At 73.3% G+C, this 114,651-nt stretch carries 102 protein-coding genes, 4 tRNA genes and 1 riboswitch (1 of these 107 only partly in view); of the genes, 31 read left to right on the top strand and 75 right to left on the bottom strand.

The genetic code is table 11. From position 1 onward, the window contains the following. From K329_RS26755 to K329_RS0113505, 4 genes are all read right to left on the bottom strand, one after another. Positions 1-295, bottom strand: a 295-nt coding sequence (locus K329_RS26755) for a hypothetical protein (protein WP_043643594.1), incomplete at its 3' end; no start/stop codon positions are given. 521 nt (positions 296-816) lie between these two features. Next, a complete protein-coding gene (locus tag K329_RS0113495; protein ID WP_028473463.1) occupies positions 817-3,627 on the bottom strand; it encodes an aconitate hydratase in 2,811 nt (936 codons plus the stop codon). Positions 3,628-3,919: 292 nt separating this feature from the next. Further along, entirely contained in the window at positions 3,920-5,173 is a 1,254-nt protein-coding gene (locus K329_RS0113500) for a class I SAM-dependent RNA methyltransferase (protein ID WP_028473464.1), read from the bottom strand. After that, positions 5,170-7,218, bottom strand: coding sequence for an APC family permease (locus K329_RS0113505; RefSeq protein WP_028473465.1), 2,049 nt, complete (start codon positions 7,216-7,218; stop codon positions 5,170-5,172). The genes K329_RS0113500 and K329_RS0113505 overlap by 4 nt, the downstream gene beginning before the upstream one ends. Positions 7,219-7,386: 168 nt before the next feature. Here K329_RS0113505 and K329_RS0113510 point away from each other — a divergent pair, with 168 nt between their 5' ends. Continuing rightward, positions 7,387-8,049 (top strand): potassium channel family protein, encoded by a 663-nt coding sequence (locus K329_RS0113510; protein ID WP_028473466.1) that lies wholly within the window; start codon positions 7,387-7,389, stop codon positions 8,047-8,049. Next, positions 8,049-8,717 (top strand): potassium channel family protein, encoded by a 669-nt coding sequence (locus K329_RS0113515; RefSeq protein ID WP_028473467.1) that lies wholly within the window; start codon positions 8,049-8,051, stop codon positions 8,715-8,717. The genes K329_RS0113510 and K329_RS0113515 overlap by 1 nt, the downstream gene beginning before the upstream one ends. Positions 8,718-8,825: 108 nt before the next feature. Here the strand turns inward: K329_RS0113515 and aspS are convergent, their stop codons facing one another. Genes aspS through K329_RS0113530 form a run of 3 tightly spaced genes read right to left on the bottom strand, consistent with a single transcriptional unit; the run spans position 8,826 to position 12,793 of the window. After that, the gene (gene aspS / locus K329_RS0113520) at positions 8,826-10,628 is read right to left on the bottom strand and encodes an aspartate--tRNA ligase (RefSeq protein WP_028473468.1); all 1,803 of its coding nucleotides are present in this window, start codon (positions 10,626-10,628) and stop codon (positions 8,826-8,828) included. Next, a complete protein-coding gene (gene hisS, locus K329_RS26760; protein ID WP_052336875.1) occupies positions 10,625-12,043 on the bottom strand; it encodes a histidine--tRNA ligase in 1,419 nt (472 codons plus the stop codon). The genes aspS and hisS overlap by 4 nt, the downstream gene beginning before the upstream one ends. A gap of 18 nt (positions 12,044-12,061) precedes the next feature. After that, the gene (locus K329_RS0113530; protein WP_028473469.1) at positions 12,062-12,793 is read right to left on the bottom strand and encodes an MBL fold metallo-hydrolase; all 732 of its coding nucleotides are present in this window, start codon (positions 12,791-12,793) and stop codon (positions 12,062-12,064) included. A gap of 168 nt (positions 12,794-12,961) precedes the next feature. Here K329_RS0113530 and K329_RS0113535 point away from each other — a divergent pair, with 168 nt between their 5' ends. Beyond that, a complete protein-coding gene (locus K329_RS0113535) occupies positions 12,962-14,191 on the top strand; it encodes a DUF349 domain-containing protein (protein ID WP_028473470.1) in 1,230 nt (409 codons plus the stop codon). Positions 14,192-14,385: 194 nt separating this feature from the next. On the opposite strand, the gene K329_RS0113540 is transcribed toward K329_RS0113535, so the two are convergent. The 22 genes from K329_RS0113540 to thrS all read right to left on the bottom strand — a co-directional run bounded on the left by K329_RS0113540 (position 14,386) and on the right by thrS (position 36,532). Continuing rightward, positions 14,386-16,617: a RelA/SpoT family protein gene (locus tag K329_RS0113540; protein ID WP_028473471.1), complete on the bottom strand. Its 2,232-nt coding sequence runs from the start codon at positions 16,615-16,617 to the stop codon at positions 14,386-14,388. Positions 16,618-16,858: 241 nt separating this feature from the next. After that, a complete protein-coding gene (locus tag K329_RS0113545; RefSeq protein ID WP_052336876.1) occupies positions 16,859-17,443 on the bottom strand; it encodes an adenine phosphoribosyltransferase in 585 nt (194 codons plus the stop codon). A 5-nt stretch (positions 17,444-17,448) separates the two neighbouring features. After that, a complete protein-coding gene (locus tag K329_RS0113550) occupies positions 17,449-19,788 on the bottom strand; it encodes a SecDF P1 head subdomain-containing protein (protein ID WP_028473473.1) in 2,340 nt (779 codons plus the stop codon). 2 nt (positions 19,789-19,790) lie between these two features. Continuing rightward, positions 19,791-20,123 (bottom strand): preprotein translocase subunit YajC, encoded by a 333-nt coding sequence (gene yajC / locus K329_RS0113555; protein ID WP_028473474.1) that lies wholly within the window; start codon positions 20,121-20,123, stop codon positions 19,791-19,793. 80 nt (positions 20,124-20,203) lie between these two features. Then, positions 20,204-21,265, bottom strand: coding sequence for a Holliday junction branch migration DNA helicase RuvB (gene ruvB / locus K329_RS0113560; protein WP_157571742.1), 1,062 nt, complete (start codon positions 21,263-21,265; stop codon positions 20,204-20,206). A 52-nt stretch (positions 21,266-21,317) separates the two neighbouring features. Continuing rightward, the gene (ruvA, locus tag K329_RS0113565) at positions 21,318-21,917 is read right to left on the bottom strand and encodes a Holliday junction branch migration protein RuvA (RefSeq protein ID WP_028473476.1); all 600 of its coding nucleotides are present in this window, start codon (positions 21,915-21,917) and stop codon (positions 21,318-21,320) included. Beyond that, positions 21,914-22,483, bottom strand: a complete 570-nt coding sequence (gene ruvC, locus K329_RS26765) for a crossover junction endodeoxyribonuclease RuvC (protein WP_052336877.1) — start codon at positions 22,481-22,483, stop codon at positions 21,914-21,916. The genes ruvA and ruvC overlap by 4 nt, the downstream gene beginning before the upstream one ends. A 129-nt stretch (positions 22,484-22,612) precedes the next feature. Next, positions 22,613-23,380, bottom strand: coding sequence for a YebC/PmpR family DNA-binding transcriptional regulator (locus K329_RS0113575; protein WP_028473477.1), 768 nt, complete (start codon positions 23,378-23,380; stop codon positions 22,613-22,615). A 16-nt stretch (positions 23,381-23,396) separates the two neighbouring features. Then, positions 23,397-24,035: a pyridoxal 5'-phosphate synthase glutaminase subunit PdxT gene (gene pdxT, locus K329_RS0113580; protein ID WP_028473478.1), complete on the bottom strand. Its 639-nt coding sequence runs from the start codon at positions 24,033-24,035 to the stop codon at positions 23,397-23,399. Between the two features lie 34 nt (positions 24,036-24,069). After that, entirely contained in the window at positions 24,070-24,966 is an 897-nt protein-coding gene (locus tag K329_RS0113585; RefSeq protein ID WP_028473479.1) for a hypothetical protein, read from the bottom strand. Next, positions 24,963-25,577 (bottom strand): SipW-dependent-type signal peptide-containing protein, encoded by a 615-nt coding sequence (locus tag K329_RS0113590; protein ID WP_028473480.1) that lies wholly within the window; start codon positions 25,575-25,577, stop codon positions 24,963-24,965. Before K329_RS0113590 ends, K329_RS0113585 begins: the two co-directional genes overlap by 4 nt. Continuing rightward, positions 25,574-26,263 (bottom strand): hypothetical protein, encoded by a 690-nt coding sequence (locus K329_RS29625; protein WP_028473481.1) that lies wholly within the window; start codon positions 26,261-26,263, stop codon positions 25,574-25,576. Before K329_RS29625 ends, K329_RS0113590 begins: the two co-directional genes overlap by 4 nt. A gap of 1 nt (position 26,264) precedes the next feature. Next, a complete protein-coding gene (locus K329_RS26775; protein ID WP_084541284.1) occupies positions 26,265-26,876 on the bottom strand; it encodes a signal peptidase I in 612 nt (203 codons plus the stop codon). A gap of 41 nt (positions 26,877-26,917) precedes the next feature. Further along, complete coding sequence (locus K329_RS29630) at positions 26,918-27,445, bottom strand: alternate-type signal peptide domain-containing protein (protein ID WP_052336878.1); 528 nt, start codon at positions 27,443-27,445, stop codon at positions 26,918-26,920. A gap of 133 nt (positions 27,446-27,578) precedes the next feature. After that, complete coding sequence (gene pdxS / locus K329_RS0113610) at positions 27,579-28,502, bottom strand: pyridoxal 5'-phosphate synthase lyase subunit PdxS (protein ID WP_028473482.1); 924 nt, start codon at positions 28,500-28,502, stop codon at positions 27,579-27,581. Continuing rightward, positions 28,499-30,232 carry an FAD-dependent oxidoreductase gene (locus tag K329_RS0113615; RefSeq protein ID WP_028473483.1) on the bottom strand — a complete coding sequence of 578 codons (1,734 nt, stop codon included), beginning with the start codon at positions 30,230-30,232 and terminating at the stop codon, positions 28,499-28,501. The genes pdxS and K329_RS0113615 overlap by 4 nt, the downstream gene beginning before the upstream one ends. Beyond that, entirely contained in the window at positions 30,232-31,275 is a 1,044-nt protein-coding gene (locus K329_RS0113620) for an AurF N-oxygenase family protein (RefSeq protein WP_245596561.1), read from the bottom strand. The genes K329_RS0113615 and K329_RS0113620 overlap by 1 nt, the downstream gene beginning before the upstream one ends. Before the next feature lie 235 nt (positions 31,276-31,510). Then, positions 31,511-32,134 carry a phosphatidylinositol phosphate synthase gene (gene pgsA / locus K329_RS0113625; RefSeq protein WP_028473485.1) on the bottom strand — a complete coding sequence of 208 codons (624 nt, stop codon included), beginning with the start codon at positions 32,132-32,134 and terminating at the stop codon, positions 31,511-31,513. Positions 32,135-32,146: 12 nt separating this feature from the next. Next, positions 32,147-32,947 carry an inositol monophosphatase family protein gene (locus K329_RS0113630; protein ID WP_052336879.1) on the bottom strand — a complete coding sequence of 267 codons (801 nt, stop codon included), beginning with the start codon at positions 32,945-32,947 and terminating at the stop codon, positions 32,147-32,149. Next, complete coding sequence (locus K329_RS0113635; protein WP_028473487.1) at positions 32,944-33,474, bottom strand: HIT family protein; 531 nt, start codon at positions 33,472-33,474, stop codon at positions 32,944-32,946. The genes K329_RS0113630 and K329_RS0113635 overlap by 4 nt, the downstream gene beginning before the upstream one ends. A 78-nt stretch (positions 33,475-33,552) precedes the next feature. Continuing rightward, positions 33,553-34,542 carry a glycoside hydrolase family 25 domain-containing protein gene (locus K329_RS0113640; protein ID WP_028473488.1) on the bottom strand — a complete coding sequence of 330 codons (990 nt, stop codon included), beginning with the start codon at positions 34,540-34,542 and terminating at the stop codon, positions 33,553-33,555. A 1-nt stretch (position 34,543) separates the two neighbouring features. Next, positions 34,544-36,532, bottom strand: a complete 1,989-nt coding sequence (gene thrS / locus K329_RS0113645; protein ID WP_028473489.1) for a threonine--tRNA ligase — start codon at positions 36,530-36,532, stop codon at positions 34,544-34,546. A 143-nt stretch (positions 36,533-36,675) separates the two neighbouring features. Between thrS and K329_RS0113650 the strand changes: the two genes are divergently transcribed. After that, complete coding sequence (locus tag K329_RS0113650) at positions 36,676-37,044, top strand: hypothetical protein (protein ID WP_157571731.1); 369 nt, start codon at positions 36,676-36,678, stop codon at positions 37,042-37,044. Positions 37,045-37,063: 19 nt separating this feature from the next. On the opposite strand, the gene K329_RS0113655 is transcribed toward K329_RS0113650, so the two are convergent. After that, positions 37,064-37,903 (bottom strand): NADPH-dependent F420 reductase, encoded by an 840-nt coding sequence (locus K329_RS0113655; RefSeq protein ID WP_342665408.1) that lies wholly within the window; start codon positions 37,901-37,903, stop codon positions 37,064-37,066. Between K329_RS0113655 and K329_RS0113660 the strand changes: the two genes are divergently transcribed. Next, positions 37,841-38,245, top strand: coding sequence for a hypothetical protein (locus K329_RS0113660; RefSeq protein WP_028473492.1), 405 nt, complete (start codon positions 37,841-37,843; stop codon positions 38,243-38,245). The two genes, K329_RS0113655 and K329_RS0113660, sit on opposite strands and share 63 nt — an antisense overlap. 9 nt (positions 38,246-38,254) lie before the next feature. Here K329_RS0113660 and K329_RS0113665 read toward each other — a convergent pair whose 3' ends face one another. The 8 genes from K329_RS0113665 to K329_RS0113700 form a co-directional block, all read right to left on the bottom strand. Then, positions 38,255-38,920, bottom strand: coding sequence for an SDR family oxidoreductase (locus K329_RS0113665; RefSeq protein WP_028473493.1), 666 nt, complete (start codon positions 38,918-38,920; stop codon positions 38,255-38,257). A 59-nt stretch (positions 38,921-38,979) separates the two neighbouring features. Beyond that, positions 38,980-39,960 carry a Gfo/Idh/MocA family protein gene (locus K329_RS0113670; protein WP_028473494.1) on the bottom strand — a complete coding sequence of 327 codons (981 nt, stop codon included), beginning with the start codon at positions 39,958-39,960 and terminating at the stop codon, positions 38,980-38,982. A 68-nt stretch (positions 39,961-40,028) separates the two neighbouring features. After that, entirely contained in the window at positions 40,029-41,243 is a 1,215-nt protein-coding gene (locus tag K329_RS0113675; protein WP_028473495.1) for an MFS transporter, read from the bottom strand. Positions 41,244-41,296: 53 nt separating this feature from the next. Next, the gene (locus K329_RS0113680; protein WP_084541285.1) at positions 41,297-42,415 is read right to left on the bottom strand and encodes an ABC transporter substrate-binding protein; all 1,119 of its coding nucleotides are present in this window, start codon (positions 42,413-42,415) and stop codon (positions 41,297-41,299) included. Next, the gene (locus K329_RS0113685; protein ID WP_084541286.1) at positions 42,412-43,323 is read right to left on the bottom strand and encodes an ABC transporter ATP-binding protein; all 912 of its coding nucleotides are present in this window, start codon (positions 43,321-43,323) and stop codon (positions 42,412-42,414) included. Before K329_RS0113685 ends, K329_RS0113680 begins: the two co-directional genes overlap by 4 nt. Beyond that, positions 43,320-44,384, bottom strand: coding sequence for a FecCD family ABC transporter permease (locus tag K329_RS0113690; protein ID WP_052336880.1), 1,065 nt, complete (start codon positions 44,382-44,384; stop codon positions 43,320-43,322). The genes K329_RS0113685 and K329_RS0113690 overlap by 4 nt, the downstream gene beginning before the upstream one ends. Positions 44,385-44,508: 124 nt before the next feature. Then, positions 44,509-44,692: riboswitch (cobalamin riboswitch) on the bottom strand. Between the two features lie 74 nt (positions 44,693-44,766). Next, positions 44,767-44,838, bottom strand: a tRNA-Val gene (locus K329_RS0113695). Positions 44,839-44,930: 92 nt separating this feature from the next. Next, positions 44,931-45,752 carry an aminotransferase class IV gene (locus tag K329_RS0113700; protein WP_028473499.1) on the bottom strand — a complete coding sequence of 274 codons (822 nt, stop codon included), beginning with the start codon at positions 45,750-45,752 and terminating at the stop codon, positions 44,931-44,933. A 193-nt stretch (positions 45,753-45,945) separates the two neighbouring features. Between K329_RS0113700 and K329_RS0113705 the strand changes: the two genes are divergently transcribed. The 3 genes from K329_RS0113705 to K329_RS0113715 all read left to right on the top strand — a co-directional run bounded on the left by K329_RS0113705 (position 45,946) and on the right by K329_RS0113715 (position 46,225). Further along, a tRNA-Gly gene (locus K329_RS0113705) sits at positions 45,946-46,018 on the top strand. Between the two features lie 22 nt (positions 46,019-46,040). After that, a tRNA-Cys gene (locus K329_RS0113710) sits at positions 46,041-46,111 on the top strand. A 39-nt stretch (positions 46,112-46,150) separates the two neighbouring features. Further along, a tRNA-Val gene (locus tag K329_RS0113715) sits at positions 46,151-46,225 on the top strand. A gap of 75 nt (positions 46,226-46,300) precedes the next feature. Here K329_RS0113715 and K329_RS0113720 read toward each other — a convergent pair. Next, positions 46,301-46,630: a hypothetical protein gene (locus tag K329_RS0113720; protein ID WP_028473500.1), complete on the bottom strand. Its 330-nt coding sequence runs from the start codon at positions 46,628-46,630 to the stop codon at positions 46,301-46,303. Positions 46,631-46,709: 79 nt separating this feature from the next. Here K329_RS0113720 and K329_RS30925 point away from each other — a divergent pair, with 79 nt between their 5' ends. Then, complete coding sequence (locus tag K329_RS30925; protein ID WP_157571732.1) at positions 46,710-46,871, top strand: hypothetical protein; 162 nt, start codon at positions 46,710-46,712, stop codon at positions 46,869-46,871. Between the two features lie 11 nt (positions 46,872-46,882). Here the strand turns inward: K329_RS30925 and K329_RS0113730 are convergent, their stop codons facing one another. The 6 genes from K329_RS0113730 to K329_RS26800 form a co-directional block, all read right to left on the bottom strand. After that, entirely contained in the window at positions 46,883-48,208 is a 1,326-nt protein-coding gene (locus K329_RS0113730; RefSeq protein WP_028473501.1) for a hypothetical protein, read from the bottom strand. Beyond that, complete coding sequence (locus tag K329_RS26785) at positions 48,205-50,292, bottom strand: sensor histidine kinase (protein WP_052336881.1); 2,088 nt, start codon at positions 50,290-50,292, stop codon at positions 48,205-48,207. Before K329_RS26785 ends, K329_RS0113730 begins: the two co-directional genes overlap by 4 nt. 19 nt (positions 50,293-50,311) lie before the next feature. Further along, positions 50,312-51,409, bottom strand: coding sequence for a potassium channel family protein (locus K329_RS26790; RefSeq protein ID WP_052336882.1), 1,098 nt, complete (start codon positions 51,407-51,409; stop codon positions 50,312-50,314). Between the two features lie 9 nt (positions 51,410-51,418). After that, positions 51,419-51,769: a hypothetical protein gene (locus K329_RS0113745; protein ID WP_157571733.1), complete on the bottom strand. Its 351-nt coding sequence runs from the start codon at positions 51,767-51,769 to the stop codon at positions 51,419-51,421. A gap of 5 nt (positions 51,770-51,774) precedes the next feature. Continuing rightward, entirely contained in the window at positions 51,775-52,893 is a 1,119-nt protein-coding gene (locus K329_RS26795) for a YihY/virulence factor BrkB family protein (RefSeq protein ID WP_157571734.1), read from the bottom strand. A gap of 121 nt (positions 52,894-53,014) precedes the next feature. Further along, a complete protein-coding gene (locus K329_RS26800; RefSeq protein ID WP_052336883.1) occupies positions 53,015-54,448 on the bottom strand; it encodes a cation:dicarboxylate symporter family transporter in 1,434 nt (477 codons plus the stop codon). 160 nt (positions 54,449-54,608) lie between these two features. On the opposite strand from K329_RS26800, the gene K329_RS26805 reads away from it, so the two are divergent. Both K329_RS26805 and K329_RS0113765 read left to right on the top strand, forming a co-directional pair. Beyond that, positions 54,609-56,306: a sensor histidine kinase gene (locus K329_RS26805; protein WP_157571735.1), complete on the top strand. Its 1,698-nt coding sequence runs from the start codon at positions 54,609-54,611 to the stop codon at positions 56,304-56,306. After that, positions 56,303-56,983, top strand: coding sequence for a response regulator (locus tag K329_RS0113765; protein ID WP_028473503.1), 681 nt, complete (start codon positions 56,303-56,305; stop codon positions 56,981-56,983). Before K329_RS26805 ends, K329_RS0113765 begins: the two co-directional genes overlap by 4 nt. Before the next feature lie 142 nt (positions 56,984-57,125). On the opposite strand, the gene K329_RS0113770 is transcribed toward K329_RS0113765, so the two are convergent. Next, positions 57,126-58,562 carry a glycine hydroxymethyltransferase gene (locus K329_RS0113770; RefSeq protein WP_028473504.1) on the bottom strand — a complete coding sequence of 479 codons (1,437 nt, stop codon included), beginning with the start codon at positions 58,560-58,562 and terminating at the stop codon, positions 57,126-57,128. Between the two features lie 490 nt (positions 58,563-59,052). Between K329_RS0113770 and K329_RS26810 the strand changes: the two genes are divergently transcribed. The 4 genes from K329_RS26810 to K329_RS0113790 all read left to right on the top strand — a co-directional run bounded on the left by K329_RS26810 (position 59,053) and on the right by K329_RS0113790 (position 62,584). Continuing rightward, the gene (locus tag K329_RS26810) at positions 59,053-60,780 is read left to right on the top strand and encodes a nitrite/sulfite reductase (protein WP_043643601.1); all 1,728 of its coding nucleotides are present in this window, start codon (positions 59,053-59,055) and stop codon (positions 60,778-60,780) included. Further along, the gene (locus tag K329_RS0113780; RefSeq protein ID WP_028473505.1) at positions 60,773-60,976 is read left to right on the top strand and encodes a hypothetical protein; all 204 of its coding nucleotides are present in this window, start codon (positions 60,773-60,775) and stop codon (positions 60,974-60,976) included. Before K329_RS26810 ends, K329_RS0113780 begins: the two co-directional genes overlap by 8 nt. Continuing rightward, positions 60,973-61,713, top strand: a complete 741-nt coding sequence (locus K329_RS0113785; RefSeq protein ID WP_028473506.1) for a phosphoadenylyl-sulfate reductase — start codon at positions 60,973-60,975, stop codon at positions 61,711-61,713. Before K329_RS0113780 ends, K329_RS0113785 begins: the two co-directional genes overlap by 4 nt. A gap of 127 nt (positions 61,714-61,840) precedes the next feature. Further along, the gene (locus K329_RS0113790) at positions 61,841-62,584 is read left to right on the top strand and encodes a sirohydrochlorin chelatase (protein WP_028473507.1); all 744 of its coding nucleotides are present in this window, start codon (positions 61,841-61,843) and stop codon (positions 62,582-62,584) included. Between the two features lie 51 nt (positions 62,585-62,635). On the opposite strand, the gene K329_RS0113795 is transcribed toward K329_RS0113790, so the two are convergent. From K329_RS0113795 to K329_RS26820, 8 genes are all read right to left on the bottom strand, one after another. Then, positions 62,636-63,040, bottom strand: coding sequence for a DUF3037 domain-containing protein (locus K329_RS0113795; RefSeq protein WP_245596562.1), 405 nt, complete (start codon positions 63,038-63,040; stop codon positions 62,636-62,638). Continuing rightward, the gene (locus K329_RS0113800; protein WP_028473509.1) at positions 63,037-63,801 is read right to left on the bottom strand and encodes a HipA family kinase; all 765 of its coding nucleotides are present in this window, start codon (positions 63,799-63,801) and stop codon (positions 63,037-63,039) included. The genes K329_RS0113795 and K329_RS0113800 overlap by 4 nt, the downstream gene beginning before the upstream one ends. Then, complete coding sequence (locus tag K329_RS0113805; protein WP_052336916.1) at positions 63,798-64,643, bottom strand: polyphosphate kinase 2 family protein; 846 nt, start codon at positions 64,641-64,643, stop codon at positions 63,798-63,800. The genes K329_RS0113800 and K329_RS0113805 overlap by 4 nt, the downstream gene beginning before the upstream one ends. A 100-nt stretch (positions 64,644-64,743) precedes the next feature. After that, entirely contained in the window at positions 64,744-65,286 is a 543-nt protein-coding gene (locus tag K329_RS26815) for a regulatory protein RecX (protein ID WP_052336884.1), read from the bottom strand. A gap of 55 nt (positions 65,287-65,341) precedes the next feature. Further along, positions 65,342-66,379: a recombinase RecA gene (gene recA, locus K329_RS0113815; RefSeq protein WP_028473511.1), complete on the bottom strand. Its 1,038-nt coding sequence runs from the start codon at positions 66,377-66,379 to the stop codon at positions 65,342-65,344. A 182-nt stretch (positions 66,380-66,561) separates the two neighbouring features. Then, positions 66,562-67,854, bottom strand: a complete 1,293-nt coding sequence (locus tag K329_RS0113820) for an MFS transporter (RefSeq protein WP_028473512.1) — start codon at positions 67,852-67,854, stop codon at positions 66,562-66,564. Further along, positions 67,851-68,045, bottom strand: a complete 195-nt coding sequence (locus K329_RS0113825) for a DUF3046 domain-containing protein (protein ID WP_028473513.1) — start codon at positions 68,043-68,045, stop codon at positions 67,851-67,853. Before K329_RS0113825 ends, K329_RS0113820 begins: the two co-directional genes overlap by 4 nt. After that, the gene (locus K329_RS26820) at positions 68,042-68,644 is read right to left on the bottom strand and encodes a DinB family protein (RefSeq protein WP_052336885.1); all 603 of its coding nucleotides are present in this window, start codon (positions 68,642-68,644) and stop codon (positions 68,042-68,044) included. The genes K329_RS0113825 and K329_RS26820 overlap by 4 nt, the downstream gene beginning before the upstream one ends. A gap of 116 nt (positions 68,645-68,760) precedes the next feature. Here K329_RS26820 and K329_RS0113835 point away from each other — a divergent pair, with 116 nt between their 5' ends. Then, positions 68,761-69,291 (top strand): GNAT family N-acetyltransferase, encoded by a 531-nt coding sequence (locus K329_RS0113835; protein WP_028473514.1) that lies wholly within the window; start codon positions 68,761-68,763, stop codon positions 69,289-69,291. A 59-nt stretch (positions 69,292-69,350) separates the two neighbouring features. Here K329_RS0113835 and K329_RS0113840 read toward each other — a convergent pair whose 3' ends face one another. Genes K329_RS0113840 through K329_RS0113850 form a run of 3 tightly spaced genes read right to left on the bottom strand, consistent with a single transcriptional unit; the run spans position 69,351 to position 72,042 of the window. After that, a complete protein-coding gene (locus K329_RS0113840) occupies positions 69,351-70,184 on the bottom strand; it encodes an ABC transporter permease (protein ID WP_028473515.1) in 834 nt (277 codons plus the stop codon). 1 nt (position 70,185) lies between these two features. Continuing rightward, on the bottom strand, positions 70,186-71,037 hold the full coding sequence (locus K329_RS0113845) for an ABC transporter permease (protein ID WP_084541290.1): 852 nt from the start codon (positions 71,035-71,037) through the stop codon (positions 70,186-70,188). 9 nt (positions 71,038-71,046) lie between these two features. Further along, positions 71,047-72,042, bottom strand: coding sequence for an ABC transporter ATP-binding protein (locus tag K329_RS0113850; protein ID WP_425411477.1), 996 nt, complete (start codon positions 72,040-72,042; stop codon positions 71,047-71,049). Between the two features lie 69 nt (positions 72,043-72,111). Here K329_RS0113850 and K329_RS0113855 point away from each other — a divergent pair, with 69 nt between their 5' ends. Together K329_RS0113855 and K329_RS0113860 are read left to right on the top strand one after the other, a co-directional pair. Further along, positions 72,112-76,959, top strand: coding sequence for an ATP-dependent helicase (locus K329_RS0113855; RefSeq protein ID WP_028473518.1), 4,848 nt, complete (start codon positions 72,112-72,114; stop codon positions 76,957-76,959). Beyond that, a complete protein-coding gene (locus K329_RS0113860; RefSeq protein ID WP_028473519.1) occupies positions 76,952-77,755 on the top strand; it encodes a DNA-formamidopyrimidine glycosylase family protein in 804 nt (267 codons plus the stop codon). Before K329_RS0113855 ends, K329_RS0113860 begins: the two co-directional genes overlap by 8 nt. Before the next feature lie 76 nt (positions 77,756-77,831). Here the strand turns inward: K329_RS0113860 and K329_RS0113865 are convergent, their stop codons facing one another. From K329_RS0113865 to K329_RS0113905, 9 genes are all read right to left on the bottom strand, one after another. Beyond that, positions 77,832-78,155: a helix-turn-helix domain-containing protein gene (locus K329_RS0113865; RefSeq protein WP_028473520.1), complete on the bottom strand. Its 324-nt coding sequence runs from the start codon at positions 78,153-78,155 to the stop codon at positions 77,832-77,834. A gap of 13 nt (positions 78,156-78,168) precedes the next feature. Further along, a complete protein-coding gene (locus K329_RS0113870) occupies positions 78,169-78,711 on the bottom strand; it encodes a nicotinamide-nucleotide amidohydrolase family protein (RefSeq protein WP_084541292.1) in 543 nt (180 codons plus the stop codon). 32 nt (positions 78,712-78,743) lie between these two features. After that, a complete protein-coding gene (locus tag K329_RS26825) occupies positions 78,744-81,851 on the bottom strand; it encodes an ExeM/NucH family extracellular endonuclease (protein WP_052336887.1) in 3,108 nt (1,035 codons plus the stop codon). Positions 81,852-82,037: 186 nt separating this feature from the next. Beyond that, complete coding sequence (gene pgsA, locus K329_RS0113880; protein ID WP_028473522.1) at positions 82,038-82,652, bottom strand: CDP-diacylglycerol--glycerol-3-phosphate 3-phosphatidyltransferase; 615 nt, start codon at positions 82,650-82,652, stop codon at positions 82,038-82,040. After that, positions 82,649-84,100, bottom strand: coding sequence for a 30S ribosomal protein S12 methylthiotransferase RimO (gene rimO, locus K329_RS0113885; RefSeq protein WP_028473523.1), 1,452 nt, complete (start codon positions 84,098-84,100; stop codon positions 82,649-82,651). Before rimO ends, pgsA (K329_RS0113880) begins: the two co-directional genes overlap by 4 nt. A 103-nt stretch (positions 84,101-84,203) precedes the next feature. Further along, on the bottom strand, positions 84,204-86,399 hold the full coding sequence (locus K329_RS29635; protein WP_052336889.1) for a helix-turn-helix domain-containing protein: 2,196 nt from the start codon (positions 86,397-86,399) through the stop codon (positions 84,204-84,206). Beyond that, positions 86,396-89,119 carry an FtsK/SpoIIIE family DNA translocase gene (locus K329_RS0113895; protein ID WP_028473524.1) on the bottom strand — a complete coding sequence of 908 codons (2,724 nt, stop codon included), beginning with the start codon at positions 89,117-89,119 and terminating at the stop codon, positions 86,396-86,398. Before K329_RS0113895 ends, K329_RS29635 begins: the two co-directional genes overlap by 4 nt. Positions 89,120-89,233: 114 nt before the next feature. Beyond that, on the bottom strand, positions 89,234-90,133 hold the full coding sequence (locus tag K329_RS0113900) for a M56 family metallopeptidase (RefSeq protein ID WP_052336918.1): 900 nt from the start codon (positions 90,131-90,133) through the stop codon (positions 89,234-89,236). 19 nt (positions 90,134-90,152) lie between these two features. Beyond that, positions 90,153-90,557, bottom strand: a complete 405-nt coding sequence (locus K329_RS0113905) for a BlaI/MecI/CopY family transcriptional regulator (RefSeq protein WP_028473526.1) — start codon at positions 90,555-90,557, stop codon at positions 90,153-90,155. A gap of 126 nt (positions 90,558-90,683) precedes the next feature. On the opposite strand from K329_RS0113905, the gene K329_RS0113910 reads away from it, so the two are divergent. The 9 genes from K329_RS0113910 to K329_RS0113955 all read left to right on the top strand — a co-directional run bounded on the left by K329_RS0113910 (position 90,684) and on the right by K329_RS0113955 (position 103,592). Then, a complete protein-coding gene (locus tag K329_RS0113910) occupies positions 90,684-92,192 on the top strand; it encodes a cytochrome ubiquinol oxidase subunit I (protein WP_028473527.1) in 1,509 nt (502 codons plus the stop codon). Between the two features lie 31 nt (positions 92,193-92,223). Next, positions 92,224-93,240, top strand: a complete 1,017-nt coding sequence (gene cydB / locus K329_RS0113915) for a cytochrome d ubiquinol oxidase subunit II (RefSeq protein ID WP_028473528.1) — start codon at positions 92,224-92,226, stop codon at positions 93,238-93,240. Positions 93,241-93,250: 10 nt separating this feature from the next. Beyond that, on the top strand, positions 93,251-96,787 hold the full coding sequence (gene cydD / locus K329_RS26835) for a thiol reductant ABC exporter subunit CydD (RefSeq protein WP_084541293.1): 3,537 nt from the start codon (positions 93,251-93,253) through the stop codon (positions 96,785-96,787). Then, positions 96,751-97,404: a lysoplasmalogenase gene (locus tag K329_RS29640; protein ID WP_052336890.1), complete on the top strand. Its 654-nt coding sequence runs from the start codon at positions 96,751-96,753 to the stop codon at positions 97,402-97,404. The genes cydD and K329_RS29640 overlap by 37 nt, the downstream gene beginning before the upstream one ends. A 77-nt stretch (positions 97,405-97,481) precedes the next feature. Next, positions 97,482-99,476, top strand: a complete 1,995-nt coding sequence (locus K329_RS26845) for a serine hydrolase domain-containing protein (RefSeq protein WP_052336891.1) — start codon at positions 97,482-97,484, stop codon at positions 99,474-99,476. A 38-nt stretch (positions 99,477-99,514) separates the two neighbouring features. After that, positions 99,515-100,825: a sensor histidine kinase gene (locus K329_RS26850; RefSeq protein WP_052336892.1), complete on the top strand. Its 1,311-nt coding sequence runs from the start codon at positions 99,515-99,517 to the stop codon at positions 100,823-100,825. Continuing rightward, the gene (locus K329_RS0113945; RefSeq protein WP_028473529.1) at positions 100,822-101,475 is read left to right on the top strand and encodes a response regulator; all 654 of its coding nucleotides are present in this window, start codon (positions 100,822-100,824) and stop codon (positions 101,473-101,475) included. Before K329_RS26850 ends, K329_RS0113945 begins: the two co-directional genes overlap by 4 nt. Continuing rightward, positions 101,472-102,560 carry a VOC family protein gene (locus K329_RS0113950; RefSeq protein ID WP_211225861.1) on the top strand — a complete coding sequence of 363 codons (1,089 nt, stop codon included), beginning with the start codon at positions 101,472-101,474 and terminating at the stop codon, positions 102,558-102,560. The genes K329_RS0113945 and K329_RS0113950 overlap by 4 nt, the downstream gene beginning before the upstream one ends. Before the next feature lie 369 nt (positions 102,561-102,929). Beyond that, positions 102,930-103,592: an SPFH domain-containing protein gene (locus K329_RS0113955; protein WP_028473531.1), complete on the top strand. Its 663-nt coding sequence runs from the start codon at positions 102,930-102,932 to the stop codon at positions 103,590-103,592. Between the two features lie 28 nt (positions 103,593-103,620). Here K329_RS0113955 and K329_RS0113960 read toward each other — a convergent pair whose 3' ends face one another. Next, positions 103,621-105,312: a ribonuclease J gene (locus K329_RS0113960; RefSeq protein ID WP_028473532.1), complete on the bottom strand. Its 1,692-nt coding sequence runs from the start codon at positions 105,310-105,312 to the stop codon at positions 103,621-103,623. A 19-nt stretch (positions 105,313-105,331) separates the two neighbouring features. Beyond that, positions 105,332-106,234 (bottom strand): 4-hydroxy-tetrahydrodipicolinate synthase, encoded by a 903-nt coding sequence (gene dapA / locus K329_RS0113965; protein ID WP_028473533.1) that lies wholly within the window; start codon positions 106,232-106,234, stop codon positions 105,332-105,334. Positions 106,235-106,336: 102 nt separating this feature from the next. On the opposite strand from dapA, the gene K329_RS29645 reads away from it, so the two are divergent. Then, positions 106,337-106,858, top strand: coding sequence for a DUF6985 domain-containing protein (locus K329_RS29645; RefSeq protein WP_052336893.1), 522 nt, complete (start codon positions 106,337-106,339; stop codon positions 106,856-106,858). Between the two features lie 30 nt (positions 106,859-106,888). Here K329_RS29645 and K329_RS0113975 read toward each other — a convergent pair whose 3' ends face one another. Next, positions 106,889-107,821, bottom strand: a complete 933-nt coding sequence (locus K329_RS0113975; RefSeq protein ID WP_028473534.1) for an LLM class F420-dependent oxidoreductase — start codon at positions 107,819-107,821, stop codon at positions 106,889-106,891. A 17-nt stretch (positions 107,822-107,838) separates the two neighbouring features. Next, positions 107,839-108,360 (bottom strand): GNAT family N-acetyltransferase, encoded by a 522-nt coding sequence (locus K329_RS0113980; RefSeq protein ID WP_028473535.1) that lies wholly within the window; start codon positions 108,358-108,360, stop codon positions 107,839-107,841. A 68-nt stretch (positions 108,361-108,428) separates the two neighbouring features. Between K329_RS0113980 and K329_RS0113985 the strand changes: the two genes are divergently transcribed. Next, positions 108,429-109,352 carry a YwqG family protein gene (locus K329_RS0113985; protein ID WP_052336894.1) on the top strand — a complete coding sequence of 308 codons (924 nt, stop codon included), beginning with the start codon at positions 108,429-108,431 and terminating at the stop codon, positions 109,350-109,352. Between the two features lie 16 nt (positions 109,353-109,368). Here the strand turns inward: K329_RS0113985 and K329_RS0113990 are convergent, their stop codons facing one another. Beyond that, positions 109,369-109,869, bottom strand: a complete 501-nt coding sequence (locus K329_RS0113990; protein ID WP_028473537.1) for a dihydrofolate reductase — start codon at positions 109,867-109,869, stop codon at positions 109,369-109,371. Then, complete coding sequence (locus K329_RS0113995; RefSeq protein ID WP_028473538.1) at positions 109,866-110,678, bottom strand: thymidylate synthase; 813 nt, start codon at positions 110,676-110,678, stop codon at positions 109,866-109,868. Before K329_RS0113995 ends, K329_RS0113990 begins: the two co-directional genes overlap by 4 nt. Before the next feature lie 51 nt (positions 110,679-110,729). Here K329_RS0113995 and K329_RS0114000 point away from each other — a divergent pair, with 51 nt between their 5' ends. After that, positions 110,730-111,662 (top strand): hypothetical protein, encoded by a 933-nt coding sequence (locus tag K329_RS0114000; protein WP_028473539.1) that lies wholly within the window; start codon positions 110,730-110,732, stop codon positions 111,660-111,662. A 15-nt stretch (positions 111,663-111,677) separates the two neighbouring features. Here K329_RS0114000 and K329_RS0114005 read toward each other — a convergent pair whose 3' ends face one another. From K329_RS0114005 to K329_RS26865, 3 genes are all read right to left on the bottom strand, one after another. After that, positions 111,678-112,658: a sulfotransferase family protein gene (locus K329_RS0114005; protein ID WP_028473540.1), complete on the bottom strand. Its 981-nt coding sequence runs from the start codon at positions 112,656-112,658 to the stop codon at positions 111,678-111,680. A gap of 67 nt (positions 112,659-112,725) precedes the next feature. Continuing rightward, the gene (locus tag K329_RS26860; protein WP_157571736.1) at positions 112,726-113,547 is read right to left on the bottom strand and encodes an aminoglycoside adenylyltransferase domain-containing protein; all 822 of its coding nucleotides are present in this window, start codon (positions 113,545-113,547) and stop codon (positions 112,726-112,728) included. Positions 113,548-113,559: 12 nt separating this feature from the next. After that, positions 113,560-113,820 (bottom strand): hypothetical protein, encoded by a 261-nt coding sequence (locus K329_RS26865; protein ID WP_084541296.1) that lies wholly within the window; start codon positions 113,818-113,820, stop codon positions 113,560-113,562. Positions 113,821-113,852: 32 nt separating this feature from the next. Between K329_RS26865 and K329_RS31720 the strand changes: the two genes are divergently transcribed. Next, positions 113,853-114,651 carry the 5' portion of a bifunctional adenosylcobinamide kinase/adenosylcobinamide-phosphate guanylyltransferase gene (locus tag K329_RS31720; RefSeq protein ID WP_028473541.1) on the top strand. The gene runs 590 nt beyond the window's last position, so only the first 799 of its 1,389 coding nucleotides appear in the window; it begins with the start codon at positions 113,853-113,855; the stop codon falls past the right edge of the window.

The raw sequence follows: 114,651 nt of genomic DNA on the forward strand, positions 1-114,651 counted from the left end.
GACCGGCCCCTTCCATGTACGGCCACCGCGTGGGGGCGTTCAGCGCGAGTCGCGGCGCCTCGGGTGCGGTCAGGAGGGAGGTGTCGACCTCGGGCAGCGACAGCTCGACCTGGGACCCCTCGACCCCCGGACTCGCAGGCTGGACGACGTACACGGAGTAGTCGCGCTGGGGGTCGGTGTAGGCGCACGAGGGCACGTTGAACCCCGACCGCTCGTCGAACGCCGGCGTCGGGAGCCGGTGGGCGGGGGCGGCGAGCGCGTCGGCGAGGCCGACGGGGGCCACGAACGCCTGCACGGCCGCCCCGCCCGCTTCCGGGGGGACGGCGCCGCTGATCTCTATCGAGGTGCGTACGCCGTCACGAAAATCAACCTGCCGGACGGCGCCGTAATCCGCGATGAGCTCACCAGCGACCGGCTCGGCCGCAGCTGCGACCGGGGCGCCATGCACCGATCCTGCAACGACGACCAGGCTCGCGCCCGCTGCCATCACTCCACCACTGCGCCGGTGGCTGTCAACTCGTGTCATCACGACCCCCTCGGAACTGGCAGCCGCTCTCGGCCGCCCCCGGCGCAGAGTAGAGGATCCGGCTACGACGACGTCAGCACGGCTGCTCTCAGGCGCAGAGCGACACGAACGCCTCGGCCCGCCGGAACACATCTGGGACACGCCTGCTGGTGATCCAGGAAGCAGCGGGGACCGCGCCCCAGGATCTGTTCTCCCGCTCACTCGAGCGGCCGGCCCGGCCCGCCGTACGACGCACGACGGCCCGCCACCTCTCGCGAGGTGACGGGCCGTCGTGGTGGTGCGGGTGGCGCTCAGGCCTTGCGGAGGCTCCGGAGCACGAACTGCATGATGCCGCCGTTGCGGTAGTAGTTCGCCTCGCCCGGGGTGTCGATGCGGACGACCGCGTCGAACTCCACGTCGCCGGCGGTGACCTTGACCGTCTTGGGCGTGCGGCCCTCGTTGAGCTCGGTGATGCCCGAGATCGCGAAGGTCTCCTCGCCGGTCAGGCCGAGCGACTCGGCGTTCTGGCCCTCGGGGAACTGCAGCGGGATGACGCCCATGCCGATGAGGTTCGAGCGGTGGATGCGCTCGTACGACTCGGCGATGACGGCGCGGACCCCGAGCAGCGACGTGCCCTTGGCGGCCCAGTCGCGCGACGAGCCCGAGCCGTACTCCTTGCCGCAGAGGACGACCAGGGGCGTGCCCGCGGCGGCGTACGCCTCGGAGGCCTCGTAGATCGACGTGACGGGGGCGTCGGCCTGGGTGAAGTCGCGCGTGAAGCCGCCCTCGGTGCCGGGGGCGATCTGGTTGCGCAGCCGGATGTTGGCGAACGTGCCCCGGATCATGACCTCGTGGTTGCCGCGACGCGAGCCGTACGAGTTGAAGTCGCGCTGCTCGACGCCGTGCTCGGCGAGGTACTTGCCGGCGGGCGAGTCCTTCTTGATGGCACCGGCCGGGCTGATGTGGTCGGTGGTCACCGAGTCGCCGAGCTTGAGGAGCACGCGCGCGCCCTCGATGTCGGTGACCGGCGTCGGCTCGGCCGGCATCCCGTCGAAGTAGGGAGGCTTCCGGACGTAGGTCGACTCGGGGTCCCAGGCGAACGTCTTGCCCTCGGGCGTGGGTAGCGACTGCCACGTCTCGTCACCGGCGAAGACGTCCTGGTAGGAGTCGTCGAACATCTTCGAGCTGATCGCCTGCGCGATGGTCTCCTCGACCTCGGCCGGCGACGGCCAGATGTCCTTCATGAACACGTCGTTGCCGTCGGTGTCCTGGCCCAGCGGGTCCTCGAACAGGTCGACGTCCATCGAGCCGGCGAGCGCGTAGGCGACCACCAGCGGCGGGGAGGCGAGGTAGTTCATCTTGATGTCGGGGTTGATCCGACCCTCGAAGTTGCGGTTGCCCGACAGCACCGAGACGACCGCGAGGTCGGCCTCGTTGACCGCGGCCGAGACCTCGGGGATGAGGGGGCCGGAGTTGCCGATGCAGGTCGTGCAGCCGTAGCCGACGAGGTTGAACCCGAGCTTGTCGAGGTACGGCGTGAGGCCCGACTTGTCGTAGTAGTCGCTGACGACCTTGGACCCCGGCGCGAGCGTGGTCTTGACCCACGGCTTGCGGGTGAGGCCCTTCTCGACGGCCTTCTTCGCGAGCAGCGCCGCGCCGATCATGACCGACGGGTTGGACGTGTTCGTGCACGACGTGATCGCCGCGATCGTGACCGCGCCGTGGTCGAGCGTGAACGACGTGCCGTCCTCGAGGGTGACCTCGATCGGGTTGCTCGGACGACCACCGTCCTTCGGCGCCGCCGAGAGGTAGTCCTTCGGCGGGGCCGCCTCGCCGTGGCCGTTGCTGCTGACCGGGTCGGAGGCGGGGAAGGTCTCGGCGACGGACTCGTCGTAGCCGTTCTCCTCGCCGGACTCGTCGACGTAGTCGGCGAGCGCGCCGCGGAACGAGTCCTTGGCGTTGGAGAGCGAGACGCGGTCCTGCGGACGCTTGGGTCCGGCGAGCGACGGGACGACCGTCGAGACGTCGAGCTCGAGCTTCTCGGAGTAGCGCGGCTCGGCGTCGGGGTCGTGCCAGAGGCCCTGGGCCTTGGAGTACTGCTCGACGAGCGCGAGCTGCTCGGCCGAGCGGCCGGTCAGCTTCAGGTAGTCGATCGTCTGCTCGTCGATCGGAAAGACCGCGATGGTCGAGCCGAACTCGGGGCTCATGTTGCCGATCGTGGCGCGGTTGGCCAGCGGCAGCGCGGAGACGCCCGGGCCGTAGAACTCGACGAACTTGCCGACGACGCCGTGCTTGCGCAGCATCTCGGTGATCGTGAGCACCAGGTCGGTCGCCGTCGTGCCCTCGGGCAGGTCGCCGTTGAGCTTGAAGCCGACCACGCGCGGGATGAGCATCGACACGGGCTGGCCGAGCATCGCGGCCTCGGCCTCGATGCCGCCGACGCCCCAGCCGACCACGCCGATGCCGTTGACCATCGTGGTGTGGGAGTCGGTGCCGACGCAGGTGTCGGGGTAGGCCTGCAGCTCGCCGTCGACCTCGCGGGTGAAGATCGTGCGCGCCAGGTGCTCGATGTTGACCTGGTGGACGATGCCGGTGCCGGGCGGGACGACCTTGAAGTCGTCGAACGCGCCCTGGCCCCAGCGCAGGAACTGGTAGCGCTCGCGGTTGCGCTCGTACTCGATCTCGACGTTGCGCTCGAACGCCTCGGGCGTGCCGAAGACGTCGGCGATGACGGAGTGGTCGATGACCATCTCGGCCGGCGCGAGCGGGTTGATCTTGGTCGGGTCGCCGCCGAGGTCGGCCATCGCCTCACGCATGGTGGCGAGGTCGACGACGCACGGGACGCCGGTGAAGTCCTGCATGATCACGCGCGCCGGCGTGAACTGGATCTCCTTGCTGGGGTCCGCGTCCGCGTCCCACCCGGCGATCGCCTTGATGTCGTCGGCCGTGATGTCGGCGCCGTCCTCGGTGCGCAGGAGGTTCTCCAGCAGCACCTTGAGCGAGAAGGGGAGCGAGTCGACGTCCAGCCCCTCGCCCTTGACCGCGTCGAGACGGAAGATCTCGTACGACGTGCCGTTCACGTCCAGGGTGCTCTTGGCACCGAAGCTGTCCTGACTTGCCACAGTCACTCTCCTCGATCCGCTGGGGTTCGCGCGCTCCCGACCATCTTGCCGCCGCCCCGGCGGGCCTTCATAGGAAGGCTGCCCTTACTTCCGGCGTACGGTGTCGGTGCGGTTTATCTCGACATCAAGATACACGATGTGAAGGTTGATCCGAATCGGATGCCTTGGTTTCCCCGGCCGACCGGGGAAATCAGGACTGGGGGGTCAATGCATTGCCCGCCCGGTCACGGTTTCCCCGGCCGACCGGGGAAACCGGGAGCGAGCTCAGACCACATCCCTCAACCTGCAGGCGTCAGTCGGTCAGCCCGGGGTCGGAGGCCGGGGCCGGCTCGAGGAGCGCGACGCACTCCACGTGGTGGGTCATGGGGAAGAGGTCGAACGCCCGCAGCTGGCGCAGCACGTAGCCACGCTCGGCGAAGAGCGCCACGTCGCGGGCCAGCGCCGCGGGGTCGCAGGCGACGTACGCGACCGCTCGGGGCCGACGGGCGACGACCTGCTCGACGACGACCCGCTTGGCACCCTCGCGGGGCGGGTCGAGCACCACGAGGTCCACGGTCTCCGGGGCCTCGCCCGCGGCGAGCACCGTCGCCACGTCGCCGGTGACCGCGGAGGCGAGCCCCGGCACGTCCGCGAGGTTGTCGGTCGCGTACGACGACGCCGCGGCGTCGCCCTCGACGGAGACCACCGACCCGTCGGGACCCAGAGCCTCGGCGAGGAAGCGGGCGAAGAGGCCCACCCCGCCGTACAGGTCGAGGGCCGACTCCCCCGCCCGGGGCTCGAGCATCTCGAGCACGGTGGCCACGAGCGTGCCGGGCGCACCGGGGTGGACCTGCCAGAAGCCGTCGGCGGCGACGGCGAAGCGCTGCTCGCCGAGCGGCTCGACCCCGACGGTCTCGACGAGGGTGCCGGGCTGCGGCTCGCGTGCGTCGGGGTGCGCGATGCGGCACGCGTCGACGCGGACGACGTCGTGGGACCGGTGCTTGCGCATGCCGCGGCCGCCGTCGGGCAGAGCGACGTACCGCACCCGTGTGCGCCACCGCAGGCCCGCCGCCTGCTCCGGGAGGTCGCCCTCGACGGCCTCGACCTCGACGTCGAGCTCCAGGCCGGCGAGGCGCCGCAGCTGCTCGGCGACCACGTCCGCCTTGAGGGTGCGCTGGTGGGCGAAGTCGACGTGCTGGAAGTCGCAGCCGCCGCAGGCGTCGGGGCCCGCGAACGGGCACGGCGCCTCGACGCGGTGGGCGGACGGTGTCACCACTTCGACGGCGTCACCGCGCCAGAAGCTGTCGCCGTCGGCCCCCTCGGTGATCTCGACGACCACCTGCTCGCCCGGCAGCGCGTGGCGGGTGAAGACGACGCGGAGCCTCTCCTCGCCCTCCGGCTGCACGCGCACGACGCAGTGGCCGCCGTGGGCGACCGGCCCGACCTCGGCGACGTACCGCTCCCCGACTCGCGACCGTCCGCGGGGCGCGCGCGTGCGGTTCTGGCGACCCTGCGGTCGGCCGCGCCGGGAGGACCGCTGCGGCCGGCCCGGCTGCTGACCGCTCACCGGTGCACCTGCCGGTCGTCGTCGCGCTCCTGCACGCGTCCGCGGCGCAGGTCGCCGGCCTGGACCCGGGACTGGCCGCGCTTGCGGCGCTCGAGGGCCACGGCGGAGGAGGCCAGCTGGAACGGCACGGAGGTCACCATGACGCCCGGGGTGAAGAGCAGCCGGCCCTTGAGGCGCAGCGCGGTCTGGTTGTGGAGCAGCTGCTCCCACCAGTGGCCCACGACGTACTCGGGGATGTAGACGGCCACGACGCCGCGCGGGTTCGCCCGGCGGATCTCCACGGCGTAGTCGACGATGGGCCGCACGAGCTCGCGGTACGGCGAGTGCAGCACCTTGAGCGGCACGTCGATGTTGCGCTTGTCCCACTGGGCGAGCAGCTTGTCGGTCTCCCCGGTCTCGGTGGAGACGCAGACCGCCTCGAGCACGTTCGGGCGCGACGCCTTGGCGTAGGCCAGCGCCCGCAGCGTCGGCTTGTGGAGCTTGGAGACGAGGACGATCGCGTGCACCCGCGTGGGCAGCACCTTGTCGCCCTCCTCGATCTCGAGCTCGTCGGAGACCCGGTCGTAGTGGCGGCGGATCGCGCGCATGAGGAAGAAGAAGCCGAGCATCGCGAGGATCGTGATCCAGGCACCCTCGGTGAACTTGGTGACGAGCACGATCACCAGCACGACGGCCGTGAACGCGAGGCCGATCGTGTTGATGACGCGGGAGCGCTGCATCTTCCGGCGCACCGCCGGGTCCTTCTCCGTCAGCAGGTGGCGCGTCCAGTGGCGGATCATGCCGAGCTGGCTCAGGTTGAAGGAGACGAAGACGCCGACGATGTAGAGCTGGATGAGGCGGGTCGTCTCGGCGTCGAAGGCGACGATGAGCACGATGGCCATGACGGCGAGGAAGACGATGCCGTTGCTGTAGGCGAGGCGGTCGCCGCGCGAGCCGAACGAGCGGGGCGCGAACCCGTCCTTCGCCAGGATCGAGCCGAGCACCGGGAAGCCGTTGAAGGCCGTGTTGGCGGCCAGCACCAGGATGATGCCCGTCATCGTGACGACGAGGTAGAACCCGGGCGGGAAGTCGGCGAACAGCGCCCGGGCGATCTGGGCGATCACGGTGTGCTGGTCGTAGTCGCCCGGCAGGGCGTCGCCCGAGGGGGTGCGCAGCCGGTCGAGCTCGTGCGGGTCGACGTAGCGCAGCCCCATCTCGCGGGCCAGCAGGATCACCGAGAGCATCATCGTGATCGCGATGCCACCGAGCATGAGCAGCGTGGACGCCGCGTTGGTGCTCTTCGGCCGTCGGAACGCCGGCACGCCGTTGGAGATCGCCTCGACGCCCGTCAGCGCCGCGCAGCCCGACGAGAACGCCCGGGCGAGCAGGAAGATCATGGCGAACTGCGTCAGCGGCTCCTCGAAGCCCGGGCGCGGCACCACCTCGAGGTGGGCGCTCTCGACCTCGGGCAGCGTCCCCGTCACGAACCGGTAGCCGCCGTAGACCGCCATCACGAAGATCGCGACCATGAACGCGTACGTCGGCACGGCGAAGTAGCTGCCGGACTCGCGGATGCCCCGCAGGTTGATGGCCATGAGCAGCACCACCAGCGCCGACGCGAAGAGCACCTCGTGACCCGAGAGGAACGGGATCGCCGCCGCGGCGTACTGCGAGCCGGAGGAGATCGACACCGCCACCGTCAGCACGTAGTCGACCAGCAGCGCGCTCGCCACCGTCGTACCGGCCGTCGGGCCCAGGTTGACGCTGGCGACCTCGTAGTCGCCGCCGCCGCTCGGGTAGGCGTGGACGGTCTGCCGGTACGACGCGATGACCGCCGCCATCACCATCGCGACGGCGATGCCGATCCAGGGCGAGAACGCGTACGACGTCGCCCCCGCGATGGAGAGCATGATGAAGACCTCGTCGGGCGCGTACGCCACGGAGGACAACGCGTCGCTGGCGAAGACGGGAAGCGCAATGCGCTTCGGGAGGAGAGTTTCCCCGAGCTGGGAGCTGCGGAGCTTGCGGCCCAGCAGGATCCTCTTCGAGGCGTCGGCGAGACCCACGAGGCGCGATGGTACGCCCGGACGGTGGCCGATGGGCGATTCCGCGAACACCGTCCACTTGATGCGTGCCACTCCCCACGTCCCGGGGGCGGGCCCGTCGTGCGTCGATCGCGGCGAAGGTCACGAGGCGGCGTCGCGCGGACGTTCCGCTGGAGTACGGTTCCGCGTGTGCATGTCGTGATCATGGGCTGTGGCCGCGTCGGTTCGACGCTCGCCCGCAGCCTCGAGGACCGCAACCACACGGTGTCGGTCATCGACGTCTCGGCGGAGGCCTTCCGCCGGCTCGGGCCGTCCTTCAACGGCGACAAGGTGACGGGCCTCGGCTTCGACCGCAAGGTGCTGACCAAGGCCGGCATCAAGCGCGCCGACGCCTTCGCCGCCGTCTCCAGCGGCGACAACTCGAACATCATCGCGGCCCGCGTGGCCCGCGAGTCGTTCGGCATCGAGCAGGTCGTCGCCCGCATCTACGACCCCGGCCGCGCCGAGGTCTACCAGCGCCTCGGCATCACCACGGTCGCGACCGTGAAGTGGACGGCCGACCAGGTCCTGCGCCGGCTGCTGCCGGCCGGCGCCGAGCCGGACTTCCGGGACCCGTCGGGCACGATCCGGCTCGACCAGGTGCCGGCCCCCGGCCCGTGGGTCGGCCACCGGACCGTCGCCTTCCAGGAGCAGACGAGGTCGCGCATCGCGTGGATCGACAGGCTCGGCGAGGGCATGCTGCCCCACCGCGAGTCGGTCATCCAGGAGGGCGACCTGCTCCACCTGGTGATGCGCGAGGAGAACGCCGCGCACGCCTACCAGACCATCACCCGCGGACCGGAGGAGAGCTGATGCGCGTCGCCATCGCGGGTGCGGGTGCCGTCGGGCGCTCCGTGGCCGCCGAGCTCATCGGCAACGGGCACGAGGTGCTCCTCATCGACAAGGCGGCCGAGGCCATCCGCCCGGAACGCGTCGCGGAGGCCGAGTGGCTGCTCGCCGACTGCTGCGAGCTCTCCTCGCTCGAGGAGGCGCGGCTCGACCAGTGCGACGTCGTCATCGCCGCCACCGGTGACGACAAGGCCAACCTCGTCGCCTCGCTGCTGGCGAAGACCGAGTTCGGCGTGCCCCGCACGGTGGGCCGCGTCAACCACCCCGACAACGAGTGGCTGTTCAACGAGGCGTGGGGCGTGGACGTCAGCGTCTCGACGCCGCGCATCATGTCGGCGCTCGTGGAGGAGGCCGTCGCGGTCGGCGACCTCGTGCGGCTCTTCACCTTCCGCCAGGGCCAGGCCAACCTCGTCGAGCTCACGCTGCCGGAGGACTCGCCGTACGTCGGCAAGCCCTCGGGCCTCGTGCCGTTCCCGGACAACTGCGCGCTCGTCACGATCCTGCGCGACGGGCAGGTCTACACGCCCGACAAGGAGCAGCCCCTCGAGGCCGGCGACGAGCTGCTGTTCGTCATCCCCACCGAGCTCGAGGACGACCTCGAGCGCCTGCTCGCCCCCGCCACGCACTCCTGAGCGCCGGCCGGGCCGACCCCTCGGACGCAGATCGCGGTAGGTGGTACCCGTTCGACGGGTGCCACCTACCGCGATCGGTGGAGCGGTCAGGCCTGGATCAGGCCCGGATCAGCCCTGGGGCGCCTCGGCCGGCGCCGCGGCGGCGGGCTTCGCGGGTACGGCGTCCACCCCCGCCTCCTTGCGCTGCGCGCTGGTGATCGGCGCCGGCGCGGCCGTCAGCGGGTCGACGCCGCCGCCCGACTTCGGGAACGCGATCACCTCGCGGATCGAGTCGACGCCCGCGAGGAGCGCGACGATCCGGTCCCAGCCGAACGCGATGCCGCCGTGCGGGGGCGCGCCGTACTTGAACGCCTCGAGCAGGAAGCCGAACTTCTCCTCGGCCTCCGCCTCGTCGAGGCCCATGATCGCGAAGACGCGCTTCTGGACGTCCTCGCGGTGGATACGGATCGACCCGCCGCCGATCTCGTTGCCGTTGCAGACGATGTCGTAGGCCCAGGCGAGCGCGTTGCCGGGGTCGGCGTCGAAGGCGTCGAGGTCCTTGGGCGAGGTGAAGGCGTGGTGCACGGCCGTCCAGGCCCCGGAGCCCACGGCGACGTCGCCGGCGGCGGTGGCGTCACCGGCCGGCTCGAAGAGCGGGGCGTCGACGACCCAGAGGAAGCTCCAGGCCGACTCGTCGATGAGGCCGCCGCGGCGACCGATCTCGAGACGGGCGGCGCCGAGGAGCGCGCGCATCGCCTTCGTGGGGCCGGCGCTGAAGAAGATGCAGTCGCCGGGCGCGGCACCGACGTGGGCGGCGAGGCCGGCCTTCTCGGTGTCGGAGAGGTTCTTGGCGACGGGGCCGGTCAGCTCGCCGTCCTCCTGCACCAGCACGTAGGCCAGTCCGCGGGCCCCGCGCTGCTTGGCCCACTCCTGCCAGGCGTCGAGCTGCTTGCGGGGCTGCGAGGCGCCGCCGGGCATCACGACCGCGCCGACGTACTCGGCCTGGAAGACGCGGAAGGTCGTGTCCTTGAAGTAGTCGGTGCACTCGACGAGCTCCTGGCCCATGCGCAGGTCGGGCTTGTCGGAGCCGAAGCGGCGCATGGCCTCGGCGTACGTCATGCGCGGCAGCGGCGTCGGCACGTCGTACCCGATCAGCTTCCACAGCGCCGAGACGATCTGCTCGCCGAGGGCGATGACGTCGTCCTGCTCGACGAAGCTCATCTCGATGTCGAGCTGGGTGAACTCGGGCTGGCGGTCGGCGCGGAAGTCCTCGTCGCGGTAGCAGCGCGCGATCTGGTAGTAGCGCTCCATGCCGGCGACCATCAGCAGCTGCTTGAACAGCTGCGGGCTCTGCGGCAGGGCGTACCAGCTGCCCGGGCGCAGGCGGGCGGGCACCAGGAAGTCGCGGGCGCCCTCGGGCGTCGAGCGGGTCAGCGTCGGGGTCTCGATCTCCACGAAGTCGTGGCCCTCGAGCACCTCGCGAGCGGCCTTGTTGACCTTGCTGCGCAGGCGCAGGGCGTCGCCCGGGCCGCTGCGGCGCAGGTCGAGGTAGCGGTGGCGCAGGCGCGCCTCCTCACCGATCTCGCCGGCGCTGTGGCCGGACTCGTCGATCGGGAACGGCAGGGGCGCGCTGGCGCTGAGCACCTCGACGGTCTCGGCCACGACCTCGATCTCGCCCGAGGGCAGGTTCGGGTTGGCGTTGCCCTCGGGGCGGAGCCCGACGGTGCCGACGACCTTCACGCAGTACTCGTTGCGCAGGCCACCGGCGACCTCCTCGTCGCGGACGACGACCTGGGCGACGCCGCTGGCCTCACGGAGGTCGAGGAACGCGACCCCGCCGTGATCGCGGCGCCTCGCCACCCACCCGGTGAGGGTGACGGTCTGGCCGACGTGCTCGGCGCGCAGGGCGCCGGCGTCATGGGTGCGGATCACGGGGTCTTCTCCTGGAGGTCGGTCGTGCGGGGTGATGTCTCGTCGTGCGGGCGGAGCACCTGCGGGCGCAGGTCCTGCTCCGATGGTGTCCACGCGTGGGGGTCGGCGTCCACCTGGTTCCCGCTGCGGATGTCCTTGACCTGGTCGCGGGCCGGGACCCCGTCGTCGTCCCCGGGAGTGCCGGGGAACCAGACGAACGGGATGCCGCGGCGCTCGGCGTACCGGATCTGCTTGCCGAACTTGGCCGCGGTGGCCGCGACCTCGCACGGGATCCCGCGGGCGCGCAGGGCGTCGGCGACGGCGTCGCTCGCCGGGCGCGACTCCTCGTCGGTGAGCGCGACCAGCACGGCGCTCGGCACCGACCGGCTCCCCACCACGACGCCGCGGGAGATCAGGGGCACGAGCACGCGGGAGACGCCCAGCGAGATCCCGACGCCGGGGTACGTCGTACGCCCGTCGCTCGCGAGCGCGTCGTAGCGACCGCCGGAGCAGATCGAGCCCATCGACTCGTAGCCGTCGAGGCGGGTCTCGAAGACCGTGCCCGTGTAGTAGTCGAGGCCGCGGGCGATCGAGAGGTCGGCGGTGATGCGCACGTGCTCGTCGGCCAGGGGCGCGCAGGCCCGCATGAGGTCGCCGAGCTCGGCCAGGCCCTCGTCGAGGAGGTCGTGGCTGACGCCGAGGGCCCGCACCTGCGCCACGAGCCCGTCGTCGTCGCTGCGGATGCTCGCCAGCTCGAGGCAGGCGTCGGCCTGCTCGGGGGTCGCGCCCGCGTCGGCGACGAGCATCTCGCGCACACGCGCGGCGGGCACCTTGTCGAGCTTGTCGACCAGGCGCATGACCTCGTCGACGTCCGTGAGCCCGAGGCCGGCGTAGAAGCCCTGGATGAGCTTGCGGTTGTTGACCTGCAGGCGGAAGCCGGGCAGCCCGACCACGTCGGGGCGCGCCAGCCGGCGGAGCGCGTCGAGCATGACGCGGGTGACCTCGACGTCGTGGTGGAACGGCAGGGTGTCGCGGCCGATCACGTCGATGTCGGCCTGCGTGAACTCGCGGTAGCGCCCGTCCTGGGGACGCTCGCCGCGCCACACCTTCTGGATCTGGAAGCGCCGGAACGGGAACTCGAGCTTGCCGGCGTTCTCGAGCACGTAGCGGGCGAACGGCACGGTGAGGTCGAAGTGAAGCCCCATGCCGGAGTCCGCGGACGCGTCGGTCTCCTGGAGCCGGCGCAGCACGTAGACCTCCTTGGAGGTGTCGCCCTTGCGCAGCAGCTGGTCGAGGGGCTCGACCGCGCGGGTCTCGACGCCCGCGAACCCGTGCAGCTCGAAGGTACGGCGCAGCGTGTCGACGACCAGCTGCTCGACGACGCGCTCGGCCGGCAGCAGCTCGGGGAACCCGCTCAGCTTGGTGGGCTTGCTCATCTGGTGGTGGCTCGCTCTCTACAGACCGCGGGTCACGCGGCCGGTCGCCCCGTCGGGGCCGGTCTCGATCAGCTCGAGGAGGTAGGGATTGGTGGCGCGCTCGCGCCCGATGGAGGTCTGCTCGCCGTGGCCGGGGAGCACGACGATGTCGTCGGCGAGCGGCAGCACCTTGCTGGTCAGGGTGCGCAGCATCGTCGGGTGGTCGCCACCCGGCAGGTCGGTCCGTCCGATGGAGCCCGCAAACAGCAGGTCGCCGGCGAACATGACCTCCGAGATCTCCGCCTGGCCGCCCGCGGCGCCGTACGGCGTGCGGAACGTGACGGACCCCTCGGTGTGGCCCGGGGTGTGGTCGACGACGAACTCGAGGCCGGCCAGCTCGATGGTGGTGAGGTCGGCCAGCTCCTCCACGCGGTCGGGCTCGACGAACTCGTGGGTGCCGCCCAGCAGCATCGCGGCGCTCTCGCGCGAGATGCCCGCCATCGGGTCGGCCAGCAGGTGCCGGTCACGCGGGTGGATGTAGGCGGTGGCGTCGTAGGCGCCGGCCACGGGGGTCACCGACCACATGTGGTCGATGTGGCCGTGGGTCAGCAGGACGGCGACGGGCTTGAGGTTGTTCTCCCGCACCACCTGCTCGACGCCCGCCGTGGCGTTCTGCCCGGGGTCGACGACGACGCACTCGGCACCCGTGCCCGTCGCGACGACGTAGCAGTTGGTGCCCCAGGAGCCTGCGGGGAATCCGGCGATGAACACCACGGCAGACTACCGAGCCGCGGGGTCCCGACGCACAGTGGCCGCGACGAGCCGAGGCGTGCGCGCCCCAGGTGCCCCGCGCATGACTAGCATGGGCGCAGGCAGGAGCGCGTCGACGACGCGGCACCCTGCGGCAAGCCGACGGCGAGCGAGCGAAGAGGACGACCAGTGACGGGTCAAGAGTGGGGACGGGTCGACGAGGACGGCACGGTCTACGTGCGCACCTCCGAGGGTGAGAGGTCGGTCGGGCAGTACCCGGTCGGGTCGGCCGCCGAGGCCCTCAAGTTCTTCACGGACCGGTACGACGCCCTCGTGTTCGAGGTCGAGCTGCTGGAGAAGCGCATCGCGAGCGGCGTGCTGAGCCCCGAGGACGCCGGCTCCGCCGTCGCCAAGGTGCGCGGCAGCGTGACCGACGCGAACGCCGTGGGCGACCTCGAGGGCCTGCTGAAGCGGGTCGAGGGCCTCACGGGCGCCGTCGATGCGCAGCGGGAGGCCAAGAAGGCCGAGCGGGCCGAGAAGGTCGCCGCCGCGAAGGTCGAGAAGGAGCGCATCGCCGCCGAGGCCGAGAAGCTCGCGGAGAGCGACGACTGGCGCAACGGCGCCAACCGCCTGCGCGACCTGCTCGAGGAGTGGAAGGCGCTCCCCCGCCTCGACCGCGCCTCCGACGACACGCTGTGGCGACGGTTCTCCGGCGCGCGCACGACGTACACCCGCCGCCGCAAGGCGCACTTCGCGCAGCTCAACGAGAAGCGCGAGGGCGCCCGATCGGTGAAGGAGCGGCTCGCCACGGAGGCCGAGTCGCTGGCCGACTCCACCGACTGGGGTGCCACCGCCGGACGCTTTCGCGACCTCATGCGCGACTGGAAGGCCGCCGGCCCCGCGCCGCGCGACGTCGACGAGGCCCTCTGGCGTCGCTTCCGGGGCGCGCAGGACACGTTCTTCGGCAACCGCGACGCGGCCAACTCGGCGCTCGACGCCGAGTTCGCCGGCAACGCCGAGGTCAAGGAGAAGCTGCTCGTCGAGGCCGAGGCGCTGCTGCCGGTGACCGACCTGGACGCCGCGAAGCGCGCGTTCCGCGACCTCGCCGACCGCTGGGACGCGGCCGGCAAGGTGCCGCGCGACCGGATCAAGGACCTCGAGGCGCGCATGCGCAAGGTCGAGCAGGCCATCCGGGGCGTCGAGGACGACCAGTGGAAGAAGTCGGACCCCGAGAAGTCCGCCCGCGCCAACGACATGGTCACCAAGCTCGAGACCGCGATCGCCGAGGTCGAGGCCGAGCTGGAGCAGGCCCGGGCGGCCGGCAACGCGAAGAAGGTGGCCGACCTCGAGAGCAACCTGGCGTCGCGCCAGATGTTCCTCGACGCCGCCCGCCGCGCCTCCGAGGACTTCGGGGGCTGAGCCCCGCGTCGTACGACGCCAGCACGACCCAGTGGGGGATCCGACGCACCTGGTGCGTCGGATCTTTCGCTTCGGGGCGGTCGGGCGGGTGCCGGTTTCACCGGCTAGGTGACGAACCCCGCACCTGGCGCGCGAACCTTCGTCCGCCCGGTGCTGGTTTCACCGGCTAGCCGGTGAAACCGGCAGCCCGCCGGCTACTGCGTGACGCGGTAGGCGTCGAAGACGCCCGGCACGGTCCGGACGGCGCGGAGCACGGAGTCGAGGTGCTTGGCGTCGGCCATCTCGAACGTGAACCGGCTCTTGGCCACCCGGTCGCGCGTCGTGCTGAGCGAGGCGCTGAGGATGTTCACGTGCACGTCCGACAGCACCATCGTGATGTCGGAGAGCAGGCGGGCCCGGTCGAGGGCCTCGACCTGGATGTTGACGAGGAAGGTCGACTGGGCGGTCGGGGCCCACTCGACGTCGACGAGCCGCTCGGGCTGGCTGGTGAGGCTCGACGCGTTCGTGCAGTCGCGGCGGTGCACCGACACGCCGCCGCCCTTGGTGACGAAGCCCAGGATCGGGTCGGGCGGCACGGGCGTGCAGCACTTCGCGAGCTTGGCCCAGACGTCGGCGGCACCCACGACGAGCACGCCGGAGTCGCTCGAGCTCGACGCGGCCTTCGACCGGCGGCGGTTGGTGATGGTGACGCCCTCGGAGAGGTCCTCCCGGGCGCCCTCGACGCCGCCGTGGACCTCGATCACGCGTCGTACGACGGCCTGGGCCGAGAGGTTGCCCTCGCCCACCGCGGCGTAGAGCGCCGTGATGTCGGCCAGCTTGAAGTGCACCGCCGCCAGGTTGAGGGCTTCGGCGGACATGAGGCGCTTGAGGGGCAGACCCTCCTTGCGCATCAGCTTGGCGATCTGGTCCTTGCCGCGCTCGATGGCCTCCTCGCGGCGCTCCTTCGTGAACCACGCCCGGATCTTCGAGCGGGCGCGCGGCGACTGGACGAAGCCCAGCCAGTCGCGCGACGGAGCGGCGTTCGGCGCCTTCGAGGTGAAGACCTCGACCACGTCGCCGTTGTCGAGCGTCGACTCGAGCGGCACGAGGCGGCCGTTCACGCGCGAGCCGATCGTGTGGTGGCCGACCTCGGTGTGCACGGCGTAGGCGAAGTCGACCGGGGTGGCGCCCGTGGGGAGCGCGATGACGTCGCCGCGGGGCGTGAAGACGTATACCTCGGCCTGGTTGATCTCGAAGCGCAGGGAGTCCAGGAACTCGCCCGGATCCTCGACCTCGCTCTGCCAGTCGAGCAGCTGGCGCACCCACGTCATGTCGTCGACGTCGGCACGCCGCTCGGTGTCGACGCCGGTGCGGCCGTCCTCCTTGTACTTCCAGTGGGCGGCCACGCCGTACTCGGCGCGACGGTGCATGCCGTAGGTGCGGATCTGGATCTCGACCGGCTTGCCCTGCGGACCGATGACCGTCGTGTGCAGCGACTGGTACATGTTGAACTTCGGCATCGCGACGTAGTCCTTGAACCGGCCGAGCACCGGGTTCCACCGCTGGTGGACCGTGCCCATGACCGTGTAGCACTCCCGGTCCTCCTCGACGAGGACCCGGATGCCGACCAGGTCGTAGATGTCGGTGAACTCGCGGCCACCGACGATCATCTTCTGGTAGATCGAGTAGTAGTGCTTCGGCCGGCCCGACACGGTCGCCTTGATCTTGGCGTCCTTGAGGTCCTGGGTGACGGCCGCGATGACCTCGGCGAGGAACTGGTCGCGCGACGGGGCGCGGTCGGCCACCATCCGGACGATCTCGTCGTAGATCTTCGGGTGGAGCGTGGCGAACGCGAGGTCCTCCAGCTCCCACTTGAGGGTGTTCATGCCGAGCCGGTGGGCCAGCGGCGCGAAGATGTCGAGCGTCTCGCGGGCCTTGCGCTCCTGCGTCTCCTGCTTGACGTAGCGCAGCGTGCGCATGTTGTGGAGCCGGTCGGCGAGCTTGATGACGAGCACCCGGATGTCGCGGGCCATCGCCACGATCATCTTGCGGATGGTCTCGGCCTGGGCAGAGTCGCCGTACTGGACCTTGTCGAGCTTCGTGACGCCGTCGACCAGGCGGGCGACCTCGTCGCCGAAGTCGGCGCGCAGCTCGTCGAGGGTGTACGGCGTGTCCTCCACCGTGTCGTGCAGCAGCGCGGCGACGAGCGTCGGCTCGGTCATGCCGATCTCGGCGAGGATCGTCGTCACCGCGAGCGGGTGGGTGATGTAGGGGTCGCCGCTCTTGCGCATCTGCGTGCCGTGCACGCGCTCGGCCGTCACGTACGCCCGCTCGATCAGCGCGAGGTCGGCCTTCGGGTGGTTGGCCCGGACCGCGCGGAACAGCGGCTCGAGCACCGGGTTGCCGGGCTGGCTGCGGGTGCCGATGCGCGCGAGGCGGGCCCGCATGCTGCGCGCCGACGTGATGCTGTCGGTGCTGCGCACCGGGATCGGCGCCTCCTCGGCGACACGCTCCGTGCCGGCGGGGCGCGGGGGTGCCAGGGGCGTGCGTCGCGAGCGCTGGCGGGACCCCGGGTCGGCGGTTCCGGGCTCGGTGGCGGCCTGCGTCTCCTGCTCGCGCGTGCCGGACCGGTCCTCACTCACCTTCGTGAGTCTAGGTCCTCCCACGGCGTGCTCGTGACCGGCCGGTTCAGACCCGCGCGAGCGCGAGGAGCGGCAGCTCTCCGACGGCGTCGCGCCCGGGCAGGAACGTCAGCTCGAGGAGCATCGCGAAGCCGACCACGACGCCCCCGCAGCGCTCGACCAGCGACTTCGTCGCCGCTGCCGTGCCACCCGTGGCGAGCACGTCGTCGACGACGAGCACCCGCTCCCCCGGCGTGATCCCGTCCTGGTGCAGCGCGAGCGTCGCGCTGCCGTACTCGAGGTCGTACGTCGCCTCGTGGGTCGCGCGCGGCAGCTTGCCCGTCTTGCGCACGGGCACGAACCCGACACCGAGCAGCTGGGCGACGGGGGTGCCGAAGAGGAAGCCGCGGGCCTCCATGCCGACCACCTTGTCGACGACCACCGTGCCGTCGGCGTCGCGGCCGAGCGTCGCGAGAGCGGCGACCACCGCGGCGAAGCCGGCCGGGTCGGCCAGCAGGGGCGAGACGTCCTTGAACACCACCCCGGCCTCGGGGAAGTCCGGCACGTCGACGACCAGGCGCTCGATCGCCTCGCGGGCGGCCTCGACCACCGGGTCGCCCGCCGGGTGGGTCTGCGTCGTCGGTTCGCTCATGGCCCTCAGCTCCGTCCTCGTCCTGCGTGCGGCTGGTGCCGCGGTGCGGGGCGTCCGCTCGGTCCGCCGTCGGGCACGGTACGGCGTCGGTCGTCGCCCACCTCGGACGCGGTGGGGGTCGCGGGTGTGACACCCGCCGCAGGTCCCTCGCCGGCCACCTCGCCACCGAGCCGGCGACCGCCCACCACCCGGGCAGCGAGCGCGGTCGCGAGCAGACCGGCGGCGAGGACGGCGAACGGTGCCCGCACCGAGGGCGCGGCCACCACCACGGCGAGGAGCGGCACGACCACGACCAGGGTCGCGACCAGGGCGGCACCAGCGTCGCGCTGCGGGGCGGCGACGCGTCCGGCCTGCGTGAGCACCGCGACGAGCGTGACGCCGGCCAGGGCCGCGAGCACCGCCGGCGAGAGGGTCAGCTGGGCCCAGGCGCCGATCCCGAGCGCGACGACGGCGGCGAGCGCGGTGGCCCCGCCGATGACGGCGAGGGCGGCCGCGCGCGTGCCGGGGGCGGCACGCCGTACGGCGAGCAGGGCCGCCGCGAGGAGCGCCACGGCGAGCACGCCGGCCCCGAGGGCCCAGGTGCCGGCACCGCCCGTCGCGCCGGTCGCGCGGATCTCGGAGGTCGCCACGGGCCCCGCCACGGCAGGTACGTCGGCCAGGGCGGCGTCGAGCGCCGTCCGCTGCCCGTCGTCCAGCGTCGGGGTCGTCACGAGCACCGCGCGGTCGCCCGCCGTCCGCACGGACGTGGCGGGGAGGCCGGCGGCGGTCACCGCGTCCCGGATCTCGCCCCGGGCGTCGCCGGCGTCGGAGGAGGTGGGGACGACGTGCTCCTGGCCATCGGTGAAGGCCGTGTCGGTCGCGACGCCGTGCACGAGCAGGCCGACGGCCGCGGCGACGGCGAGCACGGCGAGCGCGAGCGCCGTGACGGGGCCCGACCGGCGTGCGGGAGCACGGTCCGCGACGGGCGGGGCGTCCTCCGCGAGCCGCACGCCCAGCGGCAGCGTCAGCAGCCGGGTCGTCACCAGCACGCACCCCAGCACGGTCGCCAGCGCGACGGCGACGTCGCCGACCGGGCCTCCGGTCAGCACCCGCACGAGCACCCCGGCGCCCAGGCCGAGCGCGACGGGCGGCCACCAGGCACGCCAGACGACTACGCCACTGTGCGGCGCAGCGGCCGCGTGCTGCGCGACCACGGGCGCGACGGCGACCGCGGCCGCGGCGACCACGAGCACCGCGAGGCTCACGGGCAGCCCCACCGCCTGGTCGACCACGAGCGCGACGGGGGCCGCCAGGGCGGCCGTGCCGAGCAGCGCCGCGACCGGCAGGAGCGCGCGGCGTCGGGCGAGCAGGAGACCCGCCACGATGGCGGCGAGCAGCCCGGCACCGGCGGCGAGCGCACCGCGATCGCCCTCGCCCCGGTAGAGCGTCGGCCCCAGGCGGGCCACGTCGACGGCCCCGACGGCCACGGGCAGCGACCCCGCCTCGACCCGGGCGGCCAGGTCCTGGGAGGCGCGCTGGTCGAGGTTCGTGCCGAAGCCGATCGTGCTGCCCTCGAGGGGGCCGCGCACGACCGTGGTGGTCACCACCTCGGTGTCGACGACGAGCGCGACCCGCCCCGCGTCCGTCGCGGCGAGCGACATCATCAGGTCGTCGAGGTCGTCAGCGGCTGCCGCGCGCAGGTCGAGCTCGACCGTCCACGCCCCGGGGTCGAGGGTCGAGCGGACGTCGACGACGTCGCCGCCCGTCGCGACGGCGGGTCCGAGCAGGTAGGCCGTGCCCGCGGCGTCGCAGGAGAAGGAGGGGGCGGACGCGTCGGCGGTCACCGGCGTGGCGCAGTCGTACGACGCGAGCGCGGCCACCCAGGCCGGGTCGGGCGACTCGGCCCAGTCCACGGCATCGCGCGGCGGCCCCGTCAGCGTCTCGCGCAGGGCGGCCGGATCGACCGCGGCTCCGTCGTCGCGGGCGGCGGTTCGCTCGCCGGCCGACAGCTGCCGCACGACGCCCCGGACCTCGACCTCGCCGGCGGCTGCGAGCAGCTCCACCACGCGGGGGTCGGGGGTGCCCGGGAGGGTGACGACCAACGACCCGTCGCTGCGCGGACGGACGTCGAGCCCGGCGGTACCGGCGTCGCTGGCCCGCTCCTCGAGAGCGCGGGCGGTGGCGTCCAGGTCGTCCCGGGAGGCCCCCGGCTCCGTCGGCTGCAGCGTCACACGGGTGCCGGCCAGCACGTCGACGCCCCAGCGGGGCGTCCAGCTGGCCGTCAGTGCGACGAGCCCGACCGCCATCCCGAGCAGGACGACGTACAGCGCCAGCTCACGGCCGGCGCGCCCCCCGGGACCGGGCAAGGTCAGACGCCCTCGTCGTCCCGCTTGTCGAGGACGACCTTGTCGTCGGCGGCCGGGGCGTCGTCGATGACGTCGTCACCCGGCTCGTCGATCATCGACGCGACCGCCGCGCGGGCGACCTCGATGACGACGCCCGGAGCGATCTCGACGCTCGCGCGGTCGGGGTCGGAGACGTCGGTCAGGGTGCCGAACACACCGCTGGTCAGCATGACCTGACGACCCGCGACGAGCGACGACTGCAGGTTCACCTGCGCCTTCTGGCGGCGCTGGGCCGGACGGATCAGGAGGACGTAGAACAGGAGCAGGAGTACGAGGGGGAACAGGAACGCTTCCACAGCAGAGAATCTCTTCGTCGTCGGCGACATGTGGTCTGGCCGGCGTGACCGGCCGCGGCGATCCTATCGGGCGGGTCCGCTCACCCGCCGAACAGCGTCGGTCCCGCCGGGGCACCCGGCACCTGGGACGGCGCGGGGAGGCCGAGGTGGGCCCAGGCGGCGGGGGTCGCGACCCGGCCCCGGGGAGTGCGGGCGAGCAACCCGGAGCGCACCAGGAAGGGCTCGGCGACCTCCTCGACGGTCTCGCGCTCCTCCCCCACGGCCACGGCGAGCGTCGAGATGCCCACCGGCCCACCGCCGAAACGCCGGCAGAGGGCGTCGAGCACCGCGAGGTCGAGCCGGTCGAGCCCCGACTCGTCGACCTCGTACAGCTCGAGCGCCGCCCGGGCGACGGGCCGGGTGACCACGCCGTCGGCGCGCACCTGGGCGTAGTCGCGCACCCGACGCAGGAGGCGGTTGGCGATGCGGGGCGTGCCGCGGGAGCGGGAGGCGATCTCCGCCGAGCCCTCGGTCTCCAGCTCGCAGCCGAGCAGCCCGGCCGAGCGGCGGACGATCTCGTCGAGCTCGTGGGGCTCGTAGAACTCCAGGTGGGCCGTGAAGCCGAAGCGGTCGCGCAGCGGACCCGGCAGGAGACCCGCGCGGGTGGTGGCGCCCACCAGCGTGAACGGGGGGATCTCGAGCGGGATCGCCGTGGCGCCGGGGCCCTTGCCGATGATGACGTCGACGCGGAAGTCCTCCATCGCCATGTAGAGCATCTCCTCGGCGGGCCGCGACATCCGGTGGATCTCGTCGACGAAGAGCACGTCCCCCTCGTTCATGCCCGAGAGGATCGCGGCGAGGTCGCCGGCGTGGGTGATGGCCGGGCCGCTCGTGAGCCGCAGCGGTGTCGACATCTCGGCCGCGATGATCATGGCGAGCGTGGTCTTGCCCAGCCCGGGCGGACCGGACAGCAGCACGTGGTCGGGAGCCCGACCGCGGCGGCGGGCCGCCTCGAGCACCAGGTCGAGCTGCTCCCGCACCCGGGTCTGCCCGATGACCTCCGCGAGGGAACGCGGCCGCAGCGCCGCCTCGACGGCGCGCTCGTCGCCCTCCGCCTCGGCCGCGGTGAGCGACCGGAGGTGGCGCTCCTCGGCCTGGCTCAGCGCGTCGTGCGCGGAGTCGTCCTCGTCGTGGGAGAAGAAGTCCACCGCGCGCTCACGCCCTGCTCATGGAGCGCAGCGCGGAGCGGAGCAGCGCACCGACGTCCGGCACGTCGCCGGCCTCGGGCGCCACGGCCTCGATCGCCTGCTCGGCCTCCCGGGTCGACCAGCCGAGGCCCACGAGACCCTCGTGCACCTGGTCGCGCCAGGTGACGACGGGCGCCGCGCCACGGACGACGGCGGCGCTGCCGACGGGAGCGCCGATGCGGTCCTTCAGCTCGAGGATGATGCGCTGCGCGCCCTTCTGGCCGATGCCCGGCACGCGGGTCAGCGCCTTCACGTCCTCGTCGCGGATCGCGCGCCGTACGTCGTCGGGACTGAGCACCGCCACCATGGCCTGCGCGACCTTGGGGCCGACCCCCGAGGCGGTCTGCACCAGCTCGAAGACCTGCTTCTCGTCCTCGTCGGCGAAGCCGAAGAGGGTCCACGAGTCCTCCCGGACGACCATGCTGGTGGCGAGCGTCGTCTCGGCGCCCGTGCGCAGGGTCGCGAGCGTGCCGGGGGTGCACTGCACGTCGTACCCCAGTCCGCCGACGTCGACGACGGCGCTGGTGAGCGACACGGTGACCACGCGGCCGCGCACGAAGGCGATCATCGGCGGGCTCCTGCGACGGCGTCCTTCATCTTCTGCTGCGCCTTCTTCTGCTGGGCCTGGGCGGCGGCGAGGGCCGCGTCGATGCGGGCCTGGGCGCCACCGCGCCAGATGTGGGTGATGGCGAGGGCGAGGGCGTCGGCGGCGTCCGCCGGCTTCGGGGGTGCGTCGAGCTGGAGGATCCGGGTGACCATCGCGCCGACCTGGGCCTTCTGCGCCCGGCCGCTGCCGGACACCGCGGCCTTGACCTCGCTGGGCGTGTGGAGGGCCACCGGGATGCCCCGCCGGGCGGCGGCGACGAGCGCGATGCCGCTGGCCTGCGCCGTGCCCATGACCGTGCTCACGTCGGAGCGGGCGAAGACCCGCTCGACCGCGACCGCGTCGGGTGCGTACTCGTCGAGCCAGGCGTCGATGCCCTTCTCGATCGTCACCAGGCGCAGGGCCACGGGCACGTCCGACGACGTTCGGATGACGTTGACGTCGACCATGCGCAGCGGTCGGCCGACGTCGCCGTCGACCACGCCGACCCCGCAGCGGGTCAGACCGGGGTCGATCCCGAGCACGCGCATCCGCTCACCTCTCGTCACGGGCGACCCGGTGGGCCGCCGTCCGAACGTGTGTTCGTACGGCGACGCTACCGGGCGCCGGTGCGCCTCGGCGCGTCGACACGCGGGCGGCAGCCGGCGTCGTACGGCGGGTCAGTCCTCGTCGAGCTGGGCGGCGACGTCGTCGGAGATGTCGAAGTTCGCGAAGATGTTCTGCACGTCGTCGAGGTCCTCGAGGATGTCGACGAGGCGCAGCATCTTGCCGGCGGCCTCCTTGTCGAGCTCGACCTTCATGTCGGGCACGAACAGCGCGTCGGCGGCGTCGTAGTCGATGCCCGCCACCTGCAGCGCCGTGCGGACCGCCACGAGGTCGGTGGCCTCGGAGACGACCTCGAAGGCCTCACCCAGGTCGTCGACCTGGTCGGCGCCGGCCTCGAGGGTGGCCTCGAGCAGGTCGTCCTCGCTGACGGTGCGACCCTCCTGCTCGGTCGGCACCACGACGACGCCCTTGCGGTGGAAGAGGAACGAGACCGAGCCCGGGTCGGCGAGCGAGCCGCCGTTGCGGGTCATCGCCGTGCGCACCTCCATGGCCGCACGGTTCTTGTTGTCGGTGAGGCACTCGATGAGCATCGCCACGCCCGCGGGGCCGTAGCCCTCGTACATGATCGTCTGGTAGTCGGCGCCGCCGGTCTCCGCGCCCGACCCGCGCTTCACGGCGCGGTCGATGTTGTCGTTCGGGACCGAGCTCTTCTTCGCCTTCTGGATGGCGTCGTAGAGCGTCGGGTTGCCGGACGGGTCACCCCCGCCCATGCGCGCCGCGACCTCGACGTTCTTCACCAGCTTGGCGAACATCTTGCCGCGCTTGGCGTCGACGACGGCCTTCTTGTGCTTCGTGGTCGCCCACTTGGAGTGGCCAGACATGGCGGTCCTCTTCTTCTCAGCTGCTACGTCGCGCCCGGACGGACTCCACGAAGAGGCGGTGCACCCGGGGGTCGCCGCCGATCTCGGGGTGGAAGGACGTCGCCATCAGCGCGCCCTGCCGGACCGCCACGATCCTACCCGCGGCCTCGCCGTACGACGGGTCAGCCTCCACCCGCGCCAGCACCTCGACCTGCGGACCCACGCTCTCCACCCACGGCGCGCGGATGAAGACGGCGGGTACGGCGACCTCGACGCCGCTCAGGGCGAGCGTCGTCTCGAAGGAGTCGACCTGGCGTCCGAAGGCGTTGCGGCGCACCGTGACGTCGAGCCCGCCGAGGGTCTCGGACCCGTCCAGCTGGGCGGGCGTGCCGTCGAGCACCCGGTCGGCGAGCAGCACCATCCCGGCGCAGGTGCCCAGCACCGGGCGACCTGCGGCGACGTACGCGCGGAGCGGCCCGAGCATCTCGAACTGGCGGGCGAGGCGCCCGATCGTGGTCGACTCGCCGCCCGGCAGGACCAGCCCGTCACAGGTCTCCAGCTCGGGCTCGCGGCGCACGGTGACCGCATCCACCCCGAGGGTGGTCAGCGCGGCGACGTGCTCGCGCACGTCGCCCTGGAGGGCGAGGACGCCGATGCGGAGCGGTCGGGAGGTCATGGGGGGTGAAGGTAGTGGGGTCCGCGCACCCGCGTCAGAGCAGGGTGGAGAAGGTGATCGGCGTGGCCGCCACGTTGCCGGCCACGTCGACCGATCGGATCGTCAGCGTGTAGGTCGCGCCCAAGCTGGCGTAGGCCGTGTTCGCGGTGCCGGGGACCTTCCACGCCGTGGTCCCGGTGGCGGTGAGGAAGACCCCGGTCCCGCAGCTCGCCGCCGTGTTCGACCAGGCCGTCCCGGTCCAGCACTCGATGCCCCCGAGGGTACGAGGCCGCTGCAGGCGGTACTGCGTCGTCGCCGTGATCCCGCCGGTGTCGGCGGCCGTGCCGCACGCGACGAAGCCGGTGCCGCAGCTGTTGTTGACCGCGGTGATGAACACGCCGACCAGGAGGCTCGCCCCGGACGTCGGTTGGGTGTGGGTCACGACCGGGGGCTGGGTGTCGGCGTACGTCTGGCGCGCCGAGTCCCGCACCCAGCTCGTGGCGAGCCTGGCCCGCACGTAGTAGCGGGAGCCGTTGGGGATCGACGCGGCGGTGTCGTTGCAGGTGAGGGCCGTGGTGGTCGAGCAGACGAGGGTGCCCGCATCGGCGGCTCCGGTCGCCCGGTAGACGTCGTAGCCCGCGGGAGCCACCGTCCCGGTGCCGCCGGACGTCACGGTGGCGGCGGTCCACGTCACGACCACGGCGGCCGTGCCCGAGGCCTGTGCCGTCGTCGGGGTCCCGGCCGCGTTCAGGGTGCCCGAGGAGAAGGCGGACGTCGAGGTGGGTCCGGCCGTGACGGTCGCGGTGTCCGTGAACACCGCCCACGCGGCCGGCCCGAGCGCGACGCAGATCGCCACGACGGCGGCCACGAGCCCGGCCGGCGCGAGGCGGCGGCGCGGACCGGTGCCGCGGTGGCGGCCACCGGCTGTCCGGGTCAGGGCCGTCCGGGTCACGGCGTCACCTGCGTGGCGGTGAAGGTGAGGGTCACGGACCCCGTCGTCTTCGACTGGTACTCGTTGCCCGTGGCCGCAGGGAGGCTGACCCTGACGCACACCGCCTGCCCGGTGGCGCCGTCGGTGCCGGTGGCCAGCCGGGTCGCGGTGGGGGTGGCGCCGGTCGTGACGATCGGTGAGGTCGTCGTCGCGCACGCCTCGGTCCGGGGGTACGACGCGTCGTCGCCGGTCGTGGCAGAACCGAGGTACAGCTCCACGGTCAGCGCAGGACCGAGGTCGCCGCCCCGGGCGACTGCCGCCGTCCACGTGTACGGCGCGTCGCCAGGATTGCGGAGCGTGAGCACCTCGGCGACGCTCTCCCCCGGGAGCATCGTCGGCAGCGCGAGGTTGGTCTTCACGTACGGCGTGGCCACCGCGCCCTGGGCGTTGTCGACCGTCAGGTCGAGCCTGCCGGACGTGAACTGCCCCCCGGTCACGGTCACGGCGTCGCGCCAGAACGCCAGGGTTCCTTGGTTGCCGACCATCAGCGCCCCGGCCGCGACGAGCGCCAGCGTCGCGAGCGTGAGACGCCACGTGCCGGCAGGGCCGCGCGCGGCGCGGTGGCTGCTCACCCTCCGTCACCGTCCTCCGCGTGGCTCCCCCGCCGCGCGAGCAGCAGGGTCGTGCCGCCGAAGACGGCCAGGGCGCCGACGAGCACCATCCACGCGGCGACCGACGCACCCGAGTCGCCGAGGCCGTCCTCGCCGGAGGCGCCGTCCCCACTTCCCCCGGGCACCGACCGGGCGTCGGCCAGCTGGACGGTGAACTCCAGATCGGTGCCGAGCACCATCGTCTGGTTGCGCGCGTCGGAGTCCATCGTCACGCGGACGTCGACGGGCACCGCCGCGCCGGACGCGACGAGGTCGGCGTCGACGATCGGCACCAGGGAGGGGCCGTCGACGGCGCGCCACTCGCCGTCCCCGGACCTGGCGGCCACCGACAGCGTGCGCGTCTCGAGGAGCGCGTCGCGCCGGACGGACCGAACCGTCACGGTCATCGCTCCTCTCGAGGTCGCCTGGTTGCGCACGTAGAACCGCTCGGTGCGCACGTCGCCCGGCACCCAGCGCACGCCGGGGTCGAACAGCGGCTCCGCGAGGGTCGGCGACCAGGTCACACCGTCGCGGCTGAGCCCGAGCTCGACCCCGCCCGGCTCGTCGGCCGACGCGGGTCCGAGACCGACGAGGAGCACGGCGACCGCGGCCACGAACGCGGCCACGAACGCGCCGAGCACCCGTCGCACCGCCGCGTCCCCCCGCATCTCAGCCCACCCGTTCTCGTGTCTCGGTCTTGTACGACGGCTCCGCGGCGCGGTGCCGTGCTGCTGGTGCTGCTGCCTCGTCGGTCCCCCGTCCCCGACGCCGGTCCCGGAGCGCGGCGCCGAACATGGACGCGGCGTAGAGGACCAGGGCGCCGGCGACGCCGTACACGACCAGCCGGCGACCGTCGTACGTGAGCACCGCCCCCGCGCGCCCGAGGAGGGGCACGGCGTACCAGAGCTCGCCGCGCACCTGGACGGCCCGCACCGGCTCCGCGTCGGGGGCGGTGTTCGCGTCGCCCTGCGTCGTCAGGACGACCTCGCCGCTCACGGTGTTCCGCCCGACGGCGACCACGCGGTGCGTGACGACCGTCGGGTCGCCCGAGCGCAGCTGGTAGGTCACGACGTCGCCGGTGGTGAGCTCGTCCGGCTCCACGGGCCTCGTGACGACGAGCGTCCCCGGGGGGTACGCCGGCGTCATCGAGCCGGTGAGCACCGTGTACGGCGTGGCGCCGCCGAGCCGGGGCACGACGACGGCGACGCCGATCACGAGGACGCCGAGGACGAGGGCGGTCCAGCACAGTCCTCGCCAGACGAGGCGCAGGAGGGAGGCCATCGGCTCACGACCCTCGTTCGACCGTCACGGCCGGACGCGGATCAGGGCGTCGCGTCGGTCTGGGTCAGCGTGATCGCGAGCGCCGACAGGTCGAGCGTCGTGCCCTGCGACGTGTTGTCGACCCCCGAACCGAACGGGAAGGCGATGTCCAGGTCGACGGCGAGCACCTCGCCGTCGTCGTCCTCGGTGATCGTGGCGACCGAGGCGGTGCCGTCGATGGTGTAGGCGAGACCGGTCGTCAGGAACGGCGCGAGAGTGCCCGCGGCCGCGCCGCCGGTCACCGTGACGCCGGCCTGGAGGTTGTCGCCCTCCGCGCCGATCGTGTACGAGCCGGTGTACTCCAGCTGGTCGCCGGGGACGACCACGACGGCGGTCGGGTCGGCGACGGTGGTGCCGTTGAACGTCCACTCGCCGGTGTCGGCGACGGGCGTCAGGGTGAGCTCGCCGGCCTCGATCTGTCCGCCGTCGACGGAGGCGGTCGCGTTCCAGTACGCCAGCGAGCCGGCGCCTCCGAGGAGGAGGACGGCGGCGGCGCCGACCGCGACGGCGCCCTTGGTGGTCTTGTTCATGTCGGTCCCGTTTCGGATGAGGGGTGGTGTCTCATCCAGGTAACGGGACTTGTCGGCGGTCCGCAGTGTCTAGACCCCTTTTTAGTCCGAACGGACTATATGGTCAGCCCGTTCGGACGTGATGGTCAAACGTTCACCAACCCCGCTCGGCGAGCCGGTGGGGCTGCGGGATGTCCTCCACGTTGATGCCCACCATGGCCTCGCCCAGCCCGCGCGAGACGCTGGCGACGACGTCGGGGTCGTCGAAGAAGGTCGTGGCCCGCACGATGGCCGCCGCCCGCTGCTCGGGGTTGCCGGACTTGAAGATGCCCGAGCCCACGAAGACGCCCTCGGCGCCCAGCTGCATCATCATCGCGGCGTCCGCCGGCGTCGCGATGCCGCCGGCCGTGAACAGCACCACGGGGAGCTTCCCGGTCGCAGCGACCTCGGCCACGAGCTCGTACGGCGCCTGCAACTCCTTCGCCGCGACGTACAGCTCGTCGGCCTCAAGACCCGCGAGGCGCCGCAGCTCGCCCCGGATGGTGCGCATGTGGGTGACCGCGTTGGAGACGTCGCCCGTGCCGGCCTCGCCCTTCGAGCGGATCATGGCCGCCCCCTCGGTGATCCGCCGGAGCGCCTCACCGAGGTTCGTGGCCCCGCAGACGAACGGCACCGTGAACTGCCACTTGTCGATGTGGTGGGCGTAGTCGGCCGGCGTCAGCACCTCCGACTCGTCGACGTAGTCGACGCCGAGGCTCTGCAGCACCTGGGCCTCGGCGAAGTGGCCGATGCGCGCCTTCGCCATGACCGGGATCGAGACGGCCTCGATGATGCCGTCGATCATGTCGGGGTCGCTCATCCGGCTGACGCCGCCCTCGGCCCGGATGTCCGCGGGCACGCGCTCCAGCGCCATGACGGCGACGGCCCCGGCGTCCTCCGCGATCTTGGCCTGCTCGGCCGTGACGACGTCCATGATCACGCCGCCCTTGAGCATCTCGGCCATGCCGCGCTTCACGCGCGAGGAGCCGGTGGTGGGAGTGGTGTCGGGGGTCGTCTCGCTGCGCTGCGGGGTCGTCATGCGCCGAAGCGTAGAGCCCCCGCGAAGCGCCCACCGCGGCGGTGTCGAGGCGTGGTCCCGGTCGGGGTCCGACTGACCTCCACCATCGCCTCCCGCTCGACGAGCTTGCGTCGCGGGCGTCCGTCGCGCGCACCCCAGGCCCGCTCGTAGCGGTCCACCCGCTGCCAGCCGTCGAGGTCGAGCACGTCGGGTGCACGGCGCCGCACCAGGCCGCCGAACGCCTCGATCGACTCCCCCGGGGCCGCCAGCCGGCCGGCGTTGAAGTCGGCGACGAGGTGACGCACGGTCTCCTCGGCGTCGGTCTTGTTGGTGCCGATGTAGCCGCTCGGGCCACGCTTGATCCATCCGGCCACGTACGTCGCGGGCACCGGCTCGCCGGTCGTCGTGCGCACGCGCCCGTCGTCGTTCGGCACCACCGCCGCGACCTCGTCGAAGGGCAGGCCGTCGACCGGTCGGCCCCGGTAGCCCACCGAGCGCAGCACGAGCCCGGCGGTGTGCGTGCTGGTGCGCTCGCTCGCCACGGCGCGGACCTCACCGGCCGCGTCGACGACCAGGTCGTTCTCGACGGTCTCGACCGCGGCGACGGCGCCCTCGCCCAGGATCCGGACCGGTGACGTCGCGAACCTCAGCACCACCCGGCGACGACCTGCGCCCCGGGGTGCCGGCAGGTTCTCCAGCACCCGGATCTTCTGCTCCAGCATCTTCTCCAGCGTGCCGTCGGCCAGCCGCCGCAGGGTCTCGGCGTCCAGGTGCAGCCCGCCCTCGACGACCAGGTCGATGTCGTCGCGCATCGCGAGACCGGTCAGCTCGGGCAGTGTGTACGCCGCCTGCGCTGCCCCGCGCCGGGCCAGCAGCACGACCTCGCGCACCTTGCTGTCGACGAGCGACGCGAGCGCGTGGTCGGCGATGTCGGTGCCGGCGAGCCGCGCCGGGTCGGTGGTGAGGATGCGCGCCACGTCGAGCGCCACGTTGCCGTTGCCGACGAGCACGACGCGCTCCGCGTCGAGGGGCACGTCGAGCTCGGTGTGGTCGGGGTGGCCGTTGTACCAGGCCACGAAGGCCGTGGCGGTGCCGCTGCCGGGCAGGTCCTCCCCCTCGATGCCGAGGCGTCGGTCGAGGGAGGCGCCCGTCGCGTAGAGCACGGCGTGGTGGTGCGCGAGCAGCTCGTCGTGCGTCACGTCGACCCCCACCTCGACCCCGAGGTGGTAGTCGAAGCCCGGCTGGCGCTCGATCTCCGCGAAAAGGTCGACGACCTTCCGGGTGTCCGGGTGGTCCGGAGCCACACCCGCCCGAGCGAGCCCGTACGGCGTGGGCAGACGCTCGATCACGCTCACCTGCGCGCCGTCCTGCTTGAGGATCTCGTCGGCCGCGTAGAGCGCCGCCGGACCCGACCCCACGACCGCGACCCGCAGCGGCCCACGTCGGGCGTCGGCCCGCTCGATCGCGGTCACCGGCGCCTGCTTCGGACGCGGCGCCGGCGGCGTGTGGAACACCGCGTTGATCTCGATGAACGGCAGCTCGGCGTCGCTCAGCTGCGTGTGCGGCTTGATCGCCCCCACCGGGCAGGCGCTGACGCAGGCTCCGCAGTCGACGCACGACACCGGGTCGATGTAGAGCATCTCGGCGGTCGCGAAGTCGGGCTCGTCCGGCGTCGGGTGGATGCAGTTGACCGGGCACGCGAAGACGCACGAGGCGTCGCCGCAGCAGGACCGCGTGACGACGTGGGGCATCAGGCGGCGAACTTCACCGGGGGCTCGCTGCGGTAGCGCGCCGGGCGGCGGCCCCACATGCCGAGCTTCTTCCAGAGGCGGCGCGAGAGCGGGTTCATCAGGCCCGACTCCTCGGCGAGCATCCGCACGTCGGCGAAGGTGTCGCCGAGCATCTTCTGCGAGGCGGGCGAGTCCCAGTAGAGCTCGTCCATGAGCTCGTCCGGCACACCGAACGTGCGGCGGAACTCCTTCGGCGGCACGAGGATGGCGTCGCCGAGGACGCGCATGATGACCGGGAAGGCGAGCGCTGCGGCGAACCGGCTGACGGGGCCCAGCCGCGGCGCGTTGCGCTTCACGTACTCGTGGGCGAAGGAGATGTGCCGGGCCTCCTCGGCCACGTGGATCTCCATGATCCGGCCCATCATCGGGTGCGACTCGTCGCGGCTGCGCAGGATCGCCTTCTGCGTGTGGTCGATCGGCTCCTCACCGGCGAGCACGCCGATGAAGAACGCCACGGGGAGCCGGTTGGCCACGAGCGGCAGCGCCGGGCTGATCGCCCGGATCCACAGCGGCATGCCCGAGACGTCGATGCCGATGCGGTTGACCGCCTCCTGGAACATCTGGGTGTGGTGGCACTCCTCCGTCGCCTCGTGCATGAGGTAGCGGTACTCCGGCGCGCCGTTCCTCAGGCTGAAGACGTGCTGCATGATGCCGCGGATCAGGATGTTCTCGAACTGCCACCCGACCTTGAAGATGTTGGCCTGGCGCCACAGGCCCATGGCGATCTGCTTCTCCAGCGGCTGGGACTTGTACCAGGCGCTCCCGCCGAGCGGGTCCACCTCCGGCAGCACCCAGCGGGGGTCGTCGTGGCGGACGGCGAAGTCCGGGTGATCCCAGTCGATGTCGGCGAAGGCGTCGAAGTGGCGGTCGACCGACGCCTGCGAGAGCCGGCGGAGCACCTCGCCGTACTCGGCGTCGCTGAGCCCCTCGGGGATCTCGGGGGCGTCGAGGTCGATCATCTCGGGCGTGAACGGGCGGTGGTTCTCGGAGACCTGAGCAGACATTCGACACTCCTCGCATCGGTGCGTCCCGGAGCGGATGACCCGCGGGACCGAGGCGTGGGAGCGCCTCGGTGAACGATCGTGCTCCCGCCCGATGACGATGTCAAGGTCTATGTAACATTCAGAGTGTCGAATAGATCGAAGGGGTGAGACCGGTGGTCCCCGCGCACGACGGACACGGCCGCCGCGTCCGGGGACGGGCGGCCGTGCGAGAACGGTGGAGCGGCGGGGAGGGGCTTCAGCCCTGCTCGGCGGCCGCCTCGGCGAGGGCCTGGCGCCGGACGACCCAGATGCGCTGCCCCACGGTGACCGTGCTGGCCGCGGCCAGCGCCCACAGCGTGACCTCCATGAGGATCGGCAGGCCGAACATGCCCGAGAGGCCCGTCATCACGAGGATCGCCACGAGGCGGTCCGCGCGCTCGGCGATGCCGACCTTGGCGTCGAAGCCGAGGCCCTCGGCCTTCGACCGCGCGTACGACGTGACGCCGCCCATCACCAGGCAGAGCAGGCAGAGCACGAGGTAGAGGTCCGAGTCGCCGGGGCCGGCGTAGTACATCGCGAGGCCGCCGAAGATCGCGCCGTCGCCGATGCGGTCGAGCGTCGAGTCGAGGAACGCGCCGAACTTGCTGCTGCGACCCGTCTCCCGCGCCATGAACCCGTCGAGCAGGTCGGAGAACACGAAGGCGGTGATGAAGAGGACGCCGATCAGCAGCTCGCCCTGCGGGAAGAAGATGACCGCACCGGCACAGACACCGATCGTGCCGACGAGCGTGACGGCGTCGGGGCTCACCCCGCGACGGATGAGGAAGCGGGCGATCGGCGAGAGGAGGCGGGTCCAGAACCCGCGGAAGCGTTCGAGCATGGTGGCAGCAGGTTAACGGCCCGCGAGCGCGGCGCACGCCTCGGCCACGGCGGTCGGCGCGCCCACGGCGTACCAGTCGACCCCGCCCGCCTGCTCGTGGCGCGTGCGCCCGCCGACCCCGCGCACGAGGGCGGCGCCCGGCAGCTCGTCCCACAGCGGCACCGAGTGCTGGAAGACGAGCCCGAGCCGGCCCCGCGCCACGGCGGTCGCGTCCATGCTCCCGGAGCCCAGCATCCGCACGGCCGCCGCCCGCGCCGTCGCGCGGCCGAACGCCTGCCCGGCCTCCCCCGCCAGCGCCCTCGGGTGGAAGTACGTCGCCGCGCACGCACGCTCCAGGGGTACGTCGACCAGCGGCGGCAGGGCGACGCCGTTGCAGGTGGTCGGGAGCCCGGGCCCGCCGACGAACAGCTCGTCGTCGTGCGGGTGGTAGACCGCACCCAGCACCAGCTCGCCGTCGTCGACCAGCGCGAGGGCCGAGCACCACCACGAGAGGCCGGAGAGGAAGTTGTAGGTGCCGTCGACGGGGTCGATCACCCAGCGCCGGCCCGTCGTGCCGGGCTCGTCGACGCCCTCCTCCCCCAGCAGTCCGTCACCGGGACGCTCGGTGCGCAGGCGGCTCGCGACCAGCTCCTCCGCCGCGTGGTCGGCCGCGGTCACGACGTCCGAGACCGACGTCTTCTGCTCGACGTCCAGGCCCTCGACCCCGGCGTCCCGCATCGTCGCGGCCAGCCGCCCGGCCGCCCTGACCACGTCGGCGGCCAGGCGCACGTCGTCCGCGTCCACCGCGGGGCCGGCCCCCACCTCGAGGCTCACGAGGGCCAGGCCCCGGCGAGCAGGTCCCGCGTCTCCTCCAGCAGCTGGGGCAGCATCTTGGTGCCGCCCAGCACCGTCATGAAGTTCGCGTCGCCCGACCACCGCGGCACGACGTGCTGGTGCAGGTGGGCCGCCAGCGAGCCGCCGGCCGCGGCGCCGAGGTTGAGGCCGACGTTGAAGGCGTTCGGGTCCGCCACCGAACGGATCGCTCGGATCGCGTCCTGCGTCATCCGGGCCACCTCGACCGTCTCGTCCTCCGTCAGGTCCGTGTAGTCGGCGACGTGCCGGTTCGGCAGCACCATCAGGTGCCCGGGGTTATACGGGTAGAGGTTCAGGACGGCGAACGTCGTCTCCCCCCGCGCCACCACGAGGTCCTCGGCGTCCTGGCCCGCCGCCGCGACCATGCGGCAGAACGGGCAGCCGGGGTCGCGTGGCGGCGCCTGGTCGTCGGCGGCCTCGCCCGCGCCACGGATGTAGGCCATGCGGTAGGGCGTGTACAGGCGCATCAGGCCGTCGGGGTCGGGCACGTCTCTCGTCCTCCTGCTCGGTGCTGCTGGGGGCTGCTGGGGGCTGCTGGGGGCTGCTCGGGTACGGGTCGTGCCTGGTCAGTAGCGGTGGAACCACCGGTCGAGGTCACCGGCGACCCCGGGACAGGTGACGTTCTGGTCGCGCTCGTCGGCCACCCACTGCGCCAGGACCGGCGTACCACCCTGGATCGACCAGCGGGGGCCGCAGCGCTCGAGGGCCTCGTCCCGCGACGTGTGGCCGGCCGCCCGCCACTCCGGGATGCCGAGCTCGAGGTCGCCGACGACCTGCGTCCAGAGGTACGGCGTCGAGTAGACGCCGATCTCCAGACCGGCGTCGGTGTAGCCGCGGGCGAGGCCGCGCACGACGGCGGCGTTGGCGGCCTCGTCGCCGCTCCACTCGAAGTCGGGCACGGGCTCGACGTCGATCCACACGATCGGCGAGACGAACCCCGACGCCTCCATCGACGCGAGGTTGAACAGCGCCTGCTGGTAGCCGGTGTTCTCCAGCCGGCCCGTCGTCGTACCGGCGTCGAAGGGGCCGTCGCCGCCGTGACGGGCGAGGGTGGCGTCGTCGGGGAAGCTCGCGACGGCGTACGCCGAGATCAGCAGCCCGCGATCGCGCACCCATGCCACCTGGTCGGCCAGGCACGGGTTCGGGTGGAAGCCGGGCCCGTTGGTGAGGCCGACCACGACGTACTCCGCCTCGGGCAGCGGCATCGGCATGCCGAGGCTGCGCTTCTGCGGGATCCCCAGGCCGGGCGGGCACTGGGGCCAGCTGATGTCGCCGCCGAGGACGGCCTCGCCGGCCGACCGGGCCTCGTCGTCCGCCAGCTGCTCGGCGAGCTCGGCCAGGCCGGGAGCCTCCGCCCCGGGCGCCGCGGCCTCACCGCTCTCGGCGGGGGTCGACGGGACAGGTGTGCCCGTCGTCGGCGTGGCCGGCATGGCCGGCGAGGTGGGTGCGACGTCCGCGGCGTCGTCCGCCGAGGAGCCTGCGCCGCAGGCCGCGAGCGCCGACGCCAGGACGAGGGCACAGAGGCCCGTCCGGACGCCGGCGCCGCGGCCGCGCACGTCAGACCTGCGCGCGCGAGGAGATCGCGGCGGCGACCCGCTCGATGGCCTCGTCGATCGGGACGCCGTTGTCCTGGCGCCCGTCGCGGTAGCGGAACGACACCGCGCCGGCGGCGACGTCGTCGTGACCCGCGATCACCATGAACGGCACCTTCTGCAGCTGCGCGTTGCGGATCTTCTTCTGCATGCGGTCGGTCGAGTCGTCGACCTCGACGCGGATGCCGCGCGCCTTCATCTGCTTCGCCACGTCGTACAGGTAGTCCTCGTGGTCGGCGGCCACGGGGATGCCCTGCACCTGGACCGGGGCGAGCCAGGGCGGGAACGCGCCGGCGTAGTGCTCCACCAGCACGCCGAGGAACCGCTCGATCGAGCCGAACTTCGCCGAGTGGATCATCACCGGCTGCTTGCGCGTGCCGTCGGCGGCCTGGTAGGTGAGGTCGAAGCCCTGGGGCTGGTTGAAGTCGTACTGGATCGTCGACATCTGCCAGGTGCGGCCGATCGCGTCCTTCGCCTGCACCGAGACCTTGGGGCCGTAGAACGCGGCGCCGCCCGGGTCGGGCACGAGGTCGAGACCCGACTCCTCGCACGCCGTGCGGAGCACGTCGGTGGCGTTGTCCCACTGCTCCTGCGAGCCGACGAACTTGTCGGGCTTGGAGTCGTCACGGGTCGACAGCTCGAGGTAGAAGTCGTCCAGCCCGAAGTCGCGCAGCAGCCCGAGCACGAAGTCGAGCAGGTGCTTGATCTCGCCCGGCGCCTGCTCCTCGGTGACGTAGGAGTGCGAGTCGTCCTGGGCGAACCCGCGCACGCGGGTCAGGCCGTGGATGACGCCCGACTTCTCGTAGCGGTAGACGTGGCCGAACTCGAAGAGCCGCAGCGGCAGCTCGCGGTAGGACCGTCCGCGCGACCGGAAGATCAGGTTGTGCATCGGGCAGTTCATGGCCTTGAGGTAGTAGTTCGCACCCTCGAACTCCATCGGCGGGAACATGCCGTCGGCGTAGTAGGGCAGGTGCCCCGAGAGGTGGAACGTCTGCTCCTTGGAGATGTGGGGGGTGCCGACGTAGTCGAAGCCCTCCTCGATGTGCCGACGGCGGACGTAGTCCTCCATCTCGCGCTTGATCACCCCGCCCTTGGGGTGGAAGACCGGCAGGCCGGAGCCGATCTCGTCGGGGAAGCTGAAGAGGTCGAGGTCGCGGCCGAGCTTGCGGTGGTCGCGCTTCTCGGCCTCGGCGATGCGCTCCAGGTAGGCCTCGAGCGCCTCCTTCGACTCCCACGCGGTGCCGTAGATGCGCTGCAGCTGCTTGTTCTTCTCGTCGCCGCGCCAGTAGGCCGCGGCCGAGCGCATCAGCTTGAACGCCGGGATGCGCTTGGTGGTGGGCAGGTGCGGGCCGCGGCAGAGGTCCTTCCAGGCGACCTCGCCCGACCGGTTGATGTTGTCGTAGATCGTCAGCTCGCCCGCGCCGACCTCGACGCTCGCACCCTCGGCGGCGTCGTCCGACCTCCCGGACCCCTTGAGCCCGATGAGCTCGAGCTTGTAGGGCTCGTCGACGAGCTCGGTGAGGGCGTCGGCGTCGGTGGTGACGCGGCGGGAGAACCGCTGGTTCTCCTTGATGATCTTGCGCATCCGCGACTCGATCTTGTCGAGGTCGGCGGGCTGGAACGGCGTGGGCACGTCGAAGTCGTAGTAGAAGCCGTCGGTGATCGGCGGGCCGATGCCGAGCTTCGCCTCGGGGAAGAGGTCCTGGACCGCCTGCGCCATCACGTGCGCGGCGGAGTGCCGCAGGATGTCGTGGCCGTCCGCCGAGTCGATGGCCACGCCCTCGACCTCGTCGCCGGCGGCGAGCTCGTAGGAGAGGTCCTTGAGGTCGCCCCCGACGCGGGCCGCGACGACGTCGGCGTCGTCGCTGAACAGCTCCCAGGCCTTGGTGCCCGTCGTGACCGTCCGCTCCTCACGCGCGTCGGCGTGGATGCGGGTGATCAAGATGTCGGACACAGGGGTGCTCCTGGGGTCTCGGTGGGTACGGCGGACGTCCGCGCGCCGGTGCGGCGGACCGGGCACGATGCTATCGGCACCCGGCCACGCCCTTCCCCCCGGTTTCGCCCCGGCGCGGCCACGTCCCGCCGTACCCTGCCGTGGTGAAGCAGCCCGTCCAGCGCTCCAGCGCCCCGCCCGTCGACCGTTGCGCGCTGTGCCGCGTGCCCGTGGACCTCACCGACGGCATGACCGTGCGGCTCCAGCTCGCCCGCGGACTGGACGACGGGGTCAAGGACCCCGAGCGCGGCACGGAGACGGCCGCGCAGTGGAGCCGGTACTACGGCGCCAGCTTCTGCGACCTCGAGCACGCCCGGACCTGGATGGCGGACGCCGACCTGCCGCCCCACACCTGGACGAAGGGCGGCGAGGAGCTCGGCAACCTCGCGGCGATCGCCTTCATGGTGGTGGTCGCCGCCGTCCTGGGTCTCGTCGGGTACGGCGGCTACCACCTCTGGCTCGAGCTGTTCTGAGCCCCGGGCCCGGCCGCCCTCAGGCCATGTCGCGGTAGCGCTGCGCCGCCGCGAGCTTCTCCGCGAGCAGCTCCGGGGTGGCGGGACGCGGGTGCTCCCAGTCGTCGCCGTCGACGTAGACCCCGGCGTACGCCGTCGTGTCCCGCTGGTAGCGCCAGCCCTCGGCCAGCGGACCCACGTCGTACGCGTCGTAGCCCAGCGAGTCGAGCAGCTCGGCGACCTCCGCCTTGGCGGCCATGTCGTCGCCCGCGATGGCCAGGACGCTGCGGTCCTCCGCGCCGCTCGGGCGGGCCAGCGAGAGCAGGTGCTCGAAGTAGATGTTGTTGAAGCCCTTCACGACCGACGACTCCGGCAGGTGGGCCTGCAGCAGCTCGCTCGTCGTGGTGCTCTCGTCGTCGAGCTCGGCGATGTGGCCGTCGCGCTCCGGGTAGTAGTTGTTCGTGTCGATGACGACCTTGCCGCGCAGCGGCTCCTCCGGCACCTCGCGGTAGGCCTTCAGGGGCACCGTGACGACGACGATGTCGCCCGCCTCGGCGGCCTCCTGCGCCGTCGCCGCGCGCGCGTGGTCGCCGAGCTCCGCGACGAGGTCGTCGAGCGTCTCCGGCCCGCGGCTGTTGCTCAGCACGACGTCGTGGCCGGCCGCGACCGCGAGACGCGCGACGGTGCTGCCGATGTTCCCTGCTCCGATGAGTCCGATGGTGGTCATGAGGGTGGAACGGGCGCGGGGGCGCCGTGATTCCGACCGGTGGGGTGAATCCGGGGGCGCCCGTGCCGCGGGACGCCTAGGTTCGTGCGGGTGGACGAGAAGGGTGCCGGCGACGAGCCGCCCGGCGCACGGCGCGACCGGGCCCGTCAGGATGACGCCGGCTGCGCGGTGTGCGGGCGCAAGGTCGACCTGCGGGACGGGACCGCCGTGCGGCTCTTCCTCTCCCGGGGCTACGACCCGCGGGAGGACGAGGACCTTGAGGACGCGTACGACGCGGACTGGGTCGACCGACGGACGGCCTCGTTCTGCTCGGCCGCCCACGCGACGGACTGGATGCGTGCGGCCGAGCTCGCCGACGAGGACTGGGTCCCGCGGGCCGAGGGCGTTGCCGACGAGGACCACCTCGGTTGCTTCCTCGGGTTCCTGCTCCTGGTGCTGACCGGCCTGGTGCTCGTGGTCGTCGGCCTCGTCACCGTCGTCCGGGCGCTCGGCTGAGCAGCTGGCTCAGACGCTCGCCGAGAACCCGCCGTCGGTGCGGAGCAGCTGCCCGGAGACCCAGCGGCCCTCCGGGGAGATCAGGAACCCGACCACGCCGGCGATGTCGGCGGGCGTCCCGAGGCGGCCGAGCGGGTGGTAGGGCTCGAGCGAGCCCCGGAGGTCGTCGTCCATCCACCCGGTGTCGATCGGGCCGGGGTTGACGACGTTCGCCGAGATCCCCCGGGGTCCGAGCTCGCGGGCGGCCGAGATCACGATGCGGTCGAGGGCGCCCTTGGACGCGCCGTACGGCAGGTTGCCCGTCGTGTGGTCGCTGGTGAGCGCGACCACGGCGCCGCCACCCTCCGGCACCTGCCGCGCGAAGGCGGCGATGAGCAGGAGGCTGGCGCGGGCGTTGACGGCGACGTGGCGGTCGAAGCTCTCGGCGGTGGTGTCGAGGATGCCCGACTCGACGCCGTGCGCGTGGCTGAGCACGAGGGCGCTGATCGGGCCGTGGTCCCGCACGACCGCCCGGACCAGCTCGTCGGGTCCGGTGGCGGTGGCGAGGTCGCACGGGTAGTCGGCGCCGTCGAGGTCGCTGGTGGCGACCTCCCAGCCGCGGGCGGACAGGCGCGGCGCGAGGCCGGCGGCGATGCTCGTGGACCGGGCGGCGCCGGTGAGGAGGACGAGGGGCACGCGCCGACAGTAGTCAGCCCGGCGTGCCCGGGCGACGACGGCCGGCGCGGGGGGCGGACCTAGACCGGGAAGACCACGCCGAGCTGGCGCCGTACCTCGTCGAGCTGGCCCATCAGGGTCAGCGTCTGTGCGTGCGGCACGAGCGGGCTCTCGGTGAGGCCGGCGGCCAGGCACCGCTCGACCTCGACGATCTCGTTGCCGTAGCCCGAGCCGATCACGGGCTCGGCGCCCTCGATCCGCACCGGGTCACCCCCGCCCACCGGTGTGAACACGGCGCTCTCGGGGTGGTGGAACGGCGGCGTCAGCTCGAGGAGACCGCGGTCGGTGGCGACGCTGGCGGTCCGACCCGACCACGACGTCATGGAGGCTGTCATCGTGGCCAGCGCACCGCCCGGGTAGGAGCCGACCACGGCGGTGTCGAGGTCGATGCCCCGGTCCGACAACGTGGCGCGGCCGGTGAGGCCCTCCGCCTCGCCGAGCAGCAGGTGGGCCAGCGTCAGCGGGTAGATGCCCATGTCGAGCAGCGCGCTCGCCCCCAGCGCCGGGTCGAGGAGCCGGTCGCCCGGGTCGGCGTCGACGACGAAGCCGAGCTCGGCGTGGAGGTGGCGCGGAGTGCCGAGCTCGCCGGACGCCAGCCGCTCGGCGACCGCGCGCACGACGGGGTGCGTCGCCGTCCACATGGCCTCCATGAAGAACAGGCCCCGCTCGACCGCCAGCCCGATCATCTCCACGGAGGCCGCCCGGTCGAGCGCCACCGGCTTCTCGCAGAGCACGTGCTTGCCGGCCTCGAGCGCGATCCGGACGTGCTCGGGGTGCAGCGAGTGGGGCGACGCGACGTACACGACGTCGACCCCCTCGTCGGCGACGAGCGCCTCGTAGGAGGCGTGGGCGCGCGGGATGCCGAACTCGGCGGCGAAGGCCGACGCGCTCTCGGCGCTGCGTGAGCCGACAGCGACGGCCTCGGCCCCCGGCACCAGCGCCAGGTCACGCACGAAGCTGCGCGCGATCTTGCCGGTCGCGAGGATTCCCCAGTTGCTCATGTGTCGCTCTCTTCCGCTCCGGTGCGTGACGTGGCGGTCAGCCTGCCAGACGCCTCGCGCGCCACCGGTCACCTCCGCGTCGAGAACCCTCGGCTCGACGGCACCGTCGCCGCGACCGCCGGCCCGAGCACGCACGCGACGGAGCAGCCGACGAGCACGGCGGTCGCGCCGTACGCGTCGACCAGCGGCACGATCAGCGCGAGCCCGACGGGGGCGAGGCCGTAGGAGACCAGGAAGTCCAGGGACGACACCCGCGAGAGCCGGTCGGCCGGGACCTCCCGCTGGATGGCGGTGAACCACGGCACGTTGAACAGCTCGATGCCGACGCCGGCGACCGCGTACGCCGCCAGCACCACCACCGGCTGCGAGGGGACGAGCAGGGAGAGCGGGCTGAGGGCGTAGAGGCCGAGCCCGGCCAGGGCGACCCAGCCGGCGGACCTCGGTCGCCACCGGGCGACGAGCAGGCCACCCGCGAGGGCGCCCACGGTGTACGCCGTCACCGCCGAGGCCAGGAGCGTGGCGGAGCCGTCCGTCTCGCGGCTCACCAGCGGCAGGACGACCGCGGTGACGGAGTAGCCGGTCATGATCACCGTCGTCAGCGCGCCCAGCCCGGCGAGGAACCAGGGGTGCCGCCGGGCCTCGGCGACGCCCTCGAGGAAGTCGCGGCCGAGACCGTGCCCTGACGGCGGACCCACCGGCACGACGCGGTCCGGGTGGGGCGGCACCAGCGACGCCAGCAGCCACAGCCCCGCCAGCACGAGCAGCATCGGCGCGACGCCCATGGCGGCTGCTCCGAGCGCGGCGAGCGCCGGACCGACGAGCACGCTGACCCGGACGGCGACCGACACGGCCGCGTTGGCGGCCTGGCGCCGGTCCTCGCTCACCACGGCCGGGACGAGTGCCTGGAAGGCCGGACGGCAGGCGCCCTGGCCCGCCCCGGCGAGGAAGGCGCCCGCGGCGGTCACGGCGGGCCCGGCGTCCGGACCGGCGTCCAGACCGACCGCGACGACCACGCACGCGGCCCCGGCCAGCACGCCTGACCAGGTGACGACCCCACGCGGCGAGCGGCGGTCCGCGACCACCCCCGCGGCGGGCAGCACGACGAGGAAGCCGAGGGTGCGGGCGGCGAGCGCGAGCCCGAGGCCGGTCGCCGAGAGCGCGCCCTCGACGACGGCGATGCCGAGCACGAACGGGAGCGCCCACGTCGCCAGGCCCGACGCGGTCGTCCCCACCCACAGCCGCAGGAAGGCTCCGGTGAGGACCGACCCCTCCCGCTCACGCATCGTGGGACGCTCCCCCGCACGACGCCGACGGACGATCCGTCACCCGGGGACGCTCAGTCGATCCAGGAGTTGCCGGGCAGCTCGTCGAGCGACGTGATGTCGATGGTGGGCGCGATGTCGGACTCCGGCGCGAGACCGAAGTGCTCGACCGCGCGCCGTACCCACTCGGCGGCGTCGATGTTGAGCGGCCCCGACACCCACATGGCGTACGGGAGGTTGACGAACCGCTCCTCCTGCACCGCCTCCAGGTTGCGCGACGCCGGGTTGGCCTGCAGCACGGCGACCTTGTCCTCGTAGGACTGGCCCGGGTAGTCGACGAAGAAGATGAGGTCCGGGTCGGCGGCGGCGAGGGTCTCCCAGCCGACCTCCGTCCAGGTGTCCTCGACGTCCGCGGTCGCGCTGGTGACGCCGGCCGCGTCGAAGATGGCCTGCGGTCCGCCGAACGAGCCCGAGGTGAAGATCGCGTCGGTGCCGGAGTCGAAGAGGAACGCCGTGGGCGCCTCCGCGGGCTGCGGCGCCTCCGCCAGCGCCGTACGTCGCTGCTCGATATCGGCGACGACCTCCTCGGCGGTCTCGCTGTGGCCCGTGAGCTCGCCGATGTTGCGCAGGTCGGTGGTGAGCGCCGTCCAGGCGTCCATGGTGCCGCGGGCGCCGTCGTCCTGCTGGCAGGTCTCGCTCAGGAGGTAGGTCTCGATGTCGCGCTCGTGGAGCATCTCCGGCAGGAGGTTGCGCGACTCGCTGAATCCGTAGCCGTAGCCCGCGAACATCATCTGCGGGTTCACCGCCAGCACGTTCTCGAGCGTGGGGAACTGCTCGCCGACCACGGTCAGCTCGTCGACGCGGTCGTCGGGGTAGGCCAGCTCGAGCAGGTCCTCGTCGCGCTCCATGCCGGTGACGGCGACGAGCTCGTCGCGGGCCCCGGCGGCCAGCGCGATGGAGATGATGCCGCCGTCGTAGGCGTAGAGCTCGGTGATCGGCGCGTCGACGGTGACGTCCTCGCCGCAGTTCTCCACGGTGATGGCGCCCTCCCCCGCCGCCTCGTCACCGCCGTCGTCGGCGGCGCAGGCGGAGAGGACCGAGGCGCCCAGGGCGAGGGCGGCGAGACCGACGAGGCGGGCTCGGGTACGGCGGGGGCGCAGCGCGCGGGGGCCGCTCGGCAGGGGTGCGGTCATGACGAGGAGGTGTCCTCTCGGGGGTGGATGAGCAGGTGGGGCTGATCGAGGTGGGGGTGCGGCACCTGGACGGAGCCGACCCCGAAGTGCGTGTGCACGTGGTGGCGGTCGAGGACGTCGACGGGGCGTCCGACGGCCACGACACCGGCGGGCTCGCGGGCGCGGTCGGCGCCGGGCGGCCAGCCGACGACCACGAGGGTGTCGAAGAAGCGCAGGGCCAGGTCGAGGTCGTGGATGCTCGCGACGAGCGTGCCGGGGCGTTCGGCGAGCAGCTCGAGGAGCCGCAGCTGCCAGGCCACGTCGAGGTGGTTGGTGGGCTCGTCGAGCACCATGACGGGGCACTGCTGGGCGAGACCGCGGGCGAGCACGGCGCGCCGTCGCTCCCCGCCGGAGAGCTGGTCGCACGGGCTGTCGACCCGGTCGCCGAGGCCCACGGCGTCGAGGGCGGCGAGCACGGTCGCGCGCTCCCCCGCTCCTCCCCGCGCCCACGGCCGGGTCTGGGGCACGCGGCCGAGGGCGACCATCTCCCCCACCAGCAGCTCGGCGGCGACCACCTCCTCCTGCGGCACGAAGGCCAGGCGGCGGGCCCGCTCGCGCGACGAGACGTCGTGGCTGTCCTGCAGCGTCCCCTCCGCGTCGGCGATGGAGAGGTCACCCGCGCTGGGGTGCAGCACCCCGGCGAGCACCCGCAGCAGGGTGGACTTGCCGGCTCCGTTGACCCCGACGACGCCCACGCGCCGACCGTTCGGCACGTCGAGGTCGACGTCCCGGAGGATCTCGCGCCCGCCGAGGCGGGCCGTGACGCCCCGCAGGCGCAGGGCCACGCCGCCGGTCCCGGCCCCGTTCCCGGTCGTGTCCCCGGTCCCGGCGACGGGTGCGACGGGTGCGGCCTTCTGCCGGCGCCTCATCGCTCGCCCCCGAAGCGGTACTGGCCGCGGCCCATCAGCAGCAGGAACAGCGGTGCGCCGACCACGCCGGTGACGACGCCGAGCGGGATCTCCTGCGGGCGTACGGCGAGGCGCGCGAGCACGTCGACCCACAGCAGGAAGAGCCCGCCCCCGAGGGCGGCCACCGGCAGCACGACCCGGTGACGCGCACCGACGACGAGCCGGGCCGCGTGGGGCACGATCAGGCCGACGAACCCGATCCCGCCGCTCACCGCGACGAGCACGCCGACGAGCACCGCGAGGCCGACGAACAGGGTGATCCGAAGGCCGGCGACGTTCACGCCGAGGGCCGCGGCGGTCTCCGGGCCGGCGGCCAGCGCGTCCATCCAGCGGTGGATCGCCAGCATCGCGAGGGCGGCGATCGCGACCACGAGGGCGGGGATCCAGAGCTTGATCCAGGTGGCGCCGCCGACGCTGCCGAGCATCCAGAACATCACCGAGTTGGCGGCCCGCGGGTCGTCGCTGAGGAAGACGAGGAACGAAGCGATGGCGGAGAGCCCCGAGGAGAGCACCACCCCGGTCAGCACGAGACGCAGCGGGGTCAATCCGCCCTGTGCGGTGGCGACCAGCCACACGAGCACGGCCGACGCGATCGCACCCAGCAGCGCGCCCGTCGAGATGGCGTAGATGCCCAGCGCCCCCAGCACTCCGGTCGTGATGACCGCGGTCGCGCCGACGGACGCGCCCGAGCTGATGCCCAGGAGGTAGGGATCGGCGAGCGGGTTGCGCACCAGCGTCTGCATGCCGGCGCCCGCCACGGCGAGCCCGGCCCCGACGACGACCGCCAGCAGGGCCCGTGGCAGGCGGAGCTCCCAGACGATCACGTCCCACCGCCCGGGCTCGTCGCCGGTGAACCGGTCCGTGACCGTGGTGACGACCTCGCCGACGGGGATGGGCTCCGACCCGAACGCGAGCGACACGACGACGCTCACCAGGAGGAGCAGCACCAGCACGACCACCAGTGGCCAGAACGGCAACCGTCGGCGCGTGCGCGGCGCTCGCGACTTCTTCCCGTGGCTCACGCCGGCGCCCCCGAGGTGCGGGGCATGGGGCGGGAGGGGTACGCACGACGCTCGTGGTGGTACGACGACACGGGTTCCACGCTGGGAGGCCTCTCGGGTCTAGGCCCCTGGTCGCGAGGGTCCATGACGAACACGTGAGCCGACAGGTTTTCGGACTCGGGTTCACCCGGCGACATCGCCTTCCCAGAGCTGGTGGCTCCAGTGGCGTCGTGATGTCGCCGTCGCCCTCACCGCTGCGCGCCAGTCCCGGAGTTGCACCGGAGTTCCCTGGCATCCACTCGGATGCGTTCGACTCGGGAGGGACGCTAACACGAGTGGTCGGCCGAGAAATGACGAAACCGCCCCTGACCTGCGTCAGCAGGTCGGAGGCGGTCTCTCGAGGTGGGCGATACTGGGTTCGAACCAGTGACCTCTTCGGTGTGAACGAAGCGCGCTACCACTGCGCCAATCGCCCGTGCGGTGCGGTCGCATACGTTAGCGCAACCGCCCGACGAACTCACAACCTGGGTACGGCGCGTCCCGCGACGACCCACCCGCAGCTCGTGATCAGGGGTCGATGTCCTGCGGCTCCCGCTCGCGCCAGGCCTCCTGGGCGCGCTCCGTGATGGGCCCCGGAGCGGGGAACCGGCGCTCGCCCCACTGGTGCACGGCCTGGACGTCGCGCGTGGTGCTCACGAGGAAGACCTCGTCGGCCTGCTCCGCCACCTCGATCGGCTCGTCGACCTCGCGACCGCCGAACCACTCGAGCACGAGCGCGCGGGTGACGCCGGCGAGGCAGCCGCTCGCGAGGGTCGGCGTCCGCAGCTCGCCCTCGACCACGTAGAAGACGTTCGACCCCGTGCCCTCGCAGAGGTCCCCCGCCGTGTTCGCGAAGATCGCCTCGCTGCCACCCCGCTCGACGGCGTGGGCGAGCGCGACGACGTTCTCGGCGTACGACGTGGTCTTCAGCCCCGAGACCGCCCCGTGCTCGTTGCGCCGCCACGGCACGGTGACGACCGACGTCGACACCGGGAAGGGCTGCATCGACACCGCGGAGACCAGGAGGGTCGGTGCGGCGTCGCCACGGCCGGACCCCAGCGGCGCCGGTCCGCCGGTCACGGTGACCCGCAGGCGGCCGAAGTCGACGTGCTCGGCCGCCAGGACGGCATCGATGCCACTGCGGACCGCGTCGACGTCCACACCCGTCAGACCGAGGCCGTCGGCCGAGGTCTGGAGACGGTCGAGGTGGCGCGTGAGCGCGAAGGGCCGGCCGTCGAGGACCTTGATGGACTCGAACACCCCGTCCCCCACCGTCACGCCGTGGTCGGTGGCCACCAGCGCGGGTTCGTCGGCGTTCTCGAGCAGTCGTCCGTTCACCCAGGTCTGCATCGCGCCATCGTAGGACGGCGATCTCAAGGCCCCCGGACAAGCGCACCGCGAGCCGTCTCGACACGAAAACCCCGGAACGACGGGCTCGTTCACCTCCGCGCCACGCCGTCAGGACCCTGATTTTGCACGACCCCACCGATCCGCTAATGTTCTCGACGCACGCCGGACCGGCGGAAACAACGGCCCGGAGCATGCGGACATAGCTCAGTTGGTAGAGCGCAACCTTGCCAAGGTTGAGGTCGCGAGTTCGAGTCTCGTTGTCCGCTCGGAGAAGGTCGAAGCCTCCACGGTGGAGTGGCCGAGAGGCGAGGCAACGGACTGCAAATCCGTCTACACGGGTTCAAATCCCGTCTCCACCTCGACTTCCACGATCCCCCCACGGGATTGCTGGACTTCTAGGGCGATTGGCGCAGTGGTAGCGCGCTTCCTTGACACGGAAGAGGTCACTGGTTCAAACCCAGTATCGCCCACCAGAGTTCCGCCAGATCAGACCCCGTACCGGCTCCGCCGGGACGGGGTCTTTCTCGTTCACCGACCCATCCAGGTGATCAGCCCGCCTCCACCGCGTCGTCGCGCTGCAGCCGACTCCTCAACCACGCGCGCTCCATCGGGCTCAGGTGGCGGATGCGGTGCCGCAGCACCGACAGCTCGACCCCGAGCGCCGCGGCAGCCTCCTGGGGGCTCGCGGCCCGCGCCAGCGCGTCGCCCACGAGTCGGACGTCGGTGAGCGAGACGAGGGCCGCGTCGCGTCGTACGCGCTGCTCGTCCAGATCGACGGGCTGGCCCGCGGCGCGGTGGACGGGCCTGCGGGACGACGCCGTACGGCGCAGGACGGTCGAGGGCCGGTCGCGTCGGGTCGTGCGGTGCGAGATGTCCATGAGCGGGACAGTAGGGGCGACCACCGACAACGGCCCCCGGGCGGCTGCGGCGTGCGCGTGCCGATGGCAGGGTGAGGCCATGAGCACCTTCACGGTCGCCCGCACCGACGGGCTGACGACCACCTACGCGGGCAAGTACAACCTCAGCGACGGCGGGGTCCTCTCGGTGATGCCGTACGACGGCAAGCCGGTCGTCTTCTCCCCGTCGGGCTGGGCGACGCTGGAGATCGACGAGGACTGACCCGCGCTGGGTCAGTCTCGCGGCAGCCTCCACACGGTGCGGATCGAGCGGGCATCGCGCACCGGACGCAGGCCGGCCAGCACCAGGTTCTCGCCCGGCAGCGTGACGAGCACCGTCGAGCCGTCACTGGTGAGACCGTGCACCCGCACGGCCGTGCGCTCCACGAGCACCCGGGGCGGCACGGCGCTCTCCATCTCCGCCCAGATGGCGTACCAGCGCTCGGCCAGCCGCGGATCGGTCGGCACCGGGCCCATCTCGGGCCGCTCGTAGCGGGCCTTCCGGAGCAACCTCGCGTCCCCCGACACGGGCACGACGAGCGGCAGGTGGGCGAACGGAGCGTCGTGCTCGCCGGCGTCGACGGCGAAGAGGGCCAGGGTCGCTCCCCCGGCGTCGGACGCCGGCGGGTCCAGCGCCCAGCGCGCCTCCACCCGTAGCCCCGCGGGCGCCGACGCCGCCGTGGCGGTCACCATCCGACGCCGCCAGGCCGGGGCGACCGCCACCAGCACCACGAGCCCGAGCGCGGCGCCGGTGACGTTGAGCAGCATCTCCCAGCCGCCCTCCGGGTCGGCGTCGCCGAGCGGGTACGTCGGGCGCCCGCCCTCCGGGTCGACCACCATCGTCACGGGGTCACCCAGGTCGAGGTCCTCGAGCTCGGGGTCGTAGACGCTGAACGTGTGCTCCTCCCCCCGTCCGTCGTCGGTCGGCAGGGCGACCGTCACCTCGTCCCACTCGGTGTCGACGTCGACCACGACGCCGACCCGCTCCTCGGAACGGGGCACGGCGGCGTCACGCCAGGCGCCGTACCCGACCGCTGCGGCGACCAGCGCCACGAGCGCGAGGACCGCGCACAGCGCCAGCACGGCCCGCCAGCGCGGCCAGGGCACCCGGTCGACCCGCACCCGTCCGCTGCGGTAGCGCGGCCCGTTCCAGAAGGCCGTCGAGGCCTGCCGACGGCGGAGGACCGCGTCGTACGCGAGCACCAGGGTCCAGACGACGCCAGCCACGAGGTCCGGCAGGGAGTTCCAGAGCCCGTAGCCCGCGAAGCCGAGCCCGGCGATCGCGTACGCCGCCAGCCGCGGAGCCGTCCACGCGCCGACGACGAGGGCGACGCCCATACCGAAGCCGACCGCTTGGCCCACCCAGCGCAGCGAGAGCAGCTCCGGCACGGTGTCGGGGTAGTCGACGGGTGTCCCGACGAGGGCGTCGAGGGCGAGGATCGCCACCAGCGTCACCCACGGACCCACCGTGAAGACCGATGTCGGCAGCCGTCGTGCCCACAGCACGGCCTGGGTGCGGGTCAGCTCGGGGCCGCGCTGGTGGTCCTGCAGCCGGTTCACGCGATGCCTCGCGCGGCGGGCAGGGTGAACGCGATCTCGGTCCCCCGCCCGTGCGGGTTGTCGTGCACGGTGATCGTGCCGCCGTGGCGGTCGACGATCCGGCGGCAGATCGCGAGGCCGAGGCCGGTGCCCGTGTAGGCGGTGGCGTGGGCGCGGTAGAACTGCTGGAAGACGAGGTCCTTCGCGGCGTCGGGGATGCCGACGCCCTGATCGGTGACGCGGACGAGCACCATGCCGCCGTCGACCGCCTCGCCGCTCACCGTGACGACCGGCTCCTCGCCGGGCACGACGTACTTCAGAGCGTTGCCCACGAGGTTGTCCAGCAGCTGCCGCAGCATGCCGCGGTCACCGTGCACCGCCGGCAGCTCGAGGACGGTCACGCCACCGGCGGCGTCGCGCCCGTCCACCACGTCGCGGGCGAGCTCGGTGAGCGGGACGTCGGCCAGCTCGAGCGCCGCGTCCTGGCTGGTGGCGTGCTGCAGCAGGTGTCGGATGAGGCTGCGCATGCGCGTCGACGCCGACCCGATCTTGGTGACGGCCTGGGCCGTGAGGGCGCGCGGCGGCGTGCCGCCGTCCTCCAGCTCCTCGTCCAGCATCTCCACCCAGCCGTCGACGGCGGCCAGCGGGTTCTTGAGGTCGTGGGCCACGACGCCGGCGAACGCCGACAGCTCGAGACGCTGCTGGTGCTCCGCGGTGATGTCGCGGACCACCACGACCGCCCGGGCGGGCTCGCCCGGCGTGGTGGGCAGCGGGATGGCCGCGACGTCGACCACGACGTCCGGTGAACCGTCGTCCGGCCGCATGGTCAACCGGTCCCGCGCCTCCGTGCCCGCGAGCGCAAGGGTCGAGGGGTAGCGCTCGGGGGGCACGCGGCGGCCCTCCGCGTCGTACGGCGCCCGCTCGCTGCCGTCGGTCGGGTAGACCATCTCGGCGGCGGGGTTGCGCAGCAGGATCCGGCCACCGGCCTCGACGACCATGACGCCCTCGTGCATCTGGTCGATGATCGCGCGCAGGAGACCCGACTGGGCGGCGGCCGCGCGCTCGGCCCGACGGACACCGGCGAGCAGCGAGCGGCGCTCGTCCCGGCCGACGCCGAGGGTGAGTCCGGCGGCGACGACGACGCTCACGAAGGCCTGCGCGATGAGGGCACCGAGCCGACCGTCGGAGGTCGTCGCGAACGGACCGACGCCCCTCAGGGTGAAGACGACGACCGCGACGCCCGCTGCCAGACCGTGGGCCGCGGCCAGCGCGGTCGAGAAGCGCAGCGCGGCCCAGGCGGTCGCGAGCAGCAGGGGGAAGGCCAGCGGCAGCTGGCTGGGCACGAACGCGACGACGTAGACCACCACCGACGCGACGACGAGCAGCACGCCCTCGAGCGGCCCGCCCTCGTCGGCAGGCCGGGACGGGCGTCGCCGGGCGACCGCGCGGGCGATGACGAGCACGGTCGGCACGACCACGACGCCGCTCGAGACGTCACGGCCGACGAGGAGGGCGGCCTCGACGACGTCGACCCGGCCGTCCACGACCCACACCCCGAGCGCGCTGACGAGCGCGCCCACGAGCCCCCCGACGATCGTCGCCGTCGCGAGGCGCACCAGCGTCGACGTGGTGGCGACGGCCCCGTCGCCGCCGACCCCCCACAGGTGGGGGCACCAGCGGCGGACCAGCAGGACCGTGAGCCCGACCTGCACCAGCAGACCGACGACCAGCACGGTGAGCCTCGGGACAGGCACCTGGCTCACGAGTCCGACGCCCGCCAGGATGACGGTCAGGACGCCGGCGTCGACGCTCACCGGGGACGCACGCCGCATGAGCATCCAGACGACGGCGGTCCCGGCCGCGGGCACGGCGAGGGAGACCCCGCCGGTCTCGATGGCGGTCAGGCGCCCGAGCACGACCGTGACGAGCACGGCCACGGAGAAGAGGGGCAGCCACGGCCAGGCCGGCAGGGCCACGGCACCGGGAGGGCCCTGGGGGGCGGACGCGCGCGCACGGCGCACGACGGGGCGCTGTCGTGCGTCGACCGCAGCCGGCACCGGGTCGATCGGCCCACCGACGGACGGCGCCGCCGGAGACGCCGTCATCGCACCGTCCCCACCGCGATCACGACTCCTCAGCCGTCGTCTCGCCGTGCGTGCCCGGGCGCGGCGCCCAGGGCAGCTCGGCCGCCGGGCGGACCACGATCAGGTGGTCGCCGCGGGCCAGCTGGGTGACGACCGGGTCGAAGTAGCGGTAGACGCGCTCGTCGCGGACGACGGCGATCACCTGGTCGGGCAGCGACTGCGGCTGCTTGCCGACCTCCGAGACCAGCAGCTCGCGCTCCGCGACCTCGAGACCGTCGCCGTACGTCAGCAGGTCCTCCATGACGGTGCCGAGCGCGGGCGAGAGCGACGAGAGGCCCAGGAGGCGTCCGACGGCGTCGGACGAGGTGATGACGGAGTCGGCGCCGCTCTGCTTCATGAGCGAGACGTTCTCCTGCTCGCGCACCGCGGTGACGATGAACGCCTCGGGGTTGAGCTGGCGCACCGTGAGGGTGGCGAGCACGTTGGTGTCGTCGCGGTCGGTCGTGATGATGACCTGCGACGCCGTGGCGACCCGGGCGCGACGCAGCACCTCACGACGCGTGGCGTCGCCGGTGACGATCGCGAGGCCGTCGGTGTGGGCGTCCTCCATGGCGGACTGGCGGGGGTCGACGACGACGACGTCGTCGCGGCTCCGGCCGTTCTTCGCGAGGGTGTCGACGGCGCGGCGGCCCTTGGTGCCGTACCCGATCACCACGACGTGGTCGTGCTCGGCCATCCTCTTCCTCCACCGGGCGACCCGGAACATCTCGCGGCCCTGGGAGGCGAGCACCTCCAGGGTGGTACCGATGAGCAGCACCAGGAACCCGATGCGCGCCGGCGTGATGATGAAGGCGTTCACCAGCCGGGCCCCGGTGCTGACGGGCGCGATGTCGCCGTACCCGGTCGTGCTCAGCGTGACGGTCGTGTAGTAGATCGCGTCGATGAAGCTGACGGCCTTGGTCGGGTCGTTGTTGTCGACGTAGCCCTCACGGTCCACGTAGACGAGCAGCACCGTGCCGACCAGGATCCCCAGCGCCGCGAGCAGCCGCTTCGACAGCTCGAACCACGGGGAGCGCTGACGCTCGGGGAGCGCCACGCGGCCACGGGAGGCCACCACGGGCTGAGCGCTGTCCGACACGCGTAGAACCTAGTCCACGACGTCGCCGTAGATGAGCACGTTGGCCGATCCGTCGGCGTCGGCCGGGTCACCGGCGGTGGAGTGGAGGACGAACTCGAACGCGGCACCCGTCGGGGGGTCCTCGGCGGTGGGCGGGCGCATCCAGCGGCCGCACACCTCGCCGTCCTCCGCGAGCTCGCTGTCGGCGACGGCGTCGCCACCGAGGCACAGGGTGCTTCCCGAGCGGTCGAACGACACGACCTCCGCCGTGCGCAGCTCCGGGTCGTCGGCCGTCACCACCACGCCCAGCAGGTAGCCGACGGCGAGGCAGATCACGCCGCCGAGGGCGACGACGGGTCGGGGGAGGTTCACGTTCGCCACGCGGTTCACTCTTTCACGGTGCGGCGCGACGGCAGCAGCCTCCCCAGCTCGCGCCGCGCGGTCGCGGTCGTGAGCTGGGGGAAGACGGTGTCGAAGGCGGCGTTGACCGCCGCCCCGATGAGCACCGCGATGGAGAGCAGGTAGAGCCAGATGAGCACGTAGATCGGCGCGGCCAGCGGCCCGAAGATCGAGTTCGACTCCGCCGACGTGACCGTCAGGCCCCAGCGCAGCGCGTAGGAGCCGAAGATCCAGCACATCAGCGTGAACACCGCGCCGGGCAGGTTGAAGGTCCATTTCGTCCGCACGGGGACGGCCACGTGGTAGAGGGTGGCGAGGAAGCAGATGCCGAGCACCAGCACCGTCGGCCAGTAGAAGCCGATGAGGAACTCGAGGCGCTGCGGGGCCCACGACGCCAGCAGCGACGGCCCGGCCACCACCAGGGGCAGCGTGACGGCGCCGATGAGCAGGCCCAGCAGGTAGAGCCCGAACGACAGCGCCCGGGTCGCGACGATCCCGCGCTTGCCGCCGAGCCCGTGCATGATCGTGATGGTGTCGACGAACACGTTGAGCGCACGCGAGCCCGACCAGAGCGCGAGCACGAAGCCGATCGAGATCACGTCGAAGCGGCCGCCCTCGAGCACCTCGTCGATCGTCGGCACGACGATGCGGTCGACCGCCGACTCCGTCAGCGCCCGCGAGGCCAGCTCGACCACGAACGAGCGCACCTCGTCGATCTCCGCGTCGGAGAACCGCTCGGAGACGTAGCCGATCGCCCCCGCCAGCGCGAACACCAGCGGCGGCACGGAGAGGATCGCGAAGAACGCGGCCTCCGCGGCGAGCCCCGTCACGCGGTGGCGCAGGCACGACCCGACGGTGGCGACGACCAGGCGCCAGAGCAGGTGGCCGACCCGGGCGGCCGGTCCTCGCGTACGGCGCGGCGCGGGCGCCGTGGTGACCCCGGCTGCGGGCGGGGGCGCGGACGTGGCCGGGTCCGCCGTACGGGCGGAGGCCTCGGAGTCACGCGGGTCACCCGGGTCACCCGGGTCACGCGGGTCGGGAGGGCCCGCGGGGAGGTCGGAGGGGTCCGCCGGGGCGCCGGGTGACGGCGAGGCGGGGGCGGACATGCCCCACACCGTAGTCATCGGGGACGGTCGACGACCGGACCCGCGCCGGACGCGCAGGTGCCCTCCGGCCGATCGGCCGGAGGGCACCAGGGACAGCGTGACGCGGGTCGTCAGCGAGTCGTCAGCGGGCGCTGAGCTCGCGGTCGCCGGGGATGTCGCCCTTGGCGAGGGCGACCTGGGCGCCGGCCTTGGCCTCGGTGGCGACCTTCTCCGGGTCCTCGGTGAGGTCGGAGCCGTGGTCGTCGACCATCGTCTCCTCGTCGAACGGGCTGCGACCCGAGACCGCGGCGTCGAACTGGGCGCGGTCGAGGCCGCCCGTCCAGTGGCCGATGAGCACGGTGGCGACGGCGTTGCCGGCGAAGTTGGTGACGGCGCGGGCCTCGGACATGAAGCGGTCGATGCCGAGGATGAGGCCGACACCGTCGACGAGCTCGGGGCGGTGCGAGCTGAGGCCGCCGGCGAGGGTCGCCAGGCCGGCACCGGTCACGCCGGCCGCGCCCTTGGAGGCGATCATCATGAAGACGAGGAGCGAGATCTGCTCGCCGATGCTCAGCGGGTCGCCCATCGCCGAGGCGATGAAGAGCGACGCCATCGTGAGGTAGATCGCGGTGCCGTCGAGGTTGAACGAGTAGCCGGTCGGCACGACCACGCCCACGGTGGGCTTGTCGACGCCGGCGTGCTCCATCTTGGCGATCAGGCGGGGCAGGGCCGACTCGGAGGAGGAGGTCGAGACGATGAGCAGGAACTCGCGACCGAGGTACTTCAGCAGCGAGAAGATGTTGATGCCGGTCGAGACCTTGAGCAGCGTGCCGAGCACGACGAAGACGAACAGCGCGCAGGTGACGTAGAAGCCGACCATGAGGAGCGCGAGGCTCTTGAGCGCGCCGAGGCCGGTCGCGCCGACGACGGCCGCGATCGCTGCGAAGGCGCCGACCGGGGCGGCCCACATGATCATCGCGAGCACGCGGAAGACGAGCTTCTGGATGTAGCCGACGCCCTTGAGGATCGGCTCGCCCGAGCGACCCATCGCCTGGAGGGCGAAGCCGACGAGCAGGGCGACGAAGAGGGTCTGGAGGACCTCGCCGGACGTCAGCGCGGAGACCAGCGAGGTCGGAATGATGCCGGTGAGGAACTCGATGGTGCTGCCGTGCGAGGCACCGGCGGCGATCTCGGAGCCCGAGTCGGCCATCGCCGGGGTGACAGTGAGGCCATCGCCGGCGTGGATGAAGTTGCCGACGACCATGCCGATCGCGAGGGCGAACGTCGACATGCCGACGAAGTAGCCGAGCGCGAGGCCGCCGACCTTGCCGACCTTCGCCGCGCTGCGGATCGAGCCGACACCGAGGACGATGGTGCAGAAGATGACCGGCTGGATCATCATCTTGATGAGGGCGACGAACGCCTTGCCGACCGGCTCGAGCTCGACGGCGAACCCGGGGAAGATCGCGCCGACGGCGATGCCGAGGACCACTGCGATGATCACGGCGACGTAGAGGTAGTGGGTGCGGTTCTTGCGCCGTACCGGCGCCTGTCCTGCGGTGGTCGTGCTGCTCATCGCTGCTCCTGGTTGCTCGGGTCCCGCTGCGCGAGGGGACGTCCGTCACACTGTGGGGCCGTCTGTGACCGCGGTCACCGTTGTGGTCGTTGTGTTCGTGACGGCGGCCACTCGCACGGCAGCCCGGGCGTCCAAGGCCGGCTGCGGCACAATGCGCGGCATGTCCCGCCCCCGCGTCGAGAGGTCCGGCCCGCAGCAGCTGCTGCCCGACCGGGCACCCGGCCGACGACGGGAGTCACCGGTGGCCCGGCAGGTGCTCCTGCTCCAGCTGGTGGTCGTGCTCGTGCTGGTGGCCACGGCCGTCGTGCTCGCCGCCGTCGACGCCCAGCGCGACACGCGGGAGGCGGCCACCGACCGCGCGGTGGTCGTCGCGGAGTCCATCGCCGACTCCCCCGGCGTGCTCGCCGCTCTCGACGACCCCGACCCGGGCGCCGCCCTGCAGCCGTGGACGACCCTCGTCGAGGACGACGCCGTCGTCGACTTCGTCGTCGTGATGAGCCCCGACCTCATCCGCTACACCCACCCGGACCCCGACCGCGTCGGCGAGCGCTTCGTCGGCGACACGGGCGACGCGCTCGACGGCGAGGTCTTCACGCAGGAGTACGTCGGCACGCTGGGCCCGTCGGTGCGCGCGGTCGTGCCGGTGCTGGCCGACGGGGAGGACGGCGAGGTGGTCGCCCTCGTCGCGGTGGGCGTCAGCGTCGACCGCATCTCCGACGCCGTCCGGGCCGACCTGATGTGGGTCGCGCTGGCCGCCGTACCGGTGCTCGGGGTCGGCATCGCCGGGGCCGTGCTGGTCGCACGCCGGCTCCGTCGCCAGACCCACGGCCTGGGCGAGCGGGAGATGGCGCGGATGTACGAGTACTACGCCGCCGTGCTCGGCGCGGTCCAGGAGGGCCTCCTCCTCGTCGACAGCCAGGCCCGCGTGACCCTCGTCAACGACGAGGCCCGGCGGCTCCTGGACCTCCCCGACGACGTGGTCGGTCGGCCGCTGCGCGACCTGGGCCTCCCCCCGGGCCTGGTGGCGGCCGTGGCCGAGGGCCGGGCCAGCAGCGACGACCTCTACGTCACCGGTGACAAGGTGCTCGTCGTGAGCTCCTCCCCCGCGACCTGGGCCGGCGCCGAGGTCGGTGCCGTCGTCACCCTGCGCGACCGCACCGACCTGCAGACCGTCACCGGCGAGCTCGACGTCGTCCGCGGGCTGACCGAGTCGCTGCGCGCGCAGAACCACGAGGCCGCCAACCGCCTCCACACCGTGGTGTCGCTCGTGGAGATGGGCCGGCCCAACGAGGCCGTCGACTTCGCCACCGAGGAGCTGCAGGTGGCCCAGCTGCTGACCGACCGCGTGCTGGCCGCCACCGGCGACCCCGTGCTCGCCGCCCTCCTGCTCGGCAAGACGGCCGAGGCGGCGGAGCGCGGCATCGAGCTCCGCCTCACCGGCACCGTGCCGACGGCGCTCCCGGTGTCGTCGCGCGACATCATCACGGTCGTGGGCAACCTGGTCGACAACGCGCTCGACGCCGTCCAGGGCGGCGCCGACCCCGCGCGGCGGCGGGTGGTCGCCGTACGGCTGGACGGCGGCGACGGTCCGGACGCGGGGTCCGGGTTGCGCGTCACCGTCGGCGACAGCGGCCCCGGGCTCACCGACGACGAGGCCGCCCACGCGCTGGAGCGCGGCTGGTCGACCAAGGCCAGCCCGGCCGGCAGCGGCGGGCGCGGGCTGGGCCTCGCGCTCGTGGCCCAGGTCGCCCGGCGGCACGGCGGCACCCTGGACGTGGGGGTCTCCGAGCTGGGCGGCGCCGAGTTCGTCGTACGCCTGCCCGCTCCCCCCGCCGGCTCCCCGGTGGACGCCGCGTGAGCGCGGTCCGCGTGCTCGTCGTCGAGGACGAGGCCACCGCCGCGCAGGCGCACGCCGAGTACGTCGGCCGCGTCGACGGCTTCGAGGTCGTCGCCGTGGCGCGGTCGGCGGGCGACGCCGCGCGGGTGCTGGGCCGGGAGCCCGTCGACCTCGTGCTGCTCGACATGCACCTGCCCGACGGGCACGGCCTCGGCCTGGTGCGCAGCATGCGGGCGGCCGGCCACCTCTGCGACATCATCGCGGTGACGTCGGCCCGGGACGCGGACGTCGTGCGCCAGGCCGTCGCGCACGGGGTCGTGCTCTACCTGCTCAAGCCGTTCACCTACCCGACCTTCCGCGCCAAGCTCGAGCAGTACGCCGCCTACCGCGCCAGCCTCGCCGGCGGCGGCCAGGAGTTCGCGCAGGAGGAGGTCGACGGCCTGCTCGGCTCGCTGCGCGCGCCCGTGGCCGCCCCGCTGCCGAAGGGCATGAGCGCCGAGACGCTGCGGGACGTCACCCAGGCGGTCCGGCAGGCCGACCGGGCCCTGTCGGCCACCGAGGTCGCGGAACGCGTCGGCGCCTCGCGCGTCACGGCGCGGCGCTACCTCGAGCACCTCGCCGACGCCGGCCGGCTCGAGCGGGCCCCTCGGTACGGCGGGACCGGCCGCCCCGAGGTCGAGTACCGCTGGCGCGGCTGACGACCCGGCAGGTCAGCGACGCGAGGTGGCACCGAGCCGGCAGTCGTGCGGCACGAAATAGCACCGAGCCGGCACTTCTGCATCGCAGAAGTGCCGGCTCGGCGTCGACGGACGGCGCAGGGGTGCCGGCCCGGCGCTCCGGTCAGGAGAGGACGAGGCCCGGGTAGAGCGGGTGCTTGTCGAGCATCTCGGCCGAGGCGGCCTTCGTGCGGTCCGCGACGCCGTCGGCGAGCACGTACGACGCCTTCGACGTGCCGCCCGCCTTCGTCGTGCCCGGCGTGGTGTTGCGCAGCACGTCGACGACGAGCTCGGCGACCTTGTCGAACTCGTCGGCGCCGAAGCCGCGGGTGGTGAGGGCCGGCGTGCCGAACCGGATGCCCGAGGTGTACCAGGCGCCGTTCGGGTCGGCCGGGACCGAGTTGCGGTTCGTGACGACACCCGCGTCGAGCAGCGCCGACTCGGCCTGGCGGCCCGTGAGGCCGTAGCCCGAGACGTCGAGCAGCACCAGGTGGTTGTCGGTGCCGCCCGTGACGAGCTTCGCGCCGCGGCTCAGGAAGCCGGTCGCGAGCGACTGGGCGTTGTCGGCGACGTCCTGGGCGTACGTCGCGAACTCGGGACGTCGGGCCTCGGCGAACGCCACGGCCTTGGCGGCCATCACGTGCGAGAGCGGGCCACCGAGCACCATCGGGCAGCCGCGGTCGACGCTCGGGGCGTACTCCTCCGTGGCCAGCACGAGGCCGCCGCGCGGGCCGCGCAGGGACTTGTGGGTCGTGGACGTGACGACGTGGGCGTAGGGAACCGGGTTCTCCTCGCCCGTGAAGACCTTGCCCGCGACGAGACCCGCGAAGTGGGCCATGTCGACCATGAGGGTCGCGCCAACCTCGTCGGCGATCTCGCGCATCTTGGCGAAGTTCACGCGGCGCGGGTAGGCCGAGTAGCCGGCGACCAGGACGAGCGGCTTGAACTCGCGGGCCTTGGCCGCGACCGCGGCGTAGTCGAGCAGCCCGGTCTCGGGGTCGGTGCCGTACTGCTGCTGGTGGAACATCTTGCCGCTGATGTTCGGGCGGAAGCCGTGGGTGAGGTGACCGCCGGCGTTGAGGCTCATGCCGAGCAGCCGCTGGTTGCCCAGCTCCTTGCGCAGCGTCTCCCAGTCCTCGGCGGTGAGGTCGTTGACGTTCTTCGCCGCAGCCTTCTCGAGCCAGGGGCCCTCGACCCGGTGCGCCAGGATCGACCAGAAGGCGACGAGGTTGGCGTCGATGCCCGAGTGCGGCTGGACGTAGGCGTACTCGGCGCCGAACAGCTCGCGCGCGTGCTCGGCCGCGAGCGACTCGACGGTGTCGACGTTCTGGCAACCCGCGTAGAAGCGGTGGCCGACGGTGCCCTCGGCGTACTTGTCGGAGAACCAGGTGCCCATGGTCAGGAGGACCGCGGGCGAGGCGTAGTTCTCGGAGGCGATGAGCTTCAGCGACGAGCGCTGGTCGGCCAGCTCGGCGCGGGTGGCCGCGGCGATCCGAGGCTCGACCGAGGCGATCACCTCGAGGGCTTGCGAGTACGTGCTGCTGATGAGGGCGTCCGTCATGGTCGCCAATGTAGTGAGGGGGTGAGGGGGCCGTCGATTCGTCGCGCGGTCGTCGGCGGCGGCCGGGCCCGGACACCTGCCCGACACGGCCCCACGGGGGGCTCGCCCGACCGATCACGAACTGTGATGGATGTGACGTGGACCTCACGCCACCCTCGAACGGCCCGCCATGACGGGCTCGGTCTCACATGCTGGCAGCGATTCCCACATCATGAGATTCGCGCTTGTCGGAAGGTGGTCCACAGGTCGAGACTCGTCCTCGTGATCAGCTCCGCAACGCATACCTACCTCGTGGTACGACGCCACGTGGACCTCATGCGTACGCGCAGCTCCATGTGTTGGCCTTCCTGACTCGTCTTCCCGCGGGCCCGACCCCCTCCGGACCCCCGCAGCCCTGACCACCTTCGGGCGTAGGACCACGCGATCACTCCTCGAAGCTCCAACGATCCGTCGTGCCCTGCGCGCCCCGCACCCGCGAAGGAACCGCACAGTGACTTCTCCAGACTCGTCGGAGCGCCCCCGCACCACCCGCCCCCGCCCCAAGCGCGGCGAGGGCCAGTGGGCGCTCGGCTACACGGAGCCGCTGAACAAGAACGAGCAGTCCAAGAAGGACGACAACCCGCTCAACGTGCGGGCCCGCATCCTCAACATCTACTCGAAGCGCGGCTTCGACTCGATCGACCCGGCCGACCTCCGCGGCCGCTTCCGCTGGATGGGCCTCTACACCCAGCGCGCTCCCGGGTTCGACGGCGGCAAGACCGCGACGCTCGAGGAGGAGGAGCTCGACGACCGCTACTTCATGATGCGTGTCCGTTCCGACGGTGCGCTCCTGGACGCGGCCGCCGTCCGCGCGCTCGGCACGATCGGCACGGAGTACGCCCGGGACACGGCCGACGTCACCGACCGCGAGAACATCCAGTACCACTGGATCCGCATCGAGGACGTGCCCGCGATCTGGGAGAAGCTGGAGGTCGCCGGGCTCGACACGCTCGAGGCGTGCGGCGACTCGCCCCGCCCGTTCCTCGGCTCCCCCGTGGCCGGTGTGGCGGTCGACGAGATCATCGACGGCACCTCGGCGCTGGAGGAGATCAAGCGCCGCTACATCGGTGACCCCGCGTTCTCGAACTTCCCCCGCAAGTTCAAGACCGCCCTGACGGGCCACCCGAGCCACGACGTCTCCCCCGAGACCAACGACGTCTCGTTCGTCGGCACGGTCCACCCCGAGCACGGCCCGGGCTTCGACCTCTGGGTCGGCGGCGGCCTCTCCACCAACCCGATGCTGGCCCACAAGCTGGGCGTCTGGATCGCCCTCGACGACGTGCCCGACGTGTGGGCCGGTGTCGCCGGGATCTTCCGCGACTACGGCTACCGCCGCCTGCGCTCCAAGGCCCGGCTGAAGTTCCTGCTGGCCGACTGGGGCAAGGAGAAGTTCCGCGAGATCCTCGAGACCGAGTACCTCCACCGCGAGCTCGTCGACAACCCGTCGCCCGAGGCGCCCCTCGTGCCGAGCGACCACATCGGCGTGCACGAGCAGAAGGACGGCCGGTTCTACGTCGGCCTCGCGCCCACCGTCGGTCGCATCTCGGGCACCGTGCTGACCGGTCTGGCCGACCTCATCGACGAGTACGGCGCCGCCGGCGCGCGGCTGACGGCGTACCAGAAGATCGTGGTGCTGGGTCTGGACGCCGACAAGGTCGAGGACTTCTGCGACGCCGTCGAGGCCGTCGGGCTGACCGCTCGCCCGTCGAACTGGCGGCGCAACACGATGGCGTGCACCGGCATCGAGTACTGCAAGCTCGCGATCGTCGACACCAAGGACCGGGCGCGCGACCTCATCGCCTCGCTCGAGAAGCGGGTGCCGGAGCTCGACGTGCCGATCACGGTCAACGTCAACGGCTGCCCGAACGCCTGCGCGCGCACCCAGGTGGCCGACTTCGGCCTCAAGGGCCAGCTGGTGCTCGACGAGGACGGCGACCAGGTCGAGGGCTTCCAGGTGCACCTCGGCGGCGCCACCGGCCTCGGCGCCAACTTCGGTCGCAAGCTGCGCGCCCACAAGGTCACCAGCGCCGGGCTCGACGACTACATCACCAACGTCGTCACGGCCTACCTCGACGATCGGGAGGCCGGCGAGCACTTCGCCGCCTGGGTCGTCCGCGCCGACGAGGCCCTCCTGCGCGGCGAGAAGCCCGTGCCCGAGAAGGAGGTGGCCCGTGTCTGAGCGCGCCGCCCCCTACCACTGCCCCTACTGCGCCGACGAGGACCTGCGGCCCCACGAGGTCGTGGACGCCGGGACCGGCGAGGTCTCCTCGCCGCCCGGAGCCTGGGAATGCCGCTCCTGCCTGAGGGCGTTCACCGTGAAGATGATCGGTCGTCTCCGTCGCCCGGAGTCGGTCCGGAAGGGAGCGCCGGCATGATCGCCACCGAGGCCGCACGCCGCAACCGCGGCAGCCAGACCGCGGGCCGCACGCCCGAGGAGCTCCGCGAGATCGTCCAGCACGTCGGCGCCGAGCTCGAGCTCGCGCCCGCCGAGCACATCATCGAGTGGGCCTACGCCACCTTCGGGGAGCGGTTCTGCCTCACCTCGTCGATGGGCGACGCCGTGCTCGCCCACCTCGCCGCCAAGGTGGCCCCGGGCATCGACGTGGTCTTCCTCGACACCGGCTACCACTTCGCCGAGACCATCGGCACCCGCGACGCCGTCGAGGCGACGATGGACGTCAACCTCCTCACGATCACCCCGAAGCAGACGGTCGCGGAGCAGGACGCCGAGTACGGCCCCGAGCTCTACAAGCGCGACCCCGACCTGTGCTGCGCCCTGCGCAAGGTGGCGCCCCTCGCGACCTCCCTCGACGGGTACGACGCCTGGGCCACCGGCCTGCGCCGCGCCGAGACCAAGAACCGGGTCATCGCACCGGTCGTGGGCTGGGACGCGAAGAAGCAGAAGGTGAAGGTCTCCCCCATCGCCCGCTGGACCGACGCCCAGGTCGACGCCTACATCGCGGACAACAGCATCCTGGTGAACCCCTTGGTCTACGACGACTACCCGTCGATCGGGTGTTGGCCGTGCACGCGACGGGTGGCTCCCGGCGACGACCCCCGGAGTGGTCGTTGGGCAGGCACCAACAAGACGGAGTGCGGCATCCACATGTGATGCCGTCCCCCTGGACGCAGATCTCGGTCACGGCGTCGCTCACCGGTCCACGAGCACGCCCCACACCCCCGCATGACCCGCACACCGGTCGTTCCCCGGCCGGTTCGCACGAAGAGGAGGCCCTCCGATGGCCGCTCCCGCTCTGATCGCCCTGGCTCACGGCAGCCGGGACCCCCGCTCCGCCGCCACCATCAACGACCTCGTCGCCGAGGTCCGTCGACAGCGTCCGGACCTCCGCATCGAGGCCGCGTTCCTCGAGCACTCCCGCCCCGGGTTCTCGACCGTCGTCGACCGCCTCGTGCGGGCCGGCCACGAGGAGATCGTCGTGGTGCCGCTCCTGCTCTCCGACGCCTACCACGCGAAGGTCGACGTCCCCACCGCGATCGCCGAGGCGAACGCCCGTCACGAGAGCGTCCGGATCCGGGCCAGCGAGATCCTCGGCCTCGAGTCCGCGTTCCTTCAGATCCTCGACGAGCGCCTGCGCGCCGCCCTGAAGTCGGCGCGCGTGCGGGAGCTCGACGCGCTGGTGCTCGCCGCGGCCGGCTCGAGCGACGCGCTCGCGAACCAGGCCGTCGCCAGGCTCGCCCGCGTCTGGGGCTCGCGGCACAAGCTGCCGGTCACGGCCGCCTTCGCGTCGTCGGCGCCGCCGGCGACGGGTGAGGCCGTGCGGGCCTTCCGCGCCGAGGGACGCCGCCACATCGCGGTCGCCTCGCTGTTCCTCGCCCCGGGGAGCCTCCCCGACCGGGCGGCCGAGCTCGCGATCGAGGCCGGTGCCGTCGCCGTCTCCGACCCGCTGGGGGCGCACCCCGAGGTCGCCCGCACGGTGCTGGCCCGCTACGCCGTCGGCGCCGTGGAGCTCGTGCCCGTCTGAGCCGTCGTACCCCTTCGGCAGCGGCCGAGCAGGTCGCGCCCGAGCCCGCCGTCAGACCAGACGATCCCGCAGTCGAGCCAGCTCGGCTGCGGGATCGTCCGTCATCCCGCCGTGCACCGGCCCCGGCTGCACCACGGTGCTGCGGGGCGCCTTCAGGAAGCCGAACCGGGTGCCGGTGGGGTGGCTCGCGGCCGAACCTCCCCGCTCGTCCCCCGCACACACGCCCGCCACGAAGTCGAGCGCGGCGCACAGCGTCGCGAGGTCGAGGTCCGGGAAGGCAGCCGCCAGCCGGGGCTCGTCGACGTGCCAGTCCGCACCGAGGAACCGGGTCTCCTCGCAGTAGAGGACGACGCCGACGTTGAGGAACTCCTCCCGGTCGACGCGCGGCACGCAGCGCAGCACGACGTACTGGTACGGCGCGGTCGCCGCGCCACCGCCGCTCACCGCCCCGCTCACGCTGCCGCTCCGGGCAGCCAGGAGCGGGTGCCGAGGCGTGCCACCAGGAAGCGCACGTACGCCGCGCGCATGTCCTCCGGCGTCTCCGCGCCCGGCACCGCCTCGAGCCAGTCGTCCGGTACGTCGCGCAGCACGTCGGCCAGCACGGTCTCGTCGAGCAGCGGCGTGATCCGGGCGTCGGCCGCCGGGAGCTCGCCGACACGGTCGGCGAAGACGTGGTCGGACACGTCCCAGCGCTGGGCCGCGAACCGGGCGGGGTCGGTGACGCCGCCGACCCAGCCGTGGTGGAAGTACAGCGAGGCACCGTGGTCGATGGCCCAGACCTCGCCGTGCCACCGCAGCAGGTTCGGGTTGCGCCAGGAGCGGTCGACGTTGGCGGTGAACGCGTCGAGCCAGAGGATGCGGGTCGCGACGTCGTCGTCGGTGAGCGTCGCGCGGTCGAAGCCGAAGGAACCGGGCAGGAAGTCGACGCCGAGGTTGAGGCCCACGCTGGCCCGCAGGAGGTCCTGGACCTCCTCGTCGGCCTCGTAGCGGGCCAGGTCCGACCGGAGGTCGAGCCCCACCAGCCGCGGCGTGCGGATGCCCAGGAGGCTCGCCAGTCGGCTGACCACCACCTCGGCGACGAGCACGCGGACGCCCTGGCCCGCCCCGCGGAACTTGCAGACGTAGGTGCCGAGGTCGTCCGCCTCGACGATGCCCGGCAGGCTGCCGCCCTCGCGCAGGGGCGTGGCGTACCGCGTGACCGACTGGACGGGGATCACGCGACGGGCTCCTCTCGCAGCAGTCGTGCGCGCTGCTCGGCCGGGTCGAAGCCCGCGGACGGCCAGCGCAGCTCGAGCGACCGCAGGTGGGTGCGCAGGATCTCGGCGACCGCCAGGTTGCGGTACCACTTCGACTCGGCCGGCACGACGTACCAGGGCGCGTGGGCCGCGTCGGTGCGCTCCAGGGCGATCTCGTACGCCGCGCGGTAGTCGGGCCACAACGCACGGTCGTCGACGTCGGCGGGGCTGAACTTCCAGTGCTTCCTGGGGTCGTCCAGCCGCTCGAGGAGCCGCTCGCGCTGCACGTCGGCCGAGATGTGCAGGAACACCTTCACCACGGTGGTGCCCGAGTCGACCAGCTCCGACTCGAACTCGCGGATGGCGTCGTACCGCCGCTCGATCTCGTCCGGCGGCGCGAAGCCCCGGACCCGGGCGATGAGCACGTCCTCGTAGTGGGAGCGGTCGAAGACACCGATGCGCCCGGCTGGCGGGACCTGCGGCCGGATGCGCCACAGGAAGTCGTGGGCCTGCTCCTCGGCGGTCGGACTGCCGAACGAGGCGATGCGGATGCCCTGGGGGTCGAGCAGACCGATGACCTTGCGCACCGTGCCGCCCTTGCCGGACGTGTCCATGCCCTGGAGCACCAGCAGCACCCGCCGACCGGTCGACGACGTCCGGCCCTCGGCGAAGAGACGCTCCTGGAGGTCGGCCAGCTCGGCGCCGATCTCCGCCAGCGCCGCCTTGCCCGCCGCCTTGTCGCCGTCGAAGCCCGGACGGGAGCCGGGGTCGATCGTCGTCAGGTCGACGGGGCCGGGGGCGAGTCGGAGCACGGAGAGGTCCACGGTGGTCACTATCCCACCGGGTGCGCGACGGTGCCCGACCCTCCCTGCCCCACCCTGCCCACCCCGAGCCAGGGACTAGCGGACGACTGCCGCCGTCGGCTCAGGAGCCGCCGGCGTCGTCCAAGTCGTCGAGGTCGGGGACCGCGTCCTCGTCGTCGCGTCCGGCGGCGCGGAGCTCGTCGGCGACCACGGAGTAGGCCAGGCCGGGTGCGTAGCCCTTGCGGGCGAGCATGCCGACCAGTCGACGCCGGGCAGCCATGTCGTCGACGCCCCGCATGGAGCGGAGCTTGCGCCGTACGAGGCCGCGGGCCGCCTCGACCTCGTCGTCGGGGTCGAGGTCGTCGAGCGCCGCCTTGGCGACCTCGTCGTCGATGCCCTTGCGTCGCAGCTCGTGGGCGAGCGCCCGGCGGGCGAGCCCCTTCGACGACTGACGACCCTCGACCCAGGCACGGGCGAAGGCGTCGTCGTCGACGAGGCCGACCTCCTCGAAGCGGTCGAGCAGGGTGCTCGCCACGTCGTCGGGCACGTTCTTCGACGCCAGCTTGTCGGCCAGCTCGCTGCGGCTGCGAGCGCGGCCGGTCAGCTGGTCGAGCAGGATCGTGCGGGCGACCTGCTCCGCGTCGGCCTCGGGGACCTCCGCCACCTCGTCAGCAGGTGGCGGAGGCGAGAACGAGCGACGACGGGTCGCCCTGCGGCGATCAGAAGTCATCGACACCGAGGGGCTCGGCCGGCTGGTCGACCTGCGGGCCGACGCCGAGCTTCTCGAGGATCTTCTTCTCCAGCTCGTCGGCGAGGTCGGGGTTGTCGCGCAGGAAGTTGCGCGCGTTCTCCTTGCCCTGGCCGAGCTGGTCGCCCTCGTACGTGTACCAGGCGCCGGCCTTGCGGACGAGCCCCGCCTCGACGCCCACGTCGATCAGGCCGCCCTCGCGGCTGATGCCCTTGCCGTACATGATGTCGAACTCGGCCTGCTTGAACGGCGGGGCGACCTTGTTCTTCACGACCTTGACGCGGGTGCGGTTGCCGACCGAGTCGGTGCCGTCCTTCAGCGTCTCGATGCGACGCACGTCGAGGCGGACCGAGGAGTAGAACTTGAGGGCCCGACCACCCGTCGTGGTCTCGGGCGAGCCGAACATGACACCGATCTTCTCGCGCAGCTGGTTGATGAAGATCGCCGTCGTGCCGGCGCCGTTGAGCGCACCGGTCATCTTGCGGAGGGCCTGGCTCATGAGCCGGGCCTGGAGGCCGACGTGGCTGTCACCCATCTCGCCCTCGATCTCGGCGCGGGGCACGAGCGCCGCGACGGAGTCGATGACGATCAGCGAGAGCGCGCCCGAGCGGACCAGCATGTCGGCGATCTCCAGCGCCTGCTCGCCCGAGTCGGGCTGCGAGACGAGGAGCGCGTCGGTGTCGACGCCGAGGTTCTTGGCGTACTCCGGGTCGAGCGCGTGCTCCGCGTCGATGAACGCCACGATGCCGCCGGCGCGCTGGGCGCTGGCCACCGCGTGGAGCGCGACCGTCGTCTTTCCGGAGGACTCCGGGCCGTAGATCTCGACGACGCGGCCGCGCGGCAGGCCGCCGAGGCCCAGCGCCACGTCGAGCGCGATGGAGCCCGTCGGGATCACCTCGAGCGGCGCGCGGGTGTCGTCACCCAGGCGCATCACGGAGCCCTTGCCGAACTGCTTCTCGATGCTTGCGAGCGCCGTGTCGAGCGCCTTGCCGCGGTCTGCACCAGCCATGGTGTTCCATCCCCTCCGGGCGGGAGCCGCCCGAGTCGTGTCTGCAACCCGCGTCGGGGGTTGTCGTTGTGGAAGACGTTAGGACGAGCCACCGACAACGACGGAGCTGCTCCGTCGCCTGGGGATGATCTCGACCCGATCACTGCCTGTGGAGGAAACGGTAGCCGAACAGATGTTCGATGTCAGGCAGCGGTGTCGACCGGCGTGTCGCGTGTCGTCACGACGGCGGCCGCGAGCACCGCCGCACAGAGCACGGCGGCCAGCAGCGAGAGCCACCCGAAGCCCAGGACACCGACCACCACGCCGGCCAGTCCCCCGCCGACCGCCGCGGTCAGCTGCATCACCATGTCGGCCGCCCCCTGCACGTCGGTGCGGTCGGCCACCGGCGTGCCGTCGGCGATCGAGGTGGAGGCGGCCACGGTCGCGAACGACCAGCCCAGGCCGAGCAGGAACAACCCGCCCGTGATCTGCCACGAGTGCCCCTCCGGCGCCAGGCCGCAGAGGAGCAGAGCGACGAGGAGCACGCCGCCACCCACCGCGAGGGCCGGTCCACGGCCCCACCGGTCGACGACGAGGCCCACCAGCGGCGAGAACGCGAACATGCCGAGCACGTGGAGGCTCACCACCAGCCCGATCACCTGCAGGTCGGCGCCGCCGTGCTCCATGTGCAGCGGCGTCATGATCATCACGGAGACCATCACCGCGTGCGCGGCCGAGAGCGCCAGCACCGCGGCCGCCACCGACGGGGTCGTCCGCACCACCGTGGCGACCCGCCCCCACGCGATCCCCCGCCGTACGGGCGACGCACCCGCGCCGCCGGCGGCCCGGTCGGCCTCGTCGGCCACCTGGCGCGCGAGCAGCAGGGGGTCCGGGCGCAGGAAGAGACCGACCACGAGCGCGGTCGCCGTCATCGCGACGGCGGCGATCGCGAAGGGGCCCGTCAGCTCGGGGATGCCCAGCCGGCCGGCGACCCAGCCGGACAGACCCGTGAGGTTCGGCCCCGCGACCGCGCCGATCGTGGTCGCCCACACGACCACGGCGAGCGCGCGCCCGCGGTGGAGCGGCTCCGCGAGATCCACCGCGGCGTACCGAGCGACGCTGTTGGAGGCCGTCATCGCCCCCAGCAGGGCGGCGCCCACCAGCAGGAGCGCCATCGAGCCGACCACCCCGGCGAGCACGGCGAGCGTCGCCCCCGCGGCGCCCACGAGGCAGCCCGTGACGAGGCCGACGCGTCGACCGCGCCGGGCCATCAGACCCGCGAGCAGGTAGGACGCCGCCGCGGCGCCGACCACCTGCGAGGTCTGCGCCAGGCCGGCGAGCTGGTCGGAGCCCGAGAGGTCGCGCGCGAGCAGGCTCGCCGTCGCGATCCCGATGGTGATGCCGACCGCACCGACCGCCTGACCGGCGACGAGCACCCGGACGGTGCGCCGCTGCACCGCGGCGAGGTCGAGCTGCGTGGGCGGGGCCGTGGTCACCGGAGGCGGTCCGGGAGGTCGAGCACGCGGTGGGCGACCGCCCAGACCTCCTTGGGGGGCACACCGGCGGCCAGTGCCTCCTCGGCGGTCCGGTTGCCGAGGTCGGGCTGCACCTGGCGCTCGCCCCAGGACTGCGCGTACGGCGTGCCGAGCGCCTCCTCGAGCCGCGCCCAGAACTCGGTGTGCCTCACTGCTCGTCGCTCCTCGTGTCGCTCGGGTGGGCTCGGACCCCCTGCGTGTCGACGGCGACGCCGACGTCGTGCAGGTGGTGGAGCACGTCATGGAGGTGGTACTGCGCGAAGGTGCGCACCGTGAACGCCGAGCCGTTGCTGCGCAGCCCGACCCGCTCGGCGTCGTCGGGCGCCAGCGCGGCGTACCGGCCGGCGACGACGTGCGCCGCCGCGGTCAGGTCGGTGTGGACGGCCTCGGGCTCCTGCTCGGCGTAGCGCTCCGCCACCGCCGTGGCGTCCTGGTCCCAGTTCGCGAACCTCGCCGCCTCACCGGGGGCGGAGGCGAGCATCAGCCGCAGGCGCTCGTCGAAGACCCGGTGCACGTCGCGCACGTGGCAGGCGTACTCGAGCGGCGACCACACGTCGGGCCGCGGGCGACGCTCGACGTCGTCCGCCTCCAGGACCAGGCGCCAGGCCTGCGTCGACGCCGCCACGAGACCCGGGACGTCGCGCAGTGCGATGTCGCCCGCCACCACCCCGCACTCCGCGCAGGGACGCTCCAGCACCCAGGTCCAGTCCTTCTCGTCACCCGGGACCGGGACCTGCTCGGGGGTCGTCACCGCGCCATCCTCCCAGGACCCGGACGCGGCCACGACCGCCACGTCCGACGCGTGATCCGGGCGTCAATCCGACGGCGGGGTCCGCCGTCGGGGCCGGGGTGCACGACAATGGCCGGATGCCTGACTACAGGACCCGTTCCGCGACCGTGCGTGACCTGCCGAGGATCTCGGCGATCTACAGCCACGCGGTCGAGCACTCCCTCGCCACCTTCGACCTCGAACCACCCGACCTCGACTACTGGCAGACCCGGCTGGACGGCCAGCACCCCGGCGACCACCTGATCGTGGCCGTCAACGACGACGACGACGCCGTCGGCTACGCCTACTCGTGGTCGTTCCGGCCGCGCCCGGCCTACGACTACACCCGTGAGACCTCCATCTACCTCGACGGATCCGTGCGCGGCCAGGGGGTCGGCCTCATGCTCTACCCCGCCCTGCTGCAGACCATGGCCGTCTCCGGCGTGCACACCGCGATCGCGGCGGTGTCGCTGCCCAACGCCGCCAGCGAGCGCCTGCACGTGCGCTGCGGGTTCCAGAAGGTCGGCGAGTTCCGCGAGGTCGGCAACAAGTTCGACCAGTGGATCGACATGGCCTTCTACCAGCGCATGCTGGTCAACATGCCGACCGGCGAGGCCGTCGTCGGCTGACCGGCGGCCCGGGGCGGCCAGCCCGGCGGGCTCCCCGCCCGCGAACCGGGCCGCCGGCCTCATGCGAGCAGCAGCCGGTCGAGGCGGCGTCGTACGACGACGAGCCCGACGAGGCCCAGGACGACCAGGTAGACGACCGACGCCGCCGAGCCCCACCCGACCGTGCCCGTGCACAGCTCGCGGATCAGCACGACGCCGCGGTAGAGCGGCGTGCACTCGACCACCCACCGGAGCCACTCCGGGAACGCGCTGACGGGGAAGAACGTCGCCGAGAACAGGAACATCGGCACCGTGGCCAGCGTGACGTACTCGAAGTCCTGCCAGGACCGCATGAAGGTCGTCAGCGCCATGCAGATGCCGCCGAACGCCAGGCCGATCAGGAGGGCGGCGGGCACCGCCAGCACCGCCCACCACGACGACACCAGGTCCATCGCCACCATGACGAGCAGGAACGCCGCGGCGTAGATCCCGCCCCGGATGAGCGACCAGCTGAGCTCGCCCCGCGCCACGTCCATCGTGGTGAGGGGTGTCGCCAGCATCTGGTCGAACAGCTTGCCGAAGCGCAGCTTGTGGAAGAAGTTGAACGTCGAGTCGTAGAGCGCGCCGTTCATCGCGGAGGCCGCGAGCATGCCGGGCGCCACGAACTCGGCGTACGGGACCGTGCGCCCGCCCACCTCGAACCCCGTCACGAGGGCGCCGACCCCGACCCCGATCGAGAACAGGTAGAACACGGGCTCGAGGAAGCCGGTGACGAAGATCGGCCAGTGGCGCCGGTAGGCCAGCATGTTGCGCCAGACCAGCAGACGGGTCGCCTCGACGGCGGAGACCGGCGAGCCCTGGCGGGCGGCCCGGCGGGCGGTCTCGCCGGCGACGGCAGCGGTGAAGAGCGCCACGTCAGACCACCATCCTCGCGCGCAGGCGGCGCACGGCCCACCACCAGCCCAGCGCCGTGAGGGCGACCAGGTAGGCCACGTGCACCAGGGCGGGCCCGAGCTCGAACGTGCCGAGCGCGAACATCCGGGTCAGGTCGACCCCGTGCCACAGCGGCGTGAGCCTCGCGACCACCTCGAGGGGCGCGTCGAGGTTGCCGACCGGGAAGAAGGCGCCCGAGAAGAGGAACATCGGGATCATCCCGAGCCGGAACACCAGCGCGAACGCCGTCTCGTCCTGCAGCCCGGCCGCGAACGCGAACACGGGGGTCGTGAAGGCACCGATGACGAGGGCCTGGGTGGCCCACGCCAGCACGGCACCCCACCAGGTCGTGAAGACCCCGAACGGCGCCAGCACCGCGACGAAGAACGCGCTGACCACGAGGGTGCGGAGCAGGATGAAGCCGACGTTGGCGAGCACGATCGACCCGATGCCGAGCGGGGTGGCGTGCATGGCGAAGAAGGTCTTGTGCCACTTCACGCCCGACATCACCGGGTAGGTCGTCTCGCCGATCACCAGCGTCATGACGTGCGCCGCCAGCAGGCCGGGCGCGACGAACGCGAGGTACGACGTCGCCCCCTCCAGCTCGCCGGGCGCCACCTCGATGAACCCGCCCAGCAGGACGCCCATCGCGACGACGTACAGCAGCGGGGTGACCAGGGCCGAGATGACCCCGCCCTTCCAGGTGCGGCGCAGCACCGTCGCCCAGTACGGCGCGAGGCGGAGCGCGCCGTCGACCACCGACCCGGGCGCCGTGCTGGCAGGGCTCGTGGGGCTGGTGCTGGGTCCCGTCCCGGGACGGGGTGTCGTCGTCATCGGCGCCCCTCAGTCGACCAGCGTGCGGCCGGTGAGGCGGAGGAAGACGTCCTCCAGCGTGGCCCGGCGCACCAGGGTCGTCGTCGGCCGCAGGCCCGCGGCGTGCACCTGGGCCAGCGTGCGCTCGCCGTCGTCGCTGTAGAGCAGGAGCCTGTCGGGCAGCACCTCGACCCGGTCGGCCAGCCCCGCGACCTGCTCCGCGACCGCCTCGTGCTCGGCCTGCGCCCCGCCGGCGCCGAAGCGGAGCTCGGCGACCTCGCGCGTCGCGTGCGCCCGGATCAGCTCCAGCGGCGAGCCCTCGGCCACGATGTGGCCCTTGTCCATCACCACGAGCCGGTCGCACAGCTGCTCGGCCTCGTCCATGTAGTGCGTCGTGAGCACCAGCGTCACGCCTTGGGCCTTCAGCCGGAACAGGCGGTCCCAGACCACGTGGCGGGCCTGCGGGTCGAGCCCGGTGGTGGGCTCGTCGAGCAGCAGGATCTCGGGCCGGTTGATGAGCGAGCGCGCGATCGTGAGGCGGCGCTTCATGCCGCCGGAGAGGTCGTCGACCATCGCGTCGGCCTTCTCGCCCAGCTGCACGAAGGCCAGGAGCTCGTCGACCCGGGCGCGCACCTCCTTGCGCGGCAGGCCGAAGTAGCGGCCGTAGACGTAGAGGTTGTCGCGCACGCTGAGCTCGAGGTCGAGCGTGTCCTCCTGCGGGCAGACACCGATGCGGGCCTTGATGGCCGACGACTGCTCCGCGGGGTCCATCCCGAGGATGCGCAGCGTGCCGCCGGTCGGCGGCGAGACCGCCGCCACCATGCGCATGGTCGACGACTTCCCGGCCCCGTTGGGGCCGAGGAACCCGAACGCCTGCCCGCGCGGGACGTCGACGTCGATGCCCCGCACCGCCTCGAAGTCGCCGAAGGTCTTGCGCAGGCCGCGCGCGTGGATGAGCACGTCGGCCGCCTGGCCCGGCGGCGTGGTCGCCGACGGCTGGGGTGTCTGCCCGAGATCCGCTGTCACGAGGCGTGAGCCTAGGTGAGAGCGCCGACAGTCGTCGCCCCGATTGCGTTGTCGGTGCCGTAGGCAAGGATGGCCGACGTGGCAGAGGGGCTCGAGAACTTCCATGCCGTGACCCGCGCGTGGTTCACGGCGGCTTTCCCTGCGCCCACGCCGGCGCAGCAGGGGGCCTGGACGTCGATCGCGTCCGGTCGCCACACCCTCGTCGTGGCGCCGACCGGTTCCGGCAAGACGCTCTCCGCGTTCCTCGCGTCGGTCGACCGGCTCGCGACGACCCCGCCACCGGAGGCGGCCGCCCACCGCTGTCGCGTCCTGTACGTCTCCCCGCTGAAGGCACTGGCCGTCGACGTCGAGCGCAACCTCCGGGCCCCTCTGGCCGGCATCCGGCACACCGGGGAGCGGCTCGGCGTCGAGGTGCCCGACCTGCGGGTCGGCATCCGGTCCGGCGACACGTCGGCGGCCGACCGACGCCGCCTGACGACCCGCCCGCCGGACATCCTCATCACGACACCCGAGTCCCTCTTCCTGATGCTCACGTCGCAGGCACGGGAGTCGCTCCGCGGGGTCGAGACCGTCATCGTCGACGAGGTCCACGCCGTCGCGGGCAGCAAGCGCGGCGCCCACCTCGCGCTGACGCTGGAGCGGCTCGACGCCCTGCTCGAGAAGCCGGCCCAGCGCATCGGTCTCTCCGCCACGGTGCGCCCGGTCGAGGAGGTCGCCCGCTTCCTCGGCGGCAGCGCCCCGGTGCACGTCGTGGCGCCGCCGTCGTCCAAGGAGTGGGAGCTGCAGGTCGTGGTCCCGGTGGAGGACATGACGGCCCCGGCCGAGTACGACGAGGACGACGCCTCCAGCGGGCGCAACGCCTCCTCGATCTGGCCCCACGTCGAGGAGCGGGTGCTCGACCTGGTCGAGGCGCACCGCTCCACCATCGTGTTCGCCAACTCGCGGCGGGTCGCCGAGCGGCTGACGGCACGGCTCAACGAGCTGGCCGCCGAGCGGGCCGAGGCCGTCTCGGCCGCGGGCGCCGCCGCAGCCGGTGCCGGCTCCGGCGAGGAGCGCCTCCACGCCATGTACGACGACGAGGACGACGCACGGGACGACGAGCAGCACGACCACCAGGACGACGAGCAGGACGACGAGCAGGACGAGCGTCCCTCCCGACCGCCGTCCGAGGTCGCCGGCCAGTCCGGCGCCACGAGCGGCGCGGCCGCGCTGGTCGCGCGCGCCCACCACGGCTCGGTCTCGAAGGAGCAGCGCGAGCTGATCGAGGACGACCTCAAGCGCGGACGCCTACCCTGCGTCGTCGCGACGAGCAGTCTCGAGCTCGGCATCGACATGGGTGCCGTCGACCTCGTCGTGCAGATCGGGTCGCCGCCCTCGGTCGCCAGCGCCCTGCAGCGGGTGGGTCGCGCCGGTCACCAGGTCGGCGAGACCTCCCGCGGCGTGCTCTTCCCGCAGTACCGCGGCGACCTCGCCCCGACCGCCGTGGCGGTCGAGCGCATGCGCACGGGTGCGATCGAGGCGCTGCGCGTGCCGGCCAACCCGCTCGACGTCCTGGCGCAGCAGATCGTGGCCGTCACCTCCATCGAGCCCTACGACACCGACGCGCTCTTCGAGCTGGTGCGCCGGGCCGCGCCGTTCACCGGTCTGCCCCGCAGCGCCTACGAGGCGACGCTCGACCTCCTGAGCGGCCGCTACCCCTCCGACGAGTTCGCCGAGCTGCGGCCACGCCTCGTCTGGGACCGCGTCGCCGGCACCCTCACCGGGCGACCGGGCGCGCAACGGCTGGCCGTCACGAGCGGCGGCACGATCCCCGACCGCGGGCTGTTCGGGGTCTTCCTCGTCTCGTCGGGCAACGAGCGCTCCGGCCCCGGACGCCGGGTCGGCGAGCTCGACGAGGAGATGGTCTACGAGTCGCGCGTGGGCGACGTCTTCGCGCTCGGCGCCACGAGCTGGCGCATCGAGGACATCACCCACGACCAGGTGCTCGTCACCCCGGCGCCCGGCATCCCGGGCCGCCTGCCGTTCTGGCGTGGCGAGGCACTGGGGCGCCCCGTCGAGCTGGGCGAGGCCGTGGGGGCGCTGCACCGCGAGCTCGGGGCCGCACCGCGCTCGGAGGCGGTCACGACCGTCACCGCGACCGGCCTCGACGCCTACGCCGCCGCGAACCTCGTCGACTACGTCGGCGAGCAGCGGGAGGCGACGACGGTCCTGCCGTCCGACCGCACCCTGGTGCTCGAGCGCTTCCGCGACGAGCTCGGCGACTGGCGGCTCGTGCTGCACTCGCCGTACGGCGTGCCCGTGCACGCGCCCTGGGCGCTCGCGATCAACGCGCGGCTGCGGGAGCGGTACGGCGTCGACGGCCAGGCGCACGCCTCCGACGACGGCATCGTCGTGCGCCTGCCGGACACCGGCGACGACCCGCCCTCGGGCGAGGTGATGGTCTTCGACGCCGACGAGCTCGAGGCGATCGTCACCGACGAGGTCGGGGGCTCGGCGCTCTTCGCCGCCCGCTTCCGCGAGTGCGCCGCCCGTGCCCTGCTGCTCCCCCGCCGCGACCCGGGCCGGCGCGCCCCGTTGTGGCAGCAGCGTCAGCGCGCCGCGCAGCTGCTCGAGGTCGCGGTGAAGTACCCGACGTTCCCGATCGTGCTCGAGGCCGTCCGCGAGTGCCTGCAGGACGTCTACGACCTGCCCGGCCTCCTGGCGCTCCACCGCAAGGTCGAGCGCCGCGAGATCCAGGTCGTCGACGTGACGACCACGTCGCCCTCACCCTTCGCGCGCACCCTGCTGTTCGGCTACGTCGCGCAGTTCGTCTACGAGGGCGACTCGCCGCTCGCCGAGCGGCGCGCCGCCGCCCTCGCCCTCGACCCGGCCCTGCTGGCCGAGCTGCTCGGCCGCGCCGAGCTGCGCGAGCTGCTCGACCCGGACGTGCTGGCCGAGGTGGAGGCCGAGCTGCAGCGGCTGGCGGAAGACCGCCGGGCCCGCAACGTCGAGGGGGTGGCGGACCTCGTCCGGCTGCTCGGACCGCTCTCGACCGAGGAGGTCGCCGCGCGCTCCACGGCCGACGCCGCCACCTCGACGACCTGGTTGGAGGAGCTCGAGCAGGCCCGCCGCGTCGTCCGGGTCCGGATGGCCGGCGACGAGCGCTGGGCCGTCGTGGAGGACGTCGCGAGGCTCCGCGACGGGCTCGGCGTCCCGGCGCCGCCCGGGGTCGCCGATGCGCTCACCGAGCCGGTGGACGACCCCCTGGGCGACCTCGTCGCCCGCTACGCCCGCACCCACGGCCCCTTCCAGCCGGACGCCGTCGCGGCCCGGCTCGGCCTGGGCGTGGCCGTCGTCGCCCAGACCCTCCAGCGCCTCCGGGCCCAGGGCCGCGTCACCGACGGCGAGTTCCGTCCGGGCGGGTCCGGCACCGAGTGGTGCGACGCCGAGGTCCTCCGCCGGCTGCGTCGCCGCTCCCTGGCCCGGCTGCGCCAGGAGGTCGAGCCCGTCGACCCCGCGGCACTGGCGCGGTTCGTCCCGGTCTGGCAGCAGGTCCAGCCCGTCGCGCCGCCCCGCGACGACGACCCCGACCGGCCGGTGCGTCGCCCCGGCAAGCGTGGCGGCCTGTACGGCGTCGACGGCGTCGTCACCGTGCTCGACCAGCTCGCCGGCTGCTCCATCCCCGCCTCGGCGTGGGAGTCGCTCGTGCTGCCCGCCCGGGTGCGGGACTACTCCCCCGCCTACCTGGACGAGCTGACCGCCGGTGGCGAGGTCGTGTGGTGCGGCCAGGGGGCGCTCCCGGGGTCCGACGGCTGGGTCTCGCTCCACCTGGCCGACACCGCCGCGCTCACCGCGCCCCTCCCCGGTGCGTACGACGCCTCCGCCCTGCACGACGCCGTCGTCACGGCGCTGGAACCCGGGGGGGCCTGGTTCTTCCGGCAGCTCGCCGACGTCGTGGGCTCCACGAACGACGAGGCGCTCGCCGGGGTGCTGTGGGACCTCGTGTGGGCCGGACGCGTCACCAACGACACCCTGGCGCCCCTGCGGGCCCGCGTCGGCTCGAGCGGGTCGCACAAGACGCGCCGCACGCCCGGCCGCCCGCGCCGCATGGGGTCGGCCAGCCGCTCCATGTCCGCCCGGCCCTACCCGGCCGCCCGGGCGCGGCCCGACACCTCCGGACGCTGGGCGCTCGTGCCGCCCCTCGACACGGACGCCACCCGACGTGGGCACGCCACCGCCGAGTCGCTGCTCGGCCGGTACGGCGTCGTGACCCGCGGGTCCGTCGTCGCCGAGCGGGTGCTGGGCGGCTTCGCCGGGGTCTACCGGGTGCTGGCGGCCTTCGAGGAGACCGGCCGGACCCGCCGTGGCTACTTCGTCAACGGTCTCGGCGCGGCCCAGTTCGGGACGACGGGTGCCGTCGACCGGCTCCGCACCCTGGCCGAGCCCGCGACGGGGGTCGACGGCTCCAGCGACGAGCCCGCGACGTACGTGCTCGCGGCCACCGACCCCGCCAACCCGTTCGGTGCCGCACTGCCCTGGCCCGAGCGCCCGGGCTCCGCCACCGACGACGACGGCGACGGCGAGCCGGGGTCCGGGATGACGTCGGACGCCGCCCCGGACTCGCCGACCGCCCGGCGCACGCCCCGCCACCGGCCGGGACGCAAGGCCGGCTCCCTGGTGGCGGTGGTCGACGGCGAGCTCGTCCTGTACGTCGAGCGCGGCGGCCGCACGCTGCTGACGTGGACGGACGACGTCGAGGTGCTCACGCTGGCGGCCCACGGCCTGGCCTCGGTCTCGCGCAACGGCGCCCTCGGGCGGATCACGGTCGAGCAGGCCGACGGCGCGCAGCTTCTCGGCGTGCGGGACACCCCGTTGCGCCAGGCCCTGGCGGCGGCCGGGTTCGTCACCACCCCGAAGGGACTCCGACTCCGTGCCTGAGGGTGACACCGTCTACCGGGCGGCCAAGAAGCTCGACGCCGCGCTCGGCCGGCGCCGGCTCGACGTCGTCGACCTGCGCGTGCCCGACCACGCGACCGCGGACCTCGCGGGCGCAGAGCACCTCGGCACCGTCTCCCGGGGCAAGCACCTGCTCACACGGCTCCGCCATGAGGGCAGCGACTGGACGCTGCACACCCACCTCAAGATGGAGGGCAGCTGGCACGTCTACGAGGGACGGGCGCGCTGGCGTCGGCCGACCCACCAGGCCCGGGCGGTGCTGCGCGCCGGCACCACCACGGCCGTGGGCTTCTCCCTGGGCGTGGTCGACCTGCTGCGCACGGCCGACGAGCCCGACGTCGTGGGCCACGTCGGCCCCGACCTGCTCGGGCCGGACTGGGACGAGGAGGAGGCACTGCGCCGGCTCCGTGCGGACGGTCACCGCCCGGTCGCGGAGGCGCTCCTCGACCAGCGCAACCTCGCGGGCATCGGCAACATGTACATGGCGGAGCTCTGCTTCGTCTCCGGGGTGCACCCGGCCCGGCCGCTGGCCGAGGTGCCGGACCTCGTCAGGATGGTGAGGCGTGCTCGCCAGATGCTCGACCTGAACAAGGAGCGCGCGATGCAGTCGACCACGGGCGACCTGCGCCAGGGCCGCCAGCTGTGGGTGTACCGCCGCGACCAGCAGGCGTGCCGCCGCTGCGGCACCACGGTGCGGGTGGAGATGCGCGTCGACGCCGAGGCACCGTTGCGTGGCGAGCGGGCGTCGTACTGGTGCCCGTCCTGCCAACCACGCTGAGCCGACCCCGCTGAGCAGCCCGGCTCGGGCCGATCGCCCCGGGGCCGCCCTTGCGGACCGGTCGCGCCAGGACCGGTCAGGCGGCGGAGGGCACCGCGGTGTCGTCGCTGGTCGTGCGCGGACGCACGGGGATGGGGGTCGCCACGGCGGCACCGGCGAGCACCGTCTCCTCGCGGGCGACCTCGTGGCTGACCTCGCGGAGCACGTCGGAGAGCGGCACCTCGAGGGCGGCGCACAACGACGCCAGCAGCTCGGAGGACGCCTCCTTCTGGCCACGTTCGATCTCGGAGATGTAGCCGAGACTGACCCGGGCACCTGCGGAGACCTCGCGCAGCGTCATGCCGCGCTGCATCCGCTGACGACGCAGCACGTCACCGAGCGAACTTCGGAAGAGCACCATGCGCGCGTTCCTTTCACCTCAGGTGAGGCGCAACGCTACCCGATGCCGATTGCTTCCCGACGAGACGCCGGGTGAGAAGGTCCAGCGCCGTCGCGACCGTGTCGGCCTGGATGCGTGCGCGGTCCCCGCTGAGGGCGAGCCCGACCACCTCGGAGAGCCCGTCGGGACCGGCCAGGGCGACGAACACGGTGCCGGGCGGGTGGCCCTCCTGGCGTTCGGGGCCGGCGACCCCCGTGGTGGCGAGCGCGTACGACGCGCCGAGCAGCCGTCGTACGCCCGCCGCCATCGCGGCCGCGCAGGCCGCCGAGACGACGCCGTGCTCGTCGACGACGGCGGCCGGGACGCCCAGCACGTCGACCTTCACCTCCGTGGCGTAGGAGACGACGCCGCCGAGGAAGGCGCGCGAGGCACCCGGAACGCCCGTCACCGCCGCCGCCAGGCGACCGCCGGTGAGGGACTCCGCCACCGCCAACGAGGCCCCCGACGCGACCAGCGCGTCGAGGGCCTCGTGGGCGTGCTCGTGGGCGTGCGGTGCGGCCGGTCCGGTGGAGGTCACCCCACCATCATGGCCCGCCTGCCCGGGTCAGGTCAGCGGGTCACCCGGATGGCGACGCTGCCGTACGCCGAGGAGACCGTGCCGCTGCCTTCGTAGTAGATGTACGCGCGGTGCCAACCGGCGGCCATCCCCTGCAGGTTGAGCTTCACGTAGCCGTTGACGAGCTGCGCCCGGTAGGAGCGGTTGCCGTAGACGACGTTCACGAAGCCCGTGGCGCGCGCGCCGCTGGAGTTGCCGACCGTGATGCCGAGGGCACCGCTGCGGTTCGCGACGAACGGCTGCGGCCACTGGACCGGGACCAGCGTCGAGCGGGCCCGGTCGATGGTCACGACCGTGCCGCTGACGGCCGGCAGGGTGCCGGCGTCGCCCGAGTAGCGGATGCCGAACCGGTAGGTGTTCGGCGCCAGCGCCCGGCGCGGGATGGTCAGGACGGCGTAGCCGTTGACGACCTCGGCCGTGGCGTAGGTGCGACCGCCCCAGTAGGCCTCGACGGTGCCGGTGGCGGTGCCCGTGGTGTCGACGGTCACCGGGATGGTGATCGCGTCGCCGTAGGCGCCGTACACCGGCGACGTGATGAGGCTCGACTGCGCCGGCTCGTCCTGGGTGGAGATGCCGACGACGTGCGGCTCGTGGTCGGACGACCGGTACGGGTTCGGCGCGTAGAAGTCGGTGAGGTTGTAGTTGTAGCGGCTGTACTCGTACGCCACCGACTCCACCGCGTTGATCTCCCAGATGTCCGAGCCCGTGACGGACTCGAGCGCCGCGTCGTTCGCCAGCACGTGGTCGAGCGAGCCGGACTGGCCGCTGAAGCTGTAGCTCCACTCGCCCTCGGACTGGAGGTTGGTGTAGCCCGCCTCGTAGAGGACCTGCATCGGGTCCTCCTGCGAGTAGGAGTTGAAGTCGCCCGTGAGGAAGACGGCCTCGGTGCCGAACTCGGCGGCCACCTCGTCGGTGAACGTCACCAGGGCCTCGGCCTGACGCGTGCGGTCGCCGTTGAACGCGCCCTGCTCGCCGTTGGCGTTGTCGCCCGTGGCCGGAGGCGTGGAGTTGCTCTTCGACTTGAAGTGGTTCACGACGACCGTGAAGGCGTCCTCGTCGTCACCGTCGACCGGCACGAAGGCCTGGGCCAGCGGCTGCCGGGCGTTCGAGAACGCCGAGCTGTCGGTGAGGATCCGCGAGTCGCCGACCGTCTCGAGCGCGGCGGGCTTGTAGATGAACGCCGTCCGGATGACGTCCTCGCTAGCGGGCAGTGCCTCGGGCGAGGGCACGAACGCCCACAGCTCGGAGCCGGCGGCCGTGTTCAGCGCCTCGACGAGGGCCGACAGCGCCTCGTCGCGGGGCTTGCCCAGCGAGCGCGAGTTCTCGATCTCCTCGAGCGAGACCACGTCGGCGTCGATCGCGTTGATCGCCGCGACGATCTTCTGCTGCTGACGCTCGAAGCTCGCGTCGGTCGCGGCGCCGCGGGGCCCGTTCGGGTCGCAGCGGTTGGCGCCGATCGGGTTGCCCTCACGGTCGTTGAAGTAGGTGCACGTGCGGCCGTTGCCGCTCGCGACCCAGTCCTGGCCGGTGGTCGTGAAGTAGTTCAGCACGTTGAACGTGGCCAGCTTCAGGTTGCCGCCCACCTCCTCCGGCGCCGCCGTGCGCGTGTTCTCGAACGTGGCCGGAGCCTGGGCACCGGCACGCAGCTGCGTGGTGGGCTGGTACTTCCACGCGTTGTTGCGGTAGTCGAAGACCACCGGCTCGGTGATGGTCGCGCTCGCGTTCACCCGGACCGGCTGGTCCTTCGTGATCCACGGCAGCGCGATGCCGTTGTAGCTGGTGAGGTAGTTCCACGTCGCACCGTCGTCGATGGCGACGCCGCGGGCGAAGTTGTCCGCCTTCACGGCAGCGATCGCGTCGGTGTCGGCCGCGGCCGCGACCTCGGTCGGCGTCAGCAGCGGGGTGTCGCCCACCGCGAGGCCGATCTCGGCGAAGTTGTTGAGGTTGAAGTTGTTCGACACCGTGTAGGTGTCGGTCGGGGCCACGAGCTCGCCCTCGTACATCTCCCGCTCGGCGGCCGTGGCCGGCAGCGCGAACGCGCGCGCCTTGACCTCGACGGTCGGCTCGCCGACGACGACGACCTCGGAGGGCAGCGTCGAGGCGTTGAGCTGGGTGAGCCCGTTGAACTCACCCGGCACGCCGACGACCTCGACGAGGTCGCCGACCCGCGGCGTCGCGTCGCCGAAGCCACCGGTGCCGCCGTAGACGAACACCGCGTCGGACGCGGCGGGGGCCACCTTGGCCTCGCCGCCCGTGCCCTCGGTCTGCATGTAGAAGCCGTCGAACCCGCCCGACGGGTACGCCGCCGTCACGACGCCGCGGGTGCGCACCCGGGTGGCGGGCAGCGGCGTGGCGTCGCCCGTGCCCTGGATCTCCGCGATGGTGACCGTCGGGATCTCGGCCGGCTCCTCGGGCTCCTCGGGCTCCTCCGGCTCGGCGCCGGAGTTCGTCGGGGTGGGCACACCGGCGACGAGGTCGGCGGAGTTCACGTCGGAGTCGACGCCCACGACCGCGCGGGCGACCGAGGTGCCGTTCGTGGTCGCGGGCGCGGCCGCACCCTCGAAGCTGTTGGTGCTCGTGCCCCAGCCCACCATGTCGACCAGGCCGGTGTTGCCGGCGAGGTCGCCGGTCGCCGTGAAGTTCGCGGTGCCGTTCACGAGCAGCACCTGGCCACCGGTGCCCGAGAGCGCCAGCGTCGACTCGGCGTCCGGCGTCGGCAGGGCCGGCTGGTCGGCGTTGTTGCCGAGGGCGGCCTGGACCAGGAAGTAGCCGCCGGGGGCGACGGAGCCCTCGAGCGCCAGGTTGCCGCCGACACCTCCTGCGTTGGAGCGGTACTGGAGGCTCAGCCCGCCCAGCGGGATGTCCGACGTGGTCGGGTTGTACAGCTCGATGAAGTCGTTGCGGAACGCTCCGCCGTTGTTGCCGCCCCCGCCGTACACCTCGTTGATGACGAGACCGGTGCCGGCGGGGTTGGCCTGGGCGGGCATCGTGACGCTGCTGAGACCGGTCAGCACGACGCCGAGGCCGACGACCGCGGCCAGGGAGCGAACGGGACGACGTGCGGCGCGGGTCGAGGACGCCGTCGGTGGGGCTTGGGACACGGGTGGCCTTTCGGGAGGCGAGAGCGCGCGCCGACAGTCGGCGGGACGCCGGCCCAGTCCACTACTCCTGGCACGAAGAAATCAACGTCCCACGATGAACTCCGCGTAACGGTTTGCGTGCACCGAGCGTTTCAGGCCCGATTCGTCCGGGCCGCTCCCCATGGACACCGGCGGACCGGCGTGCTGTCAGGCCCCGCGGGAGCCGGAGCGCAGGGTGTCGCGCTGCCGGAACAGGTCGCGGTAGAACTCGTAGCCCGACCAGAGGGTCATCGCGACGGCCGCGGCGAGCAGCACCTGGGCCGCGTAGAACACCACGTCGCCCGGCACGTCGAGCCAGCCGTCGACCTGACGCAGCGGGAGGGCGAGCAGCCCGAGGGCGAGGGCCTGCAGCACCGTCTTGATCTTGCCGCTCTGCGCGGCGGCGATGACGACCTGCTTGGCGACCGAGAGCCGCAGCAGCGTCACGCTCCACTCCCGCACGAGCACCACGATCGCGACCCACCACCAGACGTCGCCGACGATCGCGAGCCCGACGAGGGCCATGCCGGTGATCGCCTTGTCGGCGATCGGGTCGGCGATCTTGCCGAAGTCGGTCACCTGCCCACGGGCACGGGCGATGTCGCCGTCGATCTTGTCGGTGATCATCGCGACGAAGAAGATGGCCCAGGCCACCGTGCGCCACAGCACCGAGTCGCCGCCGTCGACCAGCAGCGCCCAGCCGAAGAACGGCACGGCGAGGATGCGCACGGTCGTGAGCGCGTTGGGCAGGTTGAAGTTGCTGACCCGCGCGGCCTCGGTCATCGGATCTCCTCGCTCAGCGGCTCGGCGACGAGGTCGACGCCCTCCGACGCGACGACCGTCGCGGGCAGGATGTCGCCGACGCGAGCGCCCTCGAGGGGCAGTCCGTCGACGTCCACGAGCATGGTGGTGCCGTCGACCTCCGGGCCCTGGTGCGCGGCCCGCCCCTCGACGCCCTCGTCGTCGACCGACTCGACGAGCACCTCGACGCGCTCGCCGACCCGCTCCTCGGCGCGCTGCGACGTGAGCTCCTCGACGAGGGCGGTCACGTGCTGCGTGCGGGCGAGGACCTCGTCGTCGCTGTGCTTGCCGTCGTACGACGCCGCCTCGGTGCCGTCCTCGTCGGAGTAGCCGAACACCCCGGTGACGTCGAGACGGGCCGCCTCGAGGAAGTCGCAGAGCACCTCGAGGTCCTCCTCCGTCTCGCCCGGGAACCCGACGATCACGTTGGAGCGGACACCGGCGTGGGGCGCGATCGCCCGGATGCGCTCGAGCAGCGAGAGGAAGCTCTCCGGGTCACCGAAGCGACGCATCCGCCGCAGCACGGGGTTGCTCGCGTGCTGGAAGGAGAGGTCGAAGTAGGGCACCACGCCCGGCGTCGACGCGATGGCCTCGATGAGGCCGGGCCGCGTCTCGGCGGGCTGCAGGTAGGACACCCGCACGCGCTCGACGCCGTCGACGGCCGCCAGCTCGGGCAGGATCGTCTCGAGCAGACGCAGGTCTCCGAGGTCCTTGCCGTAGGACGTCGAGTTCTCGCTGACGAGGAAGACCTCCTTGACGCCCTGCTCCCCCAGCCAGCGCGCCTCCGCGATGACGTCGGAGGGCCGGCGGCTCACGAAGGAGCCGCGGAAGCTCGGGATGGCGCAGAACGTGCACCGGCGGTCGCAGCCGCTCGCGAGCTTGAGCGGCGCGGTGGGTCCGCCGTCGAGGCGGCGCCGCACGGCGCGGGGTCCGCTCGCGGGCGCGGCACCGATCGGGAGGTCGGGCCCGTGGCCGGGGACGCTCAGGCCCGAGCTCTGCTGGGCGTCGCCGCGCTCGGCCGGGGAGATCGGGAGCAGCTTGCGGCGGTCGGACGGCGTGTGCGGGTGGTGCACCTCGCCGGCGACGATCGAGCGCAGCCGTGCCGCGATGTCGGGGTAGTCGTCGAAGCCGAGCACCGCGTCGGCCTCGGGCAGCGACTCGGCGAGCTCGGACCCGTAGCGCTCCGCGAGGCACCCGACGGCCACGACGGCCTTCGCACGGCCACCGTCCTTCAGGTCGGCCGCGGCGAGCAGGGTGTCGACCGAGTCCTTCTTGGCGGACTCGACGAAGCCGCAGGTGTTGACGACGACCGTGTCGGCCTGGTCGGGATCGGTGACGAGGCGGAAGCCGCCCGCCTCCAGGCGACCGGCCAGCTCCTCGGAGTCGACCTCGTTCCGGGCACAGCCGAGGGTGACCATGGCCACCGACAGCGGCTGGTCGGCGGGCGGGGCGGTGGGAGCACTCATGATTGGGCCGAGTATGCCCGCCGACCGCCACCGGCGTCGAAACGGGCGAGCCGCCCGACGACCGGTGTCACGGCACGAGCGTGCGCTGGACCGCGGTGCCGGCCTCACCCAGCGCGGCGACCTCGCCACCGCTGACCCGGGCCGTCACGGAGCCGTCGGTCGACGAGATCCGCAGCGGCGGGACGGCCTCGACCGAGTGGGTCTCCCCCGCGGCCAGGTCGCCCTGCCACACGACGGCACCGTCGCCGTCGCGCACCGTCAGCGACGCGTCGACCTCGCCGGCCTGCAGCTCGAGACCGACGGCGGCGGCCGCCGTGCCCGAGGAGAGGCCCGCGGCGCCGGAGGTCGACTCGACCTCGCGGTCGCCCTCGAACAGCAGCTGGGCGACCGACCACAGCAGCACCAGGGACATCACGGCCGCGACGAGCACCGACCAGTTCGGCCCGCCGCGGGTCGCCCGGAGGCCCCCGCCCGTGGCGCCGGCCAGCTCGGCCTCGAAGACGCGTCGCGCGTCGATGGGGGCGTCGGCGTAGCGCTCGTCGTACGCCGCCAGCAGCTCGGCGGAGTCGACGCCCAGCACGCGGGTGAGCGTGCGGAGGTGACCGCGGGCGTAGAAGTCGCCGCCGCAGGGGCCGAAGTCGTCGACCTCGATGGCCTCGATGACGTGCGGGCGGATGCGGGTGCGCTCGGCGACCTGGTCGACCGAGAGACCGAGGCGCGCACGGGCCGCCGTCAGCTCGGGGCCGATCACGGGCTCGACCGGCTCGTCGGCCGGCGTGCCGTCGTCAGCCGGTCCGGCGAGGGTGGCGACCTCGTCGAACGTGTACGTCGGCAGCTCGGGCTCGCCGGAGCGGCGGAGCTCGGAGGCCTCGGGCAGACGCTCCTCGGCCTCGTGCTCCGAGCGGGCGGCGCCCCGGAGGTCGCGCAGGGGCAGCGGCGTCGCGCTGGCGCGGACGGCGGGCACGACCGCGATCGGGCCGGTGGCCTCGGCGTCGGACCGGTCGTCGTCCCAGCCGTCGTCGCCACGGTCGTCGGCACGGTTGTCGTGCCCGGCCGACGCGCCCTCCTCCGACCACGCCACGACGGAGTCATCCTCGCGCTCGCGGCCGCGTCGGCGGTACTCGGCGACCCGGGCGATGAGGGCCGCGGCCCAGGGAGCGACCCGGCGGACCTCGGGGCGCGAGCCCGCGGCCTCGTCGTCACGCTCGTCGACGCCCTCGTCGCCGGTCTCGTCGCCGGTCTCGTCGCCGGTCTCGTCGCCGGTCTCGTCGCGGACATCGTCCAGGGGCTGCTCGTCGTACGTCGGGGTGGTCGCGGGCTGCTCGTCGCGGTCGCGCTCCTCGTCCCAGCGGCCGACGGAGGTCAGCACGGGCAGGTCGCGGGCGACCGTGTACGCCGCCACGGGCTGCGTCGGGGGCACGTCGTCGACCTCGGGCGCCGGGTCGGCGAGGTCGGAGCGCACCTCGGGCCGGACCTCGGGCTCGTCCTCGATCCCGGCCTCGATCCCGGCCTCGGCGTCGGGCTCGACGACCTCGGCAGCGGCCGCGACCGGCTCGGGCACGACGATCTCGACGTCGTCGTCGGCGAGCCGCAGCAGCGCCTCGGTGAGGTCGGGGGCGCCGACGACGCGCGTCGAGAGCCCCAGCGGCAGCGCGAACGCACCGCCGTGGAGGAGACGGGTGACCCAGGCCTGACGGCGGGCGCGCCCGTCGAGCGCGGCGACCACGTCGTCGGCCTCGAACGGCTCCACCACGAGGCGTCCGTCGCGGAGCAGTCCCGCGCGGGGGCGGTGGACGACGTGGTCGATGCTCGGCCACGGCAGGCCCTGCCAGGTGCGACCGAAGCGCAGGCGCACCCCGTGCTGGTCGATCACGGCGAGCGGCACCCGGCCGTCGACGAAGGCGGAGAGGTGCAGCACGGCGAGGACGCCGAGCACCGCGGTGACGGTCCAGTCCAGCCAGGTGCCGCCGGCGGCGGCGCGGCTGAACCAGGCGACCGCGACACCGGCGGCCAGCGACCCCACGACACCGGACACGACGCCGTTGCGCCGTACCTCGACGACCTCGTCGACGGCGCCCTGGGGCGACGTGGACGGGTCGCCGTGGACCACCGGGTCGAAGCCGCCCGGCACGACGCCGAGGACGTCCCACCCGGGCTGGCGCGGCGTACCGATGCCGAACGGGTCACGACGGGCGCGGTCGCCCGCGCGCGTCGGGTCGGCCGGCAGGTCCGCCGGTGCTGTCGCGTCGCTGTTCCTCGTCACTGCTCCCCCTGCAAGGTCAGGATCACGGAGTCGATCTCGTCCGGCTTGACCAGCACGTCGCGGGCCTTCGACCCCTCGCTCGGGCCGACCACGCCGCGGCTCTCGAGGATGTCCATCAGTCGTCCGGCCTTCGCGAAGCCGACCCGCAGCTTGCGCTGCAGCATCGACGTCGAGCCGAACTGCGTGGAGACGATGAGCTCGACGGCCTGGATGACCAGGTCGAGGTCGTCGCCGATGTCGTCGTCGAGCTCGCGCTTGCTCTGCGCGGGCGCCGTGACGTCGTCGCGGTAGCTGGGCTCCAGCTGGCCGCGGCAGTGCTTGACGACCTGGGCGATCTCCGCCTCGGTCACCCACGAGCCCTGGACGCGGATCGGCTTCGACGACCCCATCGGCAGGAACAGGCCGTCACCCTGGCCGACGAGCTTCTCGGCGCCCGGCTGGTCGAGGATGACCCGGCTGTCGGCGAGCGACGAGGTCGCGAACGCCAGTCGCGACGGCACGTTGGCCTTGATGAGGCCGGTGACGACGTCGACCGAGGGCCGCTGCGTCGCGAGCACCAGGTGGATGCCCGCCGCACGGGCGAGCTGGGTGATGCGCACGATCGCGTCCTCGACGTCGCGCGGGGCCACCATCATGAGGTCGGCGAGCTCGTCGACGATGACGACGAGATAGGGGTACGGCGCCAGCGTGCGCTCGCTGCCGGGCGGCACCTCGACCTTGCCCGCCCGCACGGCCTTGTTGAAGTCGTCGACGTGGCGGAAGCCGAAGTTGGCCAGGTCGTCGTAGCGCATGTCCATCTCGCGCACGACCCAGGCCAGCGCCTCGGCGGCCTTCTTCGGGTCGGTGATGATCGGGGTGATGAGGTGCGGGATGCCCTCGTAGGCGTTCAGCTCGACCCGCTTGGGGTCGACCATGATCATCCGGACCTCGTCGGGCGTCGAGCGCATCAGCAGCGACGTGATCATCGAGTTGATGAAGCTGGACTTTCCGGAGCCCGTGGCGCCGGCGACCAGCAGGTGGGGCATCTTCGCGAGGTTCGCGACGACGAAGCCGCCCTCGACGTCCTTGCCGAGGCCCGCGATCGTCGGGTGCGGCTCCGAGCGCGCCGTGTTCGACCGGAGCACGTCGCCGAGGGAGACGATCTCCTTGTCGATGTTCGGGATCTCGATGCCGATCGCCGACTTGCCCGGGATCGGGCTGAGGATGCGCACGTCGGCGGAGGCGACGGCGTACGCGATGTTCTTGCTGAGCGCCGTGACCTTCTCCACCTTGACGGCGGGCCCGAGCTCGACCTCGTAGCGCGTGACGGTCGGTCCGCGCGTGTAGCCGGTGACCTGGGCGTCGATGTTGAACTCGCTCATCACCTGGGTGAGGCGGTCGACGACGGCGTCCGAGGCCTTCGAGCGGGCCTTGTGCACCGAGCCGGGCTTGAGCACCTCGCTCTGGGGCAGCGAGTAGGCGATGTCGCCGGAGAGCGAGAGCTGCTCGACGCGCTGGGGCAGCTGGGCGTGCGGCGGCGGCACCAGGTCGCCCTTGCGGGCGGACTCGGCGTGGGCCTCCGTCGGCACGTCGGCGTCGTAGCCGTCCTCGTCGCCGTCGGCCTCGGTGGAGGGGGCGACGAACGGCCGCGCCGCGGGGCGGGCGGGCGAGGAGAGGTCGACGCTCTGGGCGAAGTCGACGGCGTCGGGGCCGCCCGCCTCCGCGGCGGCCAGCGCGGCCTGCTCGTCGGCGGCGGCCTGCTCGGCCTCCTTCTCGGCCTTGCGGCGGGCGCGCTTCTCCTTGCGGCTCTCGGCGTCGGTGAGCACCGGGGAGTCGTAGGGCCGGGCCCCCGCGTCGGGGTCGATCTCGTCGTCGTACGACGACCGCGCGGCCGTGTCGTCGGCGGTGGGGGGCGTGCCCATGAGGCGGTCCCGGGCCTCCCGCAGGCGGGCCGGGATCTGGTAGACGGGCGTCGCCGTGATGATGAGGATGCCGAAGAACGACAGCAGGGCGAGCAGCGGCACGACGACGAACGGGGTGCGGAGCAGGTCGAGCAGCAGGCTCGAGACGACGAAGCCCACCGCCCCGCCGGCGGTCTGCAGGCTGTCGGTGTCGCCGAGCTCGGGCTGCGGGTTGCCGTTCGCGATGTGCACGATGCCGAGCACGCCGAAGACGAGCGCCGTCCAGCCGATGACCTGGCGACCGGCGGGGCCGTTGCGCTCGGGGTCGCGCATGTTGCGCCAGCCGACGTAGACGAGCATCAGCGGCACGAAGCCGGCGGTCTTGCCGACCGAGCCGGCGACCATCGTGCGCACCGTCTCGAGCACGGACCCGTCGAACTGCCACCACACCGCGCCGGCGACGACGACGGCGAGGCCGATGAGCAGGAGGCCGACCCCGTCACGGCGGTGCTCGGGCTCGACCTCGCGCGCGGCGTGGCCGACGCCGCGGACGGCGCTGCCGACCGCGTGGGCGATGCCCAGCCAGCAGGCGGCGATCCCCCGTCCGACGAGCGCGAAGAAGCGCAGCACCGGTCCGGGACCGGTGCGCACCGCCCGCGGGGCCGGACGGCTCGACGAGCCGGTCGGCTTGCGTGCGGGCGCGCGGCCTCGCGAGGAGGTGGATCGTCCGGACTTGCTGCCGGTACTCCGGGATCGGGCGCTCGAGGTGCCTCGTGCTGATGCGTTCTTGGAGGTGCTCGAGCTCCGCGACCCCGGCGGGGAAGACGTACGGGTCGCCATGGTCCGAACCCTAGGTGATCGTCACACCTGCATCATGCTTCACAGGATGCGTGTCGCGACCGCATCTTCGCGGGGCTCGCGCCACGTCCTCCGGCCGGGCCCGGAGGCCCCGGATCACCAGAGCTCGACGCCGAGCACGGTGGCGAACCAGGGTGCGACGACCAGCCACGTGGGCAGCACGAGGAGCGCGCCGGCGGCCACGAGCACGGCGACCGACTGCGCCCGACGCGGCTCGGGCTCGCCGAGCACCTCGATGCGGGCGAGCAGGTCGCCCCGTCGGCCGGACCCCGCGCCGAGCGCCGCGGCCGGCGTACGCGCCTCGGCCAGCTGCACCAGCGCCTGGGCGAGCGGACGGCGCCCCGCCGTGCGGGCGGCGGCCCGGTCGGCACACATCTCGATGAGCAGACGGACCTCCGCGAGGGCCGACGCGCTCGACACCCAGCGCGGGAAGGCCTGGTGGAGCACGTCGAAGAGCTCGACCACGAGGTCGTGCCGGAAGCGCAGGTGGGCCCGCTCGTGGGCCACCACGGCGTCCACCTCGGCGTCGTCGAGGCGCTCCATGGCCCCGGCCGAGACCACGACGCGCCCGTGGAGGCCGGGCAGGCAGTAGGCGACGGGGGCGTCGTCGTCGAGCACGCGCACCCCCCGCTCCCCCGGTCGGCCGAGGAGGTCGAGCTGCTGGGCGTGGAGGCGGCGCAGGCGTCGCAGGGTGCCCCCCACCCGGTGGGCGCTGAGGGCCAGTCGCCCCGCGACGAGGCCGGTGACCGCCAGGGCCACTCCCCCGACCACCCCCTCCAGCGCGTTCGGCATGGTCGACCCGATCGGCAGCACGTGGGCGCTCACCAGCGCCAGCGTCGCCCCGAGGGCGGCGAGCACCGCGGCCAGCGCGACCGCCTGCCACAGCACGAGCGCGGCGTACGGCGTGCGCCGCAGCCACGTCGTCCGGGCCAGCAGCGCCGCGACGGGACCCGCCAGCACCACGGCGAGCACGCCGAGGAGCAGGGGGGTCATCATCGTGGCCACGGCGGCGGACTCAGCTCGTGCCGGTGGGGTCGTCGTCGGGGGCCACGCGCGCGAGCGCGGCCCGGAGCGCGTCGAGGTCGTCGGCGCTGGCCTCACCGACGAACGCCACGAGGGCGCCCGCACGGTCCTGCCGGCCGATGTCGTCGAGCGCCCCGCGCATGAGCGCGGCGGTCATCTCGCCACGGGTGGCGCGGGCGCGGTAGCGGTAGGCCCGGCCGTCGCGCTGCTGGTCGAGCATCTCCTTGCGCGCGAGGCGGTCCATGACCGTCATGACGGTCGTGTAGGCGACCTCGTGGCTGGTCGCGACGGCCTCGTGCACGTCCCGCACGGTCAGCCACTCGTCGTCCCCCGTGGCCCAGAGGACGTCCATGACGGCGCGCTCCAGGTCTCCCAGTGCTGATCTCGAAGGTCTCACCCGGGAAGTGTACCTACGAAGATCCGTCGTACTACACTCTGTCGTAGTTACTACACAGCGTCGTAGTAACCACTGGGCTCGGGCCCAGCGCGATCACTCCTTCAACGGATGCCAGGAGATTGAGCAATGGAGCTCGTCGACATCGCCCGGTGGCAGTTCGGGATCGTCACCGTCTACCACTTCCTCTTCGTGCCGCTGACGATCGGCCTCACGCTGATCGTCGCCCTCTTCGAGACCTTCTGGCTCCGCACGAAGGACCCGGCGTACCTGCGCCTCACCAAGTTCTTCGGCAAGCTCTTCCTCATCAACTTCGCCCTCGGCCTCGTGACCGGGATCGTGCAGGAGTTCCAGTTCGGGATGAACTGGTCCGACTACTCCCGCTTCGTCGGCGACGTCTTCGGCGCCCCGCTGGCCATCGAGGGCCTGCTCGCCTTCTTCCTCGAGTCGACCTTCCTCGGCCTGTGGATCTTCGGCTGGGACAAGCTGCCGCGGCTCGTGCACGCGGCCTGCATGTGGATCGTGCACCTCGGGGTGCTGGCCAGCTCCTGGTTCATCCTGGCCGCCAACTCGTGGATGCAGCACCCGGTCGGCTACCGGTTCGACGAGGAGTCCGGGCGCGCCGAGCTCACCGACTTCGCCGCCGTCATGTTCAACAAGGTGCAGCTCGTGACGTTCCCGCACGTCGTGCTCGCGGCGTACCTCACCGCGGGGGCCTTCGTGATCGGCGTCAGCGCGTGGCTCTACGCCTCGAAGAAGCACGGCAGCCGCGTGCCGGGCGAGGACGACCCGGACGCCGCCGAGGTGCTGGAGACCGCGCGCAGCGACCGCGCGATGTACCGCAAGGCGATGCGCATCAGCGCCGTCGTCATGCTGGTCGGCGGCATCGGCGTGGTCGTCTCGGGCGACGTGCAGGGCAAGATCATGACCGAGGTCCAGCCCATGAAGATGGCCGCGGCCGAGGCGCTCTACGAGACCGAGGAGAGCTGCGCGCCGTTCTCCGTCTTCACCATCGGCACCCCCGACGGCACCGAGGAGAAGTTCGCCGTCACGGTGCCCTGCCTGCTCTCGTTCCTCGGCACCGGCAGCTTCGACGGCGAGGTCAAGGGCATCAACGAGCTGCGGGAGACCTACCGCGAGACGTACGGCGCCGACCCCGGCGCGGCCTACTACACCGCCAGCGAGTACGTGCCGAACATCCCCGTCACCTACTGGACCTTCCGCTGGATGATGGGCTTCGGCGCCCTCGGCGGTGCCGGCGCGGTGCTGGTGCTCTGGCTGACGCGCCGCAGCCGCGAGGAGAAGGTGGCCCCCGCCTGGATCGGTCGCGTCGGCATCGGCCTGCCCGTGGTGATGGTGCTCGCCAACTCGATGGGCTGGATCTTCACCGAGATGGGGCGCCAGCCGTGGGTCGTGTTCGGCCTGATGACCACCGAGAGCGGAGTCTCCCCCGGCGTCAGCGTCACGGAGGCGCTCATCTCCGTCATCACGCTGACCTCCCTCTACGCCGTGCTGTTCGTCATCGAGATGAAGCTGCTCGCGAAGACCGTGCGCAAGGGGCCCGAGGAGTTCGTCGAGCCGCCCGACCCGGGGTCGAAGGACCACGACCCCGACGCCCAGCTCAACTTCGCCTACTGACCGCCCGGACCAGGAGAAAGTCATGCTCGGTATGGAGCTCACCACCGTCTGGTTCGTCATCATCGCGTTCCTCTGGATCGGCTACTTCGCCCTCGAGGGCTTCGACTTCGGGGTCGGCATGCTGGTGCCGGTCCTGGCGCGCGACGAGACGGAGCGACGCGTCCTCATCAACACGGTCGGCCCCGTCTGGGACGGCAACGAGGTCTGGCTGCTCGTGGCGGGCGGCGCGACGTTCGCCGCCTTCCCGGAGTGGTACGCGACCCTCTTCAGCGGCTACTACCTGCCGCTGCTGCTCATCCTGGTCGCGCTGATCCTGCGCAACCTCGCGTTCGAGTACCGCCACAAGGGCGACACGCAGCAGTGGCGCGACCGGTGGGACCTCGCCCTGATCGGCGGCTCCTTCGTGCCGGCCGTGCTGTGGGGCGTGGCGTTCGCCAACATCGTCGGCGGCTCCCCCATCGACGCCGACAAGGAGTTCACGGGCACCCTCTTCACCCTCCTCAACCCGCACGGGCTCCTGGGCGGCCTGACGACGCTGCTGCTCTTCGCCACCCACGGCGCGATGTTCGTCGCGCTCAAGACGGACGGCGACATCCGGCACCGGGCGCGGGCGCTCGCCGTGCGCCTCGGGATCGCGGCCGCCGTCGTGGCCGTGGTGTTCCTCGCCTGGACCCAGGCGCGCACCGGCGACACCTCGTCGGCCGTCGCGTTCGTCGCCGCGGCGCTCGTGCTGGTCGGCGGCATCGGGGCCGCCTCCGCCGGTCGGGAGGGCTGGGCGTTCCTCGGCACGTTCCTCGCGATCGTGCTCGCGGTGGCCGGCCTGTTCCTGGCGCTCTTCCCGGACGTGATGGTCTCCTCCACCAGCCCGGCGTTCTCCCTCACCACCACCAACGCCGCGGCCTCGCCGTACTCGCTGACGGTGATGACGTGGGCGGCGGCGATCTTCACGCCGCTGGTGATCGGCTACCAGTCGTGGACCTACTGGGTGTTCCGCAAGCGCATCTCGACCCACCACATCCCCACCGCCGACCTCGCCGACGCGCGCTGAGCCGGCGACCGTGAAGCCCCTCGACCCCCGGGTCCTCCCCCACCTCGCCCCCGCCCGCGGACCGCTAGCGGTGGTGCTGGGCGCCAGCGTCGCCGGCGGCGTGCTGCTCGTCGTGCAGGCGTTCGCCCTCGCGGCGACCGTCGCGTCGCTGGTGGCCGACCCGGGGGGAACGGCGTGGCGCACGCCCGCCCTGGTCTTCGCGGTCACGCTGCTGGGCCGCGCGCTCGCGTCGTACGTCGGCGACGTCGCGGCGGCCCGGGCGGCCGCGGCGGTGACGGTGCGGCTGCGCGACCTCGTGCTGCGCTCGGCGCTCGACCGGCCGGCCGGTGGCGCGGGCGGTCGGCAGCGGCTCGGCGAGCTGGGGCTGCTCAGCACGCGCGGGGTGAGCGCGGTCGAGCCGTACCTCACGAAGTACCTGCCCGCGCTGGTGCTCGCGGTCGTGCTGCCGGCGCTGACGCTGCTGGCGATCGCGTCGCTGGACTGGCTGAGCGCGCTCGTCGTCGTGCTGACGCTGCCGCTGGTGCCGGTCTTCGCGATCCTCATCGGGATGGCGACGCGCGACAAGGCCGACGAGCAGTGGCACGTGCTCGGGCAGCTGGCGGGGCACTTCGTCGACGTGGTGCGCGGTCTGCCCACGCTCGTCGCCCACCGCCGGGCCCGCGCGCAGGCGCCGCGCATCCGGGAGGTCACCGATCGCTACCGCCGGACCAACACCGAGGTGCTCAAGGTCGCGTTCGCCTCGTCCGCGGCCCTCGAGCTCATCGCCACGATCTCGGTGGCCCTGGTCGCGGTGCTCGTGGGCCTGCGGCTCGCCGGTGGTGGTCTCGGCCTCGAGACGGCGCTCACCGTGCTGCTCCTGGCGCCCGAGGCCTACTGGCCGCTGCGCCGCGTCGGCGCCGAGTTCCACGCCGCGGCGGAGGGCACCGCGACGTTCGAGGCGATCCACGCGCTGCTGGAGGAGGGCGGGTCGGACAGCACGGCGGTCGGCGCGGCGACGGTCGGCGCGGCGGGGACGGGCCTCGCGCTGCGGGGCGACGTCCGCGTCGAGGGGCTCACGGTCGGCTGGCCGGGCGCCGGGCGCCCGGTGCTGGCCGGGCTCGACGTACGCATCCCCGAGCGGGGCCTCACCGTGGTCACCGGGCCGTCGGGCTGCGGCAAGTCGACCCTGCTGACGGTGCTGCGGGGCGAGCTGGCGTACGACGGCTCGGTGCGGGTCGGCGGCACCGACCTGCGCGGCGTCGACCCGGCGGCCTGGCGGACGCAGGTCGCGACGTACGCCCAGCGCCCCTGGCTGCTCGACGGCACCGTCGCGGAGAACGTGCGCGTCGGCCGACCGACGGCCACCGACGACGAGGTGCGGGCCGCCCTCGCCGCGGTCGACCTCGCGGACGTCGTGGCCGCCCTGCCCGACGGCATCGACACGGCCCTGGGCGAGGACGGCGGCGGGCTCTCCGCCGGCCAGCGCGCCCGACTGGCCCTCGCCCGCGTCGTCGTGAGCGACCGGCCGTACGTGCTCCTCGACGAACCGACCGCCCACCTCGACGCCGCCACCGAGCAGGTGCTGCTGCGGGTGATCGTCGAGCTCGCCCGCGCGCGCTGCGTCGTCGCCGTCGCCCACCGCCCCGCGCTCGTCGACGCCGCCGACCACGTGGTGGCGCTCGGGGGCGGGGTGGTGGGGGCGTCGACGTCGTCCCTGGTTTCCCCGGTCGACCGGGGACACCAGGACTGGGAGGGCAAAGCAATGGCCGCCCAGTCCGGGAATCCCCGGTCGACCGGGGAAACCTGGGAGCTCGCCCGGACTCCCGCCACCCCCACCCCCGACCCGACGGAGGCCCCGCGGCCCCGCCTCGGGGCGCGCCGCCAGTGGGCACTGGCGACGCTGCTCGGCGTGCTGGCGGCGGCGTTCGGCGTGGCGCTCACGGCGACCGCCGGGTGGCTCATCGTGCGCGCCTCCGAGCAGCCGCCCGTGCTGATGCTGATGGTCGCGATCGTGGGCGTCCGCACGTTCGGCCTCGGCCGGCCGGCGATGCGGTACGCCGAGCGCCTGCTCAGCCACGACGTCGCCCTCCGCGCCCTCGCGGAGCGTCGGGCGCGGGTGTACGACGCCCTCGTCCCGCTCGTGCCGGCCCGCCTCGGTGGCCGCGGGGGCCGTCGTCGCGGAGACCTCCTGGCCTCCCTGGTCGACGACGTCGACAGCCTCCTCGACGAGCAGCTGCGCGTGCGGATGCCGCTGGTCACCTTCGCCGGGGTCACCGTCCTCACCGCCGCCGTGGCCGTCCCCCTGCTGCCCTCGGCCGGCACCGTCGCGGTCGCCACTGCCGTCGTCGGCGGCGGCCTCGCCTGGGCCACGAGCCGGTACGGCGTCGCCCGCCAGGCTCCGCGCATCGTCGCCGCCCGGGCGCGCGTCACCGAGGAGGCGCTCGGCCTGCTCGCCGACACCCGGGAGCTCGTGGCCTGGCAGGCGGACACCGCCGCGCTGGCTCGGGTCGCCGCAGCCGGGGGCGCGTCCGGCACCGCCACCACCGCCGCGGCCCGTGCGACGGCCCTCGGCCGGGCGTGGCCGACGGTCGCGGCCGCCGCCGGCGTCCTCGGTGTCGCCGCCGTCGGTGGCCCCGCCATCGTCGCCGGTTCGGTGAGCGCCCCGGTGCTCGCTCTGCTGCTCCTGCTGCCGCTCGCCCTGGTGGACGTCACCGCTCCGCTCGCCGACGCGGGCGCGCTGCGCGTCACGACGCGCGCCGCTGCTGCCCGCATCGACGGCCTCGACGACCTGGAGCCCGCCGTCGTCGACCCGGCCCGGCCCGTCCCGCTCGCCGGCGACGCCGCCCTGGATCTCGTGCTGGCGGACGTCGGCGCCGGCTGGTCACCGGGCACCACCGACCTGCGCCCCGTCTCCCTCGACCTCCCGCCGGGGGCCCGGATCGGCGTCGTGGGCCCGTCCGGGAGCGGCAAGTCCACGCTGGCGGCCGTGCTCGTGCGCTTCCTGCAGCCCGCCTCCGGCCGCTACGCGCTCGACGGCACGGACGTGACGTCGGCCGCGGCCGACGACGTGCGCGCCCTGGTCGGCCTCGTCGACGACGACCCCTACCTGTTCGGGTCCACGGTCGCCGAGAACGTCCGCCTGGCCCGGCCCGACGCGACCGACGCCGAGGTGACCGCGGCGCTCCACCGCGCCCGCATGGACCTCTGGCTCGCCGACCAGCCCGCCGGCATCGCCACCCGGCTCGGTGACGGCGGGGTGGGGGTGTCCGGCGGTGAGCGCGCCCGCATCGGCCTCGCCCGCGCCCTGCTCGCCGACTCCCCCGTGCTGGTGCTCGACGAGCCGACGGCGCACCTCGACGCGGGCACGGCGGCCGCCGTGACCGCCGACCTGCTCGCCGGCGCGTCCGGGCGCTCGGTCGTGTGGATCACCCACGGCACCGTCGGGCTCGACGAGATGGACGCCGTGCTCGACCTCGGGACCCGCTCCGGACCCGGGGGCCACGCCCCGCTCCGACCTGCCATGCTGCCCCGGTGCTCGCCTACCTCTGCTGGGGCCTCTTCGCGGTGATCGCCGTCGCCGACTGGTTCGCCGTCGGCACGGGCGACCGTCGTACGGAGGCCGTCGTCAAGCCCGCGGCCCTGCTCGCGCTGACGACCGCGGCCCTGGCCGGCGGCGCGGCCGAGGAGCCGGCCGGCCTCTGGCTGGTGGGGGCGCTCCTGCTGGGCACGGTGGGCGACGTGCTGCTGCTCGAGAGCAGCGAACGCCGCTTCCTCGGCGGGCTCTCCGCGTTCCTCGTGGGGCACCTCGCGTACGTCGTGTCGTTCGCCCTGCTCGGGCTGTCGGCGTCGTGGTGGTTGGCCGGCGGCGTGGTCGCGCTCGCCCTCTCGGGGCTCGTCGCGCAGCGCGTGCTGCTGGCGACCTGGACCGCCGGCGGCCCGGCGCTCGCCGTGCCCGTGGCCCTCTACACCGCCGTGATCGGCGCCATGCTCGTGACCGGCTTCGCGACGGAGCAGCCGCTCGTCGCGGCGGGAGCGACGGTCTTCGTCGTCAGCGACACCGTGCTCGCGCTCGACCGCTTCGCCCGGCCGGCGCGGTGGCGCGACCCCGTGCCGCACGTCGTCGTGATGGTCACCTACCACCTCGGCCAGGCCCTCATCGTGCTCGGCGTGCTCGCCGCGCTCTGACCTCCTACCTCCGGAGGAGGTCAGGTGCGCACCTGCGCCGGATGTGTCGACCCCCTCCCCCGTCCGAGGCTCGAGGCATGGACATCCCACGGACCCTGCGGGGCACGGCCGCGGCCGTCGCCGCGTCGACCCTGCTCACCCTGACCGCCTGCGGCACGACCGCCGTGCCCCCGACACCGCCCACCGCGCCCGTCGCCGGCTCCCCCGCCGACCCGGTCACCCCCGCCGACCCGGTCACCCCCGCCGCGGCCCCCGCCCTCAGCACCGCCGACGTCGACGCCTGGCTCGACGGGTCCGTGCCGGCCGCCCTGGCCCGCGAGGGCATCCCGGGCGCGAGCGTCGCCGTGGTGCACGACGGCGAGGTCGTCACCACCCGCGGCTTCGGATGGGCCGACGTCGACGCCCGCGAGCCGGTCGACCCGGACCGCACCCTCTTCCGCGTCGGGTCGATCTCGAAGGTCTTCACCGCCACCGCCGTGATGCAGCTCGTCGAGGCCGGGCAGGTCGACCTCGACACCGACGTCGCGGAGTACGTCGACGTCGACCTCGAGCGCCCGGTGACCCTCCGCCAGCTGCTCACGCACACCGGCGGCTTCGAGGAGAAGGTGCAGGGCCTCATCGGCGGGCCCGACGAGACGGTCGACCTGCGCGACGCCCTCACGACCGACCCCCCGGAGCAGGTCTACGAGCCCGGCACCGTGCCGGCGTACTCGAACTACGGCAACGCGCTGGCCGGGCTCGTCGTCGAGGAGGTGGTCGGCCGACCGTTCGAGGAGGTCCTCGCCGACGAGGTGCTGGCCCCGGCCGGCATGACGTCGTCGACGTTCGCCCAGCCGCTGCCCGCGGACCTCGCCGACCGGCTGGCCTCGGCGTACGCCGCACCCGGCGCGGCCCCGGCCGCCTTCGAGACCGTCGGCACCGCGCCCGCCGGTGCCCTCACCAGCTCGGCCGCCGACATGGCCGAGTTCATGCTCGCCCAGCTCGGTGCGGGTGCCGAGCTGGTGTCGGCGCAGACCCGCACGCAGATGCAGGCCCCGGCCCTCGACGAGGACTCGCTGGGCGGCCTAGCCCGCGGCGACCGGATGACGCTCGGCTGGTTCGACCGGGACCGCGGGGGCCACCGTGTCGTCGAGCACGGCGGCGACACCACCGTCTTCCACTCCGACCTGGCGCTCTGGCCGGAGGACGGCTCCGGCATCTTCGTCACCCTGAACGGCTCGGGCAAGGACGCGATGTCGACCGCCGAGGTGCGCACCGGCCTCCTCGAGGGGTTCGGCGACCGCTACCACCCCGGTGACGAGCCCGTGCCCGCCCCGCCGGCCGACGCCGAGGAGCAGGCCGCCGCGCTCGCGGGCACCTACGAGACCTCCCGCACGGTCCGCAGCAACTTCCTCGCCGCGGCGTACGCCGTCGGCCAGACCACGGTGTCCGCCGAGGACGACGGCCGGGTGGTGCTGTCGCCCGGACCCAACGCCGCCACCCCGGTGCGCTTCGAACCGATCGGCGACTGGACCTGGCGCGAGGTCGACGGCAGCGCCACCATCGCCGCCCGGGTCCGGGACGGCGAGGTCGAGGCCGTCGGCTTCGACTCGGCGTTCGCGCTGCTCCCCGTGCCCGCGCACCGCTCGGCCGCCGTGGTCGTGCCGGTGGTCGGTGCCTCCGCCGTCGCGCTGGTCGTGCTCGCTCTCGGGTCGCTCGCCGCGGCCGCCGTCCACGGCGTACGACGCCGGCGCGGCACCGCGGAGCGACCGTCCCGCACCGGGCGCACCCTGCGGGTCCTCACCCGCGTCGGGGTCGCCTGCACCGTGCTCGCGCTCGTCGGCTGGGCCGTGGTGGTCACCGGGGTGATGGGGTTCGCGGCCCCGGGCGACGCGACCATCCGCGCGGTCCAGCTGCTGCAGCTCGTCGGGCTGCTCGCCGTGGTCCCGGCCGGGCTCCGCGCGGTCGACGAGGCGCGCCGTCGGACGGGGGTCGCCCGCGTGCTGGTGTCCGCCGCCGCCGCGCTCGCCCTCGCCGGCGTCGGGTGGGCCGCCCTGTCGCTGCGGCTGCTCGCGCCCGACATCAGCTACTGACCACTAGCCTCGAGCCGACCCAGGAGGACCCGACCGTCATGACGACACCCCCCGACCCGGTGCCGCCCGTCCGCACCTCGCGGACCGACCGCTGGCTGACGCGCCACGGCGTCGTGGGCACCACCCGGCGGGACGCGCTCCTGGCCGCGCTGGTGGCGCTCGCGACCGCGGTGACGCTGCCGGCGGCACTGACGGTCGGCCTCGACGGCGGCCCGGCGGTGCCGGGGGCCGCGACGACCGCCGTGCTGACCGCGCTGTGCGTGGTGCAGTGCCTCGTGCTCGCGCTCCGCCGTACCCGCCCGGAGGTCTGCCTGCTGGCGGTGGCGGCCCTGCAGGTCGCCGTGGTCGCGGCGACGCCCGACGGGGCCGGCGTCCGCGGGGTGGCGCCGCTCCTGGCGGCGTACGCCGTGGCGACCGTGCTGCCCGGCCGCGCGGCGGTCCGGGTCGTCGCCGCGGCGGTCGTGCTGGAGCTCGTCGGGAGCGTGGCGGTCACCGCACCGGCGGGAGACCTGCTCGACGGTCTCGCCGGCGTCGCCGGCGGTGTGGCCACCTACCTGGGGGCGGCGGCGGTCGGCGTCCACGTGCGGGGCCGCCGCCTCTACGTCGATCTCGTCCGACGTCACGCCGCCGACCTCGAGGCCTCCCAGGTGGAGCGGACCCGTGCCGCCGTCGCCGGCGTGCGCACCCGGATGGCGCGCGAGGTGCACGACATCGCGGCCCACCACCTCTCGGCGATGGTCGTCCAGGCCACCGCGACCGCCCGCCTCGTCGACCGCGACCCCGGCGCCACCCGCGCCGGCCTGCTCGCGATCCGCGCCCAGGGTCGGCGGACGCTGGAGGACCTGCGGCTGCTCGTCGGGATCCTGCGCGACCCGGCCACCGCCGAGGACGCCGGACCCGTTCCCGGCCTGGGCGTGCTGGACGACCTGGTCGCCGAGGCCCGGGCCCTGGGCGACGACGTCCGGGTCGTGCGGACCGACGACGGCCTGCGGCTCGGGCACCTCGCCGACGTGACGGCCTACCGCATGGTGCAGGAGGCGCTCTCGAACGCGCGCCAGCACGCACCGGGCGCCCCCGTGGTGGTCGAGGTGGCCCCTGCCGGGAGCGGCGCCGGCACCCGCGACGACGGGGCGGTCGCGCTGACGGTGACCAACGGCCGTCCCGCCCGCAGCGCCGGGGGCGCGGGCGGGCGCGCGTCGGGCGGCGTGGGGCTGCTCGGGATGCGCGAGCGCGTCGACCTCGTCGGCGGCCGCCTCGACGTCGGCCCGACCGACGCGGGAGGATGGCGGGTGCGCGCCGAGCTGCCCGGGGAGCCGGGTCCGCCGGACGCGCCGGAGGGGACGACGTGATCAAGGTGCTGCTGGTCGACGACCAGTCGGTCGTGCGTGCCGGGTTCCGCGTGCTCCTCTCCGAGGCCACCGACCTGGAGGTCGTCGGCGAGGCCTCCTCCGGCCCGGACGCGGTCGCGGCGGTGCGCCGTACCCGCCCCGACGTCGTGTGCATGGACGTCCGGATGCCGGGCGGCGACGGCCTCGCGGCCACCCGCGCGATCCTCGCCGAGCACGGCCCGGACGCGCCCGCCGTGCTGGTCGTGACCACCTTCGACCTCGACGACTACGTGTTCGGCGCGCTCGAGGCGGGGGCCAGCGGCTTCGTGCTCAAGGACTGCGAGCCCGACGAGCTGGTCGACGCCGTACGGCGCCTCGCGGCCGGCGAGGGCCTGCTGCAGGCCGGCATCACGCGGCGCGTCATCGAGGAGTTCGCGCGCCGCCGCGGGACGCCCACGCCCGACGCCCGGGTCGTCGACCGCCTCACGGAGCGCGAGCACGAGGTGGTCCGGCTGCTGGCGCAGGGGCTCTCCAACGCCGAGATCGCGGAGGCGCTCGTGGTCGAGACCACCACCGTCAAGTCCCACCTCGGCCGCGCGATGACCAAGATCGGCACCCGCGACCGGGTGCAGACCGTCGTGTGGGCCTACCGGAACGGAGTCGTCCGATGAGCATCCCCGTCGCCCTGACCGACCTCGCGGGCGTGCTGCCGCGGTTCGGCACCGGCTACCTCCTCACCACCGACGGCGAGCGGGTGAAGGCGGTGCACGTCGCGCCACGCCTGCTCGACGGCCTCCTGCGCCTCGCGGGTCCGGGCGGCGGGTCGTTGCGCAACGTCGGCGAGGGCGCGGCCGTCACCCTGGTCTGGCCGCCCCGCGACGACCCCGGCTTCTCCCTCATCGTCGACGGCACCGCGGCGCCGGACGGCGACGACCTCGTCGTCACGCCCACCGGCACGGTGCTCCACAAGCCCGTGGCCGCCTCCGACGAGGGGGCCGCTCAGCCATTCTGGATCACCGCGTTCCTCGACCTCGCCCCCGCCGCGTGGGCGTCCGCGCCCGCGTACTGGGCCGCGCTCACCGGCAGCACGCTCTCGGACCTGCGCGGCGCCGACGACGAGTTCGCGACGCTCGAACCGGCCGACGGGCACGCGCACCTGAAGCTCCAGCGGACCACTGCCGGGAGCGACCCGGCGCGGCTCCACCTCGACCTGCACGTGCCCGACCCGGCGACGGCCGCCACGCGTGCGGTCGCGCTGGGCGCGATCGTGGTGCACACGAGCGAGCACGGCTACGTGGTGCTCCGCTCCCCGGGCGGCCTGCCGTTCTGCCTGGTCGCCCACCCCGCCTGCCTGCGCAGCAGTCCGGTGGAGCACGACGGTGGCCACCGCTCGCTCGTCGACCAGGTCTGCCTCGACATCCCTCCGCGGCTCTTCGACGCCGAGCTCGCCTTCTGGTCGACGCTCACCGGCTGGGCCCCCCGCCCGTCGTCGACCTCGGCGGAGTTCACCGCCCTCCACCGTCCCGCCGGTCAGCCGCTCCGCCTCCTGCTCCAGCGCCTCGACGACGACCAGCCCCACGTGGGCGCCCACCTCGACCTGGCCTGCAGCGACCGGGCCGCCGAGCTGGAACGCCACCTGGCGCTCGGCGCGACCCACGTCGCCGACCACCGCCACTGCAGCGTGCTCGCCGACCCGAGCGGCACGCCGTACTGCCTCACCGACCGCGACCCGGCCACCGGTCTCCTCCCCGACTGACGACGGACCATGACCGATCGAGGACCGACTGAATAACCCGTCGCGCCGCGCGCCGGCGCCGCCTACGGTTCCCGGCGGCGGGATCAGCAGCCGGCCCCGGGTCTCCCGCGGCCGGTCCTGCGCGTCGTACCCCGCCGTGTCCCTTCTCAAGGAACGGCAAGCGCACCGCGCCGGGGTTCGAGTCCCCTCCGGGCGGGTGGGCGACGAGATCCCGTGGGGCGGAGCCCTGGACCCGGTCGGTCAGCACGACGGCCGACGTCCCGCTCCTCCCCGCGTCGTCGCCCGCCCGTCCACCGCGGGTGCACCCGTCGCACCAGGTGGAGGGACGTCCGCCCGGGCACGGCACATCACCGTCGGAAGGAGGCCGCCATGTCCCGCACCACCCTGATCCACCGCCACGTCACCGTCCACGCCGACGAGCTGCTCGTGGAGCACGTCGACGGCCGCTTCCAGCGCGTGCTGGAGCCCGGGCGGCACCGCCGCGCGCGGCGGGCGACGTACCGCAGCGTCGGCACGCGCGAGCAGCTCGCCACGACGGCCGCCCAGGAGGTCACGACCTCCGACGGCGTGCCGGTGCGGGCCACGGTCGCCGTGCGCTGGGGCGTCGGCGACCCGCTCGTGTACGTCGAGCGCGCCGACGACCCGGACGCCGTCGTCTACCTCGCCACGCAGCTCGCGCTGCGCTCCGTGCTCGCGGAGGTGTCGGTCGACGACCTCGCCGCCGCCGACCGGGCCGCGCTCGGCGCCCGCATGACGGCACTCGTGACGCCGGCCGCGGCCGACGTGGGGGTCGTCGTGCACGAGATGCACCTCAAGGACGTCGTGCTACCGCCCGACGTGCGGGCGGCGTACGCCGAGCAGCTGGTCGCCCGGCTCCGGGGCCAGGCACGGCTCGAGGCGGCCCGGGCCGAGACGGCGGCGCTCCGTGCGCTCGCCAACGGCGCCAAGCTGCTCGACGAGCACCCGGCGCTCGCGCGGCTGTGCACGGTCGAGGCCCTGCCGCACGGCTCGACCGTCGAGCTGAGGGCCTGACCCGTACGACGCGGTGGTGGGGGCCCGATCAGGCCTCCACCACCACCGGGATGATCATCGGCCGGCGACGGTGCTTGTTGCCGACCCAACGACCGATCGTGCGGCGGATCGTCTGCTGCAGCTGGTGGGTGTCGGTCGTGCCCTCGGCGATCGCCCGCTCCAGCGCCTCGAGGATCGGGCCCCGGATCTGGTCGAACGTCGCGTCGTCCTCGGCGAAGCCGCGGGCGTGGATCTCGGGTCCGGAGACCACCTTGCCGGTGACCGTGTCGACCACGACGATCACCGAGATGAAGCCCTCCTCGCCGAGGATCCGGCGGTCCTTCAGCGACGACTCCGTGATGCCGCCGACGTTGGAGCCGTCGACGAAGACGTAGCCGCACTCGACCTTGCCCGTGATCGACGCCCTGCCGTCGACCAGGTCGACGACGACCCCGTCCTCGGCGAGCAGCACCCGGTCGGCGGGGACGCCCGTGGCCCGGGCGAGGTCGCCGTTGGCGCGCAGGTGCCGGACCTCGCCGTGGATCGGCAGCACGTTCTTCGGCTTCACGATGTTGTAGCAGTAGAGGAGCTCGCCCGCGCTCGCGTGGCCCGAGACGTGCACGAGCGCGTTGCCCTTGTGCACGACGTTCGCCCCGAGGCGCGAGAGCCCGTTGATGACGCGGTAGACGGCGTTCTCGTTGCCCGGGATGAGCGAGCTGGCGAGCACGACCGTGTCGTTCTCCTCGAGCCGCACGAAGTGGTGGTTGCGCTGCGCGATGCGGCTGAGCGCCGACAGCGGCTCGCCCTGCGACCCGGTCGAGATCAGCACCTGCTTGTGGGCCGGGAGGTCGCCGAGCTCCTTGGCGTCGACGATGAGCCCGGGCGGCACGGTGAGGTAGCCGAGGTCGCGGGCGATGCCCATGTTGCGCACCATCGAGCGTCCGACCCACGCGACCTTGCGGCCGTGCTTCACCGCGGTGTCGAGCACCTGCTGCACGCGGTGCACGTGGGAGGCGAAGCAGGCCACGATGATGCGCTGCTCGCTGGCGTGGAACACCCGGTCGAGCACCGGGCTGATGTCCTTCTCGTGGGTGGTGAAGCCCGGCACCTCGGCGTTGGTGGAGTCGGTCATGAAGAGGTCCACCCCCTCCTCGCCGAGCCGGGCGAACGCGACGAGGTCCGTGATGCGGCCGTCGAGCGGCAGCTGGTCCATCTTGAAGTCGCCCGTGTGCAGCACCACGCCGGCGAGCGTGCGGATGGCGACCGCGAGGGCGTCGGGGATCGAGTGGTTCACGGCGACGAACTCGAGCTCGAAGGGGCCGAACGAGATCGTGTCGCCGGCCTTGACGACGTGGTGCACGGTCTCCCGCAGACGGTGCTCCCGCAGCTTGGAGCCGAGGAGGGCCAGCGTGAGCTCGGAGCCGACGAGCGGGATGTCGCCGCGCTCGCGGAGCAGGTACGGCGTGGCGCCGATGTGGTCCTCGTGGCCGTGGGTGAGCACCAGCGCCTCGACGGCGTCGAGCCGGTCCCGGATGGCCGAGAAGTCCGGCAGGATCAGGTCGACGCCGGGGTGGTGGTCCTCCGGGAAGAGGACACCGCAGTCGACGACGAGCAGTCGCCCGTCGTACTCGAAGACGGTCATGTTGCGACCGACCTCGCCGAGACCGCCCAGCGGGATGACCCGGAGGCCGCCCTCCGGGAGGGCCGGCGGGGCGCTCAGCTCGGGGTGGGGGTGGGACAAGCGGACTCCTGGTGACTGATCAGTGGATGAGCCCCGACTGCTCCAGGCCGGCGCGCAGCGCGGCGACCTCGTCGTCGTCGAGTTGGACGAGCGGGCTGCGCACGAACCGGTTGTCGATCACGCCCAGCAGCTGCAGCGCTGCCTTGGCGGTGGTCGCTCCGTAGTTGGGGACGCCCATCACGGCGTCGATCGCGGGGAGCAGCCGCGTGAAGATCTTCAGGGCCCCGGCGCTGTCGCCGCCGAGGTGGGCGTCGAGCATCGCGCGCAGCTCGGTGCCGCAGACGTGGCCCGCCACCGAGACGAACCCGGCGGCGCCGTGGGCGAGCCAGCCGAGGTTGAGGGCGTCGTCACCGGAGTAGAGCGCGAGCCCGGTCTCCCGGATCCGCACGCCGCGCGGGAAGTCGCCGACCGCGTCCTTCACGGCCACGACGGCGTCCCAGCGGGCCACCTCCTCGTAGGTGGCCAGCGCGATCTGCGAGCCGGTGCGGCTGGGCACGTCGTACAGCATGATCGGCATCTCGGCGGCCTCGACGACCTGGCGGAAGTGGTGCGTGATGCCGGCCTGGCCGGGCTTGTTGTAGTACGGCGTGACCAGCAGACCGCCGTCGGCGCCGTTCCTCCTCGCCTGCTTCGCGAGGATGATCGAGGTGCGCGTGTCGTTGGTGCCGATGCCGGCGACGAGGGTGATGTCGGGGCCGACGGCGTCGCGCACGGCGGCGAGGGTCTCGCCGTCCTCGTCGGTCGTCGTGGTCGGCGACTCGCCCGTGGTGCCGGACACGACGAGACCGTCGTGGCCGTTCGCCACCAGGTGGCGGGCGATGGCCTGCGTGCCCTCGAGGTCGACGGCACCGTCGGCGTCGAACGCCGTGGCCATCGCGGTCAGGACACGCCCGAAGGGGGCGTCGGCGGAGGCGGTCGTCACGAGGGCAAGGCTAGCGCGCGGCGGGGCCCGGGCCGGCGGCGGCTCGCTGCGCCGGCGGCAGCCGACGTTTCGCCTCGTCCGGCCCGCGGGAGCATCGGAGCCATGACGCAGATCGCGGGACTCGGCTCCTTCCACCTCGACGGCCACGGCACCGGATGGCTCGTCGGCGACGAGACCCACGCCGTACCGGGCCTCGGCGTGTCGGGGCGGTTCGTGCTCGACGACACGTTCACCGACCTCGAGGCGGCGGGCGCGGTCATGCGGCGGTTCCTCGGCCTGCCCGCGGACGTCCGCGACGTCCTGACCCCGTTCCTCTGGGCCTACTACCGCGACACCGTCGAGATGAACGGCCTCCCGGTCGAGCTGACCGGCCCGGACCAGGTCTGGTCGCAGGTGCGGGTCGGCGACGAGTTCCTCGTCGGCCGGGACGGGGAGGCCTGGTACGTCGACGTCGAGTCGGGCTGCGACTGGGAGCCCGAGCACGGCCTCCAGCTGGTGTTCCGCGACGGGGACACGCTGGTCAAGGTCGGGCAGTACGACGGCCACCGGGCCCACCTCGGCACCGACGAGGTCTACCCCGGGGCCGGGTACGCGGACGGCAGGCCCGCGCACCCGGCGCCGTGAGACCGGTGGCACCGGCCCCCTGAGGGATCCTCAGAGACCGCAAACGTGGGGCGCGACCTGCTCGGCCACGAGCGCGAGGTGGTCGAGGTCCGCGAGGTCGAGCACCTGGAGGTAGGCGCGCTGGGCGCCGATCTCGGCGAACGCCGCCAGCTTCTCGACGACCTCGGCCGGGGTGCCGGCGAGACCGTTCTCCCGCAGCTCGGCCGTGTCGCGGCCGATGGCGGCGGCGCGGCGGTCGATCTCGGCCTCGGTCTCGCCCACGCAGAGCACGAGCGCGTTCGACCACGTCATGGTGGCGGGGTCGCGGTCGATGGCCTCGCAGGCCGCGGCGACGCGGGCGAACTGCGCCCTCGTGGTCGCGGCGTCGACGAACGGCAGGTTGAACTCGTCGGCGTACGCCGCGGCGAGCGCCGGCGTCTTCTTCTTGCCGACTCCGCCGATGAGGACCGGCGGCTTCGCCTGGGTCGGCTTCGGGAGCGCGGGCGAGTCGGTGAGCGTGTAGTGCTCCCCGTCGTACGAGAACGTCTCGCCGACCGGGGTGGCCCAGAGCCCGGTGACGACGGCGAGCTGCTCGGCGTACCGCGCGAAGCGCTCCCCCGTGCTCGGGAACGGCAGCCCGTAGGCCGTGTGCTCGGCCTCGAACCAGCCGGCACCGAGGCCCAGCTCGACGCGGCCGCCGCTCATCTGGTCGACCTGCGCCACCTGGATGGCGAGCACGCCGGGGTGGCGGAAGGTCGCCGACGTCATGAGCGTGCCGAGACGGATGGTCTCGGTGTCCCGGGCGAGACCGGCGAGCGTGGTCCACGCGTCGGTCGGGCCGGGCAGCCCGTCGCCGCCCATCGTCAGGTAGTGGTCGGAGCGGAAGAAGGCCGAGAAGCCGAGGCGCTCGGTCTCCTTCGCGACGGCGAGCAGCTCGTCGTACGTCGCGCCCATCTGGGGTTCGGTGAAGATGCGCAGGTCCATGCCGCCAGCCTGCCAGGTCAGGACAGCGGCGGGGCCTGCACCCGGTAGCGGCGGACCGCACCGTCGGGGGTGTCCCACACCTCGGAGAGCACACCACCCACCGCCTCGACGACGCGGGCCGACGCACGGTTCGCCACGAGGCAGACCACGGCGACCTCCTCCAGCCCGTACGACGACGCGCGGCCCAGCACCTCGCCGACCGCCCACGTCGCGACGCCGCGGCCACGGGCGGTGGGGCGGACGCCGTACCCCAGGTTGCCGACGGCCCGGGTGCGCTCGGGCGTGATGCCGTGACGCAGGGCGATCCCGCCGAGCACCTCGCCGTCCTCGACGATCCACCAGGAGGCGACCGCGCCGTCGCCCCGGTCGGTCCCGGCCTCCCGGAGCGAGCGGACCCACGTCGCGAACCCCTCCGTCGTGCGGACGTCGTCGTCGGGTCCGATCCCGAAGCTGTCCTCGTGGAGGCCGGGGCCCCACTCGTCGTGCGCCGCGAGCCAGGCCGGGTGGAGGTCGGCCGTCGGGGCCAGGAGCTGGGGCATGTCGACGACCGTAGTCCCCGGACGACGTCGGTGACAGCGCCTCGGCGTGCGCCCGGCACAATCGCCGCATGACCTCCGAGCAGCGCCCCGACCCGCTCCTCCCCGGCCCGGACGGCGCCGACCGGCCGCTGCCGCCGGCGGACGCCGAGGCGTACCGCGCCCGGCTCGAGGTCGAGGGCCTGTCGTCGTACGTCGACGCGCTGCTGCCGCAGGTGCGCACGGGGGCGCGGCTGGTGCCGGCGCCCGACGGGGACGGCACGGCGGTCGGCACGACCCGGCTGGGTGGTCGCCCCGACCTCCCGACGGCGACCGCCTGGCCCGACGGGTACGACGCCCCCCTGAGCTTCGTGCTCCAGGTCGACCTGGCCAGCCTGCCCGCCGAGCTCGCCGACAGCGGCCTGCCCACCTCGGGGCTGCTCTCGTTCTTCTACGACGCCGTGGAGCAGCCGTGGGGCTTCGAGCCGCACGACCGGGGCTCGTGGGCGGTGCTGCACAGCGCGGCGGGCGAGGAGCTCGTCGCCCGCGACTTCCCGGACGACCTCGACCCGGACGTGCGGTACCGGCCGCTGGCGCTCGTGGCGCAGACCGTCGCGTCGTTCCCGCCGCTGGAGTCGCAGGAGGCCGCGGCCGCCGGGATCGGCCTCGACGACGAGGTGGTGTGGGAGCGCTACGAGCGGGTGCTCGGCGCCCCTCGGGGTGCGACCCACCGCCTGCTGGGCCACCCGGACGCCCTCCAGGGCGACATGCAGGAGGAGAGCCAGCTCGTCAGCAGCGGCATCTCCACGGGCGGGCTCGTGCCCGGCGACGACCCCGCCCGCCTTGCGGCGCTGCCCGGCGCCGACCGGTGGCGGCTGCTGGCCCAGGTCGACAGCACGCCGGAGGCCACGGGCATGGTGTGGGGCGACGCCGGGCGGCTCTACTTCTGGATCCGCGAGGACGACCTGCGCGCCGGCGCGTGGGACCAGGTGTGGGTGGTGCTGCAGTGCGGGTGAGGCTCGACCCGGAGCCCTACCGCGGCGCGCGGCGCCGTACGACGACCGCGAACCCCTCGTGCTCGGTGCGCTCGACGACGGGCCAGTCGGCCTCGTCGAACGCCGGGTAGCGCACGTCGCCGTCGGGCTCCTCGGGGATCTCGGTGAGCACCTGGGCGTCGACGAGCCCCGGCTGCTCGAGCGCCGCCAGGTAGACCTGCGCGCCCCCGACGACCATCAGGTCGCCGTCGAGGCCGTCCGCGACGGCGAGCGCCGAGACGAGGTCGGCGGCCAGCAGCACACCGTCGGCCGCCCACGACGGGTCCCGGGTGAGCACGACCGTGGTGCGGCCCGGCAGCGGCCGGCCGATCGACTCGTAGGTCGCGCGCCCCATCAGCAGCGTGTGGCCGAGGGTGCGGCGCTTGAACTCGGCCTGCTCCCCCGGCACCCGCCACGGGATCCGCGGCCCGTCGCCGATGACGCCGTTGCGCGCCACCGCCGAGACGCAGACGACCTGCTTGCCGCCGGGCGTGGTCATACGGCGATCGGCGCCTTGATGCCCGGGTGCGGGTCGTAGCCCTTGATCTCGACGTGCTCGAGGTCGAACGCGTCGATGGCCGTCACGGCCGGGTCGAGCCACAGCGTCGGCAGGGGGCGCGGCTCGCGCGTGAGCTGCAGGCGCGCCTGGTCCAGGTGGTTGAGGTAGAGGTGGGCGTCACCCAGCGTGTGCACGAAGTCGCCCGGCTCGAACCCGACGACCTGCGCCACCATGTGGGTCAGCAGGGCGTACGACGCGATGTTGAACGGCACGCCGAGGAACACGTCGGCGCTGCGCTGGTAGAGCTGGCAGGAGAGCCGGCCGGGCCCGCCGTCGACCCCGGGGGCGACGTAGAACTGGAAGAGCGTGTGGCAGGGCATGAGCGCCATCTGGTCGACCTCGGCCACGTTCCACGCGCTCACGACGTGCCGACGCGAGTCGGGGTCGCTGCGCAGCTGGTCGATGATCTTGGTGATCTGGTCGATGGTGCCGCCGTCGGGCGTCGGCCAGGAGCGCCACTGCGCGCCGTACACGGGCCCGAGGTCGCCGTTCTCGTCGGCCCACTCGTCCCAGATGCTCACGCCACGCTCCTGGAGCCAGCGCACGTTGGTGTCGCCGCGCAGGAACCAGAGCAGCTCGGCGAAGACCGAGCGCGTGTGCACCTTCTTCGTGGTGACGAGGGGGAAGCCCTCGCTCAGGTCGAACCGCATCTGGTGGCCGAAGACGCTGCGCGTCCCGGTGCCCGTGCGGTCGGACTTCTCGACCCCCTCGTCGAGGATCCGGCGGACGAGGTCGAGGTAGGCCTGCACCCGCCTGAGACTACCCCCGCGCCTCCGGGCGCGTCGGTAGCCTTGGCGCTTGTGTCCGTCGCCTCCCTCCACCTCCCCGACCTGACCGGACCCGACGCCCGGGTCGTCGTGCCCGCCCCCGACGCCGGCCCCGGCAACTGGGCCGGCGCGGCGAGCGCGACGTACGCCGACGGAGCGGTGCTGCTGACCTACCGGGTCCGCCGACCGCTCACCGAGGGCCGCGGGGTCACGACCGTGGTGGCGCGCGCGACCGACGGCGTGCACTTCGAGCAGGTCTGCGAGGTGCATCGCGACGACTTCGTCGCCGAGTCGTTCGAGCGCCCCGTGGTCGTGCGGCGACCGGACGGCGGCTGGCGTCTCTACCTCTCCTGCGCCACCCCGGGCTCGAAGCACTGGTGGGTGGAGGCGCTCGACGCCAACACCCTCGAGGGCCTGCCGACCGGGCGCCGCACCGTCGCGCTGGCCGGCGACGCCGGACCCCGTGGGGTGGCGGTGAAGGACCCGGTGGTCGTCGTCGACGACGAGGGCCGCTGGCACCTCTGGATCTGCGAGCACCCCCTCGACGAGCCCGGCCACGAGGACCGCATGACGACGGCCTACGCCACCAGCGACGACGGCCTCGTCTGGCACCGCCAGGGCACCGTGCTCGCCCCCCGGCCCGGGGAGTGGGACGCCCGCGGCGCCCGCGTCTCCGCCGTGCTGTCGCTCGCCCCGCTCGTCGTCCTGTACGACGGCCGCCCGCGCGCCGAGGACAACTGGCACGAAACCACCGGCGTGGCCCGGGCGACCGACCCCGCCGCCGGCCCGGCCTCGCCGCTCGCCGCCGACGCGGACGCCCCCGTGCAGCGCTCGCCGCACTCCGACGGCGCGCTGCGCTACGTCACGACGGCGCGCCTGCCCGACGGCTCGGTGCGCTTCTACGCCGAGCGGGCGCGGCCCGACGGTGCGCACGACCTCGTGACCGTGCTCCAGCCGGCTCCCTGAGGAGCAGGACCGGGTTCAGGCCCCGGTCCGCCGGCTGGCGAACGTGCCACCGTCCCGGTAGGTCAGCCAGTCGTCGTACGACGCCCCGGTGACCTCCTCGAGCAGCGCGATGTCCTCACGGTGCGGCTCGATGAGGGTCGCCCGCTGCTCGGGCGTGAGCCGCGGTCGCGACGGAGCGCCGCCGCGGTGCAGCTGGGAGACGAGCGGGGCGCTGAGCGCGCGCCAGTGCTGCGGGGCGGCGAACTGCCCGGCGTACGCCCCGGCCCGGATGACGCGACCGAGCACCCGGGTGCGGAGCCCGTCCTCGACGAAGCCGCGCGTGTTGTCGGACGGGATCTCCGCGACGGCCCGGTCCGGCACGCCGAGGAACGCGAAGACCTTCGTGAGGGTGGCGCCCGGCGCGTCGACGAGCTCGCGGTAGCGCAGCACGAGCACCTGCTCGCGGTCGAAGAGCGTGTAGAGGTCGGCGAGCTGCTCGCCGTACCGGCCGAGGCCCGCGTAGTGCCAGAACGGCGCCCAGCCCGCGGCGATGCGCTCGGGCTCGCGGCGCACGGCCTCGACGAGGTCGGGCACGGGCTCGAGGCCGTCCATCCAGAGGTGCATCCAGTTGGAGTACGCCCGGTCGACGGGGTCGCGCAGCACCACGATCAGCCTGGCGGCGGGTGCGTCGGCGGCGATCCGGCGGCGGGCGTCACGGTGGTAGAGGTAGAACGGCGTGCTCTCGCCACGCAGCACGCCCTCGGGCGCGGCGTCGAAGAGGCCGAGGTAGTCGTCGCGTCGCCACACCCACTCCTGCTGGCTGTGCGCGTCGCCGGGGCCGCGGTACGCCGGCGGCGGGGCGTCACCGCAGAGGTAGTACTTCGGCTCCTTCACCGGGCTGAGGTAGAGCCCCGGGTGCTGGGCGATCGCCGCGTGGAGCGCGGTCGTGCCCGCCTTGGGCACGCCGAGCAGGAAGAAGTCCGGGGGGCGCCGTGTCTCGACGGCGTGCAGGGCCATGACGAAACCCTACCGGCGAGATGGACTTTGACGTCCCGGACGGCGGCCCCGTCCGGATCGCGGTCGCTCAGGCCGTGCCGGCCGCCACGACGTACGCCGTGAACGCGGCGACGTCGCGGCCCCGCTCGAGGACGCCCTCCGGGGTCGCCGGGTACCGAGGCTCTCCCCCGTCACGCAGGCGCAGCGCCTCGGCGACCACGCGACCGAACCGGGCGGGGTGGTGGCCGAGCGCCCACCGTCCCGCGCCGGACTTCGTGGTCAGCGCGCCCGTCACGAGCAGGTGGTCGAGGCGGGCGACACCGAGCACGCACCAGCGGCAGACGTCCTCCCGGCCCGCCTCCGCCGGGGTCGACGAGGTGACGGCGGCGGCGAGGCCCTCGGCCGTCGCCCGCCAGTAGGAGTCGAGGTTCTCGCGCGTGAACGCGCGCAGCCGGGCGTCGTCGGTCCAGACGCCCAGCTCGGCGGCGGGCGTGCCGCGGACGGTCACGCCCCGGGTCGCGAGCTCGGTCCACGCGACGGGGTTGAGGTCCTCCCGCCCCTCGACCTCCACGTGACCGCCGAGCACGCAGAGCACGTCGGGGCAGTCGTCGGGGTCGCCGGCGAGATCGGCGGCCAGCACGTGCATCCCGTCGAACGACGGGCTCGGGCACGCCTCCCGCAGCGCGGCGTGGGCGCGCACGAGCGCCTCGACGTCACCGGGGTCGGGGCGTCGAGCGAGCACGGCGACGAAGTCGACGTCGCTCTGCCCCGCCACCCACTCGCCGAAGCAGAGACCGCCCCGCAGGTGCAGCCCCGTCACCAGGCCCGGGCGTGCCGCGTCGACGAGCGCGAGCCAGCGCGCGACGACCGCCTCGACGGGCGGCGGCAGCACGGGGACGGGCGCAGGCACGGACCGGACGCGTCAGGCGTGCAGCGACATCGGGGAGCGGTAGACCTGCCGGTCGTCCTCGAAGAGCACGACCGCGTCGACCCCGGCCTCGACGAGCTCGCCGAAGTACTCCCCCACCCACGACTCCGCGTCGGCCTGGCTCGGGAACCGCTGGTCGGCCAGCTCACCGGTCACCGTCACCTCGTCGCCGGCGGTGGTCTGGAGGCGCCACCACCAGGGCTGCTCCTCGGAGGTGGAGGTGCGGAACGTGGGCGGCTGCTCGGGCAGGGTCACGTCGCCGACCCTAGAACATGCACAATGCCCGCGTGAGCCTCCGCGTCCTCGGCACCGGCGCCGCCGACGGGTGGCCCCAGGCCTTCTGCCGGTGCGCGTCCTGCGGCGCCGAGCGCGCCGCGGGACGCGTCCGGTCCCAGACCGCCGCCCTGCTGGACGGCCGTCTCCTGCTCGACTGCGGCCCGACCACCCCCGAGGCGGCCGTCCGCGCCGGCGTCGACCTCGCCGACCTGCGCGTCGTCCTGCTCACCCACCAGCACTCCGACCACCTCAGCCCCGCCGCGCTGCTCCACCGGTCGTGGATCACGACGGCGCCGCTCGAGGTCGTCGGGCCGCCGGACGCGATCGAGGCCGCCCGCGCGTGGCTCGCCCCGGACGCGGCGGTCACCTGGCACGCCGTCGGCCCCGGCGACCGCCTGCAGATCGACGGGTACGACGTCCGGGTCCTGGCGTCCAGCCACACCACGGGGCTCGGGGCCCCCGGCGTCCCCGACGCGGTGCTGTACGACGTCACCTCCCCCACCGGGCTCCGGGTCCTGCACGCCACCGACACCGGGCCCCTGCCGACGGCGACCGTCGCCGCGGCGGAGGGCGCGGCGTACGACGTCGTGCTGCTCGAGGAGACCTTCGGCGACCGCGGGGACCTCGCGGGCGACGGCCACCTGGCGCTGGAGGGGTTCGCGGAGCAGGTCCGCCGCCTGCGCGCCGTCGGCGCCGTGCTCGACGCGACCGACGTCGTCGCCGTGCACCTCTCCCACCACAACCCGCCGACGCCCGAGCTGGCCCGCCGCCTCGCGGCCTGGGGCGCCCGGGTCGTCGACGACGGCACGC

The sequence above is a fragment of the Nocardioides alkalitolerans DSM 16699 genome, from assembly GCF_000426525.1.
In the GTDB taxonomy this organism is placed as follows: Bacteria; Actinomycetota; Actinomycetes; order Propionibacteriales; family Nocardioidaceae; genus Nocardioides; species Nocardioides alkalitolerans.

Excerpts from the sequence above, each read along its gene's own strand:
- K329_RS0113515 (WP_028473467.1), top strand. The coding sequence starts at position 8,049 with ATGCGCGTCGCCATCGCGGGTGCGGGTGCCGTCGGGCGCTCCGTGGCC.
- hisS (WP_052336875.1), bottom strand. The coding sequence starts at position 12,043 with ATGAGCAAGCCCACCAAGCTGAGCGGGTTCCCCGAGCTGCTGCCGGCC.
- K329_RS0113540 (WP_028473471.1), bottom strand. The coding sequence starts at position 16,617 with ATGCGGGCCCGCCTCGCGCGCATCGGCACCCGCAGCCAGCCCGGCAAC.
- K329_RS0113545 (WP_052336876.1), bottom strand. The coding sequence starts at position 17,443 with ATGAGCGAACCGACGACGCAGACCCACCCGGCGGGCGACCCGGTGGTC.
- ruvA (WP_028473476.1), bottom strand. The coding sequence starts at position 21,917 with ATGATCGCCTTCGTGCGCGGCCGCGTGGTCACCGTGTCGCTCACCAGC.
- ruvC (WP_052336877.1), bottom strand. The coding sequence starts at position 22,483 with ATGCGCGTGCTCGGGATCGACCCCGGTCTGACCCGCTGCGGGGTCGGC.
- K329_RS0113575 (WP_028473477.1), bottom strand. The coding sequence starts at position 23,380 with ATGTCTGGCCACTCCAAGTGGGCGACCACGAAGCACAAGAAGGCCGTC.
- pdxT (WP_028473478.1), bottom strand. The coding sequence starts at position 24,035 with ATGACCTCCCGACCGCTCCGCATCGGCGTCCTCGCCCTCCAGGGCGAC.
- K329_RS29625 (WP_028473481.1), bottom strand. The coding sequence starts at position 26,263 with ATGCGGGGGGACGCGGCGGTGCGACGGGTGCTCGGCGCGTTCGTGGCC.
- K329_RS26775 (WP_084541284.1), bottom strand. The coding sequence starts at position 26,876 with ATGGCCTCCCTCCTGCGCCTCGTCTGGCGAGGACTGTGCTGGACCGCC.
- K329_RS29630 (WP_052336878.1), bottom strand. The coding sequence starts at position 27,445 with ATGAACAAGACCACCAAGGGCGCCGTCGCGGTCGGCGCCGCCGCCGTC.
- pdxS (WP_028473482.1), bottom strand. The coding sequence starts at position 28,502 with ATGACGACCCCGCAGCGCAGCGAGACGACCCCCGACACCACTCCCACC.
- K329_RS0113615 (WP_028473483.1), bottom strand. The coding sequence starts at position 30,232 with ATGCCCCACGTCGTCACGCGGTCCTGCTGCGGCGACGCCTCGTGCGTC.
- K329_RS0113620 (WP_245596561.1), bottom strand. The coding sequence starts at position 31,275 with ATGTCTGCTCAGGTCTCCGAGAACCACCGCCCGTTCACGCCCGAGATG.
- pgsA (WP_028473485.1), bottom strand. The coding sequence starts at position 32,134 with ATGCTCGAACGCTTCCGCGGGTTCTGGACCCGCCTCCTCTCGCCGATC.
- K329_RS0113670 (WP_028473494.1), bottom strand. The coding sequence starts at position 39,960 with ATGAGCAACTGGGGAATCCTCGCGACCGGCAAGATCGCGCGCAGCTTC.
- K329_RS0113675 (WP_028473495.1), bottom strand. The coding sequence starts at position 41,243 with ATGCGTGAGCGGGAGGGGTCGGTCCTCACCGGAGCCTTCCTGCGGCTG.
- K329_RS0113680 (WP_084541285.1), bottom strand. The coding sequence starts at position 42,415 with ATGACCGCACCCCTGCCGAGCGGCCCCCGCGCGCTGCGCCCCCGCCGT.
- K329_RS0113685 (WP_084541286.1), bottom strand. The coding sequence starts at position 43,323 with ATGAGGCGCCGGCAGAAGGCCGCACCCGTCGCACCCGTCGCCGGGACC.
- K329_RS0113700 (WP_028473499.1), bottom strand. The coding sequence starts at position 45,752 with ATGCAGACCTGGGTGAACGGACGACTGCTCGAGAACGCCGACGAACCC.
- K329_RS0113720 (WP_028473500.1), bottom strand. The coding sequence starts at position 46,630 with ATGGACATCTCGCACCGCACGACCCGACGCGACCGGCCCTCGACCGTC.
- K329_RS30925 (WP_157571732.1), top strand. The coding sequence starts at position 46,710 with ATGAGCACCTTCACGGTCGCCCGCACCGACGGGCTGACGACCACCTAC.
- K329_RS26785 (WP_052336881.1), bottom strand. The coding sequence starts at position 50,292 with ATGACGGCGTCTCCGGCGGCGCCGTCCGTCGGTGGGCCGATCGACCCG.
- K329_RS26795 (WP_157571734.1), bottom strand. The coding sequence starts at position 52,893 with ATGTCCGCCCCCGCCTCGCCGTCACCCGGCGCCCCGGCGGACCCCTCC.
- K329_RS26800 (WP_052336883.1), bottom strand. The coding sequence starts at position 54,448 with ATGAGCAGCACGACCACCGCAGGACAGGCGCCGGTACGGCGCAAGAAC.
- K329_RS26805 (WP_157571735.1), top strand. The coding sequence starts at position 54,609 with ATGTCCCGCCCCCGCGTCGAGAGGTCCGGCCCGCAGCAGCTGCTGCCC.
- K329_RS0113770 (WP_028473504.1), bottom strand. The coding sequence starts at position 58,562 with ATGACGGACGCCCTCATCAGCAGCACGTACTCGCAAGCCCTCGAGGTG.
- K329_RS0113785 (WP_028473506.1), top strand. The coding sequence starts at position 60,973 with ATGATCGCCACCGAGGCCGCACGCCGCAACCGCGGCAGCCAGACCGCG.
- K329_RS0113790 (WP_028473507.1), top strand. The coding sequence starts at position 61,841 with ATGGCCGCTCCCGCTCTGATCGCCCTGGCTCACGGCAGCCGGGACCCC.
- recA (WP_028473511.1), bottom strand. The coding sequence starts at position 66,379 with ATGGCTGGTGCAGACCGCGGCAAGGCGCTCGACACGGCGCTCGCAAGC.
- K329_RS0113835 (WP_028473514.1), top strand. The coding sequence starts at position 68,761 with ATGCCTGACTACAGGACCCGTTCCGCGACCGTGCGTGACCTGCCGAGG.
- K329_RS0113845 (WP_084541290.1), bottom strand. The coding sequence starts at position 71,037 with ATGACGACGACACCCCGTCCCGGGACGGGACCCAGCACCAGCCCCACG.
- K329_RS0113855 (WP_028473518.1), top strand. The coding sequence starts at position 72,112 with ATGGCCGACGTGGCAGAGGGGCTCGAGAACTTCCATGCCGTGACCCGC.
- K329_RS0113865 (WP_028473520.1), bottom strand. The coding sequence starts at position 78,155 with ATGGTGCTCTTCCGAAGTTCGCTCGGTGACGTGCTGCGTCGTCAGCGG.
- pgsA (WP_028473522.1), bottom strand. The coding sequence starts at position 82,652 with ATGACCGAGGCCGCGCGGGTCAGCAACTTCAACCTGCCCAACGCGCTC.
- K329_RS0113895 (WP_028473524.1), bottom strand. The coding sequence starts at position 89,119 with ATGGCGACCCGTACGTCTTCCCCGCCGGGGTCGCGGAGCTCGAGCACC.
- K329_RS0113900 (WP_052336918.1), bottom strand. The coding sequence starts at position 90,133 with ATGATGACCCCCCTGCTCCTCGGCGTGCTCGCCGTGGTGCTGGCGGGT.
- K329_RS0113910 (WP_028473527.1), top strand. The coding sequence starts at position 90,684 with ATGGAGCTCGTCGACATCGCCCGGTGGCAGTTCGGGATCGTCACCGTC.
- cydB (WP_028473528.1), top strand. The coding sequence starts at position 92,224 with ATGGAGCTCACCACCGTCTGGTTCGTCATCATCGCGTTCCTCTGGATC.
- K329_RS26845 (WP_052336891.1), top strand. The coding sequence starts at position 97,482 with ATGGACATCCCACGGACCCTGCGGGGCACGGCCGCGGCCGTCGCCGCG.
- K329_RS26850 (WP_052336892.1), top strand. The coding sequence starts at position 99,515 with ATGACGACACCCCCCGACCCGGTGCCGCCCGTCCGCACCTCGCGGACC.
- K329_RS0113950 (WP_211225861.1), top strand. The coding sequence starts at position 101,472 with ATGAGCATCCCCGTCGCCCTGACCGACCTCGCGGGCGTGCTGCCGCGG.
- K329_RS0113955 (WP_028473531.1), top strand. The coding sequence starts at position 102,930 with ATGTCCCGCACCACCCTGATCCACCGCCACGTCACCGTCCACGCCGAC.
- K329_RS29645 (WP_052336893.1), top strand. The coding sequence starts at position 106,337 with ATGACGCAGATCGCGGGACTCGGCTCCTTCCACCTCGACGGCCACGGC.
- K329_RS0113975 (WP_028473534.1), bottom strand. The coding sequence starts at position 107,821 with ATGGACCTGCGCATCTTCACCGAACCCCAGATGGGCGCGACGTACGAC.
- K329_RS0113980 (WP_028473535.1), bottom strand. The coding sequence starts at position 108,360 with ATGCCCCAGCTCCTGGCCCCGACGGCCGACCTCCACCCGGCCTGGCTC.
- K329_RS0113985 (WP_052336894.1), top strand. The coding sequence starts at position 108,429 with ATGACCTCCGAGCAGCGCCCCGACCCGCTCCTCCCCGGCCCGGACGGC.
- K329_RS0113990 (WP_028473537.1), bottom strand. The coding sequence starts at position 109,869 with ATGACCACGCCCGGCGGCAAGCAGGTCGTCTGCGTCTCGGCGGTGGCG.
- K329_RS0114005 (WP_028473540.1), bottom strand. The coding sequence starts at position 112,658 with ATGGCCCTGCACGCCGTCGAGACACGGCGCCCCCCGGACTTCTTCCTG.